This window comes from Cytobacillus sp. MT66, from assembly GCF_058792595.1.
Window position 1 is genome coordinate 76,636 of sequence record NZ_JBXAFB010000008.1, and the last position, 115,343, is coordinate 191,978.

The window sequence follows — 115,343 nt, forward strand, 5'->3', positions numbered from 1 at the left end:
AATTTCATTGATTTGACACGAACGCTTTTTGCATCCATTTGCATCTCTGACGTTTGCTTTCACAATACAAAAGATCCTTTCTATTTTTCCCTATGCTACCAACCAATCATTGATTTGACACGAACGCTTTTTGCATCCATTTGCATCTCTGACGTTTGCTTTCACAATACAAAAGATCCTTTCCTGTCTTCCCCACTGACAACAACTAATTATTCGTTTGCACGAACGCTTTTTGCATCGTTTTGCATCTCTGACGTTTGCTCTCACAATGCAAAAGATTCTTTCCTGTCTTTCTCACTGCCGACAACTAATTATTTATTTGCACGAACGCTTTTTGCATCCATTTGCATCTCTGACGTTTGCTCTCACAATGTAAAAGATTCTTTCCTGTCTTCCCCACTGACAACAACTAATTATTTATTTGCACAAACGCTTTTTGCATCCATTTGCATCTCTGGCGTTTGCTCTCACAATGTAAAAGATTCTTTCCTGTCTTCCCCACTGACAACAACTAATTATTTATTTGCACAAACGCTTTTTGCATCCATTTGCATCTCTGGCGTTTGCTCTCACAATGTAAAAGATTCTTTCCTGTCTTCCACACTGACAACAACTAATTTATTTGCACGAACGCTTTTTGCATCCATTTGCATCTCTGGCGTTTGCTCTCACAATGCAAAAGATCCTCTCTGTCTTTCCCGCTGCCATCAACCAATGATTGGTTTGGGCCGACCGCTTTTTGCATCTTTTTGGATTTTTATAATTAGATCTTACAACGTAAACAACACTTCTTATTGTAAATATACAGTTTATAAACACTAATAATTCCTTTTTACATCCCTAATAATTCCATTTTTAAATAGAAATCCCTCTAAGAAGCTCATTTTCTATTTTGACTGTTTAAATTCCATACATATATCTTCCCTAGTGGACTTGAGATAACGGTCAAAAAGTAACGTAAAAATGGAGTTTGAGATTATATTGACGTTTGCTCTCACATAAACGTGCAAAAATTTAAGTTTAATATTTTTGCACGATCTAATTCTAATCTTTCAAAAACGTTGATATATAAGGGGTCCCCGTAGTAATTTACGAGTAATAATTTGACGTTTACTCTCACAATTATGCTTATTCCGCCAAAAATATTGACGTTTACTCTCACATAAAACAATTTCAACTTTTTCGTAGACCCTTGAGATATATGGGGGTTCAAGCGATTTTGCAAGTTGATAAAGCCCTTAAAGGGGGCACATTTTTATTTTTTTGTTTTGTTATAATCAATCCTAAGGAAAAATAGGTGAATTGTCGAAAGGAGTGCGACTAAATGAAACATTCTAAGATAAGAATTGCCGGTTTCCGCATGCATCATGCCATACTGGAAGAATTTCGATTTATCCGTAATGAGTCATATGATCGCCCCCCTGCCTCGGCTTACGTGGTTTATTTAACTATGCTAAAACAAATGCATTTAGAGCAAAATCAAAGGGGGGTACTAAAAGAGTATAACCTTTCCTATTGGGCAAAAAAGCTAGGAATTTCTTATTCTACTCTTTGGGGCGGAAGGCAGTATCTAGAAAAGTATAATTTTGTAAAAGAGGAAATCCATGAAGGATTGCCTGTTTTAGTGTTGAAGGATGTAGAAAAACACAATACACCAGAGAGAAATGGAGGAGTACTTAACTACCTTCTAATTCCGCATGCCCTTTTTGAAACAAACATTCTAGCTGAATTTGTCCGTACATCTAATCCGGAAGGAATCGAGCTGTTTTTAGCATTGCTTAACCAATTCCGTACTGGAATGTCCTTCAGCAAAAGTGGCAAAGTTGATAAGGTTAAGCAGGAACGCACAATGAAGACACTTAAGCAGCAATTAAATAAAAATGCCAAAGGGGTTCGCAAAGTATTAAGTATTTTGGAGGCCCTGTTTGCTATTGAATACGAGGGAATCGAGTTCCGCGGGAAGCAGCTTTGGGTAAAGAAGATCGTTTTCACTTTAAAACCTGAATGCGTTGAGGAAAATAGCGACGAGTTCAATGTAAACCCTCTAATGGCAAAACTCTCGAAGGAGCTTTCTTATTTCTTCGAAGGACACCAAATCAAATTTAAGCCGAGGGATCAAATCGATGTAATGCTCTCCTTTAAGCAGGAGGTTATGAATAAATTGAACTATCTCCTGGATGATGATAACAAAAACTACAACGTCCGTAATAAGTTCATTAAAAACTTCTTCCTGGAAACAGTCGATAAGATTGGGGTTCATATACATACTAGCATTCAAGAAAGAGGATCTTTCCATTTTTACTCAATCGGTGCCTTTTTCAGAATGGCTTTTAGAAAGTATCTTCCAGAAGCATTGCAGAGGCTTCCATATGAGCTAATCCATAACGCAAAAATTCGGGAATACTCGAAAAACAGACAAATTCCAGAACTGAACGCTATTATATAACTCAGCCTTGTGAAAATTGATTTTTCACAGGGCTATCTGTGTTTCTAACTAAAAATTAATAGAAGATCTTCCCTTAGAATAAGTAAAAATTAAGCCATTGTGCAGCAAAAAAAGTAGCTTTTTTCTCTAAGGGCTTTTTTTTGTGCTATTACTTTTTCCGACAGAAAACTTGTGAATAAAGGTTATTCCATTTGGCGCCCTCTTAATATGTAAATTGTTAACTGACGATTCTCTGAATATGTAAAAAATTGTAAAGTGGCCTGTTGATAACCTAATATTTCGGTAATTTACTCCTTAAAATTAGCCAGACCCCTTTATATATAAGTGATTAGAGACAAAAGTTTAAAAAGCCTATTAATTTTGTTTTTCTTAATAATCCTGATATTTTATAAATAATGGTCTATTTAATAAATATGTTATTTTACGAAGAAAGAGACTTTAATTCTATATTTTCTTTTTTTAAATCGGAGATAAATCTTTTAAAATAACACCTATAAAAGTGCACCGCACACTCTTATAGGTGTATTTATTTTCAATACAGGAAAACTCACTAAGATAATCTACACGGTCATCCTTATTGCTATCAAGCAGGAATTGACGAACATGTCCCAAAGAGATATATAAAATAAAACTTCCAATTGTACAGTTCGAGGATATCTTTTCCTGTATCAAATAGTAAGCCGTTAACCTCCCTATTTGTATGCTAATTTGTTTACCGCTCATAGTGTTTAAATCTGCCAAAATATTTCCTCCTAAAAGTTTCCCCTTAATCTTTAGGCAAAAACCATTTGCAGCCAAGAGTACAATAAGAACAAAGTAAAAATAGTTGAAATTGGAATGACAACTAAGGATACACCTAAATAATCCTTCCATTTCACTTTGACCTTATGCTGTTTGAGTATATACATCCAGATCAGTGACGCGAGTGTACCGATTGGAAGTAATAATGAACCCATGTCGCTTCCGATGATATTTGCAAGATAGATTGTCTTTAAGGTAATCGGATCAAGGCCCATTTCAGTTAAAGTAATTGTTCCAATCATTAAGGCTGGGTGATTATTAAAGATATTAGAAAGAAGCGAAACGAGCCCACCCATTGTGAGGCTTGCATAAAGCAGCCCTTGATTGACAATTGGATCACATAATTTCACAATAAGTGCCGTCAGTCCTACATTGTGAAGCCCGTAAATGATTACATACATGGAGAAGGCAAAAACAAGGATGTGCCAAGGAGTCTTTTTCAAAATATCAACGGGATTTGTTCGCAGGTGATACCATCGCCATATCAGTAAAGCAACAGATCCAGTTACGGCAACGATTGAAATCGGAATGGAAAGGAAAGAGGCTACAAATAGCAAACAGCGCATGACAAAGACAAACAGCAATACCTTTAACATAAATTTTGTTCGTTTTTTCTTTGTTACGACAGAGGATTTTCCTTTTAATGGATGGAAGTGTTTTGTGAAAAAACTTTCCTCAATTTCATGAGATAAACTCGGCAATTCCTTGGGCAACTTTTTCCTCACTACCATAAACATCAACCAGGTCATAAATAATAATCCTAATGTTGCCGGGACAAACATCATGGCTGTATGCATATAAAGCGTCATATCCACAATTTCTAATGCAATGAGATTAACGATATTGCTTACACCAATCGGAGCACTTGACGCGGTAGCTGTAAGGGCACCTGTTACCAGATAGGGGATTTGTTGATGCGGTTTTAACTGAAGATTTTTGAGTAATAGAATCAAAATCGGTGTCGTGATTAAGATGCTTCCATCATTATTGAATAATAGTGTCATCAAAAAACACAGAAGTTGAACATACCAATATAGACGGTTACCTGATCCTTTCGCAAAACCGGCAAGCCTGGCAGCAGCCCAATGAAAGAAACCAAAGCTTTCGAGAATAACTGCCATGACAATCGTCGCTATAATCGTAATGGAGGCTCCGCCAATTTTACTGATAATATCTAAAACATCTGCCCGGGTCACGATGCCTGTCAGTAAAATGATTCCTGCGCCAATAGCTGCAGGATAGGCTTCATTCAGCCCACCGGGTCGCCAAAAAATGACAAGCATGGTTACGACAAAAGTAAAAATGGTAATGCCTAATTCGGATGACATTTTCTCACTCCTTCTTTTTACTTAAGGACCAGGGTCAAATGACACTGCATGTCCCTTTGCTGATATTTATATTCGGCTAAAAAAAGAAGGAACTAGATTATTGACTAATTTTGTCTAAATGTATGTTTGTCCAATAGAGATAATTGTATCCCTAGTTAAAGTGACTATTAAATTCCAATCAACTTAAATGGAACTTGTAAAGGAAGTTATGCTCCCCTCCTCCCCTTTTTCAGAACACTACTAATGAAAAAGGCATTGAACAAATGATAATTGTTCAATGCCTAAGCTTTGATTACGCTCTGCCGCTATTTGGGTCCACAACATGACGTGAGGGAAGATCTGCGACTTCAACAGTACTAATTGGTTCGATACTATGGCGAGATGGTAGATCAGCTAATTCGATAATTTCAATACTATGGCGGGATGGTAAATCAGCGACATCTTGAGTTTCTGTTACCCCATTAGCTAGTCCAATAATTCCAAGTGATAAAATACCAATACCTAAAAGCTTTTTCAAGGTTTCCTACCTCCAAATAATTAAATATGTACACATTCAGTTAAAAGTTTATTGTGTTCTTTTTTTACCAACAAAACATATTCATCATTTCCTTGAATGTTAAACAAATTAATTGCTTTTTCCATATATTCATTACCCTTTTCTAACTGGCCCAATCTAATATAATTTTCTCCAGCCTGGTAATGAAGATCAGCGAACTGATAACTGGACTCTGTTCCAATACAAGCTTTTATACCTACCTTACAATATTTTAAGGATTCTTCATATTCCCCTACTTTTGTTAGTAACTGTGAGTATCCATAAAGAATTTTTATTTCTAGTGTTGGATCCTTTATGTAAGGTAACTCTCTAATATGATTAAGGGCTTCCAGAAATAATGAAAGGGCTTCTTCAAAGTTTTGAGCATCTTTTTCAATTATCGCCATGCTGGCTAAGATATCTACTTCATTTTCGGTTAGTTTCCCATATTTAGGATTGGTTAGTTTAATAGCCTTTTTTAATAATTCAATAGCTAACTCTTTATTATTTTCTAAATAAAAAACACAAATTCCTTCATGCCATAATAAAAATTGTTGCTGAGATAAACTACGGAAAATGGGATTGTTTTTTTCTTTTTGAATTATTTCATAGATTGCTTGATAATTACGCTCTCTTTTATAATTATTTATTAGCTTTGAAATCGTTATAACATAGTTGAAACGACTACTAGCTGTATAATCAAACAAGTAATTAATCTGCACATTTAATTTTTCGGCTATTTTTGCAAGTTGTTCCATTGTTGGGTACTTACGCTCTTTTTCAAAGAGTTCTATGTCTTCTGGGGTGCAAATCCCCTCTGCCAATTCGGCAATTTCTATTTTTTTATACGTCCTTAAAGAGTTTAGAACTTCACCAAAATTTATACTTTCTATGCTCATTTGGAAGGCCCCTTTTTCATCCTCTTTTAGTATTATAGTCAATAATTCCTATTATTTGTACAAAATTATTAAATATTGTCATCATCATATTAATTGCTGTATTATTATTTTAAACAAAAAAACGACAGGCGATTGGAAATGAGCCTGTCATCAAATCCCCGTTCTATTTATATAAAACAGGGAGGGTTTCATAAGTATTTTAAACTAATTAACAATAACATTACATAGCAATCCCTTCCCCATTGCCTTTTTAAAAGGACTTTGTAATTCTTCTTTAATTTCTATGTTTGTTATTTAAATAATATTGATACGATTTTCGGTTCATTATATATTAAAATTATAGAAAATAGTGGAATAGGGGAATTAGAATGGATGTTGTTCTTTCAAGGAATTTAAATGGTGAAGCGGATACAAATGTACCACATTCGATAAAAAAGTATAAAGAATTTAGCAAACCAATTGCCTATGAATGGGGAGCTAAGGAACCAGGAGCTGCTGAATTAGCACTCAATATTCTCTTACTCTTCAGGGATCAATTTACCAGTAATCGATTACACCTAAAATTCATGGCTGATATTATATCGGATGTTCCCTATAGTGGAGGAGTACTTGCTAAAAATGATATTGAGGCCTGGATCGCTGCTAATGAAAGATTTGAAGAAGTTCGAAAACAAACCACCTATATGGTTGCAGTATACCGGGAAGAAGCAAAGGCAAACCGTATACATGAGGTAAAGGCATTTACGGAAAAAGAGGCAGTTATTAAGGCATGTGAAATATATGACGTTGAAGAAGAATATGTGAAACAATTAAACAACCAATTAACTAGTTTTGATGAACTTTATGATTATTATGCGAGCCGGGAAATATGGTTTTCTGAACCAATAATAAAGCCTTAATTAAAGGGGCTATTAAAATATTGTTAGTATAAATCCAAAAAGCACTCGTGCAGTTCATTCAATCTTAACTGCTCCATAAATGTTAGACATTAATCTTAATTTACTTAACCCAAAGTAATTTCTTCTTTTTTTGCAAAACTGATTTAAAAACCTCAATATGCTCCTCTATTTCTGTTTCAGTCCTGGAGGTGGACATTTCAAGCAAATCAAGTAGATCCATAACCTTGCCTAAAATAAAAGGAGGATAGCCTCCCCTTTAATTGAGGGCTTCCTCCCTTCTGATTTTTAGAATTTAAATCGTAAAGATCGCATTAGCAACACTTTCATTTTGAAAATCACTAGCCCATACAATTTTGTCTGAAAATAATTTAACGTTGGATTCGGACACACTTTGGCCGATTAACACGGAAATCACGTTAAAATTCTTCTCCTTTCTCTTTTTAGTAAACATACCATCTTCTAAAGAAATATATTTCAATAAGGCATGTTTATCACCCGGATCACCGTCTGTGACAAAAACAATGTCTGCTTTACTGTACAGTTTTTTCCCTTCGATAATATTTACCGCTTTTTGTAATGGAGGGGTAAAACTTGTTCCACCACCTAAAAAGGTCTCAGCTAAGTTTACCAAATCGGAGGGTTTCATCCTTCCTTTTTCATAAAAGAACATTTTTTGTTTAGACGCGCTAGAAAAAGGAATGATAGCAAAATCTCGACGCTGTCTTTTGGCAATCATCATTAAGGCCAAAGCAAACCCTTTACTCTGACCGTCTATATTAGCCATTGATCCACTTTGGTCAAGACAAAGAATAATAGGTCCCTTTCCTAATGTTTCCTTTCCTTCTCGTGCATACGTCATAGTTTGGCCTTCCGCATAGCGTCTTAAAAAATCCAATTTCGTTAATGGATTTTTGTAAGCTGCCAATTCAGATGGCAATAGTCGCTCTACATCAATACCTAGAGTGACACCGCTACGATCAATTGTTTCCGCTTGTTTGTTTTTCTGCTTTTTTCGGGCAATGGCTTTAAACCGACCTGCCCAATCTGCAATCTCTTTCATTTTTTTATTTTTTGATAGGAGCCCAGCTAACTTTATTTGATCACGTAAAGGAAGTTTTTGAAGTTCGGATTCACCAACTCCTGCACCACTTCCTCCGGCTAAGAGATTTACCAAATCCACTTTAGCTTCATGGGCTTCCTGAGATGCATCAGCAATCGCTTGACTAAACCGTTTTCTCCCTTCACTTAATGACTGAAAAAGTTGAGATTGGACTTGCTGCATGGCTTGGTCCAAGCTGACCTGTGCTTTATTCACCTGCTTATTGGCTTTCGTTTGTCTTCTTTTGGCAATTCCTCTTGCCTTACTATCACTATTTTTCTCAGCTTCTAGAATTTTTTCTTGAGCCTCTTGTTGTTTTTCATGAGCCTGATTTAATGCTTGTTGCGCTTTTATTGCCTCTTCAAGGGCATCACGCAAATCAGCATTTAATGATTTTTGTTCTTCCACCCAATCATGAATCTTTTCAGAAAAATGGATGGTTCCTAAAGCTGAACTTAAATCATCTAACCTCGTCGCAATTCTTGCTTGAAAATATCCTTTCTCGCTCATAATTCTATCAATTAAATCGTGATTTATTTGATAGTCCTTATCAAATTCCTCTTTTTCTAAAAGAGTAGGTTTCATTTTATAAAGAGACGCCCATAAATCAGCTATTAAAGAGCGAAAGGTTGGTAGAACCTTTTGCCCCTCTTTATCTAATTCTTGCAGCCGTTCGGACATTTCTAAAATTTGCCCGAATCGCCTACGATCAAACCGGTCTGTATTTACTACTGATTCACGTTTTTTCATATGTGCTTCCCCCTATATACCTAACATTAGAGAAGCAATTTGTTTTTGAGATTTCTCAATTTTTACCCGAACTGCCTGAATTTCGTTTTCTTTTTGAGGATTATCATTGGATAATTGGGCTAAATCCTTCAATAGAGCCTTCATTTTTGAGGTCGCCTCAAGTGCTACTTCGGAGGACTGTTCGGCCTTCACTTGTTCGTAAATCTCTTTCCCTTCTGCCGTAATTTCAATTAAACGAGTTTTTACAATGTCCTGTGCATGCTTAGTTACGGTTTCATGTACTTTAGCCTTTTGATCAACATTTTCCCATAAACTATCCTTTAGAAGCATGATGTCCTCGACTTCAACGGTTGCTCGTCCATCTAAAACTGCTTTAGCTTTTAAAATGGTTAATGACTGGCGAAAACGACGATCAGATGGTCGAATCCCTTCATCCTTTAATTCTGCACGAATTTTTCTTAAGGTCTCGTATACATCCGATGGAATATGTGTCATATCCGTAAACATTTGTAAATCATCAATATCATTTAAGGACAAGTATTCGTTGGGTTGTGTAACATCAATCCCTTGGAGCATGGCTATAAAGCTAGAATCTTCACCAATATAATCCACCTCAAATCGAAGTAGAAATCGGTCAAATAGGGCTTCGAGACTCTCGTTATCCTCTGGAAATTCATTACTTGCTCCAATCACACTTATTAATGGTGACTGAACTGGAACACCATTGTTATAGAATAAACGTTCATTTATTAGTGTGAGTAAGGCGTTCAGAATGGCAGAATTCCCCTTAAAGATTTCGTCCAAAAACGATAAATGTGAAGTGGGCATTTTGTGATCCGTATTCCGCTTGTATACACCCTTTTCCAGTTCAGTCAAGCTAACAGGACCAAACATTTCCTCTGGGGTTGTAAAACGTCCTAGTAGCCATTGGAAGTAACGAGCATTATTAATTGATCTCCCTATGTCCATGACTAAGGCGGATTTTCCAGTACCCGGGGGTCCAATTAATAGGGTATGCTGACGGGCGATAATACTTAAATAAATAGCTTTTATTACTTCTTCACGTTCCACGTATTTACAAGACAAGTATTTTACCCATTCGTTTAATTTTTGAATTGAATTATTCATGATAATCTTTCTCCTTTTCATAAAGATTTTTAGTAACCTTCAATTGATTTTCTTCTTTTGTTATTGGCTGATTGTTCCGCAGCTCTGTCTAAAAGAGCTTCGACAGCACCAATAATTAACTCTTGATAATTATCCATTTTTTCTTGTGCTTCTGTGACAATTTCTCGATAATCTGATAAGTCAGCAACTACTCGTTTTGCTTCATTAGCTAGTATCTTAAATTGCGCAGTCGGCACTTTTTCTTGTTTAGCAAGTTCTTGACAGCTTGTTAACGTGCCTTGAAGATGCTCTAATACCTTTTGTTGGAGCATATCTCGGTTTTCATCCGTCCTAATTAGTGGAATCATGAACCCCTCCCCTTTTTCCAAGGAGTTAAGGAAGCTGACCAATCTACGCAACTTGTTTTTATGTTTGGCTGGAATAAAATAAACGCCACCGGATGGTCTAACTGGTGTAGGGGACATTGTTTTTAAAATATCAGTTGCGGCCATTCGAACAGCTTGTCCGTTATGACAGGTTTTGTATAACTCAAACAATTTACAAGCTTCATCTGCCAATTCTTCGGCCATGCTACTTTCATTTACTATAGTTTTACTGATAATTCCAGTGTTCTTATTAAACAGAAGAATAGCTTCATTCTGTTTATAAGAAAGTGTTTGTCCTTTGGAATCAACGGTTTCCTCCACAATATTCCTCTGAATAATCTGATCTGTATTACAGACATTTCGAACAATAAAGTTTTTATAAACCCCTGCTTGTGCAGTTTCTACCCGTTTCATCTCGATGTCTTTTGTTGCTCGCCTAAATGCATCAGCAGCGCGAATCTCGTTAGGAAGATCTCCTTCCTCGAAATCATTTGATAAAAAGGATTTTCTAAGTTCATTACGGTCATAATTTGCCTCGCCAACAGAATACCAGCTAAGATAACCAATAATACTTTGATTTTTCTCACCTTTATTGTTTTCAACTGCAGCTACTTGACTTAAATCCATAGCCATTATGAAACCCTCTCCTTTTTTCTTTTTTATTTTTATCCCATAAAAAAAGCGAGCAGTCTGAATGACTAACTCGCTCAGTTTTTTGACCTTAGTATCCTTTGATAATTTGACTGAATAAATGACAAATTAGCCCTTTTCAACAAATCCTTTTTGTTTTTTTCAATCGAAGCAAGCATTAACCAAGCCACATATGCACTTTGTCCGCCTTTTGCTAGTTGCGCTTTTAGGAACTTGTTACAGGAAGTACTCATTTTAAAAGACCCCCTTTTCTTTGAGACTGGTAAAATTCCCATCACCAATAATGATGTGGTCAAGCACGCTGATCCCAACTATTTTACCTGTTTCAGTAAGTCTTTTTGATATTTCTACATCCTCTCTGCTAGGTTGGCTTTGTCCCGAAGGATGGAAAAGTGTATGTTCTCACAAAAAAAGTTAAGTTTAAGCTAAACATACTCAACTTTAAATAGGATTAATATGTTTTCTTACTATAGCACCCTTTTTGGTTGAAGAAGAGAAAAATTTTAAGCAATGAATTTAGTAAACCACGCAATATATTCGGCTCCTGGAATAAATAACAATTGAGCAAGTATGGTTCCAAATAATCGAGAAATAATCATCATAACTGATGCACCTTTGAGGTTAGTGTAACTCCCCCTCTGGTTAATCACGTCATCAGCGAGAATGGATATTTTGGGATCAATAAAAATAGTAAGTAAAATTGTTGCTATTCCATTTATTAGCCCTGATGCCATTATAGACGTTGATGCCCTTTCAGGGATAATTAAGGCTGCATATAAAGCCGATAATACCCCTATTGTGTATATTCCGGTTATGAACATATTAATTACGAACAATTTTAATGGAATATCTTTAAACCGTATATCTTTTACGTAAGACAGCTTTGGCAAATGAATATGCTTAAATCCACGTTTTATATATTCAATCGAGAAGCCCTTCTTTATTAATGATGGAATAGAACCTCTTTCCTCAGATAAATGAATTATTGCTCTTGAAAATATTGCAATAAAGGTAGGAAGTAATAGGATTCCCATTATTGTTCCTAATGTTGATGAGCCAATAATAACTCTAAATTGATTTTCTACAAATTCTAATGTATTTTCTTTGGGGGCATTATCAACTAGACTTCCCGTAAATGGCTGTTGCATCATATTGGCCATTCTTGAGATTATTACCATAACATTAAACAATGATAACGCTGATGCTAGTAACCTTACCCTTGCACCAGACAATCTAACTGCATACGCAAGTGTTTCGATAGAATGGATAATAAATATAAATAATGATATTAGGATTAATTTTTCTGAAAAGAGTTCCAATGTAGTTACCCACTTTAATATTTCTTTCCATATTAGCATTTATTCCCTACTTAGAGTCATATAATTAAACTGTCAGTTAAAACTACCTATTAAGTTTCGTACTATATTCTTGGAACCCCTCTCGTTGCTCACGTACCTCTTCTTCAACTAAAAATTCTTCCATCTTTCCGTATCTTGACGATTGTGTTAGTGATAACCCAAATGCTTCAATAAGATATTGTGGTCCATACATAGCTGAAAGGGCGCTAAAACAAGAAATGCGTAATCTTTTTGGTGTATGGCCAGTGAGTTCTTTTACATAATTATTTATAAACCCTTTTCTAACTGGTTTATCTTCATAAGAAAATGCTTTTGAAACAAATAGATAGGTTTTCTTATCGATATTTTTTATTATTGCTCTTTCCTCTGCATAGTTTTGGAGAATTAATAAATCCTCGTTGGTTAAGTAGACAGGGGGTCTTTCATTAATGTAAATACATTTGCCATCTAAATTAATATGATTGATTTTAATAGAACTTATTTCCTTTGACGAAAGTCCATGATAAAAACAAAAGGAAGCTAAAAGACACGATAATGGTTCCTTGTAAATATTAGCGCTAATTACTTTTGCTATAGTTTTCTGTTCTTCAATAGTTAGAGGTTCCATTTTTCTTGGATATTCTCTCGCTGGGCTATCCATGATAGGTATATGAATAATCATTCTCTTCTTCTTAGCTAGTTTAAATAAAATATTAAGATTTTTTCTTACAATTTCTCTTTGTTGATTTGATAACGTTACTAAGAAAGAATGAACGTGTTCTTCCTGTAATAGTCCCCAAGTTGAAATTTCTGGGTAAAGTTCGTCAATCCAATTTGAAAACCTCAAAAAAATTCCAATATCAGTTTCAATGGTTTTCATGGATAATGGTTTTCTGGCATTTTGCTCAATTTGCCTCTTTCTTAAAAACCTTTTTTCATTGTAATAAACCTCAATTAGTCTCCTGAATTTTTCGGGCACCTTGCTGATTTGTCTCTCAATAGCCCCTTCTAACCGTTTCTCTTCATTTTTAAGGGATATTATTCCTTCCTTGACTAAAAATGATTCTAAGCTAGGCTTGTGTCCACCACGAGGGTCTATTCTATTAACCACATCATTTATCCACTCCGCATTAATCAGATGTGGTCTATTAAAACACTTTTCTGCTTCAAGAAAGGTATCCGAGGCTTTCTTCAAAGTTTTACTAATTTTTTCCTTACCAATTTTATTTTCCTCTAAAAAAGCCTTGTATCTTAAATATATGTTTTTAGACCATGTTTTTGAAAATGTAGCTTTTGTATATTCTTCCGATACTAGGTATTCAATACGTTTATTGGCGATACACAAAGTACATCTTATTTTCTTATTTTTGATTAGAGATGGGGTCAAGGGAATTCCGCAGTCTGTACATAATTTTATATCCATTATCAACACCTCAAATTGGTGGGAGCTTTTTATTATCCGTACCATTCACTGCTTTTTTCTCTTGTTGCTGCTTGGTAGGTTTTAAAGCTTCAGTATATGTTGGTGTATGTTTCCACAAATCAGAAGGAGTACAATCAAGTGCTGTACATAAAGCATCCATGGTTTGTGCTTTTACTTGTTTTGGTTCTTCTGTCAGTAGCGCGCTTATAGATGGAGGGGATAATTTATAACCAGCTTTACTTTCCATTAGCCGACCTAGTTCAGCACCTGACCAAATGCCTTTATCTGCCATTACGTTTCTTAATCTCCACTCTAAGGCCATTGGATTATTCCTCCTCCTCGTGAAGCAATTTACGCCATTTCTCTTGTGATAGACGCACCCTTGTTTCTATATAGTCAGAGCTAGGTGTAGTATAAGTAAATGTAGTGCTAATTTCTACATGACCTAATAAATTCTTTAAAGTTAATAGGTCTACTCCTCGTTCCGTCAAATTAGATGCAAAAGCATGTCGTAACTGATGAGGGCTAAACATCTCGTCTTCAGAAAAGCCAAGTGACTTTTGCCTTCTTGGCAAACTAGAACGAGCTGTATCTCTATTTAATCGATTACCATTTTCTGAAAGAAATAATGGCCCTTCTGTTGCGTTAGTAAATAAAGGACGAACATTTTCTAGGTACCATTTAAGAAGTTCATCTAATTCGTCAAGCATTGGAACCCATCTCGATTTATATCCTGAACCTTTTGAACCTTTGCCAAACCGAACATGTAACTTACCCTTTTCCCCCAGATCAAATCGACAATCTTTCACATCCAACATTACTGATTCATTTATACGTAACCCAGCTAAAGCTAAAAGTCTAAATAAAGTATAATCACGAGCAAGAGTAGAATACTTTCTAGCTGTACTCATTTGCTGTTTTAGTCCATCCCAAAATCTTTGTAATACTTCTGGTCTGGGTGGTATTACTACACCATCACTATCATCATTTCTATGGTAATGACGATTAAACTTGTCTAATACTGTTGGAACAACTACTCCATATTTCTCCCATATTACATGACTATGCCTAGACCTCAAGTAATCTAAAAATGTTGTAATATTGGACTGATACTTTCTACGAGTAGAGTAGGCTAGTCCCCTTCCAACTAATTGAGCATAAAAATGATCAATATCTTCTGTTGATACTTCCCATATAAATTTTTCCACAGCTTCTAGAAACTCACTAATATTTCTTGTATTAAGTAGAAGCAGTGGTGTAGCCTAACACACGCTGCTGCTGCTCCCATAATCCTATTAATTTAGCTTGATAGTCTAAAGACTCCTCATAAGTTGGAAATGATAAGTTCTTCTCAACCTCACCATTTACCAACCTCAAAAAAGATTTATTCCCCATTGAACATCCACCTTCTTTAAGTACCACCTTAATATATTAGTCAACACCTAATATATCATAATGAAATAAAGAAGTGAACATAAACATTCTCCGATGGTTATGCGAAACGATAATACTAGCAGCATTTTTTTGAAGAGCAAAATTAAAGCATTCTCTCGGATGGACGATTGAAGCATTCAATGAGCCCTTAAATACCTCTTTTTTAGAAGTGATATTATTTTTTGTATCTAAAGTTAAAACTGTAAATACTTCTTGATCGTAATGCCTCGTATACATTAAAAACTTTGCTGCATCCTCCGGTGAACGTACTGTCACTGTCTCTGGCAAAGAAAGTTTGTTTAACTTCTTTGCAAGTAAAATGGCTGCATGTAATCGTTCACCAATCACTTTGGAGAAACCTAGATCCTGAATATCTCCTGGGGCAAGATTGAATATTTCGCGGACTGGTAAAGAAGAAAGCTTATAACAACTTTCAGTATTGGTTGATCTTCCAATAATTAGGGTTAATAAATCCGCAATATTTACATGCTCTTCCCCATAGTAAGAAACTTTTTCACGAACAATATCAATATGTGATTTTGCTTCACTATCTAGTTTTAACTGAATATCCATTTCGACTCCTTTCCCACATTCAACCAACGAAGTGGCGGTTGAATGTGCCACCTCGTTTATAGCCGAAGGGGAAGGCTTGATTTAATATGTCACTTTAAATGTTTATTTCATTTGCTAACAACTACTAAAGTTTTCTTTACAGGAGCTAAGTCGTCCCCTGGGCCAATAACAGCTTTTAAAACAACCTCTTTTAATTGACCGTCATTTGTACAATACACCGGAAACTCAACTGTATCTCCATTAGATATTCTTGCAAAAAAAGTAAATACATTAAGGATATTCCGAAATCTTTCCGTTGAATCTTCACCATTTTTAAGAGCGAATTCATCCGGCACAACTACTTCTCCTCATACATTACTAGTGATAGCTGTTGGGAGTTTAACGCCCGCTTTTTTTGCCACGGTACTTGCATCAACTAAAACTCCAGTTTCTATAGCATCCTTTCTTGTAAAAGAATAAATAATGTTGCATTCATCCTTTTCTCCTTGTCTAACCATGCTATTTTCATTCATTACTACAATACCCTTTCTCAAGTTTTTCATTATCTTTCGACAACAAAAAAAGCCCTTGAGCTAGTTTGTTCTCATAGCAAAAACAGCTATGTATCGCAAACAGCCCAAAGGCTTATATTACTGTCCACCGCAAATTCCATACGGAATCGCAAATAAAAAGAAAAGAAAGATAATATATTTTATATTATATATTTATTTACAAATGCTTACAACATTCAAATAAAGTAGTTAAATAGATTGGATAATTTATAGTGCATCATTAATTGACGGATACCCGTCACCAAATGATAGGCGATACCCATCAATGAATGACAGGCGCCCGTCATGAAATGATAGGCGGCGCCCGTCACTAAATGACGGGCGGGATTATCCACAGGTTTTTTTAAAAAGGTGTATAACTCCGCCCATCACCAAATGATAGGCGGACCCGTCACCAAATGATGGGCAGAAATTCCGCCCATCATTAAATGACCCATCCCCCCGTCATAAAATGACGAGGAAAAATATAAAGTCTTGAAAAAGACTTTAAAATAAATAAATAATAGAATCCTCAAAGTAATTCAGCAGCTTAAGTCCCTCAACAGGCACAATGCTTCACCTTTATTTCTTGAATGGTGTTTTTGGCAAGATCCTCATTGTACTGGCGTTTAAAAATTTCTAAGTCATTTTACATAATAAACAATGGTAAAATTATGTAAGGGAGTGATTACATGAGCTATTATTATCGAAATCACCGATATAAAAAGAAATCAAACAATAAAAACGTTCCAACCATTAGAGATTGCAATTGTATTGCTCAAAGCATGGGGAACTAATTGGATATACACAATCGTTTGAAAAAGTTATATATGAAAGCTTTAATAATGAAAAAAAGAAAATAGAATTAAAATGTTATAGGTGCTTAGAGGAACAAATATCTGAAGAGAAAAATGAAGTATCACGTAAGGTTATTGAAAAGTTCGGTACCAAGAGCACTTTAGATTTATCAAGCCGAGCTTATAAATATAATTGGGCATCTGGTATAAGCCTCATGTTTACTGTATTCGGCTCTATGATTATTTGGGTGAATTATAATATAGAAATGGCTTTGATAACTGCGAGTTTATTTGGATTATTGGCATTTATTCTCTGGAGACGATGTGATTATTTAGAAAAGAAATCAAACGAAATATCCAGCTTTACAAGACAACAATCAATACATATTCCTAATGCTCGTTCTATTGTTAAAGCTGAGTCAAATACTGTATCAAAATGGAGAATTGAACAAGCTAGAATTAAAAAGGAAAGAATGAATTATTCAATGGAAGAAGTCAATAAAATGACAGGCGAATAATTTGAGCATTTTGTCAAAAATCTGCTTCAAAAGAATGACTATGAAAATCCACAAATAACAAAAGCTTCTGGTGATGAAGGCGTAGATATAATAACATATAAAAACGGTAAGAAAATTGCTGTTCAATGTAAAAGATATAGCAACAAAATTACTAACAGTGCTATTCAAGATGTTTTTTCTGGAATGCACTTTTACAATTGTCATGAAGCTTATGTAATAACAAATTCTTACTTTACTGAAAATGCTATTACTTTAGCAAATAAACACAAAGTTAAATTAATTAATCGAAATGGCTTATTTGAACTAATGGAAAAGGCTGGCACGACAAAGCATGTCGTCATAAAACCCCATTCCGAATATCAAGCCGAATTTATGTTTGATAAATAATATATGTAATTGTATTGATTTGACACACCTAGCGTTGCCAGTTTTGTTCTTACAAGTTTGATTTGAGGAAGTCCTGCTTGCAGAAGAATTATCGTTTTTGGTATATAATGTGACGGGAACAATGATAAATCTTTGCTGTGGCATATGAAAAGCACCTCCAATAAATTGATATGTTGATCATACCAGGAGGTGCTGCTCAATTTATATGCTTTTTTTGAATACGTGCTTACAAAGAATAGAAGGAAAATCCATCTATTCTTCAACGCTATTAATCTTAACTTCCATTGGATTAATATCAATCTCTTTTAATCCCCTGATTATTAAATCTTTATGCCGCTCATTGATCCAACCAGCAGTAAACGTATTTGGACAATAAACAGTGATGATATCTTCTCTATATTTGAATAAACAGTGCTTAAACCAAGTCTCATAAGAAGGTTTGGACAAATTGGATTGTATATAGTTTAAGATATAATTGGTTATTTCTTCATCTTTTGATGTCATCGTTTCTTTTATATTTAGCCGTTTTTCCGCGGATACAGCATTCGATTTATTTGTCTTCACTTTTTTCTTTAATTCTTCCCCTTGCTCTAAAAAGTCATCATATACCGATTCAAAATCAATTTTAGAAGCTAGATTATCAGGGCTATAAACAGACATATAGTTTTCCATAAATTCATCATGGCGATATTTTAACTCATCTGGTAGTTCATCATATACCTCTTTAGGTAAGAAAGGAACCCTTTTTCGTATTTTAAATATAGGGGATTCTTCCATATTTTTTTTGTTTTCATCCCTTGACATACAATTAAAACGAAAAACGAATCCGTAAGATTCCAACAATGCGAGACGCTTCTTAACCGTATTAACCGATCCAAATCCACACTCCAGTTGAAGGGTAGATAGCGCTGGCCAGCAATAATCTTTATTAATACAATAACTCTTCAGTGTAATAAGCAATGCTAAACCATCAGCTTTAAGGAAAGGCTGCCAAAAATGAATTAGATAATTATGTATTAAAGTAAATTGACGATCTTCAAATTCTAAATTCTGGCCAAGTCCATCTAAACTAAAATTTTTCACCTTTTCTTCATTGAAAATAACTTTGTTAACAATAGAATCATGATAGAAAAATTCCTTAAATTCGCCATGTTTATCAAGAACCCATCTGGACTTTTCAATTTTAGCGTCTTCTTTGACTGGTCGATAATAGACTAGTGGATAAGGCTGCCCTTTCAAATTTAAAGGTCTTTGTGGATCTTTCAAAATATTATCCTCCGATTCTTTTCCACAACAACAAGAATCTGGCAGGTGATTTTTGCTTGATATTAAATTCCTAAGCTGATAAAATAGGAATTAAATTAATATGCAAAAAACCCCCGCCTTCTCTATTTCATTTAATCTTCAGCGGCCAAACTGAAACAGATTAAAAGAAATTGCCTGGTGGGTTTTTTTTATTTTCTTTGTTCTTAGAAAGATTATTGTTTCTACTAATTTTAGCAAAATTCGATTGAGTTTGCTATAAAAATAGAGAAGCTGGCCGTTATTGCAGACAAAAAACACCCCAAATCAAATTGCCTTTTATAATAAAAGGCAATTTGATTTGGGGTGTTCCCATTTCCGATGATATGAAATTATACCTATATTAAATCAAATATAGATGAATTTATCAAGACAAGGTATCCAGATAATTTATGGACTAATTGATTTTTTGTTCAATCGATTTTCCAATAATGGGTTTTACTTTGTAGGAGTACCCTCTCTGCATCTTCCCTATCCCCCTGATTTAAATTAGTAAAAATAAAGTGTAAGATAGTAATAAAAGACTAGTTCAGGGTGATTAGTGATGAATAAAAATAGTTGGTACCATCCGACCTTGAGTCCCTAAAGGAGCTTCGCTAGCCTCTGCCTTATGACTAGACCGAACGAAGGAATGTAGGCACACAGATGCCCAGAGACATGGGAGGGTACGTCATCATAAGCTACGCAGAGATCCATTGTGCATCGTATAATTCCCACTACTTACTGGATTTTTCCAGTAGCGACCGCGTAGCGTACCCATATGTTAGAAGAGTTTCACAAAATATAAAAATAATGTTAGGGACCGTGTCAAAAAATATTTTTTTGACACCCCACCAACGGGTCAAACCGTTGATAAATCAATATTTATAGAGGGAGGGAGGAGAAAAAGTGAATAAAGGTCACCTTAAACAAAATCTAATAAAAACGGTAAAAGAATTAAAAGAGAGAGAAATAATTGAACTCCATATGAGTGGGGCTCATCACGTTATTTATGATGTTGCCATTCATAAATCATTATTGGACATTAAAAGTTTTCAAACTTGCCTTAAAGTATTTTTAAACGAAGGAGATTTAGATAAAAACCTTGCAAAAAAAACCATTATTATGCGGTTTATGAAAATAGTAGATAATCTTATTAAAATTGACAATCCTAGTCGAAAGGTTAATGAATTATTATCGGAACTTGAGGCAGAACTATTAGTAAAAAAGGATTTCAAAATTTACATACCAATAAAGGGAATAGAACTAATTGGAATTGATTATCTAAATATTAACAGTGGTGCAAAAATTATTAAATTAGATGAAGAAAATGCATCAAAGTTTATTCCTGATAAGGAAATTAATGAGTTTTTTCCTTACTCTTTTGAATACACAATAAATATTCCAGATTTTTTAAAAGCAATAGAAATTGGGGTTGAAACTAGTAAAATAATTGTGCACTTTCTCCGATTTGTAGACTATTACATTTGGGATGATGAAACCCTTGGATTACGATTACCTGGATATGGTCCACTTATGGAAGAGCTTAGGGCTTTAGCAGTACCAGTGGTCTCAGATGGAATATTTAATTGCTATAATTGGCGTTTAAAAGAAGCTCATACAGAGACTCTTGAAGTCGATGAAATGTTTGTGGAAGATGCTAATGATGTTGGGATAAAAAAATTCGGAGAAATTGTTGATAAGTTTGTTCAAGGAAATTTAACAGATATTGAAAATCAAATTTTAAGAGCAATTATTTGGTTTGGTGAATCAAAGGTTGAACACGATATTGCTGCAAGATTTCTTAAACTAACCTTGGTATTAGAGTGTTTCTTAAATACAAGTAAATTTGAGCCTGTTACTGCAACTCTTAGTGATAGAATAGCATTTACCCTTGAATCTTCTGTTGAAGGGAGATTAAAAATTTCTGAACAAGTTCGTAATTTGTATGATGTTAGATCACAAATCGTTCATACGGGTTCATCAAATATTGAAACAGGTACATTAAAGGATTTAGAACATATCGTAGTTCGTTTAATTACCTTATTTTTAATTAATCCTAAATACTATTCATTGAAAACAAAAGATGAATTAAAAAATAAAATGGATAGGATAAAATTTTCATAAATTTTTTGTATTTAATGTATATTTGTCAATTAAAAAATGTTGTTTATGGAAATATGTTTTCAGTTTAGAAAATAAGGCTTTAATGCATAAATTCTTGTATATAAAGCCTTATTTTAATATAAGCCTTTTTTGAATTAAAGTCGCCATTAGCATTAAGTATGTTTCTTCACAAACTTTGTAGTAGTTATCATTTACCTTCAGTTTTCTTTCTCTTTAAATGTGGGAGGTATAACTAATCCGATAAAAATTAAAAAATTCCCAATAGAAGTTTTAAGCTTTTTTACATTCAAGAACAACATCTTTTAATTGCCAAATCAGAGCTGTAAGTAGTTGAATTGTTCTAATAACTCTTTTTAGTGGTCCCTGCGATTTAAGTCTTTTAGCTAAAAATGGAGGGGATACACAACCTATTGGTTTTTCCCCCAATCTTTTGGTTCGATTAACTCTAAATAAATATCAAAGCAAGGCTCGCAATAGATGGAGCCCTCCCATTCTACATGTGATTCATTTTTTATAACTTTTTTATGGCAAGTATGGCATATCGTTAAACGGTGGATCGTTGATGTTGTTTTAGTTTCCATTATCTTCACCTCATTTTCCCTTATATTTTGCGGCCTCTCCATGTTATTCTCGAATAGAATCATAATGAATATCCTTTATCTTTTAACGCCTTCTGAACAACCTTCTCAAACCAATGACTCATGGTTATCCCCTCTAGTTCGGAAATCTGTTTAACTGTATCTAGTATTTTTATCGGCAATTCGAGCTAGTTTTTCGATAATCGCTTCGAACTACCAAAAAATGTTCTTTAACGGTTAATATTCCTTCTTGTACATATGGAATCAGGTCCTTAAGTGAAACCATAGTACGTTGAAAAAATGGCTTTTCTCCTTCTTTTACTGAAACATAAACAGCTTCCCTTTGCTCACGGATCCCAATATTTTCAATGCCCCATACCACGTACAAATAATCTATAAACGGATACAAAATATCTACATTTTTGGGTATTTGGAGATGAGCATACCCCCTATTTTCTATAGAGTCTTGATGGATGGGGTACATGGGTGTTAAGCCGTATTTATGTATCCCATCCTCATAAGGAACCCATTTTTGGCTGAGCGGTAGGAAAAATCCCCAATTCTGCTTTTTGTCTTTTGCAACCCTGGCAAAATCAACAATGTTCGTGCGAAACCATTGAAACAAAGCGATATCATGTGCAACATGATAGTATTCGCTTTTCCGAACCCTTGTCAAAAGGGATGGATGAAGAGTTTCCATCGTATCTTGGAAAGACTCTTCTGTGATGATATAGGTTATTCTTTCATCCCCATATGGAATTTCCTCTGCTTTAATGGTCCCATCCTGGATATATTTATAGATACTTTGGACTGAAATTCCTAGATGTTTGGACACTTCTTTCGGACGCATGCCTGCAGGATTATGTTCTCGTTCGGCTGCCAAGCGGTCAACCCCTGCTTTTTCATACCGCGCTTCTCGATGAAGACGATAGAAATCAGCAATCTTTTTGATTTTTCCTTGTTTGGCATAATGATAGACAGTGGACTTCGAGATGTTTAACAAATCCGCTACTTCCTTCTGTGTATACCAATCACTCATGAGACCACCCTCACTTATGTACGAATATAATTTGTGATACACTTTTTTCATATATGAATAAAGGCGGAGAAGAAGAATGGAACCAATATATGAAATCATAAAAATAAAGCAAGAAGTGCGTGAAATATCCAACGAGTTAAAAACCAAACTGATTTCTCCAGAAGATGCTGCGAGAGTCGCTTTTCATTTTATAGGTGATGATGACCGTGAAGTGTTCTTCGTGATGTGTTTAAACAGTGCTCACCAATTGGTTGCTGTTCATCGATGCCATGTAGGGTCCATCAGTGATCTCATCGTAACTCCTAGAGAAGTATTCAAGGCCTGTATTCTGAATAATGCAGCTGCGTTGATTGTTGCGCATAATCATCCATCCACAAGTTTGCTCCCATCCGAGAACGATCTAACCCTAACTGCAAGTTTAAAAAAGGCCGGAGATATCATGTGCATTCAGCTGCTAGACCATCTAATCGTCAATGCATTAGGCAAGTTTGTCAGCTTCAAAGAAAAAGGTTATTTATAAAACACTTTATCAATGTTGTATTTAGCCCGATATTTATTAATAATATAAGTATCATAGATTTCTCTTTCACATCTGTCTTCGACATAGAAAACTGATATTCTATAGACCTCTTCTCTGTGATGCTTGATGGCAGAAATATTGTTGTAGAAATTACTTCTTATCCTCTGGCGTAGCCATTCCGCCTGGCCAACATAGAGCAATTCATCTTTTTCATTAAAAAACATATTAAATACTTGGCACGATTCCTTGGAATTCTCCGGTAATCCGTAAAACCATACACATTGCTTAAGTCAGGCTCTTTAAAAGGGCTGTTTCTTTTTGTTTGAATATTTCAATATCTGGTGATGGAATGTCAATATAAATTATTTTTATCACCATCAAAAATGTGTAGTTTTGGAGATTTGTTAATTTCATAACCTTTGTAAAACACCCCTTAACTAGCTATATGTTGGATTGCCCTAAGCCCATTTTTCACTGCCCCACTTGCACCAAAGCCTTGGTGAAAAACGACTTGTTTTTGATTTTCTTTACATAACTCTTTAACAACATCCACTGTTATATGACCGCAAGCTCCTAAAAGAACGACAACACAGTCCGCTTTTTTGATAAGAGGACGGAATTCCTTTTTAGAAGCTCCATTTCTACTTTTTCCGCCATGAAACATAATTTCACAACCAAGTTTATTTCCTATATTTTTGTAAGTATGTTCCTGGCTGCCACCGATTATAGCAATTTTTGTTTTTCTCATTTTGTTCACCTCAGAATATGACATTTTTATTAATTTATATGATATAATATTATATTATGAAATGCAAACTAATATTTCTTTTCTTATGTAAACCATCCCTGTAATAAACCTAAGGAGGTGGCTTCAGATATTGTGTCAGTTGATGTTCTTTTAATAATTATTTGGTGTGTTTTTTGTATTTCCTGACTAGTTAAATTTAGTTGTAAAGCAGTTTCAGGGATTGAAACCCCCTTTGCATATAATAAAAATACCTTCCATTGAGTGTTAGATAGTTTGGGTCGTGTTATTGCATCTTTGGGATATGAGAACAAATTATTTTTAAGTGTTCGAGATATAACTGGATCTATAAATAGTCCTCCTTCTTTAACGATCCGAATCCCATTTCGTAATGTATCAAGTGAGGCGTCGCTGCCAACAATTCCTCTTACCCCCTGGTAAATTAGTGCTAACGATTGGTATTGATCAATTGCATTAATAATACAGAATACTGGTTTTGTATCCAAACGACACTCATTTAAAAACTCCATTAAAGGCAAATTTATTTCGGGCTGAATACAAATGACCATATCGCTGTATGATAACTTACCAGTTTTTATGTTGTTACTTTCGTGAATACGTGTGGTTGGAAAGGCAAGTTCAAATAATTCTCGCCATAACTTCCTTCTTTCTTGCGTTCCACCAACCAATAAAAAGTTCATTAAAAAGTTCCTCTCTTCTAAAAGAAAAACACCCCATTTTTAGAACATATTAGTATTTAATATGTTCTAAAAATGGGGTGCTCCCTTTAAGACTCTATTTTCTATCAATTTTATCAAATAACAACTAAATTTATAAGAGTTGTTTATTATATTTTATCAAGTTAAATAATTGGAAAAATAATTGGTATAACAATTGAAAAGATCATCATTAATATTGAAACACTTAATAAATTTTTAGACCAGCGATGGAATTCTGGGTGCTCAATTAATCGATAACCAAATCTAAATAATAAGCTAACAAAAATGCTAGTTATTCCTAGAAAAATAGCAGCATTACTAAGCGCACTAATTAGATCATGTAATAAGATATCAATGTCTTTTGATGATTTAATTGATAACAGTAATATTGGCAATCCACGAAGTACTAGCATGACCACGAATGAAATAAACATGGTTCCTTGTGCATATTTTTGCCATTGACCGTTTCGAAAAAGAATTGACAGGATCATGACCAGGGTCCCAATCACAAATAAGGCTGTAATTATAATAACACCCCAATTATATAATGATCTTAAAAGAGATTCTAAACTTCCTACTATCCCACCAAACAAGGAGTCTGATGATGTTGGGGTAATAAGCTCGTCCCCTTTTTTATCGGGCATAAAGGGAAGAGGTTTTGCCGATGCCTGACTAGGTAAAACAATTACACCAAACATAATGAACATAATTAATAGTTTATAGGAAAATAAACGAAACATTATTTTCGCCCCAACTCTCATTGGTTTATTAAAGAGAATTGAATAGTTTCAACTTTATTGTCCCAATAAAGTTCACCTTCAACACATGGAATTTCTACATCATACTTGTATTCAAGCTTAGCCTCAGCATAGATATGTGAAGCAATGTTGTACCATTGTCCCTTTGCTCTTGGTGCAATTAGTGGATCTTCTGCAGCTTCAAATAAATCATCAGATGTAATGGTCATCTCTGCTTCAACCACAGAAATATTGAATTGAATGCCTCTAAAATATACAGAATGTATATATTCTGCAAACGGTAACATAACTCGAAAGGGATCTTTAAATGTTTCATGCATGTTTAATCCCTTACGGCAATCCATTTTTAATTTCAATGAAATTAAAGAAAATGAGAAGCGGCCATGTGAATCAACAGATACATTTACTACAAAATTAGAACGGACTTTTTGTATTAGAGGCATAATAATTTTTGTTTCTAGCTGTTTTAATTGATTTTCTACCATCTCTTCATAGCTACTCGTTAACTTCATTGATTTAGAGCCTTTAAATCGAACAAGTAGTAACCGCTTGTTTTTACGATATTCTAGCTCCAATTCCTTAAACCAAATTCCCTTTGTTCTTACTTCACGAATTAAATTAGATAAATCAGATACATTTAATTCAACAACTAAATTTGACATTTGCTTATTCACAATTCTTCCCCCTTTAGATCCCCTTCCAATCTAGTCTTTTTTTTATGACCCAACTTCGAAGTTATGGACCCTCTGGCTAAAAGAAACGAATTTTTTATTTATATACGTCACGATTCTATTAACCTAAAAACTATTATCCCTATTGATGTGTCCTTAATATTTAGAAAAAGTAATTTATCAAGAGTAAAAAGTTATATTCTAAACCAATAAATTCCCAAATATGTATCTATATTCCTATCCTCTTAATAAATAATAAGTCCTATTCACGAATTTTTCAACAATATCCGTCAAATTGTGCTATCTTTTCGAAAAATAAAAATAATTTTTACAAAGGACCCACTTAACTCTTTGGTTAAGTGGGCTGGTATTTAATTCTGTTTGTACCTATGCGGTATACACGTTTTCCTCTTCGTTTTCTTCCAACCAAATTTCGTCTGGAATAAGGAAATCTGTAGAACGCTTTTGTAAGACATCTATATCTAGTGTAGTTATCCGATTATCACTTTTTCGTTCAACCAGGACTGATAAAATATCACCCTTGGAAAAACTTCCAAAATTACTTCCATCAACCCATGTTCGAGCAGAACCATCTGATATATGCAAATATCCCTGCTCTTCACCAACGACTTCTACAACCCAAAGTTGTTCACCAAGTTCAAAATCGTTAATACGTGAAGAGGCAGAAGCTGATAATTTCTTTGTTATTTTTACAGGTGCCGTTTCTTCTTTCCATACATCCATTCTAATTAATTCATCGCTTCCGTCATACGCGGGGGAAAGATCCGGCAATATACAATCAATGACCTCTAAAGATGAAGAAATTTCTTCAAAAAATTTCAATTGATTTTCATCCACCATGGATTTCTCATACTCCGCTACCTTATTAACTGGTAATTCCACAATCATTGTTTTCATGCCCCAGAGAGGAATATCGTTTTCCTCCTCTGCAGAAATTGAGACTGTAAATACAGACATTTGGTGTTTACATACCATAAATGTATCTAATAAGGAAAACAGAATAAGAAATACATGAATCTGAACTTGTTCTAAAATATAAACCACTATTTGTTCCTCCTGAATTTTTATTACTTTTCCTCAAATGAATAAAACAGCTTAACCATATAAATCAAAGGCCAGTTGATTTTCTGATATATGTTTTCTAGTTCTTTTTGGCTTATTTTTTTGCATGCTAATAATATTCACTTCATGTTTTAATAGGAGCGTCTCTTTTTGACCAACTTTGCTCTCATTTGACCTTTTTAACTGAGGTTTGGATAGGTGATATAAAATTGCCCCATCAGCCACAAAGGCTCGATCAAAACCAAATGCTTCAACTATATCTATTTCTAAAACATCATTTTTTACGGTAAACCCTGGAATAAGCTCAGACTTAATATTGTCAATGAATTGTTCTTTGGAATTAAGTATTGCTTGCTTGGTGGTTTCCCCTTTGATTTCGTTTTCTACCCAGTTTATAAACTGTTCTAGTAACATCCGTTTTTTCGTTTTCTTTTTACCAATATTAGCCAACAATTCACGTGCTCTGTCGGATGTTTGATTAATCCAATCTTCCGCAGAACCCTTCAAAATATCTCCACCTTGTTTCACACTTTGTATAAGCATGGACTGAAGGTCTCCTTCATCGCCTAACATAGCTGAAAGTCCATCACTTGAGACCTCACCATTAATGGCAGCTGTTGCTCTATTTTTTAAAGCAATTAATTCAGCCATTTTTTGTTGAAAGGATTCTGCATAGGCAAGATAAAATAACCTACATTCTTGAGTTTGTCCGATGCGCCAAGCTCTTCTTGCACTCTGATTAACGGTAAAGAGTGACCAAGAAAATTGATAATGACGATAGGTAAGGTTTTGAAGTTATCTCTACCTTTTCCCCCGTCCCACACCGTACGTGAGCCTTTCGACTCATACGGCGTTCCATCGAGTCACCAATGTACTACTGTTTTCCACACACAAATTTAAAGTTGATTTGATTTATCCCTTATATTTGTTCTTGATAGGTTAGAAGTTCATTTATGGATAATAGGCTCAATATCTTGCGTAGCTTGTTGACCTTATTAATCTGTTCGTCATTTAACTTGTATTTAGCTAAATATTTACGAGCAATTTGTTGGTCAGTTGCATGTAACAGTTTGTGGATACCTTTATCAATGATAATTAAATTATCGTATGAATCGTTATGTTCCTTCTTTCGTGGATTGATATGGTGGCAATGAACGTTTTCCATTTCGAGTTCGATACCCGTTATAGCACATTTACCACTTTGAGCCACAAATTTAGAAATGCGATTGTCGGCATACTCCACTGTTACACGTTTGTTGAACGCGGGATGGTTTCTTAACCATTCCAGTTTCCACGCAGGTACAATACCTAATTCCCTATGAATTCTTTCCCTTCCCTCAACGGTGTATTTATTTATAGAAGACTTTATATTCATAGGATTCTTATGGTTTGCGTATGCAATAGGAATTAAGGGGTAATTCATATGATATCTAATCATCTTAGAACTCATATAATCCAATATCCCTTTGTTTTTCCCTTTATACTCACCTTTCTTTGATAACCCTTTTAATCGGTTTTTCATAACTTGCTGTATGCTAAGACCAACTCTTGATAGGTCCATGGCTACCCTTGAAGCAATACGATAGTAGTTATGAATACCGTTTACCATACTGTTGTACTTATTCATTTCAATACGTGTCTGATGACTACGAGGGCTATGCTGAATCACTATAATTTGTTCTTTGAGTTGTTCTTGAATTCTTTTAATTGCTTTGGGAGCAATATGAGATTCAACCACATATTTCGTTTCACCTTTAGCAGTTTTCCCTTTCTGTGTCATTTTCATGGTAAAGCCTAGAAATTCGCTATGGTGTCGTTTCAGATTAGTGACGCCTGATTTCTCAGTTGAAATTGGCAATTTTAATCTTTCTTCTAACCAATTTTTGCAGGCATGAAAGGTTTTTACTGCCTCCATTCGTGTTCTGCAAAATATTTTGAAGTCATCTGCATATCTAACTAAATAAATTTCTTTTAGTTTAGTAGATTTGCGGAGTTTGACATTTTCATTTTTGCGATTTCTTCTACCATCTTTGCGGTATTGCGGCTTAATTTCAGAAAGGTTTCGTTCCTCCCACTGATTAGCTATCCACCAATCAAATTCATTTAGGTTTATATTCGCAAGCAGTGGCGATAAGATACCACCTTGTGGAGTCCCTTTACTTGGTATAATTATTTCTCCATTTAATAACTTGATAGGTGCTTTCAAGATCTTTCTTAATATGACGAGTAATTGTTTATCACGAATACCTAATGTCCATATTTGACGCATAAGTTTATTGTGATTAACTTCGTCGAAGAAACCTTGAATATCAACATCAACAACGTATTGCATACCCGCGCTATTAATTCTATGTGTCGCATCAGCAAACGCATTTTCGGCTGACCTATTTGGTCTGAAACCGTAACTATGTTTGTTGAATTTTGCTTCACATATTGGTTCTAGCACTTGTAGAATGCATTGCTGTGTGATTCTATCCCAAATGGAAGGGATACCTAGTGGCCGAATTTTCCCATTTGGCTTAGGAATGTCCACACGTTTTACTACTCTTGGTGTATAATGGTTGAATTTTTTTTGAACAATCTCAATGAAAGTTTCAAGTTCAAGTTCTTCTATTTCTTTTATGGTTTTGCCATCTACTCCAGGAGTAGGGCTTCCATTATTCCGCTTGATGTTACGATAGGCAAGAACGATATTATCCCTTGAAACTATAGTCTCCATGAGGTTTTTAAATCGTTTTCCTTCCTTGCTCTGCTGATACAAGTTATCGAATGTTTCTTGCATTTCATAGTATTCAGCATGTCGTAACTTTTGGTTTTTGGGATATTTCTTTTCCGCTTTAAATCTCATGGTTTATCACTCACCTTTCTGGTTTCGTGACCTTTTAAGTCTTACGAGAATCCATTGGGTGTGTGGTGTCCGTATTGGTGATTAGGCTCGACTTGAGGCTATTCCTCCAGCTTCATTACAAAGCCTTCACTGGTCATGCCTCTACTCTCACTACGATTAAACAAGGTTATGAATTTCCTTGTAATGCTTCATAGAACACGATTTCTCCACATTCGTAGCTTTCACCGTTCCTCTATTCCTATCAATACCTAAACTTAGGTGCTTGCTTTAGCCCTGTGTCCTTGAAATAGCCTGTAACTATTTATGGGGTTTCATAATCTACAGTTTTACTAACCCACAGACACCATGCCTTTATTGCATGAACGACATTTCTATCGTTTCCACTCTCTAGAGCCGTACATTCGCAAGTTCGTCAGTATTTCTACATTCTCACCATATTTAGTTTTTAACGACCTCCGGCATATCATAAACAGATTCCACCGCTGGAACCATTTCGTATTAGTAAAGCTAACTTACGGTCTACCTCTGCCGACTTTAACGAGCTTCGTACAGTTCTTATTTCGTGTTAATCCCTGCACGTCGTAGCTTTAAGGAGAGCGCTTCAAGGCGTTACCCTGTCATTTCACTCTTCGGAATAGAAGTTCTCCCTCCATTAATTTCATTGAGGTGCATTACCTTTTCAGTAATGAACGATTCGCACGTAAATCAAAGTCGGTGTACAGAGCAAATCAAGCCCAACTTTTACCAATTCTTGAGAAACAATACAAACATCATAATTCTCCGATTCTATTTTCTTTCTTAACCATTCACTTCTTGAATTTGTGGAGGTAGTACTTGTATCTAGAATACAAACAGTCGCTCCAATTTCTTCAAGCTTCTTTTTTAAGCGCGGTCGAATATCTCTTTCTGCTACTGATGAACCAGTATCCCGAACATAAACAATAGATTTACGACCTTCTGCCATCTCACCTTGAATAATTTCTTGTAACTTTTTTTCTTTAGGCAGGGTGCAATTTTCATCAAGATGAGTAGCTTTCCATACCAAAGATCTCGTTCCATCGATATTTTTCATTGTTGCATCGGGAAAAGAGAATGGGTTGTCTGCGTAAGCTATTCCATAATCAGTCATCGGTAGATAAAGCTTATGGCCGTCATCCCATTCATGAATGGCATGCTCAAAAGCAGAAATCATTCCTTGATAATGGGAGCGTAATTGTTCTGTCATAGGTACGAAGATGGTTGGGGTATCGACCAATTCAACTGGGTCTGGCCATACATCTTTTAATCGCACATTGATAACATTGTGGACCATATACCGTCCGTAGATGAATGGCGAAATCCCTGGAAGAACCTTTTTGGTCGTTCGTCGATTTCCACCTCTCGAATTAGTGTTTGAATACTCTCCAGAGCTGTCCTTTTGCTCGTAAGTGGTTTCCTCTACATTTCCGTATTCTTCATTAAAACGGGTGACTTCCTCGTATTTATAACCGCTTGCGGCCATATCATGAGGGAATAGTCTCCAGAGGAGATAATAAATATCCTCACTTTTTCCTCCAAATAATGTTCCGGTACCAGCAACAACCTTCTTTGAAACCTTTGCAAGACTTCCAAGTGAATTCCCTTGTGCTGTCATTCCACCCTTAAGTTCATGTACTTCATCACAAATGGTTATGTCAAAAAAGCTTTTCATTTTTCTTCGGATATACTCGATGGCAGCAACCCTTTTCGGCATTCCAACAACCTTTGGAATATCGGGTTGAGACCTTTGTATGTGCTTAACAAGAGATGGATTATTTTGATACATCGCGTGTTGTAATTTTTTTTCAAATCTTGCCCATTCGTTAAAACCTTTATAACGAGTTGGTACCTTTTTCGTCCATAGTGCCCCACCACAGTGAAAACAAAATGCATTGGCAGGCTTAACACTATTAGTTAAACGACGAGCTTCTCCAAATTCATCCGGGGTCATATTATGAATCACAGGAACATCAAATTCATTTCCGTGTTCATCAATTTCCGTATGAATAGACTCAATTGTTTGGTGCGGTTTCCCACAATCTGGACAATAGTAACCCAAACGATAAGCTGGATCTTCATCCGAAATACGCTGCTTTGAGGTTTTCTTTATTTCAAAATCCACTGCTGGAATAGTGCGCGCATCACCCCTCATTGTTGTAAAAGAAATTACAAAAAATGTTGGGACTTGTGATTTAGGTTTTCCTTGTCTCACCCACTCAGAATGGTACTTAATTAGGTGTTCAGTCTTCGTAATGACGTGTATTTTTGCATTAGGCAATAGTTCTCTAATTTCTTCTGGCCATTTCTTTGTCAAAGACGAAGGACACATCAAACATACGTGATATCCCTTTTTCCCTTTCGTCGCATGATAACCGTCAGCAATTGCTGTCATGATAGCTGATTTTCCGGTGCTCATTTCACCCTGTATAATCACAGCCTTTTGTTTACGTAATCGTTTTGCAACAGCTGTAGCAACGTGTGATTGAACAGGGAATAACTCCCTTGGGTAGTTGTTAAAATGCTTTAAAGATTCATCAACTAATGGATTATGATCAGGCTCTACAGTTTTAGCCAATTTTTCCACCATGGCTTCATTGTAGTTAAGCAGATAGGAAGTAAGATCTTCAGTTTTAGCCACTTCCTCTCCGGTTCCGCTCCTTGGGAAGGTGATTTTCCCCTCTCTTAAGAGGCGTTCAATAAACAAATCAGCCTGTTCTTCTGTTAGGTTAATTGAATAAAGGAATAACCCCTTTGGGAAGAGGTCTCGGTCGTAATACAACTCATGCTCTTCCAAATAATCATTACGAATTAACTCGCTTAATACTATTTCCTCCCACTCTGGTAAAATATGAAGCCCGTAATTTGATCCACCAAGTAATTGGGCGATATCATGAGCCGGGTTTCCATCGAATGAAGGTACGTACCTTCTATTGTTCAAAACATCCTCATGGACAATCGCTATTGCCTTTCTATTCCGATTTAACGTCATGGGAAACTTCTCATATTTCCCTTTTTCAGCGAATAGAGACTTCTCGGTTTGAAAACGATAACCGGTCAATTCCTTAATCCCGTATCCAAACTTCAAACCTCCATGAGAACCAACATCGATTGCACCTTTAAGTGATTGCAATGCAGAATCACTACCGCTTACAATGGTGAATAATAATTTGTCCTCATAACGTCCGCTGTCCTCAAAAGCCATTGCATAGCAAAATACTTCGTGCCAAGCTTGCTTAAGATATACCTGAAACATTTTCGGGTGATCTTCTGACTCTTTTAAATAGTTCATCTAATTCCTCTCCTTCTAAAAATAAAAAAGCAACCCTGTAATTGATTGACTACCAGTTTTGTAGTATCTCAATCATTTGGATTGCTTCTTCCTCTGTTGATGTATAGCCGAGTGATTGAGCTACACATACTTTTATTAGTTTTTCTCCTTGAATCTCGGGGTGTTCACCTAATTGAATAATTCCCCAATCTTCTACATTATGCGGATAGGACGGCAGCTTGTTCATCTTCACTGTTCATCCCCTCTGAGTCATTTGAACTCATCTCAACTCTCTCAAAGTCCTGTATAAGTGCATTGGCTGTCTTTTGAATAATCTCTCCATATTTCATAAGAGACTCCCCACCATCTTTAGACCATCCCTTCACATATTCGAATGAATACTCGGAGGTATCTAATCCAAAGTAACTACAACAAATAAAGGCAACACCCTCAGTAACACATTCTCTTTCCTCTGCTGTAGTGCCTTTAATGTTCCGATGGACACGACTGTGTACTAGCTCATGAACACCTGTTTTTGCCCGATGATTAATGGATAAATCACAATCTACTACAATTTCATGATCTGTAAGACTGTAATAGCCATTGGCACCGGAAATTTTCTTTAAAGTCACAGGACAATCATCTTCTTTAGCTAAAATCTTCACCCATTCAAAGATTTGAATAGCTTCTTCTGATGACCCATCAAGTGTTAAATTGATCCGGTCAATAGGAAGGGGCTCCCCTTCTGTTTGGGTCACGTCAAATACTGGTACTCCGAGAAATCCAATTAGTTTCAACTCATCTTCTCCGCTTAATTCATCAACTTCTTTTTTAAATCGGGGAGCTAAAATTCTAATAGCTTTTTCTCCCTTAATGACATTACGGCCCAATTCCTTCCATCGTTTGAAGGAAGCAATAAAGCAGGCATTTGGTAATTGAAGCTTGGCCAACATTATATTTCTAAACGAATAATGTGGCATGAGAGCCTGCATTTTCATAATGGCCATGTATTTCTCAGGACTGTATTCAAAGTTTTTAACTCCTTCCTCGAGTGATTGAAGCAATTGCTCCACCTGCTCTTTTTTCTCCTCAGCTGTTCGGCGCTTATTCGCTTTTTTAGCCATGTTTAACACCCTTTCCCAAGTTTGTTACTCATCATCTTTCTGATGAACGCAAAAAAGCCTTTGGGCAGCTTGTTGTTAAGTAGTAGTAACTACAACATCCAAACGCCCAAAGGCTTATATTTAGTCGTCACCGCAGACACTACAATGTGTCGCTAAAAAAAAGAAAGAAGAAAAGTATGATATTATTATAACGGAAAATTTATGAAAAGACTACTAAACCCCCATGGGTTCCATCGATCTGTTAAATTGATAACCTGGAACAGCTTTAAATGTCATCCCCTTCTCTTGAAATCCATATTGAATGCATGTTTCGAGGATGAATACTGCATCTGTTAAACTTATACAATAGCCTAATGTCCGTACTTGAGATGTTTTATGATTAATGACAATTACCTCAATCTTACCATCACAATGCAAGAAACCAAATTCATATTGGAGTAATTCATCCGCTATACAATACGTTACTAGTTGATTATTATTCATACTTTTCTTTCTCCCTTCAAACAAAATAAAAAAGCTCTTTTAGTTCCGCACGAATAAACGTGTGGCTCCAAAAGAGCTTTTGTTAACAAACCCGCAGACACTAAATAGTATCGCAATAACAAAGATATTATAACAACAACGCCTATCAAGAACAATGAAAAAAACTAAAATAAACTTAATTGTCCAGGTATGGAGGTAATCTTTACCTCTTTAATCGATACTAAAGGTGCAATCTCTCCATTTTCCAATGACACTGATCTATCTTTTAAATCAATACTTTTGATTGTCCTTATTCTCCTATTAAATTTAATTGTATCCCCAATTTGAAATGAATACTTTACTGTCCTTTCAATTGTTCTCCACGCAACTGCGTAAAGATTCCATTCATTCACGTCAGGTGTTTTCAGTTTGGCTATTAGCGATAAAACCGATCTCTTATCTTGTTCTGCCAAAGAGGTTATATGTGTTATAACTTTATCGGCAGCATCCTTATCAATTTCAGCAAAATAACTATCCTTGATATTCTTTATAATGTCAGGCAGGATCTCTTTAATCATTTCCATATACTCCTTTTTAAAAAATAAAAGGAGCAAACTTTTAATGTCTGCTCCCGCTCCCATAAATTAAAAGGATTCGTAAATGGCTTCCATTTCCGATTCATCACGAACATATGAGTTAAATACAACCTGCAAAGCAAGCTCTTCCTCGTGCCCTCTTTTAATTAAGTCTTTTACAGCAAATCTCAATAAAGCATCCTGTTCTAGAAAACGTTTCATTTTCTTTTGACAATATTCCAATTGATTTTCCTCCCCGTTTTAAATGATAATTTCTCTACACCAGCTTTTTCACTTTTGTGGGTGTAATGATTTTAACCGACACGTCTCTTTTGGTTCTCTTCTTTGTAACTACTGAATGCTCTGTCTTTTCCTCTGTAAGAATGTGAGAGACAATCTCCATTCCTTGGACCGCATGGAGTGTATCACCTTCACCAATTAATCCGTTTACAGCACCAGAAGCCAATAATAAGGCCATTTGACCTTGGGCAATATTGATAATTGGATCTCCGCCTACAACCAATTGTTTAGGTTTTGTTCTTTCCTTAAATGCCTGAAACCCTTTATTGGAGCGGATTAAGTCCACAAATTCTTTTTTATTCTCTATCCTTGAGTAAAAGGTAGGCACTTCTGTTATTCCACCAGGTACCTCCCATACTTTATGGCCAACTAATCGGTTTATTGGGGTTACATTCTGAAGAATATGTTCCTCATTATCCATTAAATTAAGAAACTCAAATAGCTTAGCATTTAACTCCTTATGGGTAGAAGATTTTTTCCTTCCAATAAAGATACACTGACGATACTCATCATAATCCTCATCCGAGAATCTAATTATTGCGATGTCCTCAAAATGAGTTGCTAAGAATCTTGAGATTTTAGTATCAGCATATCGATATGAAGGAATGATATAAACCATTACCCCATTTGGTGCAAGATATTTGGTATTCCGAACAAGTTCGGTATACTCTTTCCTTTCGGATTTATCATCTCCAATCCCCAGCATGGTATGATCGTATGGTGGATTCAAGAAGAGCAATCCAAATACATCGTGAGAAATGACCATACTTTCGATAGGAGCTTGAATAACATGATCTAACAGCTCATTGGCTTTTTCTGCACGCCCTTTATCCAATTCCACTCCGTAGCTGCGGATCTCAATATCTTCATGACCTGTTGTGAGTTGTTTTAAAATGAGTCCTTCACCACAAGTTGGATCGAATGCTGCAGTACTCTCTGAAAAGGAAAGAAGGGATTTTATATACTCTCCTTGTCTATCTGGAGTACGGAAGTAACCGGCCTTGATCTTGTTTCCAATTTGACTCACTTAAACTCACCTCTCTCACGAAGGTCAATGGCAATTAAGTTTTGTCCATTTGCCAAACGAACGTGTACTAAATGGTGAGTTAGCCACTGTTTTTGTTTATCTGTTAAAGAAGTCATCTCTCCATGGTTATCAAAACTTGTTAAAAAAACTGGACCGAATATAGGTTGATGAAAACGTGGATGATCGTCCCATATCAACATTAAGTTAAGTTCCAGTTTAGTGAGTGCTGCTTCTTCATTTACCCATAAATGAATATTATGGGGTAAGGATAATCTTTCGACATAGCCACCAACAAGACTTTGCATATCATCTAATGACGATATTGATTCTGCAGTCCATTGATGCCGATTAACTTTTTTCATTAAAGCATTAACCTTTGTTGCAATCATCTTACTATTTCTCCTCATAACCGAACCTGCCAAAAGGGTCAGGATTTACCGGGATCATTACTAGCACAAAAAGAGTATCCTTTTTGGATACTCTTTTTTGTAAAATATGATATAACTCACCCTAACACTTGTTAAAAAGGCCATTCCTCACCAGGTAACTCTACATTACTACTATGAGCAAATGGATCATTACTATAATCAAAACCTTGGTTTCTCATATTAGAATGATCCTGTTGAGGCCTGTTATTATTTTGTGTTCTGGAACTATTACCTTGCTGGGCCAAAGGATTTTGAACATGTCCCTGAGTTTCCTTCTTTGGTTCAAGGAACTGTACGCTGTCAGCAACAATTTCAGTAACAAACACCCTTTTTCCATCTGCATTTTCATAACTTCGTGATTGCAAACGCCCATCAACACCGACCAGGCTACCCTTACGAAGGTAATTAGCTACATTTTCAGCAGATTTCCTCCAAGCCTGACAATGAATATAATCTGCCTCCCGCTCCCCTTGTTGGTTAGTAAAGGTACGATTAACTGCTAAGGTAAAAGTAGTAACCGCAACGCCACTCGGGGTGCATTTTAGTTCAGGATCTTTAGTAAGTCTTCCGACCAAAATTGTTCGATTTATCATATTATTTACCTCCTTGGTTTTAAAACTAATCCTCTAAATCAAAAAAGTAACCGAGTGCTCGATGAATAATTGACTTTTTTGATTTCTTTGCAAGGGCTGATCCAAGATTCCAATTCTTATCTCCGACCATTCTCCACATAATGCGTTCATCTTGAAATGAACTCATCATACAATGAATAAGTTCCTTCGCCTCTGTTCTGGCCTCTTCTTTTGAATCAGCTTTAAGGCTATAAAACCGTCTCTTTCCATCAGGTGTTCGCATTTCCAATCGGAAATATCTACAATTTGCATCCCCTCCAAACACCTCATGATTAATCTGGTCAATCTTTGCTTCTGCATAGTTAATAACAGGCATTAATCGAACCATTTTCAACACCCTTTCTCAAAGTTTTTACTTATTTTCCAGATCTCTGAAAATGCAAAAAAGCCTTTGAGGTTGCTTGTTAGACACAGATAATTCCATGTATCACAAACAGCCCCAAAGGCTTAACGTTGTATAAACCGCACACAAAATAGTGGCAAAAAGACAAAATGAAAAATAAGTTAATCATATTATAACATGATAGAAATTGAATAGGAAGGGAAATAATACCACTAAATTATTATTCAATTGAAAATCATACTAATATAATTTTGAATCCTTCCCCCTTCCTCTTTAGTTCTCAAACTCAGTGGAAAAATGGAAAAGTGACTGTGGGATAAAGTAACAAAGGGAGGGATTTACATGGAAAGGGAAGGGTGTAATACATAATTGAAATGAGTTCAATAAAATAAATTTAAAAATAAAAAACATTGCGACTCCGGTTGATATACTTTAATTTTATTATTGCGATAAAAGGGATTGCTACTATTATAGAAATCCTATAATTTAGCAATCCCGTTTTATATTTAACTTTACCTATTCCCTCTTATTTTTCATCAGGATTAACCTTCAATGTCAGAGGGTAAATCGAACATGATTGTCCACAAGGACAAATGATATTTATTTCTGTATCCTCATGAAAGAGGAACTCACCACATATTTTTTTACAAATATGACAAACCGCTACTTTGTTCCCTTTATCTACTGCGGATAATTTGCGCGGAATATAATCAAATTTTTTCCACCCAGCTGCAGCCAAAAGCTCGACTGAACGAATATTCAACGTCTAAGCCAGTGTATATAATATTGGAACAGACGGATTTGTTCTTAAGCCACTCTCAATACGTGTAATCTCGGCTGCACTTAGTCCAGCTTTTAAGGCGATTTTGTTTGTACTGCAAGGACGTTTCCTTAATTTCAGCTATCAACTCTTTTTCAGTTTGACCTCCAAAAATATAATCATGTAAGCTAACCTGCATCTTGCCTGCCTTATTTAATGTAGGACGTACATAAAAGGTTTTTGGAAGCAGGTATTCTCTAAGTGTTTCGTAAATTTCATTTTCTTTTATTGCTTTTGGCTCTAATCGAATGAGCGAGAATATAAAATCATGCCTCACATAGCAAAGAAGTTCCTCGATTAAACCAGAGTGATCGGTTTCATATACCTTTTTAGGGACGAATTTAGCTACCATATTAAGATCTTTAAATTCATGCCTTTTTCCTTCCCACTCTATTAACATCTCCCTTAAACAAACCTTAGCTTGCTTTAAAAAGACTTCGGTTTGCTTCATTTTCCTATAGTCCCCAGACTCAATGAAACTAATAAATTCTGAAGCTGACAAAGCTGCCTGTTTTTGATTGGTCATGAGGCATACCCCTCTTGTTCATAAATTTGTTCAAAAGAAAAGAGATTGAAATTTTGTGGTTGGAAGACTTTAACCACATTCTCAATCTCTTTTGCAAAACTCGCAATTTGCGACATCTGAAATTTACGATTTCTTATTTGTAAATTAATTTCTCCATTTGGAAATATGACAATTCTTACACCTTTGAAGGTGTAAATTCCATACATGCCTCCTCGGGTAAATCCCGCTTTTTCCGATTTAGAAATAAGAAACTCCTGTTTTTCACCAGTACTCATTTTAAATTCAATCCCACATATTGAGGGGGAGAAATACCCAAGGAATCGATCAAACAAGTATTGATAAGATTCTGGAGTTCCATTGAAATAAATCCTATACCCTTGGGTTTCTCTACCTCTGTAGGAAAATGGCTCTATAATAAAATGAGTTAACCCATTATCCCATATCAATTTTTTACTTCTGTCTACGGTAAATTGAAGGGGGCGCAGAAATGCAAGGAGATCCTCTTGTTCTTCCTTTAGAAAACATGTAATTTTGTACATGTTTATTTCACCTCATATTCTATAAATTTACCGATATTCAATATCTCCCATTGACAACTAAACAGACAATTTCCTCTCACCCTGATCTTTTTACAACTTTTCTTCATTCATAACACCCTTTCTCAAAGTTTTTACCTTGATTCCTTTATAGAACGCAAAAAGCCTTTGAGGTTGTTTGGTAGCCATGGTAAAGAAACCATGATACACAAACAGCCCCAAAGGCTTATTATTTTATTAACCGCGTGTAACTTAATACCGCATAAAGAAAAAGAAATCAAGATAATTTAAGCATACAAAAAAGTTATCATCTTTTCAAGCTAGGAAGGGCGAGCATCAAGGAAATAAAAAATTAAACGATCTACATTTTCTTTTGATGTCTGGACTAAACCTTCAAATTCCTTTTCAGTAACTTCAACAATTACAGTACCTTCTGGTATTAAATTGTACTTATTAAGCGAATCAGCTGCGGACATTTCCTTTACTTCTGAAAAAATAGGTTCTACCTTTTTTCGAGTTGATATACCAAGGGTTTGATATGTTTTTTTTGTTAATCCGACAAACAGAAATAACTCATTATTACCTTGGTCAATATTCTTAGTTCGTGTGTAAAAATATTCAGTATATTGCTGCCCCAACAACTGTACACAACCTTCCTGGTCAAATAATTACAAAAGATAAATTTTTAATTCTTCTAGATAATTTGGCGAGTACCTTCCATATCTATGTTGCCTTTAAGCAAATATTATTTTACCTTATAGTAACATATGTAGAAGAAAATCTTCCTAAAAATGAATTGTTTATAGTCAATATAATCATACAAATTTCCAGTAACACAATCAAGAATTTTCCGAAAATTCAAGGGTTCCTGATTGAAAAATGTTTTTACAAGTAACAAAAAAAGAAGACTGCTTAAAAATTTAAACAGTCTTCCATCCCATTAATAATTTCTATGGTATCTTGAATTTAAGTAATTAAAGACATTTCCAATTATATTGACTCGAACTTCAAATTCCTCTGGAGAATAGTCATTTTCATAAATAACACTAAATACAAAGGATACTTCTGATCCTTTTTTAATCATTGTACCTTTTTCAGCAAACCTTTGTTCAAAATAGCTTCCTGATAAATAGGTGCTACTCTCTTGTGATAAAGAATCATTGGCACTAAACTGTTCCCCAGTTTCTAATACACCACTAATAGATACGTTTGAGGATTTAATTGGATAATCCGAAACATCCGCACCTAAAAGGAATTTTTCTCCTGAATAGAAAGAGTTAGGTGGATTGCCTTCCTTCATATGAATCTGTAGCCATTCATCAGTATGAAAAACGTTTCCTGACAGAATTAAAGGATATACTTCAGCCATTTTCGGGCCATCCTGTGCACCCGCTCCATCGGGATCGGTTACGGTTTGAGTAAAAGTCCACGTGCCTACATCTTCTGTATCATATGTTTGAATACTAAAGTTTCCAAACACATCAAGTGTAATGGGGTTTCCTCTCTTATCTAACGCTGTTGACCCCGTTTCTACGATAAATGAATCGCCATAAGGAGTAACAACTTGATATGAATAAGTGAGTGGATCTCCATTTGGGTCTTCAGCTGTAGATGTGACAACTAAGGGACTTCCTACATATGCATTCTTTACTGTAAATCCTGCCACTGGTGCTTCGTTGGTTGAATAAACATTAATGGTTTGATACGCATACTTATTTGGCTCTGCAGACCATAGACCATGTTCGTCTTTTACTTGCAAACGAACAATGTAAGTACCTTTTTCCTCAACCATTAATTCTGGATTACTCAATCTACCAGGTTGTGGAGGAACCTCCTCAAAATTAACGTCTGCTGTTGGGTCAGGATCGTCTTTGTCCACCTTTTTAAGCCACCAGCGCCATTCCGTTATATCATCACCATTCGGATCATAAGACATATCCTTTGGGACAAAAATTTGCCCCTGTTCGATCTCCTGATCTAGAGAAAATAACGGGATAGGTGGTACATTGACACCTGATGCATTCAATTCTTTAACTACATGTTCTTCTCGGTATTGGAAGTCAACCACTTCATTCTTCACTTCATACACTTTATTTGATAATGGAGAAGCGGGTAATCCTTCTTGCCAATTGCTTCGCCCTTTTTCTCTCCAATACCAAGTCTGTTTACGAATTCCAGGTCCATTTCCAATATCAATTGATTGCTTGTCTAAATCATATGCTTCATTAGTAATGGTGTAACTTCTGTTTGTCTCTATAGTAAAGCTAAATTCTGACACGGGTTTTCTGTGAACATATAGGGACCATTCATCATATTCCGTAGCCCATTTTCTATAGCTCTCAAATCGATCGTCTTTCCAAAATATAGGTTCATCTTTAGCTGTATAGATAGGGCGATAACTGCCAACCTTTGTAAATTCTTCAATAGGAATAGTCAAATCTTTAAGATGGCGCAAATCTTGTCCCATATCATTTTCAAAAAAATACGGATTATGGTCAAACTTCCATTTTTCTGTTAAAAGTGGATCGTTTTCTGCATCCTTATAATCTTTTAGATACTCTGCTTGTTCATCTAGGGTTAGATAGAGTTCCTTAGCCTCTTTTTTCTTATGAGCTTCCGAAATAATGTAATCTGCAATTTGATTAGCAAATCGTTCTAGATTTTCTGCTTCGGATAAACTATTAGGTTCATCACTTAGAAATGTACCACGGTTCATATTTCTTTGTATAATCGCATCCATCTGAGACCGATTAATTGAAGTACCTACCCCAATAAAATGAGCATCATACCCTAACATTAAATTGGAAATAGCTGTTGAATCAACATCGCCTCTACTTAAAAGGATTCCAAACATCATGTCATCGTTAGTTTCCGACCACGCACCAATTTCTCTATTTTGGTTCCAGGAATCTAAAACGGGTACAGCACGAAGAGAGTTAGTTTTGGTTCCATTTCCAAGTTGTCCTGTTGCGTTGTTACCTACAGCGTATACTTCACCTGTATCTAATAGTAATAACGTAAAAGTGTGATAGTTTGATATTTTTACAACCTTTTCATTACTGCCCCATGTATTGATCATTTTTACTGGACGGCTTTGGTCTACTTTATTTCCATTTCCAAGCTGACCTTGTGAGTTACTTCCGACTCCATATACATCTCCATGTTCAGTTAAGAAAAAGCCGCTATCATAACCTCCTACAATATCAACAATCTTATCTGTGCCCCAGGATTTATGGACAAGAGTTGGATTGTTCTTATCCTTGCCTAATCCGCTAGTCCCAATTCCTAATTGACCATTATAGTTTTGCCCCGCGGCATATACATCTCCATTTTCTATTAAGAAATAGGATGTATACTCTCCAGCAGCTACTTTTACAACCTTTTTATTACCCCAAGGCTTTTTAACAGGAGCGGCATTATGCAAAACAGTTGAAGTACTTTGCCCTGTTCCCAATTCGCCAGATCCATTGTTACCTGCTGCATAAGCGTTACCATTTTGATCCAAAAATAAAGAGTGAACTATTCTATTCGATGCTTGAACAATCCTATTTGTACCCCATTGACCTGTAGCTCTATTAATATAATAATGAGGAGTATTCGGCCCATCAGAAAATTCACCATGATATTCCCAGCCTTCTACGTAAACATCCCCATTTGAAAGTAAATAGAAAGAACTAGCTTGGCCAGCATCGATATCAGTTACCGATGCGTTTAACGGTAAATACATATATCCTTTTTGAACTTGAGAAGCGAAATTAGAAGATTTTCTTCCAGAGTAATAAGTTGGTCCAGTGGCAAAAACATTGCCATTATCCAATAAAAATAAAGCATGTGAACTTGCTGAAGCAACCTTAACAACTTTTGATGGTGCCCAGGTTTCAACTACTTTAACTGGAGTAGGATAAGATTCTCCCCCATTTGTTCCTAAACCAAATAGGTCACCACCACTTCCAGAATATCCATTACTACCGGCAGCATAAACTTCCCCTGAATCTAATACGAAGAAAGAACTACTCCAATAAGAGGAGATATCTACAACTTTCTTGTAAGGTTGTTTTAATGGTTTCACAGTTATATTGGCTTGGATGTTTTCAGCATTCAAGCGTTCTCGCGCAGTAGCCATTCCCGTTTCGACAGCTGCCAATGAATAAGGTGTCGCATCCTGATCCAATCCAATTTGTAGGCTAACGGTCATTTCGTCTTTCTCGGGCTCTTCTGCTTCTCCTTTTTTCCTTACATTATAGGTGGCATTAGGAGCAAGGTTGTCAACGGTAACTGTTCGTTCCTTTATTGGTTTTATGGGTATATTCAACTCCATTTGGGTTTCCGTTACTTGATGTCTTCTACGGTCCTTTGGCACCACAAAATCCTCAATAGTAGGTTGCCCAAAATCCTCAATTACCTTTAAATGAATCAGATATTTTCCTACCTTTTCAAGATTCCTAATTTCTAGGTTCTCTTCATTTTCCGTTGAAACAATAACTTCTTCCTCATCCTCAAAGTTGCCATCATTGTTAGAATCGTAATAATACGACCAGATACGTTGATTGATTTGATCGTCATTTGAATAGGATTTATCTGTTACTTTAATGATAGCTTTAGAATGTTCTGGTTGCTCTTTTACATCATCCCTAAAAATCTTCGTTGCCATATCAAAATCAGCAACGGGCAGTAAATCAGGTTTGATGTTTATTACTTTTTCTACGGTGTCTTCAAGGCCAACGCTATTTTTTACATACCGTTTTACCTTATAATCTCCCCTAACCTTCATTAAGACATCTATCATTTGATCATACGATAAATTCTGACTTAGGTCGGTATGGGTTTTGATGTATTGTTGGTTTTGAGGGTCTAATGCGGTTATGGACCACTTCTCTTCAACCATTGGAAAGGCATCGATAACCCCAATCCGATAATTATATGGCTCAAGCGCTTTTAGGGTGACTTTCCTATTTTCCTTTTCCGTTCCCCAAACGTAAAAATCTGCAGTCGGTTGGGGGGCAATAACTTTTACTGTGTGAGTTGCAGGAGAACTTGACGCTCCGTCATCATCTATTGCTCTTACAGAAATGGAGTAGGTTCCAATATTAGGGTAGATAATACCGCAAAGAAATGAGTCGGAAGGTTCCCTTTGGGAACTGCCGTTTGGTGGATTGATATACTTATATTCTTCAACCGTACCATCAACATCTTCCCCGAATGCATTAACACAAAAATCCTCCCCAGCCATTACTTCTGCTGGTCCTTCAATCCGTACAGTAGGTGGGATATTAGGTGGCGGCTGCGGTGGTCCGGGGTCTTCTCCACCTCCATCTCCAGGGTCTCCCCCCCCTGGATCTCCTCCTCCGGGGTCAGGTGGAATCCACTCCCCAGGTGGTTCAGGATCTTCGATCGGTTTGATACGAAAATCATAAGCATAACTATTCTGTTGTGCGGCATTAAACAGATAAAAAGGCCCTGTTTTCCCTTCCCATGTTGAAGCATCACCATAATGTCTCCAATGGGACTGGGAAATGGATAAAACCCACTGATTGCTAGATAAGGTACCTTTGAATGTGTGTGGCGTACATCTTCCATCTCCCGCCTCAGTTGGAGGACTTATATTACCAGTTGTTTCTAAAGTACAATCCCTAATGGAAATGGGATATGTCCGAGGACGATAAACAGGATATTTAAGGATTCCTTGAATTTCCCAACCCAGAGGTGGTGTATAAGCTGAGGGGCTTTCATATCCTGCAACGATTTTCCAGTTAGAGTACCCATTTTGTGCTGCCCATTGATGCCAGTTAAAACGGTTTGCATTCACACTTCTTAACAGCCATCTTTCATACCCTCGACTATCAGAGCTTAAAGATCCATCCCATAAACTTGAATTATGTTGCCGGTGAACTGCCGATGAAGGTCCACCAAGGGTATTTATTTTGGCAGCAGCGAAGGCAAATTGTTCATCATTAGGGACTGATAATATTGGAGATAATAAAAGCACCAATAAAACGATAAATATTTTTCTATTAAACTTCATTGCATTGTCCTTCTTATTGATATTTATAGCTAGTTTCAATCATTTCACCTCCAATAAAAAAAAGCACCCTCAAAGACAGAACAACACTGGGTCGTTTTGTACTTTGAGGGTGCTCCTCACATTTATATTTATACAAACATAATACCTAACCCTATTTCCTTAGTCAATAGATTACATAGAGATCCTAACTCTCTTCTAGTCAATAAAAAAAGAAGGCTATTTATCACAAATAGCCTTCATGCATATTAGTAATTCCTATGGTATCTTGAATTTAAGTAGTTAAAAACATTGTCTATAATGTTGACCTTTACTTCAAATTCCTCTGGAGAATAATCGTTTTCATAAACGACAGTAAATACAAAAGAAACTTCGGAGCCTTCTTTAATCATGGTTCCTTTTTTCGCAAACCTCTCTTCAAAATAGCTTCCCGATAAGTAAGTATTACTTTCTTGGGACAATGAAACATTAGCACTAAATGGTTCTCCTGTTTCCAATATCCCACTAATAGATACATTTGAAGATTTAATCGGATAATCGGATACATCTGCTCCTAAAAGAAATTTCTCTCCCGAATAGAAGGAATTAGGCGGGTTTCCCTCTTTCATATGGATTCGAAGCCATTCATCAGTATGGAACACGTTACCGGATAAAATTAATGGATAAACTTCAGCAGTTTTCGGGCCATCCTGCGTAACCGCCCCATCAGGGTCAGTAACCGTTTGAGTAAAAGTCCAAGTTCCAACATCAGCAGTATCATACGTTTGAATGCTAAAGTTCCCAAACTCGTCAAGAGTAATAGGGTTTCCTCTTCTGTCTAAAGTGGATGAACCTGTTTCGACGGTTAGGGCATCACCATATGGGGTGATTACCTGATATGAATAAGTGAGTGGATCTCCATTTGGGTCGTCAGCTGTAGATGTGACAACTAACGGACTTCCTACATAAGCATTTTTAACTGTAAATCCAGCCATAGGCGCTTCGTTGGTTGAATAAACATTAATGGTTTGATACGCATACTTATTTGGATCTGCAGACCATAAGCCGTGTTCGTCTTTTACTTGAAGTCGAACAATATAAGTACCTTTTTCATCAACAAGTAATTCAGGATTACTTAATCTACTAGGTTGTGAAGGTACCTCCTCAAAATTAATGTCTGCTGTTGAGTCAGTGTCATCCTCTTCAACCTTTTTAATCCACCAGCGCCATTCCGTAATATCGTCACCATTCGGATCATAGGACATATCTTTAGGTACAAAAATTTGTCCCTGCTCTACTTCCTGGTCTAGTGAGAATAAAGGTATTGGTGGGACATTGACACCTGATGCATTCAATTCCTTAATAACACTTTCTTCTCTATGTTGGAAATCAATGACAGAATTCTTTATTTCATATACTTTGTTAGAAAGCGGAGATGCTGGCAGCCCTTCTTGCCAAGTGCTTTGTCCTTTTTCTCTCCAATACCAAGTCTGTTTACGAATTCCAGGTCCGTTTCCAATATCAATGGATTGCTTGTCTAAATCATATGCTTCATTGGTAATTGTATAGTTTCGCTTTGTATCAATTGTAAAACTAAATTTAGGGACTGGTTTACGGTGAACAAAAATAGACCATTCATCATATTCCGGCGACCATTTCCTATAACTGTCAAAGCGGTTGTCTTTCCAAAAGATTGGTTCGTCTTTTGCCGAATAGTTTGGACGGTAAAGCCCAACTTTTGAAAATTGTTCAATAGGAGCAGTTAGCTCTTTCAAGTGCCGCGGATCTTGCCCCATATCATTTTCAAATACTGATGGGTCATGTGCAAATTTCCATTTCTCTGTTAAGAGCGGGTCGTTTTCAGCATCATTATAGCTTTTTTGATAATCTGCCTGCTCGTCTAGAGTTAAATAGAGTTCTTTGGCTTCTTGTTTCTTCTTTATTTCAGAAATGATATAGTCTGCCAGTTCATTTGCGATTCGCTCAATGTTTTGGTTATCAGTTAATCCGTTTGGCTCTTCTCTAATAAAAGTTCCGCGATTAAGATTTCTTTGTATGATAGCCTCCATTTGTGACCGATTTCCGGCTGCACCTACACCAACAAAGCTTGCATCAAAGCCCATCATTTGATTTGCTATATGAGTGCTATCAACAGCATCCCGACTTAATAGAACACCAAACATCATATCGTATGATTCTTTCCAAGCTGAGTTATCGCGGCTTTGGTTCCAAGAATCAAGTATTGGAAGAGCTTTAGTCGAATCTTTTTTTGTGCCATTACCAAACTGCCCATAATCATTTCTACCCACAACGTAGACTTCACCTGTTTCGAGTAGAAAAAGGGTATGCCGGACGCTATAATGGACTTTTTTAACCTTAGCATCACCCCATGTATTAACAACTTTTACAGGTTTATTCTTATCGATTTTAGTTCCATCTCCAAGCTCGCCCTCTGTGTTTTCTCCGACTGCATAAACTTCCCCATTTTCTAGTAAAAAGAAACCAGAATATTGTCCAGCATTAACACTAGCAACTTTTTCGTTTCCCCAAGTTTCGCTAACAGGGACAGGTTTGGTTCGGTCTGTATTAGACCCATCTCCTATTTGTCCATAATAACCGTTTCCAGCAGCATAAACTTCCCCAGTTTCTAATAGGAAGTATGACACATATCTTCCCGCAGAAACTTGTTTAACCTTTTTTGATCCCCAAGTTTTAGTTACCGCAACCGGTTTGTTTTTCTCGGTTTTATTACCTATTCCTAATTCTCCAGCATCATTACTTCCTGTAGCCCAAACATTACCTTTTTCATCAAGAAATAGTGTGTGATTAGTTCCTGAAGAAACCTGTACAATTTTATTTGTTCCCCAGGATTCAATCACTTGTCCCCAATAAGTATCCGCAGAAGTTCCTCTCCCGAGCATAGCACTGGGGGCATCCCCCGCAGAAAATACTTCTCCTGATCCATATAAAAGGAATGATGAGTAATACCCTGCTTCAGCAGCAATTACACCAGAATCCCAACCTATACGTTTAGGGACATTTGTACGTCTATGAGAACTAGTATACGGAATTTCACCAGAGTAATAGGCTTCTCCATTATCAAGTAATATCAAAGCATGACCTAAACCCTGTGAAATTGCAATTGCTTTTGCGTCATCTGCCCATGTTTTTATCATGGGAACCGGTATTGGATGATCACCCCTGTTAGTACCGAGTCCGTTTAAAGATTCTGTATTTCCAGCGCTATAAATTTCCCCGGAATCTAATAGAAACATAGAATTTAATAAACTAGAAGACATATCTACAACTTTTTTTAGCGGTGTCTTCAATGGTTCAACTGAGATGTTCGCTTGGATATTTTCAGCATTTAAACGTTCCCTTAACTTTGTCATTCCAGATTGAACTTGAGAAATAGAATAAGGTACTTCATCTAAAGCAATTTGTACATCAACCTTAGGTTGTTTTTCGTTGGGTTGTTCGGTTTCTCCCTTTTTCCTAACATTATAAGTGGCATTTGGTGCAAGATTATCTACAGTTACTGTTCGTTGTTCTAAAGGCTTTATAGGGATATTTAACTCTGTTTGACTTTCGGATACATGATGCCTACGTCTATCTTCGGGAACAACAAATTCATCAATGGTAGGTTGCCCAAACTTTTCAATTACTTTTAATTGGATAAGGTATTTGCCAACCTTTTCTACCCTAATATTAATATCCTCCTCATTATTAGTAGAGACAACCACTTCCTCTTCATCTGAAAAATCCCCATCATTATTTAAATCATAATAGTAAGACCAAATGCGTTGTCCTATTTTATCATCATCTGAGTAAGATTTATCTATAGTCTTAATTACAGCTTTTGAGTATTCAGGTTGATTTTTCACATCGTCTCTAAACAATTTTGTGGTAACATCCAAGTCTGCAACTGGCAATAGATCAGGTTGAACTGTAATTATTTTCTCAACAGTATCTTCTAGACCAATACTATTTTTAACGTATCGTTTTACTTTGTACTGCCCACGAACCTTTATCAGAATGTCAATGGCCTCTTTATAAGACAAATTATCATTCAAATTTGCGTGTGTCATGATATATTTTTGTTTTTCTGGATCAACAGCAGTTATTGACCATTTTTCCTCAACCATGGGGAATGCTTCTATGACACCTGCACGGTAAGTATTTAAGTATCTATACGGATGGACAGGATCTAAAGTAATTTTTCTATTTTCTTTTTCTGTTCCTCTTACATAAAAGTTCGCACTTGGTTGAGGTGCAATGACCTTAACATTATGTGTGGCAGGTTTACTTTGAGCCCCCTCGTTATCTATGGCTCTTACTAATATGGAGTAATTTCCCGTTTTAGGATAAGACGGGTATAACAAATTATCGTTTTGTTCCGTAGCAGGAGGTACATTACTAAATCGATATTCTTCTACGGTACCATCCACATCTTCCCCAGCAGCCCAAACTAAGAATGTTTCGCCCGCCATTACTTCTTCAGGTCCGTAAATTTCCACAGTGGGCGGAATATTAGGTGGTGGTTGTGGAGGCCCAGGGTCTCCTCCCCCTCCATCCCCAGGGTCGGGCTCTCCTCCTCCACCAGGGTCAGGTGGAATCCATTCTTCGGGAGGTTCTGGGTCTGCAATAGGTTTGATACGAAAATCATAGGCATAACCATTTTGCTGTGCCGCATTAAACAGATAAAATGGCCCCGTTTTTCCTTCCCAAGTAGACGCGTCACCATAGTATCTCCAATGTGACTTAGAGATAGATAATACCCACTGGTTACTGATTAGAGTTCCTTGGAATGTATGTGGCGTACATCTTCCATCTCCCGCCTCTGTTGCAGGGCTGGTTTGGCCTGTTGTTTCTAAAGTACAGTCCCTAATGGAAATGGGATAGGTTCTAGGACGGTAAACAGGATATTTAAGGATTCCTTGGATTTCCCATCCAGGAGGTGGTGTGTAGGCTGTGGGGCTCTCATATCCTGCAACAATTTGCCAATTAGAGTACCCATTTTGGAACGCCCATTGATGCCAACTAAAACGGTTTGTATTTACACTTCTTAACAGCCATCTTTCATACCCTCGACTATCAGAACTTAAAGATCCATCCCATAAACTTGAATTATGTTGCCGGTGAACTGCCGATGAAGGTCCACCTAAAGTGTTCATTTTGGCAGCAAAGGCAACTTGTTCATCATTGGGTAGAATAAGTGGCGATAATAAAAGTACTAATAAAAAAAGAAACAACTTTTTATTTAGCTTCATTCTCCTTCCCCTTTTTTGTAGGTGTGATTATTAACTTTTTTCAACCACTTCACCTCCAATAAAAAAAGCACCCTCAAAGACAGAACGACACTAGGTCGTTTTGTACTTTGAGGGTGCTCCTCATTCGATATTATTGATACTAACATAATACCGAATCTATTATACTAAGTCAATTTGCTTGTTACTCCTGACCGTGCATAATACGCACCAAACGGAGATTCCTTTTGGATGGGGTTTCATACAAAACCTTTGATGAATCACGTTCAACATACATTTTTGCTCCGACTCCATATAAGCCTTTTTTTTCATTCAGATACTTATATACTCTATATTCATCTCCAGCTTTCAAGTCTCTTACCTTCTCTAATTTTCCATTATCCAACCGTTTCCAAAGAGTGGTAGGATGTTTGATAGTTACTTTCCCCAACTGACTCTGCCAAAGCTCAGTTTTCCCCCACATTACTTTATTAAGAAGGGGAAACGTTCCGTCTTTCTTTACCTGTTTTATTGCTTCTGGAACCACGTAGGAATCTGGGTAAAAATAAGCTTTTACTTGACCATCTTCTCTTAGTGCAGATCCAATACCACCAAACCAATAAACACCATCTTTACTATAATTCTCAGGTAGATAAATAGCTAATCCTAAATAGTAATCAGGATCGGAAAAATCACTAAACTGCATTAAACCATTTCTAATTCTTCCATTTTTTTTAGCCAACGAATCTACTTCACCTTGTTTTGCAAAATCATAACCATAATCAGGTCTAAAATTTAGTGGTGCAATATATGGTTGTTTCTCTTGGTCCAATTCAGAGTGCATATGAAAGTTTACTGCAAGTGGTTTCGAGATTCTCCAGTTTACCCACTCAATGTTCCATTCTTTCTTAGGTTGGTCTACACGAATAAGCAATGTACCTTTACGATCCCCTACGTGAATATGATAACTATTCTTTCCAGTCCATTCTACTTTAAGTTGTTCAATTTCGTGATTATCCGGCAACTTAGTTGCTGCCTGTACTTGGACTTCGTCTCCTACACTTGTTTGAGCTAGTAACACTCCAAAAGCCATAACACTCGATATAATCAATTTTTTTATCATTTTCATTCCTCCTAATTAACCATTTATTATATAACATTATATTATAAGTGTTAATAAACTACAACTAACTTTTAGTGAAGAAGATTCGAACATCACACTTCCTTATGGGCCTTATACAATGCAAAAAGCGGTTCTAGACATTTGATGGACAGCCCAAAGGGAACACACCAAAAGTCAAAGAGACCGCTTTATTCCATAACCGCAGACAACCTAGTGTCGCAAAAAATTTAGAAAACTATTATTAATACTAGACTATCATGTATGGAAATAACCTTCAATGTGATTTAAAGTTTAGTAGAAACTTTTTACAAATATCTATTTCATTTTAAGCGGTTAGTGTAGTTTTTAGCCTCCGTAGCCTTTATATTCTTGAATAACAACAAAAGGAGTAGTTTTTCCAGCTCCTTGTATCTTTACATCTACAATATGGGCAACTGAAGGGCCGAAAATAGCACGTTCAAATTTTTTTCCATTGGGTAACATGTACTCCCAGGTCATCGGGAAACTTCCCACAAAGTTATCATCAAGGTATACAATATCTATAATTTTTAACGGTTCCGTAAAAAATATATCAGAAGAAGGGGATAACATGGAATCAACAGGCAAGTTATGCTGAATACTTTGATACATAACCTCTTCTGCTTTTGGTTGGTCAAATACTATAAACCCCTCCGATAATGGCATGATTTCCACTTGCAACGCCGCATCATGCACCGCATGTTCTAATCCATACTGAATGGTTCGGTAAGCCCGGTCCATTAAAACGATTTCTACATCCTTTACCCAAAAATATAGGCACGATGCTAAAATCATCATAAACATAATCAATTTTTCCATGTTTTCCCCTCCTTCTGCATTTAATTAATAAATTCACTCATGCGGGTAGCTGTATGAATATGATATTTATCGCTTGTTGTGCCTTCAAACAAGTTTTCAAACAGCAAAAATTGATATTTATTTGGTACCTTTAAAGTCCCCTCAATATAATCCCCTCTGTAAGTAGGCCTTTCAGTTCCAATAAATTCAATTTCTGCTTCTTGGTATCCAACCGCACTTAAAACAGCATACATATCATTTTTGATATCTTCGGTAAAGTATCCATCGATGGCAGCCCGTTCAACCCCTCGTTGGATGGCAACTTGGACAACCTTTTCTCGCCCTTCTTCTAGTCGATCTAAAGATGGCTGAAACAGCAGAAGGAGTGAAAAAGGGAGTAACATCATAAAGACGATTAATTTTTCCACGTTATAAAACCTCCCATAAATCAGCGAACCCCGGTATGAATAGGGGGTTCGCTTTAACCAATTCTAAACAATTTAGTTTTATGGAGTAGTAGTTCCTTTACTGAAGTTATCCATTGTTGTGTTTGCATCTTGAATAATCGTTTGTGTTTTATCCTTCATATCAATAGAGTCTTGTTGAAGTCCACCTTCTTGGAAAATAGTTTGACTTGTAACAGCAACCGCAAATAAAATTACCATTAATAAAATAAGTAGTTTATCCATTAAGTATTTCCTCCATTAAATTTGATATTTTAGTTATTATTGAGTTTATCGATATAAACATGGGTGTCGGTCATTATCTTTTGAGTATTTTCTTTTGTTTCTTTGGTATCTTTGATAAGACCGTTATCCTGGAATAATGTAATACTTGTAATACCCACCCCAGCTAAAATGATCATTAATAAAATAATTAGTTTATCCAAAGCTTGTACACCACCTCCCTATTTTCCTTTTATGGAGTAGTAGTTCCTTTGCTGAAGTTATCCATAGTTGTATTAGCATCCTGAATAATCGTTTGAGTTTTATCTTTCATATCAATAGAATCTTGTTGAAGTCCACCTTCTTGGAAAATTGTTTGGCTAGTGACAGCAACCGCAAATAAAATAACCATCAGTAAAATTAAAAGCTTGTCCATTTCTTCTCCTCCATTTTTGAATGATAAATATCTGTAAAATCCATCAGCCAGTGCTGATCTCATTAACATTCGACATAATGTCTTTGTACCACATGTAGAAAACAGTTACTTCATTGATAAAAACCATCATGGCCCCGAATACAACTAAAGAAAAAATGAGATTCTTTCTTCTTCTAAGATAATCGGTATAGCGGTTATATAAGTGGTTAGAAAACTCTTGTCTCTTTTGCTCAAGAAGCAGCAGTGCTTGTTCTGTCCCCGTTGCTTCAACTTCCTTCATAACGACACCGAGCATTTTTGATTCGGGAGTATCTATTTCATTAGCAAATACCTCCCATGCTTCATGTAAATGTTTTTTTTCTAATAGCGGCAACATTTTTTCAAGCGGCATACGAATGTATTTGTAATAAGGTAAAGTTTGCTGAATGATGTAATAGGTATTTGCAAGCCCATTAGACCGCATTTGAAACTGGGATTTGATCTCGTTGTATAACTGATAAACCTCATTAGATACTTCATTGGCATGTTTGCGCTGGAAAAACTTAACCATGTAGAATAATGGGTAGGGTTTTTTTGGTGTCAAAATAATGGACAAGGATCCCCACATCACTATATCCAACACCGAAAGCAGTGCTTTTCCTGTTATTACTCCAAACAAAACAATGATTATAAGCAAAACCAATATCCCAATACGCAGGGCATTGATTCGGACACTATTGATAAACAGTGGAACCCCATGCCGTCTTAGGAATGTCTCATGTTCTTGGTTATAAAGTTTCTCTTGCCATATGGTCCAGCGATGGATGAGATATTTTCTTCTAAAACGGTTACGCCTACGCTCATCATATTGTGATCTTTGTAAGAATAAATAACTGAGTAACAGCAGAATGCCTATCAACAAGATATAAACAGTTTGGTAATTCTGAATGAGCCAATCCACGTATATCCTCCTTTCTACATTTTCTTAGGTCGTTTGACCATTAAGGCTAGACCCATCCCGATTAATCCAAACACAACGGAAATCAAAAAAGATTTTAGTCCCTTATCGGTTTGGAATTGATAATAAAAGGCTTCTCCGTTAGGAATTAACCATTTATCATTAATGATATGAAGCATGATTAATAAGGGGATTGGTGCATAACCAATCAATGCTGTTTCTCTTGCTTCGGTCTCTGCATCCCGAATTCTTTTATTAAACTCAGTGATGTCCTCTACTAAATCTTCTATTAATCTAGTAACTGGCACCCCATCCTTACAAGCTCGTAGTATAATACTTGCAAGGTTTTTTCCTCTAAAATGACCTAACTGGAAAGCAAACGTTTCAGCTGCTAATTCTTTCATTTCATCGTCATCATGCATCCTTGCAAATAGCCGGGCATAGGCAATTTGACTTTGCCCTTCTACCTTTTCTGAAACAGATTTCAATGCATAAAGCATATGGTAGTGATTTTTCTGATATTCTTGTAATAAAACAACGGATGCCTCAACCAATTCATCCTGTAGGACGGTCTGTTGTTGCTTATGACGTAAATAAAGAAAACTGATTGGTAAGGCATAGAAAAACATGGCCGATAGAATAGCTGCTAATCCAATACCATGAATTAATAAATAAAGTATGATCGTGAAACAAGCGAAAAATAAAAACTGTGTTAACACGATACGTGAAAAGTACTCTAATTCATATTTTCTTAGAGACGAAGTTAACAGAAAGTGATATTTTCTCATAATCGGAAATTGAAGCCATTTACGATTATATACAGCTAATCGCATCTTGCGATTAACCTTAAAACGTTCACGTGTTCTGCGGATGTTAAGACCTAAACCTATCCAAATTCCAATTACACTTGCCAGACCAATCCCGTAAATTAAGACATTCAAACCAATTTGATAAAAATTGGCCATCCTTATTCACCTGCCTGAATCGTTCCGCGATTTTCTAAGGAGCTGAGGGTAAGGATAAATTGTTCAAAAGCCTCACGATGATATTTTCTTACTAATCTTTCAAAACGTTCAGGGATATGACTATTAAAAACCCATTCTTTTCTGTAAATATCGAAATTCATAATGGTAAATAACTTTATTTCGCTTGTTTGAGGATCCACATCATACAAATGAATTCCTGTTACCTTTTTTTCTAACTGTTCTTGTCCTTGATCTTCGTACAGTACCTCATCCATGGAAACAGCAAAATGAAGGTTTCTTGCAAATGTCTCATAAACTACTTTAGATTCCGTACCGTTTGGATAATACTGAAGATACAGGTTACCCATTATTTCAGGTATGTTAATGGGATCTAAATCGTGAAGGGTACCCATTACTTGTTTAATCCCTTGTAAACTAGCACGTCTATAAAGACCTACTTCATGTTCACGAATTTCCCCTAATACTACTCGCCCTATATCATGTCGAAGAATGGAAGCCATAATAATCTGTTCAAACTCTTCCCCCCGACCAATCATATGTAGAATATTTGATTGGGGATGAATCTCCCGAACATCAAATTCGGGATAACTTTCTGCATATACCGTATTTATTCGCTCAGGAACCTTTACTCCGTTTCTTTTTTCATAACAGGCATAATGTAAAAAGGCCTGTAACATTGTAGATTTTCCGCAACCAGGTGGCCCAGCAATAACACTATTGACTTGGAATCTAGCTAAGCTTTCGAACAATGGAATGGCTGAATCAGGAATGGTTCCGAAGCTTGCTTGGTTTTCAAAACTTAGATCCTTAATTACTTTCCTTCGCATGGTAATAACAGGTTCTCCATGCATTCTTTTTGGAATCATAATTGATACACGGAGGTTATCATGAGTTTTTGTTTCCATTTCCGGGTTTGTATGCTCATTTAATGTCGTTCGAGCATTCATATTTGAAAAACGTTGAGCTAATTCTAAAACCTGTTTTACACTTTTAAATCGGAAGGGCTGTAATTCCCAACCCCAGGAGCGTTTGAATTTGATATCCACCCCAAGAACCTGTGCACCTTCACAATCTCTTTCATAACGAAAGGCAGCAAGTGGACCCCATCCGAATTCTTCTTCAAAAAGACCATCGACTAAAGAACGATAGTACTCAGGAAAAGGTGTGTCTCTTAATCCTTGTTCGACAACAAAATCATCGATATGCTTTTTAATCAAATTCACCGATGACGGTATGCCTTGCATGGCTTCATGATAAATATTTACATAATCTTCCTTTGTTTCGCCGATTGCTCGCTGCTCTACTTTTTTATCGTAAATCGTATAAACATATTGTCTTGCTTGTTCTGCTAGTGTATAGAAATCTTGTTGCCGATTTCGCTGCTGAGTAATATTCCGATTTCTTTGGTATTTTTTGATATCTAGTGTTTTCCGAGCAGATGGAGGCGAGTATACGGAATCTTTGCGAATAATAGTTGTTTCCATCATGCGCGCCCCCTTGCAAAGAATCTAAAAAATCCACCTCTTGATTCTTCTTGGCCCTCTGTGGCTTCCTCTGCAATCGCACGAGAAAGACCTTCAATCACCTTATTAAATGGCTTATATTCAGCTTGAGCTAAAATGCCATCTTCGATAACGGCATCACTTGCTTCCGGGAAAAACGGAACTTGTGCAAGTATAGGTACATTGTGTGCTTCTTCCAATTGTTTAGGTGTAATAATGGCACGAGTAGCTACTTTATTGACAACTTGATACATGGATTTAGGATGAAAATCAAAACGATTTAAAACCTGTTCCTGCCACCTTTTATATTCATCTATCGACAACGATTCCTGCGAAGAGACTAAAACATGTGTATTAGATAGTTGTAATCCAGTAAGCGGTAAATAACTATCATAAAATGAACCAACATCTAAAATGACGATATTAAAATGATCTTTAGCAAAATGAATGAGCCGCTCCACGGGCTTAGAATCAAAGGTCATTGCTTTATAGAAGTCCCTATTCCCTACTAAGTAATAAAACTGATTAACCTTTGTAAGGTAAGGAACCAGACTTTCACCATCATAAATAACATTGCTTTCGATTAAGTCATAAATTTGTTCAAATGAATAAGTGGACTGAACATTGCTAATTTCACCAGGGTTGTAAGGATTTAGTCCAATAACAATGGTTTTATAATTCAATTCTCCAAGTGTTTGGCCAATCGATAGGGATAATTGAGTCACCCCAACCTGCCTATGGGTACCATGAATAGAAACAACATTGTGATATTCTGTTTGCTCCTCCAAGCCGAACCAGGCTTTTTGAATCGTATTAAGCTGCTCCCTTTCACTCATATCTTTTGTAATCAAAAGAATGTCATAGGTGATACAAGCTTTTTGAAAAAAAGGATCTGCAGTTTCAGATAAGATAAGTATTTTCTGTTTAGGAAATTTTTGCCTTAATTGAATAATGTCAGAAGCCAATAGCTCCATTTGCTCTGTAAGAATGACATCGATTTTTCTATCCTTAATAATTTCATCAAAGGACTGTACCTCAATTTGATCAGAAAATTGGCGTGTATACAGAACCAATCTTCTTAATGTTTCAGTTGGCTGAATGATAGCTGTTTTCAAAACGATCGCTCCTTTCCTTAAATACTTAGGATCATTCTATATCCTTCTAAAACTAGCTTTTCTAGATTCTTAAATTCTTCTAATGTTAAGCTAAGTTGAATACTGGATGGCCTTGTCGTACCGTATAGCCGATCATCGCCATTCCTTACCCCCGTTACCTCTTCATTCTGTCCACCCTTGACGTATGCAACAGGAATATCTTGTAAGATAAATTCATTTTTGATGTTATGAACCTTAACTTCAACAGGCTCTTCATCTTGAGACTTTGTACCGACATAAAGGACAGATAAATTAACTAAATCATAACGTCTGATTGTTCCTTGAATTCCAATTAGCCAATCATCAGGGATTGGAAAAAATTCGTGTTCTGCTGATGGCCGTAGAATCGATGCGTCTAGGGAAAGAGGAGAAACATATTGACCTGGCATGATGAGCTGGGTTGCTGTTTTTCCGATTACATCTTTTACATTTCTAAACATCCCATCATTTACAAACTCTCTTTCCATTTGATAGATATACAGCATGTCTTCTGTTATTTTTGTATCTTTATCAATCGTTTCCTTAGCCATTACTACTGGAACGGTTGTGTATTTTTTGAATATATCAAGTTCATTTGCAACAACCGCACCGATAAAGATGAGAAAGAAAAAGATTGAGAAGAATAATTGTTGATTCCACCACTTATTCCGCATTTTGAATCTCCTTTATCGATAAGAATTTAGGACTTGCATATAGGCTTTTATAAGCCAAACAACTTTGAATTCTTCTTTTTCCTTACCTCTTTGGGTATCGCATCCTCCAATAGAGGCATGATTAAATCAATTTGTTTTTTCTTCCATACTCTGTCCTTGAATTGAAGTGTCCCTTCAAGCTGGGTATGATACACTACATCAGCGGGAACTTCGGGATAATAAAAGACGTCTTCTTCAAACATTTCCTTTGACTGCTTTATCTCGATACTCCGGTTAGCTATAAACTGAAATCGATTTTCTTTTTTTAGTTGCTCCACTAAAAATCGTTCTGGGGACAAAGTATCTTGGTTGTACCGGATAGCCCCCGGAATATCGTGGTCAAGTACAAAAAACACCTTATTTGCCACACTAAACATTTCTTTTGCGAATAAACTTGAAAGATCATCGCCTATATCTACAAGGACAATAGGTGTTTCATGTACAGAAAGCAGTAGTCTTAAAACGTCATCAACGTTTAGAGTATCCTCAGAATAGATGGGCTCATGTAGCGGATTCGGAACAACAAAGTCAATTTCATGTGCATCGAGAACCATTTTAGGAGTATTTCTTTCTGGAATGGCTATTCGCTGAAACAAACTCCTATATTCAGGCTGTTTGACTTCTCCATCCAATCGGTCATATGTGTATGGTCTACGATAAGGATTCTCCATATAGGTAACCCCAATTTCATAAGATGAAAAAGCGTAAGCTATTTGATGGGCAATGAATGTACTCCCTACTCTTGGCTGCCACCCAGCTACCACGAAAAGTTGTCTAGGTAAACTCACACCAATGGTTTTAACCTGATTGCGTCCAAAATGGATTTTTATTTCCTTTTTGACCGTTTGTTTTTGAATGATTGGACGTTCTATAGCCGGCCTTTTTTCTTTTAAAGGATTGGTGAATGGAGGGATCTTTGGTAATCGTTCAAAAATACCTTTGCTGAACGTTTTCTCCACTTCCTCCCCTTCATCAACAGAGGGAACTGTCACATTTTCTGGATTTTCATCTTCCTCACCTTTTTCAATTTCCTCTTCTTGAAATTCGTATATACCTACCCCAAGTCGTGCAACGTTTGCAAATTCAGCTGGTTTCTTTAGTTGCTCCAGTAATAACTGAGTCGGGATGGAGCGGGTATAAAAAATATCTAATACATTTCGAGCAACAAGCTTACCTAAAAATGGGTCTGATTTCTCGCGATGACATAAAAAAATAACTCTGATTCGATCCCGATATTGAATTCGCCAATGTTCAATTAAACTTAATATTTCTTCTTCTTGTTCATCCTTTGAGTCAAAATCACTCGGTAAAAAGGTATCATGTAAAATCACCGTATCAGGTTGTTCCATTTCGATGATTTCTTGAAGGAAACGTCGATGAAATACATCATTATCAATTACATCAAAACCTATTCCAACTAAATGTCCTCTAAGGATCTGAACATAGTTAGGGTCACCTACGGCCAACAAGACACGCATGATTCTAACTTCACCTCGTTAAACACAAAAAACCCCAGTATACATACAATAACGCTATGGTTACTGTATCTATACTGGGGTGTTCCCATGTATCTTTTATTTGATTTTAGAAGGAGAGAATGTTTCCGTCATTCTCTCCCTATATTCTCAAGTAAAAAACTTGAGAAAAGGTATTGAGGCTATCCTACCACTGAAGTCAAATCTTGTCAAACCATGTTTTTACTTAGGAAATGGCTTTAATTATGAATCCAGGGATTTCTTATCAAAAAAAGGCACTCGAATCCTTTTCAATCCTTCTTTCCCAACAGTTGAAAAAGCGGTACTCATTCCTGTTTCAGAATTAATCCATTCATCAACTAAAATCCATACATCAAAAGGAAACGTATGTAGACGGACTTCCTCTTGAATAAAACGGGCCATATTTACCGAAGAAACATATAGACAAACAACCTGAATGGCATTTCTTGAAAAGCCATCAATTTTAAAAACTTTATCTTTTTCAAACAAAAAACGGTACTGCTCCATTTTTGTTCGTAAATATCCTATAAAGTTTTGCGCCATTTGAGGGCGATCAATTAATAGCTGCAATTCACCTTTAGGAGTTTCAACCTTTGCAACACCCATAGGTCTTAAATATTTCGGGCTCCCCCCAACATACGGATTCCATCTCCAGCCCCTAAGAACACCTGATTCTACTGATAAACAGCGCATTTCATTCATTGCTACAAAACGTTGGATTGCTAGAGGCTGCTCCTTCCAGTAATCAGGCTTCATAAATTTGTCTTCGGGGTATAAATGGCTCATAAGTTTAAATCCAGCTATTCCTAAAGTAAATGGTGCAGGGGGCTTTATAACTTCCTCTCCATCCTCTTCAATAAAGGCAAGACGACATTTATGCCGTTCAACAAACCCATATTTTCTTAGCCTTTTAAGAATAGCACTTGTTTGAGAAAAGGATATTTTTTTTGATAAATATCTTCTTAGCTGATTTTCGTTTGAGCACATGGCATCTCCAACGACTTTTAATACCATGAGTGCATCATCATCAAGTCTCCCCTGATGAATGAATTCAAGGCCTTGTTCAACGCGTGTAAGGGCAAAGTAATCATCGGGAAGCGTCACACGCGATTTGAAGTTAGGATGATCCCAAAAAGAGATTGTTCCATCATTTCTAGGGAACAATTGAATAGCTGAAGTCAAAACCCCATTGGTTTCCATTATTCAAATAAGAATGAACCAAGGTCTTTTTTCTTACGCTTCCCACGTGGATAGTCAATAATAATAACTTTACCTTTGCGTTCTTCCGGATATGTGGCACGCACTCTGCAAGTGACGATATCCCCCACTGTCGGCTCTTCTAATCTACTTATTTTTCCCGCTTTTAATACTACATCTGTTTCAACTTCGACATAAAGTCCATGTATGGGGTCTACCTCGGAAACACGACCAGCTATGATTTGGTCTCTTTTTAATTTCGCAATAAAGTCCTTTGGATCTGGAAGGGCTTTTTTACGAGACACTCTCACTCGCTTTTCATTCACGTCAAATTGTTCAATCTTAACTTGTATGGTTTCACCTGGCTGGGCGTCTACAATAACTCTCTCAGCCCATGCCCAATCCCTGCGGAACATAAAGGCATCTTGACCATTAATTCGAACGTGAATGTTACCTTTCTTTTGATTATAACCAGAAACAATTGCATCAAAAATTTCATCTTCAAGTTGCCCTGCTTTATCTAAATAGGTGATCTCTTCCCAAAAAGATTCTCTCAACTTAGCAGCTGCTTGTTTTTCGGACAATAACGCTATCTGATGGTCCAAATCTAATCGCGTGATAATGAACTGCTGGGTGGTACCTACAAATCTGCGAAGAGATCTAAACTCCCGCTCCATAAATTCTGAAGCTGGGCAGTATCCTGTAACCCCTCCAGGTAATGCAATAATCAAGGTTTCTTCTTCAACGTTTGATACAGTTCCGTCCTCATTTACTTTTGGTAAATTCATAAAGTCAGTACTTCTTATTACTCCATTGACAATTTCTCCAAAACGAGCTTTTTGGGCCAAATCCTCTAACATTTCTTCATTTGTCCATGATTTTACAACCATGTTTCTCACACCTTTCTTATTTGGTAAAGTACTCATCTGTTATTAAGTAGGCTTTAAAATAGGCCACCCTTTTTGTAAGGAATCCGCTCTCACTCACATGCAAAAAAAGAGCACCCCTTACAGCCAGCCTTTAAATAAAAGCTAGTCCTGTAAGGGGTGCTCCCTTTGTCCGAATTTCTTACTATTTAGCTACATTGTACAAATCTAAGTTCTTATCTGCAAGCATTTTCTATAAAAGTATAAATTTATCACTCTTTAAATTCTTCAATTAAAGAATCAGCAAACCTTACTTGTTCCTTGCTTATGACACTAGGCTGATAATCCTTTTCTACTTGAGCTGTGTTCTCTTCTTTTTCATGGTTATTCTCCTCTTCTTTATTCGATTCATGAGTATCCTCATAGTTATTATCATTTTGCTGTGGGGTATTACGAATGGAATCTTCCCATTCAAGCGGTTCTTCATCTACTTCTGGTAATACCAAAGTTTGAAGATGACTGAGCTGCACATCATTAATTTCTTGAATTTCTATATCTAAAGAATGATTTTTTACATAGATTAGCGGGTCACGTGGATTTGGTTCAACTTCTACTGATACTGCCCTTTCTATGGCCTTTTCATCTAAATCGAATGCATGCTCCCGCTCCGCAACATAATGTTCTTGATTCATCTGTTCAGATTCCTCAATACTGAGAATCACTTCTTCAGAGCTTAATGGATTCTCATCTGCAAATACTTTGCCGTAACTACGATGTTCCTCTAACCAAGTATTTAAGCTTTCTTCCTTCACCTGTATATCCGCTATTTCAAAGGATTCTTTTGGCACAAAATTAGCTTTTATTTGTCTAACTGGCATTGGCTTATTATTTACGACTATCTTAACAGCACACTGAAATGCATCCTGGAACATGATATCCCCGCCAGTCATTGCCTGCTCGCGTACTTTTGAATAAGAGGAGCCGGAGCGGGACATCGGATCCTCCTGAAGTGGGGAGACCGACATTTCGTTTTGTCCTTCCTCGTATACATATTTTTCACCAAACATATCGGAAAAATATTTCGCATCATAACCGGGAACATCGCCGTAAACCATACGATTCCTCATGGTTCCAATCAATGTGGTCATATAATGCTCCCCAAATTGATCAGCAAGTTGGGCAATAGTTTGTTTTAAGGTTGTAAGGATTACCTTGTACTTGCGGGATTGTGCAGGAAACTCCCTAAAAGCGTTATATAAATAATCCGGTGCTTCATCAACTAAAATATGATGAAACGATGATGTATTTGGAGGCCTTCTAAATGTTGCATTTTGAAGGTTCATTAACACTATCTTCCCTAGAACCCTAGCTAGGTTCACGAGCTCCCCTTTTGCTGTATTCACTAAGAGAACTCCGCCAATTTCCATGTGTCGATCGAAATCAAAGTCACTCTTTCCAAACAATACTCGGCGTATAAGTGGGTTTGCTCCAATGTCATTTAAAATATTGCGTAACCCTTGGACATGTTCCGCCTTCGCATCATAATAAAGGGCCTCCCCTTTATCATCCCGCTCCACTACATTCATGTTTCCAGCCCGCGTCATTTTAGGAAGTAAGTTTAAATCAAACCACTCGTCTATCCCCTGTACAATTTTCCAGTAATTTCGTTCATCTCTATCTTCAAAGGCATCAATATCTGAAGGCATGGTTGATTTTAATTTAACATGCATCGCCCTTACTACTTGGGGGTTGTTATACATATCAAGCAGCATATCAAAAGTTACTTCTTTTTCCGGATCATGAAGCTTCAACAAATATATATAGTGCTTTAAATGATTCCGCTGTGCTTGCTCGAAGAAAAAATTGCCGCCATCTTTTGAATCGTTTAAACCAGCGATTACCTGTGCAAATACCTCCGCAACTTTATCAACAGGCCCACGCATAGGGTTAATACACGGGGTGTTAGGATCGAGCGGATTAATATACGTTATGGCTTCATCAGGAATTCCATGGGCTTTAACCAACTTTAATGATTTTTGGCACAGGTCATTTGAAGGGTCAATAATGGAAATCCCACTTAAATATCGACCTCCCACATCTTCTGTTCGGAAATCCTCACGCTGATATAACTTCGGATAATCATTAATGTATCTTGTCATATGATCTAAATCCTGATTAATCATGGGCAAACCTAGCGCAGCGGTTTTCCCTGTGCCAATACTGCCCACAATCATGGTATTTAATGTTCGGTCTCGGCCAGGCAAGACAACCATTTCCCCTGACTTGGTACTTGCTCCAAGTTCGATATCTGGCCATTGTTCTTTTTGTTCCAGCCTTGAAAGCTTTTGTAACCATTTACCTGACCATTCAAATTCAAAAAAAGGCTTAGATAGTTCTTTATCATGTTGCACATACCTTGTCAGCAAAAAAAGGGAAACAAAAGATAATACAATGACCGGGATAAGTAACACCATTAAATAGAATCCACTTGTATGTTCAAATACTATGGATTCAAAAAAACCATTTGTTTCTATGACGTTTTTCAATCGTTCTTCAAAATAAGGAATGATATGTTGTTTTGATTGTGACATTCCAAAAGCAGCTAAACCACCCCAGATGGTCATGATTGGGGTGAAAAACATGATGATTCTCCAAAACTTCCCCTGATAAAACTTCACTCGTGTACCTAATAACCATGTAAAAATGGAGAGTACACTAAGAAATAGAATAAGCAGGAGCGGGACAGCATCCTCTTTTCCGAATAAAAAGGCTGAATAAAAGGTCTCTTCCCCTTTTATTTGTGTAGCGATTAAAGAAGCAACTTTAACCCATACCCAGGATAATCCATAAAGTGCAATAACAAATAGGATTGTACTAATGAATATGGGGAATTTCCTTTTCCATAAAGGCTGCTCATTCATAAGCCATCCACTCCTTTCGGTAACCGGAAACAAGTTTCATCATCATTGGAAAAGGTTCATCGCTACTTTCAATTGCTTGCCAGGAAGCGAAATCCGTTAACCATACATTTTCCCAGTACTCTCCATATATATCAGACTCCATTTGTTCCTTTGTTGGATATATCACTAAAATACTATTATATGGTGGGTTATTTCCCCCTCTATTTTTGTTTTTAAATTGATTGGATCTAATAAGCTGATAAGTGGAAACAGAGCCCTCTTCTCCCCATAGTAAAGCTAGTCTCTTTTTGTTATTTCCTCCTGATAACTCAATAACCCCATCCGGCTCTAGAATTTGTAAGTCATTGATTGTTTTATCTGAGTAATCTTTACCTAATTCTAAATTCGAAATTTCTTTTTCTTTATGAATTTTAAACCGCTCTACCCATTCAAAAATAACTAACTCTCTTAAATTTTTTGAATAAGGTTGTTCCTTTTTCAGCAAGCGCATAATAAGTTCAACGGTTTTTTCTGCTGTAATTACATAGACGGATAGATTCGTAGGCCAAGATTGGATTGGTGGCATACAAGCTTTCAAAAAAGCGATTCGCCTTGATCTATCAGAGTTGTTTTCGTATGATTTTAAATTTAATGTTGAATCAACAACAGAAAAAACAATAATGATTTCTTCCCCGGAATCCATAATATTATTTGCGAATCGAATGTAACGGTTCACTTTTGACTCAATAACTGGAGCTTGTTCAGATCCAGTATCAACCTCTAAACAGACTGTTCGTCTATTTACTCTAAAAATCCAGTCTGGCAATATTAAATCTTGTTTTTCCATTGATGCAGAGTCATTGCCTACAAATCTAATATCATCGACACCCCTTGAATGGGAATATTCATTAATCCCTTCTTTAAGAGCTTCAGTATATACATTATTTGCTAATACTGAAGTTGCAGCATTATGGGCCTTTGGTATTCGGCGGGACTTTATTTGATAATACAACCTTTCAGCTTCTTCTATTGTTAATTTTTCTTTCTCTACAAGAATTAACAATCCCCTTTTGGCAATTTTGTAATAGTGTCGATATACTGGCGCTCTTGTAGGACTGACATCCTCCTTCATACGATTTAACACTCCTGTGTTAACTAATCTTCTTAATCGGTTAGTTATTGTATTAGGGTGTCGTGGGGTCTTCGACTTTGCCTGATAAAAATCATGTACAGTCCGAGATAACATTACGCGATGGTAAACCAGTTCTTGGAGCAATTCAACTTCTTCGTCTTTCAATACAACATTAGTTGTATATTTAGTTGTTGAAAAAAAGGAATTATCCTTTTCTTCTAACATTTTCAATCACATCCTTTCCAAAAGAAAAAACACCCTGGCCAATTCAGAAATACTACAAAGTGTACTTCCTCAGTGGACAGGGTGCTCCTGTTTGATTTTATTTAGTTTAGAATAAAGTATATCAAAGCGCGGAAATTATTGCCATAAAATCCAAAAATAATAGGAAAAAACCTTTGTAAAACGTTTAGCCTAGAGCGTACTTTTGTATATCCCGTGTATTATTTAATAAATATACAGTGGGTAGGCCTAAAATGTCTTTGAGGGTATATTATAGTATCTACTCGATTTCCCTTCTAAGGTATTGGCATTAAAGGAATAAGTGGTATTTGTCCACAAATACCCATGTACAAATAGCCTAAAAGTATTAAAATAACCTATTTGTGGGAAGGGAATTTTATAGAGGGTTAGTTAGCAGATTTGGGTATTGTCTGTAAACAGTAAAAAATCTCGACTTTAGATCTATTTTATAAGGATAAGAAGTGTATTTTTTAAAAAAACACATTAACGAATTTTATTATAAAAAAAACGATTAAATACTATGAAATAAGTTAATTAAATGGTATTCAATATCGTTGCAAACAGTCATGCAAAATTGACAACTCTGTTTATTTCAGTAACACTTCCAACAAGAAATAGTGACATGTCTGCCATGGTGAGTGTCAACCAAGTTTACGTTAACCCAATAGATATAGCCTTAATGACCAAGCTAGCCACATAAATGCTGTGCTAGGTCTCCATGCATGCGATGATTCAATGTAAAGTGGCTATCTGGTACCACTAAATGTTTGCAGAACCCTTTTTTATTGGTGGCTACAATCGCTAGACTAGTAGCTCTCAACTTTAGCATAGGTAGCACTAACAATTGGCAGCACTTGATTATAGCTATGCAAAAGGTGACATTTTTCTTTTTTTATATAGGGAACTGCTGCAATTAATAATCCTAAATAATTATGAATAAATCCAAATTAAATAAATTTAGCAAACAATAATTGTTAAATAAATAATTATTTTTAATAATTGGATTAAATATCGAGAATTCTTGTTTTATCAAGCGATTTTTTACTGTAAATGCCTAACAATATCAAAATATCTTTTAATGTACCATAATGGACCAATAACGAGTAAAAGTATGTAAAAAAATCGGAAATAGACTCCAAAACATTGATATATCAGGACTTGTATTACTGGTACAAAAAGGACCATTAGATATTAACTTTACCTCTTTATGTTGGTACATAATGTACCAGTAATGTGAAAACCATTAAAATTCCGTCCAGTTATTATATACGAATTGTTTGTAAATGCTCTAATTTCAACAGTTTATCTTTAATGTACCATAATGGTACATTAAAGAAGTTGCTACTGTACCTTTATGGTACATAGTGGTACAATATGAAATAAATACATTTGGACGGGAGGGATGGTAATTGAATGAAGAAACTAGAAAAGCGGAAAAGAAAAAACCGATGCATAGAATACAATACGTAGATTTAGAGGAATTAGAATATGATTATGATGTTTTACTATTTTTAAGGAAAAAGCTTGATGCATTTACAATAGATTGTTTTCGGATGGTTGTAAAAAAGCACACTTCTGATGGCCTTACGAAAACACAGATTGAAAATTATAATTCGCATCGTAAAAGGTTCGATGCAGCATTTCTTATCTTAGAAGGACAAGGTTTTATAGAAAAACGTTCTATTGGTGTGCATAAACCATATTTTGTAACAGTCCGAGGTTTGCAATTAGTGAGCTTTCTCAGAGATGAAAAATTAGAACAACAAAATAACCAAAATATTGAAGGGTTGTGATACATATGATTTCTTTAGAAAAAATTGGTGCAACCAAAGCCGTATTATCGGAACATATGGCGTCCGATGAAATTAAAAATACTTTGGATCGTTATCCTACAATGACTGTTATAGGATTGGGCCAAGGTGGAGGTCGAATGGCTGCTGAACTATCAAGATTTGGTTTCCCTACTTATTTAATCAATTCTTCGGAATCGGATTTAGGCGAGCATAAAAAGCTAATCCCAGATGATAAGCGAATTATTACTAAAAGTGAGCTGTATCCTGAATTAGAAGGAACGGATAAGAACGCTCAACTTGGTTTTGAAATTGCTAAGGAAAATCAGAACATCTATAAAAAATTAGCTCTGTCAGCAGATGTACAAACAGCTGATTTTGTATGGGTGTGTGTTTCATTAGGTGGCGGGACTGGTAATGGAGCTTTAAAAATTGCATTAACCTTCTTGTCAAAAGTACGCTCAAATAAAGAATTGCCTAATGGAAAAATTCCGTTGGGAGTTATATGCTCATTACCGGCTAAAGATGAAAGAGGTTCTTCATTTAGAAAAAATGCTTTAGCTGGGATTAACCTACTTCAAAACATGATAAACGAAAATAAATTGGGTTCTGTTTTGGTAATCGATAATGAAAAAATGAATGATTACTATGCAGAAAGTCCATTAAAAACATACGGTGGTACTGAAATTGATGCAAAGTCTTACAGTAATATGATCGTTTCTTCATTAACAGTTGAAATTGCTTCAATCCCCCTCTTACAAGGACGTTCAGTTTTTGATAAGACAGAATACTTAGGGACTATCTCTACTGCAGGTTGGTTATCATTATCTAAATTAACCAATGTTCAGACAGATGATAACCTTGAGGAATTAATTACAAATTTATATACAAAGAGTGAGGTATTAGCCGAAAATAGCGTTGATAATGTCCTTTCAGGTGCTATTGCTGTTATTTATCCATCGAATAAAAATATTTCACCTAAAATAGCCGACGACGTATATAGATATGCATCAAACTTATTAAACTCAAAAGTGAATCTATCAATTTCTTCAAATACTGCTATTAACCAGTTAACACTTTATGGTTTAGCCGTTTCAAGTACCCCTCCTACTCGTATTTCCGAGTTGAGAGAAGAATTAAAAGAATGGGAACGAATTGAAAAAGAACAGGAGGAGAAAAAGTTACGCGCCTCTGAAAATCTCGGCCTTGACGAGTTTGACGACTTCTTCTCCTCCAGCAGTACAATGAAAAAAAGACGTGGAATGCTCCGTTTAGATGATCTAGATGATGATTACGATAATGAGCCGAAAAAGCAAAAAATAGCGTCCCTAGTATCAGAAAATGACTTAGATGACATCGATTTTTAATTAATTATTTTAAATAACCTTAAATAATTTCAGTATTGCTTTTAAAATAATCTCAAATAATTTCAAATAAACCATTTGTATTGGCATTTCTAAATAACTGCCCCTAGCTCACAGGAGCCAGGGGTTTTATTTTGATTTATTTTTAAATAATTATTAATAAATATTTATTGGTAATAATTAATAATAAATTTAAAATAAATTTTAATTATTAATAATTTAAATTTAAATAATCTCAAATAATTTTAAATAAAGCCACTGAAATCCTTGCCATTATCATTTTTTTGAGGTTAAGATAAGATAAAGGAATCTTGTGATTCCCATATTTTTTGAAAGGGGTGGGTTTCTCTGGAAGTCCATGATAAAATTAGTGCTCTTCAAGAAAAATTTCATGACGATCCCTTGTATTTGAAATTAAAACAACTAGGATTAATAGAGGAACTTTTTGACCCTGAAGATCATTACTTCAAAGCTTTTAACTGGGGAGAAACTTATTCAACAAAACAAGCTGCGGAAATATTATCAATATCCGGTAAGGAACAAACACTAATAAACTTTTTAAATCGAGAAGATTTTTCGGACTATATTACAATCTTTAGAAAAGGAGCAAGAGGCTCTTACAGATACGACCAGATATCCTTGTTCCAGTTTAAAATGATTTTGTTACTAAGCGAAAACGGTTATTCACCTTCTGATATAGCGACATTAATTGGAACTAGGTCAGATTATTACTATTCAGATCGGCCGATTAAAAAGGAATCCACTAGAAATACTCTTTCTAATACAGAGGATTTAAAAACCATAATAAAATCTGAACTACGGAAAGAAATGGCAGTTGCAATGTCAAATGTATTCGAAAGTAAAATGCAAAAAATTAGGATTGAGTCTAAACGAATGCATATACAACAAAGGCTAAAAACCTGGGAAGATAATATGAAATTAATAGTTGGTGTCATTGAAAGCATTGAATTAAGCTCAGGTCTATTTAGAAATATAAATAAAATTAATTCTGTACAAGCCAAAGAACCAAAGTCATTTTGGCAAAAAATATTTGGTTCACAGCCGAAACCAGACTTAAATAATGCGGATAACGAAGAATATAAAAAACAAATTGAAGAATTACAAAAACGTCATCAGTATTTTCTAAAACAAAAAGAGGACCTTGAAAAAGAAAAGCCAGAACTATTAAAGTCATTAAGTGATATTGAAAACGAACTTAAATTATTAGAATCTAGCATATCTAATCCGACAGGAGAAATTCCAAATGTAGTTGGAATCCAGGAGGAAGAAAGAGAAAGGAGAGTTATCAATGATTACGTTGAAACACATAAATAAGGTGGGTTTAGTTCTAATGGGTTTAGCTGTTATTAATACTCTTTCTTATATCGCTGTTCAATTAATTAAATAAAATTATAACCCTCTTAACCTTTAGAGGGTTTTTTATTGTCAGAAGTTATTTATTTCCAAAAAGTAAAAACCCATAATCTATTGATTATGGGTTTTTACTGACCACTCACTTGACTACCTAATTGCAAAAGCAATCTTAGTAAAGTAAGTATATAAAATTATATTATTTTATATAATTTTATCATGGGATTCCAAGGTTATCAACTAGAAAATTTAAAATTTAATTGCTAAAAAAGTGAGATTTTGCTAACATAAAAACTGACCACTCTATTAAACGATATCGTCGTTTGCCCATTATATGACTAAGTGCCTATAATGAGTAAACGAGGGTAATCGTTTATTCCTGTATACATTTTTACAGGACAATGATTAACCTATAGACAATGCAATCTTTTTTATTTTATTTTATTTGAAAAAGAAAAAAGACTTGTTGTTCAAGTCTCCTATATGATCGACGCCAATCGATCAAAAAATCCATTAATTTTCCTTATTCCTTTTCATGATTCAATTCTGCGCCAACAGAATGAATCTAAACCAGTAAAACCTAAAACTAAATCTCTCTAAACTTGTACAATACCATTTTTAAAAATTGGTATTGACCAGGTTTATTAAGATACGCCAAAAATGGTATCTTAACAGAGATTATTTTTATTATAGCAAAACCTATTTACTGGGGCAAATAAAATTAAGACTTAATAGCTATTAAAATATATAAGAGAGTTTTTTTCTAATACACGCGAATAGAGCATACCTTAGCTGCTTGTTTCGGGTTAAAACTTACAATATACCCATCGTAATGTTTTACATAGGGATATTTATTAATATAAATAAACCAAAGTCTCTAAGATGAAAAAAGACCTGGAAAAGAGGGGTGAAAGCAATGACTAAGAAGAAAATCCATGGTGTGAAATTTTTTCAAAACGAATTAGAAGTTGTTAGACTTTTTGCACACGAATATATTTGTTGTTCCCGCAAATCGGGGATATCTGCTGCATCACTGTCATGCTACCTCCTTATGCATTTTTATTGTGATGATTTTGGAAGAATTGACGCTTCAAATTTTTGCTTAAAGCACATAACCCAGGAAAATAACTTACCATACAGTTCCATACATAAAGGTTTTCACCGTTTAATGAAGGATGGCTTTTTTTATAGCACAATTATTGAAGGAAGAGAATACTACATTTTAAATCAATATGAAACTTATAATTCCCCAGAAAAAGGAGAAAAACTAAACTATTTTATTATTCCAAATTACTTATTAACCTCTGGAATATTGAAGGACTTTATTCGTTCAAGGGATGTTAAAGGTCTTATTGGGTTATTGGATCTATTTAACTCCTTATCCCGTGAAAATAGTAGAAAAAACAAAAAGTCCATTTCAAGAAAAGCAATTACCTTAATGGGAAAAATGAAAAAGAACTCACGAAACATTTTAGATTGGATACAACGAATTAGTATCGTTATTCTTATTAAAGACCAAAGCGGGAAGAGAAAAAAAGAAAAATTGTGGTCATTTGAATTAGTTGACGAATGCTACGGGCAAGTGGTTCACGATCCACATAAAATGAGATTAGGAGCTGCACTACGTAAAGAAATCCAATCCTTAGTATCTCGTTTGCCAATATCTTTTACATCAAAGGATTTAAAAGATATGTTTCTTAGTTTACTAAAAGATGGATTAGACCCATTTTACCCATTGATTAATCTCCCAAACGGAGAGCGTACCTTAAAGGGGATTCTTCTTGACACAATTACGCAAACAGCTAATGTATTTGTAACTCGAGTTAATGCGGAGCCAATTAAAAATATTGGTGCTTTTTGGAGAAAAGTATGTCGAGGTTATTTAAAGGAACATTATCGAGGCTTAGACTTTGATATGAAAACTGAATTAAATAAGGCGGCCATTACCAACCAAACACCATTACCTTCATTTTTAGGCAGCCGATAACCCTTAGTAAAAAATTTTAATCGCGCCAAGGGTTTTTTGGCATTCCCTTAACTTAATACTTATGAAAATTTCCAAACCGATGCTTCTGGATAAGCATCGGTTTCTTTGTTTTTATTTAGATTTTATAAATTTACTATATATTGGGATTGATTTTGTGTTGTGGATATCTAAAATAATCGAATTCGTCTTGTTTATAATTTTTTTCGGTCTGTTTATTTTTATAAAAATGGATTTATAACCTTGGAATTATATTGAAAATGGAAAAGTAAAATCTTAGTAAACACTGGAAGGGTTGGGGCTCTAAGGGGGCGAATACTATTAATATCCTCTCTATATAATTATTAATTTCTATTTCTAAATGGTAATGTATATTTTTTTATTACTTTATTTTGATCTTATACATAAAATGCTCCTTTTTAATAAGTAGTAATTAATGTGTTACAATTATTTAAAGTAAAGGAGATTTGATGATAGTGCCTTTTGGATATAAAAAATTTCGAATTAGCAAAGGGATTAGCCAAAGAACATTACATGCAGAAATTCAGTTAATTGAACATTTCCTTAACTACGTGAACACAGTATATAAAAAGCAAGTTGAACCTTATGACATTAAACCCTCTGATATTAAAAGTTTTTTAAAGGAACGTAAAAAGCAGGGGATAAAGGACAGTACATTACGTAAAGATTTAAGTTTATTAAAACAGTTTTTTGACTATTTATGGACAACAGATAAAATAGCTTTTGATTTTACTACTAAAATCAAATTAGATTTTCAAATAGAGAAATCGTCCATTAATATTGATTACGTTCATTTAAAATCAATTTATAATGATGTCTTAAAGAACCCAAACATCCACTCTAAGGCAAAAGTGTTATTTATATTCTATTTAAAGGGGTGGAGAATGAGGGACATTCGTGAAGTTCAAATGAAACATTTGATTGATAATGGTAGCAGCATAACATTAGAATACCCCAAACCATATGGATTGGTTCAAAAAGAAATTTTTACTGAATTAGAGGTAGGATCTATTCTAGATTGCATAAACGAAAGTCTATTCAGGAATGTTTCTTATATGCTATCCTCAAAGATACAAGGTGAATTCAAACAGTTTTCAATATATTCAGCTAAGACCTATTTAAACAGTATTATAGAGGAATATAATTTGGATTTTCCCCTTCATAATGACATGATTCGCATTGCATACGTTCACTATATGTATACAAAAGAAAATCTCCATGTTGAACAAATTTCCGAAGTTTTAGGTATTCCATTAGCGGCAGCCGCTAAGTTAGTTAAAGAATCTCTTGAACGCGTAAAACATGTGGACTATAATGAGGTAAGACCTCAATAACGAAATACAATTTAATAGATATACAAGGGAGCACCCCACGGATTTAAGCAAAGAAATACTTTGCTTTCTGTGTGGTGCTTTTTTTATAGGGAGGGAAAGGAATGAAAGAGATAAAGCCATTAGAAGACATGATAGTTGCTATATTATTAGCCGAATGGGAGATTCAAAAAGACGAACAGGGAAGACGATTGCATTTTAAATTGGAAAGAAGAAAATTAAATGTATTTTGGGATTATCTCCATCGTTTTAAATTAATTGAATATGTTTCTTTTGATCCTATTACGTTAAACGGCTATATAAAATCATCCATAATGCTTGAACGAATACTAAAAGAATGGATTGGGGAGAACCAGGTACAAGGAATTGATCCACGAAAGTTAAGGCTAAATATGTACTTAATGTGGGTTGGCCTTTTTGCCAAAAAGACTTTTAATGGAGTAGCAATTAAAACTTCATTAGGGAGGGAGCAGCAAAGAACCCTCTCTATCCTATTTAATGAACAATTTGATTCTACCTTAATTGTTGGGAACACTATTCAACTAACACCTTTTAGCCCTATCCTACTACGTGCTGTACAATCCAATCGACCGATTGAAGAATTTATTGAATTAAGTTATTTATTACCTCAAAAGGAAAAAGAAATTATTAAACAGAAGATTATTGACTGGGAAGAGGAGCGCTCAACATATGCGTATTAATAAAAAATATGTAAAAGCAACTCTTTTTGTTGCTTCATTATTTCTTCTTTTCTCTTTGACAGCGTGCATGCCATCGAAAATTCAGCAAAGAATTGATGAAACGGAAAAAGAAAACGCAAAAATTATAGAAAAGAATCAAGAAGAAGTTCAAAGGCCAGAAGAACAAGAACTATCAGATGAACAGAAAAAAATATTGTCCGTACTTCCTAAGAATACAGCAGAAGAAGCCCTATTTAAAAACGATTTAGATTTACGGAAAGAATTAGACATTAAGGTACCGAACGAACAATCTTCTTTTAAACAACCTGAAGAGTTGGCACAGTACATTAGCTATTTGTTTTTTGCTTATCACAAAGGGGAAATGAAGCCAGAGGAATTTCTTAATAAAATTAATCCTCACCTTCACGAAAATTATTTAAATATGTTGCCGAAAGATAGGGATAATCAAATTGAAGCATTTAAGACTTTACAGAAACTATTTACCGATCAATTATCTTCGCCAATTAATTCCTATTCAATTACTAATCTTGATTTCCAAGAAAGAGTAGGGGAAGCGATGTTTTATCGTAAATATGAATTATCAAATAAAGAAAATATCTTTTATGTTACAACTTTGAAAATTGAAAATGATGTTTGGAAGCTTTTGGATGATAGCCCCGCTCCACCTTATACAATCACTCCAAATATTGAGGAGAAATTCAACAACAATTAATCAGGGGGAACTATGATGACAGCAACGAATTTATTATATGAACAGGTATGGAATCATTTAAAAAACAGCTTTGAAACCAATGAAGAATTACAAAAAGAATTAAATGACTTGTTACACTTTTACGGAAAAAAGTTACTTACATTTACTAAAAAACCAAAACAAATAGATTTTATTGAAAACAAGCTCGAAGATGTAGTAAGAAGCCAATATTTTCAAGGGTACTTTATTATGAAAAGTTTATTAGAAGATAAAGAAACTACTTTAGCAGCACATACCTGGAATTTAGCAAAAGGAATCGTTAGAAATGAATTACCAGTCTTTATAAATGAAATTTTTAAGGATTCGGATATAGACTGGTCAAGGACAGACATAGGCCATGAATTTGGAATAAAAATGGTGCAAGAAGTAGATGGAGTGTTTGATATTGTAAGACAAATGAGAAGGGATATAGCTTATTTTGGAGTATACAAAGCCTTTATTGAGGACAGTAGATACAAGGGTAATGGGGAAGAAGTTAGTTCATCAACAATGTTTTTAGGTAATCCTTTTGATCTTCATTTTGTATCACCGCAGGTATTCATGCAGGCTCAATTTATCTCAAATGAACATGAAATTTGGGATTTGTATATGTGGTCTTCCGTACAAGAGAACGCTTGGGTAGGGTCGCTACATTTATCTACCATTCCACAGAATAACAATTCTATATATATATTAGAATTCTCTATATCAGAGACAATCATGGAAAATGAAAAATATGAAATTCTTGAAAAATGTATCCAACAAATTCCCGATTCCATTCGATCAATACTGCAAATACGAATTTACCATGTTCGTGAATTAGAAGTGGTTGTACCAACGAATACAATTGCATAATATGAGGCTAAAACAAGTATAAGGAAGAGGTGAAAATTCGTTCTTGGTTGGGTAGCGCTAGGAAATGGGTTTTCCTGACGCTACCTCTAAATTATTATTTATTACAAGTATTAAACTTAGGTATTATTAACTCCTTCATTAAATTTATAAAGGCGGTTACAGCAGGCTTTTTATTATCTTTATGCCATGCTATTGAGGTAACTTTTTTATAAGGATTATTAGTTGGTATATATTCAATCCCATCAAGTTTTATAGATTTTGCAGATTCAGGAACAATTACAATCCCCAAACCGGCTGCAACTAGTGAAACCATTGTGTGTTGTTCCTGTGCCGTTTGGATAACCTGTGGTGAAAACCCTGCATCATGGAAAATTTTATTAACAGCATTATAATAACTTTCACCAGATTGCTTAAAAGGCATAATGAATTTCTCATTAGCTAAATCCCTCACATCAATAGGTCCCTTCATTTTAGCTAATTTATGATTGCTTGGTAAACAGACAACAAATCCTTCTTCTCTTAATTGAATCGTGTTAAGTACAGTGCTTTCGATAGGTGTTACAAGTATTCCAACATGAATCTTTCCGTCCTCCAATTCTTTAATTTGTTCTGATGTTGTAAGCTGCATTAGCTTTAAGTTAATTTTGGGTAAATGGTTGTTACATGTTTTTACAATGAGTGGCAATAGATCAAAAGTAACTGAACCTCCAAATCCTAATATTAGATCACCAATTTCACCATTATGTACTTTCTGTGCTTCTTTACATGCATTATCTATATATTCCATTAACCCGTATGCACTTTCTAAGAAAACTTCCCCAGCTTCTGTTAATTCAACACTACGTTTTGTTCGATGAAATAAAATAACGCCTAATTCCGTTTCCAGTTGTTTTATTTGCTGACTTAAAGGGGGTTGTGAAATATTGAGCACGTTTGCTGCCCTGCCAAAATGACGTTCCTCTGCAACTGCTATAAAATATTTTATATGACGTAGTTCTATTAAAAACACATCCCTTCCTTAATACTTAATAAATATTAATTGATAATAATAATATATTATACCTATGACAAAATAAGTGATAGAATTTTATTATAATTTGGAAAATTAATTAAAAAAGGGGGGGGAGTAGCTAAGGTTTGCTTGATGAAAGGACAAAAAAATACATTAGGATATTGCGGAGATTAAAATTTAACAGGAGTGACTATAATGCGCTTCGATATTGACAAAGAAGAAATAATGGGTAGACAGCAAAGCTTTATTAATAGGTTACATGAAAACCAAATAGAGGCTGCAATAGTATTTAGTGTAACTGATATTTTTTATTTAACAGGTTTTAACTTCCGTCCATCCGAAAGGCCAATTGCTCTTCTAATCGATTCAAATAATAATACTCGACTCTTCGTCCCACTATTGGAGAAAACTCATGCTGAAGAATATTCCTATGTAGACACCGTTCATTCATACCCAGAGTATCCTGGAATTAAACACCCAATGGAATATTTAAAAGAAATACTTGAAGGTGCGGGCTTTAAGGGTAAAGTTGTAGGGCTCGATTCGGAGGGTTATAGTTCGCCTAAAGGCTACCGTGGCCCGAAAATCAGTGAATTCTTAGATGCTAAGGAGTTCCGCACAGTTAAAGGTTGGATTGAGGAACAACGATTTGTTAAATCACCAGCGGAGATTGAGTTAATTAAGGAGTCTTGCCGATGGGGTAATTTAGCTCACAGTTTATTAGTTAAGTATTCCAAGCCCGGAGTAAGTGAAATCGAAATAGAAACAAGAGCAACGGCGGAAGCAACTATGGCAATGGTAGAAACATTGGGGCCTAAATACAGACCGCACGGTAAGCCGGCACATGCGTTTTATAGAGGCCAAATTGGCCCCCACTCTGCATTTCCGCATTCGCAAACTCAAAATGCAGTTCTAAAGAAAGGATTTAACGTTGTGTCCCAAGCCTCCGCTCATGTCTGGGGATATATCAGTGAACTTGAACGTACGATGTTTATTCAGGAATTAAATAAAGAACAAGAACGATATTTTAATTATATGATTGAGGCACAAGAAACCGCTTTCAGGACAATAAAGCCAGGAATACCTGCATCAGAAGTAGATAAAGCTGTTCAAAACTACTTAAAAGAACAAGGAATTGACCACTTATCAGTTCACCATACTGGACATGGTATTGGGTTGATCCATACGCATGAAGGTCCGTTTTTAGATTCTGGTGATCATACAATATTACAGCCAGGAATGGTGTTTAGTGTTGAACCTGCTATTTTTGTGAAAGGACTTGGTGGATTCCGACATTCTGATACTATTTTGGTCACGGAAAAAGGTATGGAGAAACTAACCTATTATCCTAGGGACCTAGAATCAATGATAATAATATAGAAAGGGGCAAACGATAATGATTCTAGTAAAAAAACCCATTTTATTTTCTATAATATTAGTTTTATGTTTAATAATAAGTGGATGTAGCAGTAAAGATACAAGTACATCAACAGATAATAACAAATCCAATGAACCTAGTGAATCCAATGAACCTGTAGAAGGCGGCAACCTGATTATGGCACTATCAAGTGATGTTTCTGATCTTGATCCACATGGTGCAAGTGCAAGAATATCCGGAACAGTCAAACTTCATATGTATGAAACATTAGTAAAGGCGGACGAAAAAATGGAATTGCACCCACATCTTGCCGAAAGTTATGAACAAATAGATAATAATACATGGCAATTTAAAATAAGAAAAGATATTTTATTTCATGACGGAGAGAAATTTAATGCTGAAGCTGTAAAAGCGAATATTGACCGTGTTTTAGACCCTGAAGTAGCGTCTCCAATGGCAAGTCAATTTAATATGATAGAAAAAGTAATTGTTGTTGATGAATATACTGTTCATTTTATTACAAAAATACCATTTCAATCATTACCAAACAAATTTACCCATTTTGGTGGTGGAATGGTTAGTCCAAAATCTATTAAAGAGGATTATGAGGGAAAAACTGATATTGCAACAAACCCTGTTGGAACAGGTCCTTTTAAATTTGAAAAATGGGACCAGGGAAATGAGGTTGTATTAGTTAAGAATCCAGACTACTGGGGGGAACCGGCTAAATTAGATTCTATAACCTATAAGATTGTTCCTGAGCAATCTACGAGATTAGCCATGCTTGAGACTGGAGAGGTTCATATTGCAGATATTATAGAACCTGTCAATGCCAAGCGTGTCGAACAAATGGAGGGTGCACATTTAGTTGCCTCGCCTAGTATGAGATCGAATTTCGTGGGCTTTAATACTCAAAAAGAACCATTTGATGATAAACGTGTTCGCCAGGCAATTGCAATGGCGGTCGACATTGAACCTTTAGTTCAGGGGGTTTATCAAGGGTATGCTGATGTTGCTTTAGGTCCAATTAATGACTATATTTTCGGCTTTAATAAGAATCTTAAGCAATGGCCATATGACCCTGATAGAGCAAAAAAATTATTAGAAGAAGCGGGATTTCCAGAATCCACCATAACGATATGGACTGATGATAAGGATCCAATTTCCCTTCAAACTGCAGAGTATTTCCAAGAGCAGCTATCTAGTATTGGATTAAAGGTGAAAATTCAACAATCAGAATGGAATACTCATTTGATTCAAACAGGAGAGGGAAAGCATGATATGTTTGTTCTAGGTTGGTCCAATAACTTAGGAGATCCAGATGACTCCCTATATCGTCAATTTCATTCGGTTCAACACGGTGCAGCTGGTAATCGATATTTCTATACTAATGAGAGGGTTGACGAACTTTTAGTCCAAGCTCGCCAAGAAAGTGATACAGAAATTCGTAAGGAATATTATCAAGAAGTACAAGAAATTTTAATGGATGAAGTTCCTAGAATTGACTTAGCAAATCCTAACTATATTTTAGGTGTTTCTGACCTTGTAAATGGATTTGAACAATATGTATCCGAACATCACTCTCTTCACAAGGCATATTTAATTGGCAATAGCGGGACTAATAGTTATTAAAAAATTATATAAAGTAAATTTGAATAAATAAAGAGTTGTAAATTAATTTAAACTCTCTCCAACAAGAATCCTATATTTTAATTTAAAGTCTTTGTCTGTGGATCATACGACACGAACATATCAAGATATGAGCAAAGCAAAGTCTCCCTTTAAGGGGGACTTTATTTTAATAATAGAGAAAGGGTGAAAACATTGAGCTCTGCGATTGAAACGAAGACTACGGATATTATCCAGGTACCCAAAAAAAGTAAATGGAAAACCTTCTCAAACAAACTACTAAACAATAAGTCATCCTTGTTTGGAGGAAGTATTATTTTATTCTTTTTTATTATTGCCTTTATTGCACCATTAATAATGCCACACAGTCCAACCGAAATAAATATGTTAAATCGCTTTGCAGTTCCCTCCAGTGAACATTGGTTTGGAACCGACAACAACGGTAGGGATATATTTAGTCGAATTCTTGCGGGAGCAAAATTAACCATATATGTTGGTGTAGTGTCTGTTGGGATCGGAGCAATTATCGGTATCTTTTTTGGTATTTTAGCAGGTTATTATGGAAATTTAGTAGATACTATTATTATGCGTATAGCAGATATATTGCTTGCATTCCCAGGCATATTACTAGCATTGGCTATCGTCAGTGCATTGGGTCCAAGCTTAAATAATGTCATTATAGCTTTAGTTATTTACAATGTTCCAGTATTTGCAAGGATTGTTCGTGGGTCTACACTCGAAGCCCGAAAATTAGAATATGTAGAAGCCATACGTGCCCTTGGTGCTAGAGACAGAAAAATTATATTTCAGCACATATTGCCGAATATTACTTCACCCGTAATTGTATTAGCAACATTACAAGTAGCATCATCTATTTTAAATGCAGCAGGACTTTCGTTTATAGGGTTAGGAGCACAACCACCGACACCTGAATGGGGGGCTATGCTCAGTGACGGGCGCGATTATATGTGGGATTCTCCACACTTAACCATTTTTCCTGGTATTGCTATTATGCTCTTTGTGTTAGGGTTTAACCTATTTGGAGATGGACTACGAGATATCTTAGATCCACGAAATAAAGGAAATTAGAGGGGGATATTATGCACATATACATAATTAGACGGTTAATTCAAATCATACCCGTTATTTTTGGGGTAACATTAATAGCCTTTTTAACCCTGCATATTGTCCCCGGTGACCCTGCATTAGTGTTAGCAGGCGAATCTGCAGACCCTGTTCAGGTTGAACAAATGAGAGAAAAATTAGGGTTAAATGAATCATTACCTGTCCAATATGCTACTTTTCTAAAAAACTTGGTTTCTTTAGAACTTGGTGAGTCAATACGAACTGGCCAGCCAGTAATGGAAATAATAGCACCACGTTTTTGGATTACAATACAGCTAGCTATATGGAGTATCGTAGTGAGTATTATTTTTGGTATTCTTTCGGGAATTATCGCAGCCACAAAACAACGCTCATATGCTGATACTGGAATGATGTTCTTTTCTATATTTGGAATGTCTATACCTAACTTCTGGCTTGGTCTCTTGCTTATGTATTTTTTCTCTATTAAATTAGGAATATTACCGACCTCTGGATGGGGATCATGGCAGCAGATTATAATGCCAGCAATAACTATGGGGACTGCAGGTGTAGCCATAATTGCACGGATGACAAGATCCAGCATGTTGGATACTCTACACCAAGATTATATTCGAACCGCTAGAGCCAAAGGAGTAAAGGAACCTTGGGTTATTTATAAACATGCACTTCGAAATGCATTAATTTCTGTTGTAACTGTAATAGGTTTACAATTTGGGCATTTTTTAGGTGGGGCCATCTTAACAGAAACTGTATTTAGTATAAATGGCATGGGACGCTTGATAGTAGATGCAATTAATGCCCGAGATTTCCCCGTCGTACAAGGCACAATTATTATAATGGCCCTTTGCTTTGTATTAGTTAACCTTGCAGTAGATATATTATATCGAATTATTAATAAGAGGATTCAACTAGATTAATTAATTCAGATTTAGAAAGGGGATGTACAATGAGACAAATACAACATGCATTCTTGGAAATACAAAACCTACAGACTTCATTTTTAACACCGGATGGTGAAGTAAAAGCTGTTGATGGCATAGATCTATGTATTCGTGGTAACAGGACGCTAGGATTGGTTGGGGAATCAGGGTCAGGTAAAAGTATTACATCGTTCTCTATTATGCAATTGCTTCAATATCCAGGTAAAATTATCGGTGGTAAAGTAATTTTTAATGGTGAAGATTTATTAAAAAAAAGTAAATCTGAAATGGATTCTATTAGAGGTAAAAAAGTTTCAATGATTTTTCAGGAGCCAATGACATCCTTAAACCCTGTCTTTACGGTAGGGGATCAGATTGCTGAAGCTTATCAAATCCACGAGAAAGTAAATAAGAAAGAGGCATGGAAACAGACTATTGAAATGCTAAAATTAGTTGGGATTCCTTCTCCTGAGAAACGAGCAAAACAATATCCCTTTGAATTATCCGGTGGAATGCGTCAGCGAGTAATGATCGCTATGGCACTCGCTTGCAGACCAGAAATACTAATTGCTGATGAACCAACCACTGCCTTAGATGTAACTATTCAGGCCCAAATTTTAAAATTGATGAAAAATTTGCAAAGGCAATTCAATATGGGAATACTACTTATCACTCATGACCTAGGTGTTGTTGCTGAGATATGTGACGAAGTTGCAGTAATGTATGCTGGAAAGATAGTGGAAAGGGCAGATGTGGAATCATTATATGAATCACCTAAGCACCCATATACTGTTGGATTATTAAATTCTCTTCCACGCCATGATATAGATATTGATGGGGATTTAGAGGTAATCCCAGGTATGGTACCCGATCCATTCAATAGGCCAGTCGGTTGTACGTTTGCCCCAAGGTGTCAGTATGCTAGTAATATTTGTAGGGAACGCCTCCCAAAATTAGAGAAACCCAATAGAATAGATTCAGATCATCAAGGCGAAGTAAGATGCTGGATATATAACAAGGAATGGGATGGAGATCCGGAGGTGAGAGTAAAATATGGTACAACCGCTTCTAGAGGTTAAGAACCTGAAAAAATACTTTCCTATAAAAAGTGGTATTTTTGGAAAAACTATAAACTATGTTAAGGCAGTAGATGATATAAGCTTTCATATTAATAAAGGGGAGACCGTTAGTATAGTAGGAGAATCTGGATGTGGGAAATCAACGACTGGACGAGCTATTTTGCGTCTTGATGATCCGACTTCTGGCGAAGTTGTATTTAACGGCGAAAACTTGTGCCAATTAAGTAAAAGCGAAATGCGCAGAAAAAGAAAAAGTTTGCAGATTATATTTCAGGACCCCTTTGCTTCTTTGAACCCTCGTTATACTGTTGGACAAATTCTTGAAGAGGCTTTAGCTATCCAAAATATTGGGTTCAAACAAGATAGAGAAACCAAAGTTAAAGAATTAATGGAAATAGTAGGGCTAAGCCCCGATCAAATTGATCGATATCCCCATCAGTTTAGTGGAGGACAACGTCAAAGAATTGGAATTGCCAGGGCTTTGTCTGTTAACCCAGAATTAATTGTATGTGATGAAGCTGTATCTGCTTTGGACGTATCTATTCAAGCTCAGATTCTGAATCTATTGAAGAGACTTCAGTCTAATTATCAACTAACCTTTTTATTTATTTCTCACGATCTTGGTGTAGTTCGACATATATCAGATAATATTATAGTCATGTATCTGGGTAAAATTATGGAAATAGGAAGTAAGAAATCATTATTCGATAATCCTCAACATCCATATACCAAAACATTACTCTCTGCTATTCCAATACCTAATCCTAAAAAAAGAGAGGAACAAGTTATATTGGAAGGAGACATTCCTTCACCAATTGATCCACCGCAAGGTTGCCGTTTCCATACGCGTTGCCCTTTTTCCACAGATTTGTGTAAAAAAGAGGAGCCTGAGTTAAGAAGTTCAAATTATATAAAAGATGGACACAAAGCAGCTTGTCATCACATGGAAGAAATTAATAATCTTTAAGAATTTTAGAGGAATATTATTTAAGTCCATCCTCAATTTGTTAACATGAAACTACTGGTTCTAATAGTTTTTAGTATTAATGTTAAGGGACGTTATTAAATATTGAATTCTCTTAATATTTAATAATTAAGTTAATTTAAATAAATAATCAACGGATAATAACTGGTATTAAATACCTTCTTTAAAAGAATTGAAACAAAAAGGGATAGATTTATGCAACCATAAAGCTATCCCTTTCTTTTTTAAAAACATTCTCATTCTAAATCGCAACTTTTATCATTAGAAGGTACACTTCGCATATATCCTTTTTTTGCATGGAAAAAGGTGATATGTGTACTGACGGTCATTTCTTCGATAATTTCTGTAAGGATATTTGTTATGGCTAAAGCCGCAAATTTGTTTACAATTAATCTTTGTGGTTCAGATGCAGCTAATTCAGTACATGATAACTCACTTGGTCTTAATCCATCTTCATCTGTTAATATATCTGGAAATACCTCTGCAACCGGAGCTTGTTTAAACAAGTTTAAATTTACTCCCGTTACCACTTGGCCGCTCCATCCACTATTCTTATAAGCCTCAATCTCTTTTTCATTCCATTCATTTTTAGGTCTAGTTCTCCAGTCTGAAGGAACCTGAATATTTTCATTTCCGGCATCAATATATATGCATGTTTTCATATTAGAAAAAAGCTCATGCATAATACGACGAGTAAAATTATTATCAACAGAACCTATAAGAATGGGAAGTAAGAGAGTTCTATGCATATCCACTCCAGAACTCATATATTCGGTCGAGAACAAGCTCTTTAAGTGATCGATAGATTCTATATATGAATCGCTATAAACACCTATATCAAGCCCATATGCAGCCGAATAACGACTTGCAAGTACATCAGCTTTTTTTAATCCAACTTCTTGTGGTAAAAACAATTGATTTCCTAAATTTTTCTCCTCTATCACGTCAGGATCTGCAATTACATATGCCGAAGATATCCCTGATGTTCCTAGAAGTTGCCCAATATGTTGGACTAGATAGCCTCCTGTCCCACCCGTGCCTATTTGGCAAATAAACGGGAAAATTCGCTCATAGTCATACCAATCTTGTTTACCTGCAGTTAATATACTAATTGTCATTAGAAACCCACCTCGATTACATTAGTATCAAAGTTATTTGGCAATTCCAAGAATGGGTATTCAAAAGCATGTTCTATTGGTAACTTCAGGTGACCTTTTTCCTCAGAAATAAACTTTCTTAAAAAGAGTTGAGGAAAGAATTCATTAACTCTACCCACTATTGCATAATACATCCCCGGAACCCGTTCTGAATTGTTATCCTGTTCAGATGGGTAAGGGGACATGAAATGATGCGAGTGAATTTCTAAAATCTTAGCAGCATCTACAAATTTCTCAGCAATATTTTGTGAGTCCTCAATAACTTCTGCCCAATATGAATTAACTGTCTGTTTAGGGAAGTCTAATAAGAATTTTTCCTGTTTAAAATGATAATAGAGATCCGCATGGACCTCCAAATAAAACTCTCCATATAATCGAGCAACAGAAATAAAATCTTTTAAAATATTAAAAGGAATTTTAGGAAATGGAAAAGCGTCATCTATTGATGACGCCTCCATACAATTTCCTTTTTTCTTTGCCTTCATTGTTGGAACAATGATGTTTTTGGCTTTTAGGAAAACCATTTCTGTATGGTCTTTTACAAGCTCGGGAAAATCCTTTTCCATTCGTTTTCGCAGCATTTCTGGCTCTAATGGCTTACGTTCAGTCTCCCCATCTCTTTTCTTGATGAGTAAACCTTCTACGATTTCCTCTGGAGTAAAATAAGATGTAATTTCAAAAGATTCTCCATAATAACGGATAACTGTTTCTTCATTTACATCAAATTTTTCGGGCTCCGTCTTTTTTCCATCATTCTTCTCTGCCTTTTTTGAATTAGCTTCATTAGCTTTTTGACGAATTTCTTCCATTTTCGTTTTGCGTTCCTCTTCTGCTTTCTTCTTTCGTTCTGCTTCCTCTAACTTTCTCTTGTCTTCCTTCTCATCAATTAATCCGAACATAGAGAAAATATCCGTTTGAATATTGTTAGTCATAATTACCTCTCCTAAAAAGTTTATTTATTTTAATTAAATAACTCACTGTACTTTTTATTTAATGGCATTAGCCAATCATCATTAAAGGGTTGGTCTTTGATAACCTCAATTAATTTTTGAAATCGGCCAATACCCAATGTTGTTCTCACACCATGATCTTCATTAAATGGAGCAGCAACAAACCATCTGAAAGCTCTTTCCAATTCAATAAGCGAGCTTAATTCTAGTCGTTCATTTTGCCCCCAGCAGACAATTCCATTTGATTTTCCTACATTCGGATAAGGAAAAACATAAATGTCTGTATCATCTGTAATAGGTTGATTATTATTTAACACCGCATAGATTCGCATTTCCTTAATCACTTTTTTATCTGAGTTATTCGCAACAAGATATTGAACAATCATTCTTGGGAAACCAATACTAAAGTAATCATGTTCTTTATCCCCATAGCGAATTTCCCATTGTTTTTGTGGGATCTCTATCGTTACACGTTCCCTTGATTTGGATCCATTTGCTGAATAGCGTATCGTTCCGAAAGGTAGAGGAGGTGTACTATTCTCATTACTCCAAATATCGTCTGCATCCAGTAAATTTTCGGGCTCCTTGTCTAAGGCTTGTTTTAAGCTCTCAGTACTTAAATAATACGGGCCCCGTCTAACACCACTGTCATTAATTGAATAAGCAACAACTGGATAGACGCTATTCTCTGGACAATCCGAAATTTCAAACTGCCACTTCATTCGTTAAATCCTCCTTGTTTCTATTCCCTTGTTGAAGAACCTGGACTAAAAAAGCAAAGACGTCGGTCCAGTCTATAGCACCGTCTTCCTCGTCATATTCGATGACAATCCCTTTTTCAATCGAGTGGATTTCAGCATATCCTGTATACCAGTCGCTTATTGTATATCCACCGATATAGGAATCTTCGAATAGGGGAATACGATCATCTAGAATAACAACTAGGCCTTTATATTCATCTTGACTCTCTTGGTTTGCTAGCTTTAACCAATAATTCTTTATTTCTATTACCTCGTCATCATCATCATAGGGGGCAATAAAATCGCTTTGTTCAAAAAGATTAGTAATTGCTGTTGCAAATAAACCCCATGATAGGTCAAAACCATAAAATTCATTAGGTATATAGCTATGAAAGACATTCATATCAACTCCCGCTCTATGAGCTACCTTTAGAAGAAGAATGTTGTTTAATATCTCTTTGCATGCATATACATCATCCATTGTCTCCATGAAAAACACCTCACAAAAAAGAGAATGGAGAAGGTGGTCTAAATTTTTCTATATTCTCCATTTCGAAAATTTTACTTCTCAGCGCAATCATGCGAGTGTATGGATGGTTAGGATCTAAAGAGATCTCTCCATCCGTATTTTCATTTGTTATAGACTCATCTAATAAAGTATAGATATCTATCACATCATCTTCATCGAATGCTTCAAAGTTAATTTGGTGGATGGGTAAACAATTGATTAACACCATAAGAATATAATTTGTGGAATGATGTTTGTTCACAATCTCCATTTTCTGTGACTCAATTTGTTTATTAAAATACTCAAAGTCAAAATTCATATTTCTCTCCTCAGTGAAACGTGAAAACCAAATCACGCTCATCATTTTAATTATTGTTACTAAACCATACGGACCGGCAGCACAAGTTGTAATTCAGACGGATTTTCTTCGACAGGTCTAATAACAAATGGTCTCATGTTCCCGTTAAATCCAATGGATATGCTAGTTGATTCCATGGTTTTAAGAGCTTCCGACACAAACTTTGCTGAAAAACTTATTACAAAGTTTTCATCTCCATCATAGGATTCGAAGGCAATCTGACGTGAGCCCTTGGACAGGTCCTCTACCGCTATAATTTCAACGAATAATCCATCTACCTTTAGCCTTACAAACATCATTTTTTGTCATGAGCATTAAGAGTTCTAATGATTCCTGAAATTCTTTTTTATTTAAGACTAAATTGGAATCAAACTCTTGAGGAATTAATCGCGACGTGTCCGGATACGCACCTTCTAGTAACCGAGAGTAAAAGATGGTATTTCGGTTGGCAAAAGCGACATTAACATCCGAAGGAAACAATATAACATCACTTGATAAGTCAAAAGATTTTACTGCATTAACTAACGTTTTAGCAGGTACAGTAATGTTAATATCTCCTAGAAACGATCCGGATTTTACTTGGGCTAAACGATGACTATCTGTGGAAGAGAATACATTTCCATTCTCACTAAAAGTCATATTCACGCCTTGTAAAATCGGTCGAACCTCAGATGTGGCTACAGCAAATGCTGTTTTACTGACTATTTCACCAAATTCTTTCCCAGAGAATGTGATTGGCTGAGAGCCTTGTTCCATAGCAATCTTTGGGTACTCTGTTGGATCCATTGTAGAAAATTCAAGTTTTGTTTTTTCCTGAGTAATGTTTAAAAGATGTCCCTCTGTTTCAAAGCTGATTAATCCCTTTAGTTTCTTTACAACGTCAAGACAATCTTTAGAAAAAACCGAAGCCCCTTCTTTTTCTATAATGGCTGCGCCATCTTCAACAGGGATGCGATGAATAATGCTTTCGGTTCCATCGCTAGCAGTTAGTAAAATACAATTCTCTTTAGCTTCGAATAATACCCCTGACAATATAGGTATTGAGCTTTTTGCTTTTAAAACTCTATCAATTTTGGCCATAGCCTCTTGTACTATTTCGCTTGATAATAAAAATTTCATAATTTTTTCTCCTCTCATGGCTATTAGAAATAGCTGATTGTTTAGTAATTAAAAAACACGATAAAAACAGTAAGAATAAAATCTACTGATTTCATCGTGTTCACTCTACTTAAACCGCACGTTTCCCATAATCTTCGCGTACAAGCTTAAGTGTTTCTTCACAAATCTCACTCGTCATCCTGAAATAAAGATACTGAATGCTCTCTATTTTAATTTTCAAGGTGATTTGAGAATAATAGGTCATTTCTCTCTCACCCATACCGTAATTCCTACATTCGGAAACATACTTGTGTACAGGCTCCAGGACATAATACAATTTTTTCAAATCCTCAACTTTTGCTTTTTCTAAAGGAACCGTTGACCCGCTCGCTCTTTTTAATAACTCTGGAACATAATTAATCGGAACGTGAAGTGCTTGTAATATTCCTTTAACATACTGTAGAGCACTTTTTTGCTGTTCCGCCTGATTAGGCTCTTGGGTTGGTTGTCCTTGTTGCTGACTAGGCTTTTGATGTTTTTGTTGTTTTCCCTGGCCAGTCTGTTTATCAACGTTTTGCGGTTTTTGTTTCTGATACTCAGCTGGCAATGCCCAACTAGGTAGAGGAGGGGTGTCAAAATATCCTTTTAATTGCTGTTGTTGACCGGATATTTTAAAATTTCCAAAAACCCTATGCTCTCCTTGTTGCTTCAATTCAACCCAAAAAGAGGGAAGGTCATACAAATATCTTCCGATTCCCCATTGAACTCCTGCCCGCTTTAAGGCATTTGAATGTCCACCTTTAACACTTTCAAAATCACTAATTTCGGCTGCATCAGTTCTCGTAATCCACTCATCACCAATTTTGATCGATAGGCGGCATTGAAAAGCCTCTTTGTTTCCAACGAGAATTTTTTCAAAATCTGATTGCCAGAACGCACCGCAGACTTCATCAAGTCGGGCCATTACAGCTCGTGATTCAATGTAAGGTAAAACTAATAGGCGTGTCCCATTCTGTCCTCTTGCTGCACTTTGGACTCTCCATTCAATATCTTTTGGAGCAAAGGGAACAGCTAAATCCTCCAATAGTTCTTTACTACTGACGCTACAATTTGTATTCGTCACTCTTAGCACCCTTTCTCAAAGTTTTTTTGATTATTCTTAGTCAAGAAAACGCAAAAAAGCCTTTGAGCATGTTTGGTCGGCATAGTATATCACTATGTTTCTCAAACAGCCCAAAGGCTTATTTTTGTTATCACCGCAGACACGATGTGTCGCCTAAAATAAAAAAAGAATAATCTACTTAAAGTATAGCTGAAGTTATTTGTAAATGGAAGAAAATCTTCTCATTAATGGGATTACTATGGTATAGTGAACATATATTTATAATCTCATATTTAAAGCAAGCACTGCTCATACTCAGTCCATTTTTTTATGGATAGGTATGGGCTTTTTTATTTTTTTGAAAGGAGAAAAGAATTTGATCACAAAATTATCAGATATACAAATAGAAAATGATGCGGATCGGGTTGTGCTCTTAATACGAAAGTTGGGAATTCGGCAGTATCAATTTGCGCAAGAAATCGGTTATTCACCGGGATATGTAGAAAGTGTCATTAACGGGTGGGCTCCTTTTTCTAAGACATTTCGTGACCGTATTAATCTGTACCTAAAGAAGCAAATAAAGGGGTTGTGATTAAATGGGTAAGGAATGCATTGTCTTTCTAACAAAAAGACCAGCCTACTTGAAAAAGGAAGAAATCGAAGAGTGGTTATCAAATATTAACTTGAATGTTTCTTTTGTAAATACGATTCAAGAATATATTGATTGGTTTAAGAAATACTCCTTTGAAGATCTCACGCTGTTTTTATTCGATGGAGAAGAACCGTTTTTAAAATTACAAAAGAAAAATCTAAAACATGCACTTATTTTATGGATTTCACCTGATTCTCGATATGTAGTGTCAGATGAATTTACTGTTTGCGAGCTTAAAACATACGAAGAATTGATTGAGTGTTTGAAGGGAAATTATTCAAATTTTCAACTGTTTATAGATAGAATAATAAAGCCAAAGAATGAAAGTAAAAAGGATAAGAAAGAAGGTGAACTTCAAAAAAGTGAATTAGGGGAGAAAAATCAAAATACTGTAAAAACAGATAAACAAAATATAGAAGGAAACGGAAAAAATATACAAATTAAACAAGAATCAGTTAATATTCCGCCTTCCCCAGCTATTCATGAGTTAAATATCGGGAAATCCATTGATTTACAAAATGGTGCATCTCCTCAGGTTAAACCTAAGCAACCGAATGAAATTGTTCAGAGTGAAACGAAAACTAATGAATTAGATAGAGAATCACTTAAAAATCATTCAATTAAGTATCAAGAAAATCCGTATTACATTCGGTCAAGAAATTTACAAAAGCAAATCTTTTCCAGACAAAAATGGGATAGTCATAAAATGATTGGTGTATGGTCCCCCCTTCATCGAATTGGGGTAACTACCTTCACTGTAAATTTTTCTTTCCACCTAGCGAAAAACCGTATTTATACTGCTGTATTAGAGGGATTAACTGAACAAAAGGCTTTAATAGATTGGTTGAAACAGTATACTAAAGTTCCTGAAAATTGGACTAGTTACGCAAAGGCTATTCAATTAGATGGTATAACCGAAAATACGGATTGGACATTTCATAATGTGAAATTTTTACCCTTAGACCATGATGATTCAAAGTTTGTCTGGGATACCATGTCTTTAGAGTCATATATGACTACCACTAAAATTATTGATGTTACCCTTGTTGATTTGCCAACGGGAAAGATGTCTACATATACCCTGGACACCCTTCATTTTTTAGATGAGCTTTGGATAATTGCAGATGATGCATATCAAGAGATGCTGAGCTGGGAAGGATATATTCAAGTTCTAAGAAAACAGTACAACCTCCCGTTATTTATGGTCTTTAATAAAACATTTTCTTTTTCACAAGCAAAGCGATTAGCAAAAACATTAGATTTACCTCTCCTTACAAAAGTACCGGCATTGCACGAAGAAGTCATGAGAAACTACTATGAATCTATACCACTCTATTTTATCGAATCTGTATCTGATAAGTTAGAACAGCCTTTTACCGATTTAACTAAACATTTATTTGGGGAGGATTTTACACCTAATCCCTATTTTGAGGAAAAAAAACCATGGTGGACCAAATTGTTAAAAATATTGAAGGTTTAAGATACACATGATAGGCTATTAATAGTGATAATTTTTTTATTATTTTTGCGGCGTATTTCGCCTGCGGTGATTAATAAAGCGGTCTCTTAGACTATGTGTGAATGTCCTTTTACGGATAAACAACAGTGTCTGGGGCCGCTTTTTTTGTTTATTAAAAAAGGAGGTGCAGATAAGTGGATATTAAAAAGGTCAAAAAAGCACTCATGACAGGGAAATTACGTTTGTCAGATCACGCGAGATTTCGTATGGACAAACGTGGGTATACGAAGCGGGATATTATTTCTTGCATTATGAGTGGAGAAAAGGTAGAAACACAGATTAAACGGCAGAAAGTACGGATTGTAATTGAAGGACTAGATACGGATCAACTGCCGATTGCAGCAGTAATTGGGAGGGATATGGCGGAGGACCATTTTGTGGTAATTACAGTGATGCCTCCATTAAGTAAAAAATTCACAAGGGTGATTTAACAAAATCATAAGAGGGGGGATAAAATGTCCAATTTACGCAGAACACGTTTAAAAGGGTGGTTTGAATACTATCGAGAAACGTGCCCAATCTGTCAAAAAAGAGGCGGATGCATGATTAATGAAAAAGGGGATACCGTCGTATGTATCAGAATGGAAAGTGAAGTGCAATTTTCTAAAAGCTTTCCTTCTTGGGTACATTCGTTAACACAAGACCAAATCAGAGAACCAGTGGATTTATCTAATCAAGAGTTTATTGAAGGTAATCCTAAAGAAAACTCTGAAGTCCTAGACTATGTATATAGGACCTTATTAGACTGCATTGTATTATCGGATGCACATTATGACCATCTTACAAGTCCATCTCGGCAAATGTCTGATAAAGAAATATATACAAGACAATACCGTTCCTTTCCAGTAAAGCCCTGGAACACCGTTAATGAATTACATCAAATGTTAGGAATGGCTGATTTTAAAGGAGTACCAGGACTTTTTGAGAACGAATACAGCTGGTCGATTTCGGGAAGAGAAGGTATCCTTATTCCCTATAGAAATCAATACAACCAAATTATCGGATTTCAAACAAGAATTGATAATCCTCCACCTGATTTAGAAATTAATCCAGGGTCGATTAAAGGGTTAAAAGCCCGGATAAAGGACTATCCCCTTGTTCAAATCCTAGTGAATGAAGAAGTTATTGATGAGGTAGAAATTCCTTTAGGTAGAACCCATTCGGTTTTCAATGATGGTGGTTATGGGTTTGTGAAGATGGTGAAAGGAAAAAGATATTTTTGGCTATCCTCAGCAAATAAGAAAAATGGAACAGGCGCAGGGAATCCGTTACCTGTTCATGTGGCTTTGCCAACTAAAGAACTTGAGTTGTGGGAAAAAGGGAAAACTCATAAAGCTTCTTCAGTATGGATTACCGAGGGAGCTTTAAAAGCTGATATTGCAGCTGAACATATTGCAAAGGTTTATACTGAAAAGGAATTAAAGGAGATAGGAAGTACCATTTTGGCCATTCCTGGTGTAAACACATGGCGAAGTGTTATTCCATTATTAAAAACAATGGAAACTAATCTTATAAATATTGCATTTGATATGGATGCGATGGAAAATCCTAAAGTAGCTTTTCACTTAAAACAATTAGCTTTAGAGTTGAAAAATAATGGATTTACAGCAAACGTTGTTTTATGGAATCCGGAAGACGGCAAGGGAATTGACGATGTTTTAATAAATCGTCGATCACCGACTTTAAAGCGTCTATTTTAAAATTTTATAACATTAGGGTAGCTATTCGGCTATCCTTTTTTTATTGCATTTACCAATGAAATGATATAATTGGGTAACTTAGTTAACTGGTTAACCTATTGATAAATAAGTTTTTTTAGGTTAACAAGGTAAAAATGATGATTGAAAACAGCGGAGAATCAGCGAAAGAATGGTTTGAGAAGGCAGTCGCTATTTGCGAATTCCAATCCATTAAAATTTATATTAAGGACCATGCTGCCAAAGAAATATCGGGGATCAACTGGAACAAAAAGAATCGATCATAGGCCAATATCAAGAAAAAGCAAAATCAGCGAAAATATGAATGGTATCAAATGGAAATAAGAGAGAAGATGATTAAAAGGAAAGGAGTGGTATAGGTGAATAATCTCAACAATGAAATCGATCAGTTTCATGTTATTTATGCCATTAGGATTGTGGCTTCCAGGGAAAATCATTATCCAGATCAAATTAGTTCCTTGGATTCCACAGAGGAACACTACACTAGTATTGGGTATCCAACTAGAGACACGATTTTAAGATTATCGCAATCAGCAGTAATCAACCTTATGGAAAAATATAGTTTTAGGGAAACATTACATTTGGGGATTGTTAAAGAGAAACAGTTAGGAGAGGATTTTCCAGATCGTGGTGCTCAATTTGATTATTATAAAATAGAGAACACATTTGGGAATATTGAAGTCGAAGTATTTATAACATCAGCGCCATTAGTTAGCAGTAATGATGCAAGGACACTTACACCATACCTAACTGTTGAATGATTATAAAGATAAAGGTTATTCGGACAACTTTAATCCATGTTAAAGCAAGCAGGAATACCTTCACGAACAACATCGCCCAACAAAGGTAAAAAGGGAAATTTTATTTAAAGGATAGGATATCAGTGGGATCCCTTTTCCTACATGGTTACAGTCAGTAACCACTTAATACAAAAACCATTTTGCATTGCATTTTAAATAAAAAAAGCCGATGTTTTCAAGAAGCATCGGCTGTGATTTTATTTAGAAATACAATAAAAGGTTCCTGAAAATATGGAGACCCCACATGTTACTTAACCTTTACACTAACTAATTTAACCCCAGCTTTTTTGGCTTTTGCTGCAGCAGATTTAATGAGTTTTAAATCCTTTTCTTTATTTTTTTTCTTCATTTATTTTCATCCCTTCACCTATTTTCTTAGGCACATTATTAACAGTTTTATATAAAAATATACAAATATAAGTTCTAAAGCTTGTCCTTCCCCACTATATATCTATTACGAGTGGAAAAGTGGAAAAATGACCATGAGATAAATTGAAAAATAGGGTAGGAGGGACGTATGTGAGCTATATTAATCCTCTATTTAATAATTCAGATATAACAAACAAAAAAACAATTTATGAAAAAGAGAAACAAGTAAAAAAGAGAACGCGAGTACAAAGAAAAGATAAAACACACCCCACTAAATTCCCAGTTACTATACCTATGCAAATGAAATTAAAAAGCTATTGTAAGCAAGCTGCACGAATAAACAGGGATTTAGGAAAAGCTCCTTTGACTCAAACTAAATTTAATAACCAATTATTAAGGTTCGGCCTTCAACACGATAACATTCTGTGCTGGGATTTTGAATACACTGATACGAAAAGTTACATGCATACAAATATTCTTGAGTTAGAATACGAGGAAATCGGTGGACCGCATGGATATTCAGTTCGAAAAAGTATATCGGAACGTAAAACAGTATTTTTTATCATACAGTCCGTTTTAAAATGGTTGGAAGGAGAGGGATCGCTTGAAAAGGTCTTATAGTGGTTTGAATATCCTCCAAGACAAAATATTTGGCTTTACAGAACCAAAAGGGTTTATTCGACAGTTATTTTCAAACCGTAAGTATATTACAGCTGTAATCCCATATTATGATTATTTAAGAGGAAAGGTATTTATTGATGACCTACGAGATAATTTTGAGGACGAGGTCCCCTTTGATTTCGATATAGCCTTTTTATTGTACATGCTATATGATGATTTTCTTACCCAAATAAAAAAGGGAGCTAAAACCGAACAAATTGCTACTTACTTAATAAATGGTAAAAGAAAATACTTCTCTAAAAAAGTCAAACAAAAGCGGATCATGAAACCTTTAACAACTCATGTATTCGAATTCGAAACAATTGAAGAAGAATATTCAGAAGATGATGATGAGAAAAAAGCCTATTTATCAATAAGAATGCGAGAATCAGAGATATTAAGGGGAGAAGTATTAATACATGATCTTGATATTCACCTAAAAGGGATGGATTTATCAGTGGAAGAGTTAATTGCAATCGTATATTTGGATTTTATAGAAAATGTAAAAAGAGAAGGGAATTCAATTAAAGTGCAACAATCCATTGTTGCCCATTTAAAACGTTTTTAATTGCCGGCCCCAGAGTCGGCAAACTTTTTATTAACATAATAGGGTGAAGGGGAAATTCCATAAAAATCACTTGCGGACTCTCTTACTTTTGATTATGATGGTAACAAGTAGCAAATAAAATTAAATAAAATGGAAATGGGAATACCCCACTCTGTACATGAATGCATTTTTTGTGCTGTTCATCGTGTATAGAGTGGGGTTTTTTCGTTTTAGAAAAACCCTTCAAACATGTATACATTTTTGGAGGTGCAGTACATGAAGAAATGGGCAAAAAGCCTAATCGGTACAATGGCAGCATTTATAGCTGTTATGGCCATGAATGTAAAGTCAGCAGCCGCTAGTAGTGCCAACGTATCAAATGCCCTTAAAGAATCTGGAATTAAAAACACCGGAGATATGAGTGGGATCTATGGCGATTTAAACAATGTAGTTTATTTCGTAATGGCCCTTGGCGGATTCTGGATTGTTGGCATGTTGGTATGGGGTGGAATGACACTTGCCGGAAGCGGTGGAAATCCACAAAAGCGAACAGAAGGATTTATTAAACTAAGTCTTGTTTTAGTCGGAGCTTATATTATTTTTAAAGCTTACGACATAGCTGGATGGGCAACAGGACTAGGAGGAAACAGTTAATCCTCTAGTACAGTCCCCCGGCATTATACAACATTCCGAAGAACACCTTCTTTCCTCAAAGTAAAAGAAGGTGTTTTTCTTTCAAATAGTTAGGAAGGGGATCAAAAAAAGTGAGAATTGAAAAAGTACCAATAGATATGTCTAGTGAACAAAAAGAAATATTAGGTATTCTTTCGAAACGTCAACTTACCTATCTAGCGGTAGGGGGGTTAATCCTTTATTCATATGTACCTGTTGTATTCAAGTTGTTTTCCGGAGCGGGATGGATCATAGGTGCTCTAATGGCATTATTTGCAGCCGCTCCCACGGTAGCAATTGTTTTATTTTTAGGTTTTACAAAAGTCCAAAAATATAACATGAATCGAGATTATTACTATTACATCCGGTTTCAAAGGAAAACACAATATGGCAGTTGGCGAAAAGGGGACTAGAACTATTAAGAAAGGGGAGAAAACGATTGAAAGATATAATTTTTTTATTAGTAGTAGGCTTAGTTATTTACATTATTTCTCGGATTATTTTAAAAGAGCCCATTCTTCCATGGTCTGAGAAAAAAAAGACTAATATCCCCTCAACGGTACCAGTCACCAAGAGGAAGTCAAAGAAAAATAAAAATGGTCAAAATCCATTAGATGTAGAGGAAGCTGCTCCATTTAAAGAGTTGTTTCCTCATGTTCAAACAATTGAAAACCACATGGTTCGTCATAATGACAATACCTTTACGATGATTGCGGAGGTCGAACCAGTTAATTATTTCTTACTTGATCAGACAGAGCAAGAAGGAATAGATGCAGTTTTTGAAACGTGGCTTGCTCAAATTACTTATCCCGTTCGGATATATCTTCAAAACCGTTTTATTGATTTAACGGATCCTATTCAGGATATCAGAAAAGTTATGGAGCAAGAAGACGATTTACATCCCCTTGCCTTTGAGTTTGGTCAGAATATGATTCGTGATTTAATGGCATGGCAGCTATCTCAACCGCGATACGAAACGAAACGATACTTACTTTTTGATTACAAGATTGAGCCAAAAGATATTAAAGCGGATGATGCTGAGGAGTTGGAAGAAAAAATTATTGATAAAGCGTTTAATGAATTATTTCGCCGTATTTCCACCGCAAAATCTCAATTACGAAAAGCGGATATGCACGTTCATATGTTAACCACTGACGGAATTGGTGAAGTTTTATATTACGCCTTTAATCGAAGAAAAGCGGTAAAAAACCGGTACAAAGATATAGAGGAACAAGAACAGCTAGCGCTTTATGTGACAGCTGATCAATCAGCATCTCACATTGTTAGAGTGAAGGGGGAATTAGAGAGTGTTCAAAACCAGGAAGCAAAAGAAACTCAAGCAAGTTAGAACCGAGGAAGAGGCACCCATTAATGAAGAGGCCCTTCCGATTAACATGAAACCTACTATATGGGATGTTATAGCACCGGAAGGAATCGCTATTCATAACATTTCAGATGACTATGGAATCATTAAACAATCCTTAGGAACAAAAACCTATTTCCGTCCGTTTTATGTTTCAAGAGATGGTTACCCCAGAAAAATGAAAACGAATTGGCTCTATTCATTGATTGCAAGTGGTGAAATAGATGTCATGTTCGATATTCATAAAATCGCTAAAAATGATGCCATTAGAATGTTACAAAAACAAAATACCATTTTAAAATCAAACCTTTCGTTTCAAACCCGAAGAGGAAATCAAGATTCAATATTAGATAACCAAACAAAAATCGCTGATACCGAAATTCTTATGGAAGAGATCCAATTCAGTGATAATGATTCTTATCATGTCGGAACTCTTGGCATTTTATATGCTGATAGTGAGCGGGAATTAGACAAATATAGTGAGTATATTGAGGATGAAATGAGCTCTTTGTTTTTTAAACTCGTCTCTACATGGGGACGAGTGAAAAAAGGATTACGGTCTATTACCCCACTTGCGCAAAATGAAATTAAAGATAGCTTACGTAATTTAGACCGACGCTCATTAACAACCTTTGCCCCTTTTATCTCAGGCAGCGGTAAGTTTAACGGCGGGATACCAATAGGAAAAAATAAAATTACTGGCCAAAAAGAATTCTACAATGCCTTCGGTACATATGAAAATCGACCGGATAACTATAATATGGCCATATTCGGGGTATCAGGTTCTGGTAAATCATTAGCCATGAAGCTATTATTGGCGAGGGAAACGACCGGCCTAGCTGTTTATTCACGATTGATTGATGTAGAAGGTGAATTTGTAAAAATTGTTAAACGCTTAGGCGGTGTTAGCCTAGACTTATCCGAAGAAAGTGAAATTCGAATAAATCCTCTAGCAATCAATGTATCAAATATCCCATTAGATGAGGATAAAGATGAAGAGTTAGAACTTTTAGATGACACCGATGAACGAGAAATTATTGAAAAGAATGGAAAGAAGTACATCTCCTTTGTTCCAATTAGAGAAAAAATTAATGAAGTTTTAGGCTTTTTCGATATTTTATGTCGTGGAAAAAATCAAGAGGATGAGGGCTTAAACGTATTTGAGCGAAATTATATTGAAGAAGCAATGAAACATCTTTATGCAGAATTTGGATACACCACTAACCCCGCTTCTATTTATGAAAATAAGGTTAAAGAAATCAATAAGAAAATTGTTCAATCAAAGGTAAGAAAACCTGAACCTACCCTAAGTGACGTATATAAATACCTGGTTGATCATTATAAAAACGAATACAATGCTGAGCGTTTAATCGCAGCTATTCGTCCTTTTTTAAGGGATGGTTCAAAGCCTATTTTTGACGGACAGACATACCTTGGGGATGATGCAGTTATTGATCTCCATACGGCAAGACTTGTAAATTTTAATATTTCACAAATGGAAGAAGGATTTCTTCGCCCAATTGCTTATCACGTCATTTTGAACTATGTTTGGGAATACTTTGTCAAAAATGTAGATAACGAGACTAAGAAAAAAATAGTTTATGCCGATGAATTTTGGACTTTGGTAGATTCAGAGCAAACAGTCTCATTTGCAGAGAAGGTTGCACGTCGTGCTCGAAAACGAAATGCAGGTTTACGGATAGCATCACAGGATTTCGTCCGTATCTTGGAATCAAAGAAGGCTAGGGGGGTCCTTCAAAACACTCATACCTTCTTCTTCTTAAAACAAAACAAAATTGATTTAAAGCATATTGAAGAAAATTTTGACTTGTCTCAAGGCGAAATAAACACGTTATTCCAAAACCCAGATAAAGGAGAAGGAATCTTACGTGTAGGCCGCTCCTCCGTTTGGATTCAAACCGATCCATCAAAAGATGAACTTGTCTTTATTGAAAGTAATAACGCTGTTCTGGAGGAACATCGCAAACGTCAAAACTTCAATCAGCAAGCCTACTATTAACATTTAAGAAGGGGGAGGCTCTGTGTGTTTGAAATTGTTTCGGAAAAATTGATATCCATATTTGAAGATATCATTCAGTTTATTTTTAAAAGTTTAATAGAACCCTTTTTAGGACTTTCACAATTAAAGGATTTGGTTTTTGGACGAGTAAAGGATGGGGAATTGGTTTGGGGTAGCTTCTACCCCTCGGATTTAACTGACGCATTAAACCCGTTATTTTATAGTATGACCGTCTTAGCTGGATTTGTAATTGTAGCTATGATTGTTATATCAGGAATACGAGTATCGGGAGCTCCGTTGAATCCTAGCCGTCGTAATGAAATGTTAGAGTTCTTTAAAGACTTATTAATTGTGGGCATCGTTCTTGTTAATCTTCCCACCATTTATGACTTATTGTTTTCCATTAATCAGGGTGTCGTAGGAATGTTTAGCGGTGCTTATGAAAGCAATTTAGATAGTTTACAAGAGGAACGTTCAGAAGAGGAATCGGGTGTCATAGGATATATATTTATACAATTAATCCTTTTGGGTCTATCCTTATGGGCCAATTTTTATTATCTCATGAGAAAGGTGACGCTCCTTATTTTAATGGGGATGGGCCCGTTAATGATGGCTTTTTGGATGCACCCTCAATTTAAATCCTTAACAGGAGCTTGGTTCAGAGAACTGATTGGCTCCATATTTGTCCAAGCAATCCATGCTTTTGTATTTTGGACTGTTGCTGTTATTTCCGCAACAAGCAATGGATTTGTTGAAACTGTTATTGTCTACCTTATCTTCATACCAATTTCGGAATCAGTACGACGATTATTGAATATCGGGGGAGATATGCAAGGGGGTCTAGCTAAGGCTGGCTCAATGCTAGGAATGGCAGGGCTGGCAGGGATGTATGGTTCAATAAAGGGCGCGTTAGATGGTAAAAGCGTAATGGGGGCCTTACGTGAAGGCTATAACGGAATAAAAAATGGTAAAGGAGCAACAGCATCTAGCACCCCTGGGAATAATGAATTAAAGAGTACATTAGGGGCAAATGCGGGTAGTGATGATGGATCTACGCCTGTTTCAGAAAAAATGCTTAAAGCAGGAGACATAATGGGCAAAGCAGGTAAAGCTGTTTTTGGAATGGCCGGTTCAGTTGCAGGTTCACCTCTTGGTCCCGTTGGTGCTATGGCGGGGGCAACAGGAGGATTAGCAGCCGGTGGTGTTATTGGTGGAGTAGTTGGACGGGCAGGTATGGCTGGATTGCAAGGATTAGCAACCAGGCATAAAAAAGGTAAAGAGGCCCTTGAGTCGTTACCTTTTAAAAATAATAAAGGCTTTGAAGAAAATTTCGCCAGTGAAGTAGCTGATCGAGAAACAGCAAGTTGGGCAGATGAAAATAGACAATCAATCATAGCTGGGTTACGTGAAAGATTCCCAGATGCAACAGATAAAGAATTAGACTCCCACTTTAACCAAATAAAAGAAAATAAACGAGCAGGTTTCTACCAAGATGCAAAATCAAAATTTACCCAAGCTAAATCCAAGGATGGAACGCGGGTCAGTGGGAATCAACTAGTTGCTGCGTCATCCGAAGCTATGGCTAATAGATGGGCGGATGAAAATCAAGCGGCATTTTTTGCAAACTATGAAAAAGAATACCCGCAAAAAGAAGGAGAAAGTTCATCAGACTTTGCGGGAAGAAGAATGAATGCATTTAAAAGCAAAAAAGCGGAGATGAAAAATGCTTTTGCGGAAGCAGGGAATCGCATAGTATCTGCCAATGCGATTGATAGAAATGAACCGATAGATAAAAATACATTTACTGCACAATTAGGAAATGCTGTTCAAAAAATTCCTGGTATTCAAAATACCCGTTCGCTCATAGACGTAGGAAATTCCGCTATTTCCAAATTAAAAGAAAAAAACGTAATAAGTGGTAATCAGCTGGTAGCTACATCGACTGAAGCCATGGCCAATAAATGGGCCGATAAAAACCAGGCTTCATTCTTTGCTAATTATGACCGGGAAAATCCACAAATGGTCGGTGAAAGTCAAACAGCTTATGCAGATCGAAGAATGCAGGCATTTAATAACAAAAAAGGTGAAATAAAAAATGCTTTTGCGGAAGCGGGCCAGCGGATAGTATCGGCTAATTCATTTGGTGAAGGTCTGGTTGATAGGGATGTTTTTGAGAGGGAGTTAGGTACTGCTGTTCAAAATGTACCTGGAATCCAAAACACAGGTCCATTGGTTGCCGCAGGAACATCCGCTATATCTAAATTAATGGGGAAAAATCTAACCAGTGGTAATCAATTAGTTTCAGTTACATCTGAAGCTATGGCCAACAAATGGGCAGATGAAAACCGATCAGCATTTTTCACGAATTATGACCGTACCAATCCTCAGATGCCTGGTGAAAGCCAAACAGATTATACAACTCGTAGAATGGCAGCTTTTAATAATAAAAAAGGTGAAATGAGAAATGCATTTGCTCAGGCTGGACAACGGATAGTGTCTGTAAATGCCATTGATAGCAATGGGACCATTGACAAGAATGTTTTTGCAAGACAACTGGAAGACACTGTTCAAAGTATACCAGGTATAAGTAGTGCACAATCCATAATTAGTGCCGGAGGTCAGGCAGTTTCACATATTCAAGGTGAAAATGTTCTATTAGGGAGCGGGAAGCCAAATTCCTTATATTTGAGTAGCCAAATAGCTAGTGCAAAAACAGCACAAATGAAACAACAATTTATAAATGAACAAGTCGCTAATGGAATTGATAAGCCCGTTGCACAACAAATGTGGACAGAAAGACTTCCTCAGGTACATGCTGAAAACCTAGCTATGTATAGACAAAGTGCAGATATAGCAAGTAACCAATTGTTATCCAATGGATGGGAAGGCGTTGCTCATCGTGTAAGTCAAGCAGGGGAAGCAGCAGTCCGCTATTCAATGGGAGCTTCAGGAATTACTGGAGCAATCCAAACTGGGCGAGTATTTTCAAACGCTATAAGGGAAGGGACCGATGCTGCACAGTCATCCTTCGTCGTCGCAACAGATCATGGACAAGCAGGGATTGTTCAACACATAAAAGGTGTCCAACATGCTGCAACAAGTGGATTCTCGGGTGCGATGAACTATGTTGTCGATCAGGCCGGGGGAGCAGTTGAAGCGCAATCAAAATATCAAAATACCACTGGATATGTAGCAGGCATGTTATTCGGGGCAAAAGGATATCAGGTTGGAAAAAGTATAGCTAATCGATTTTCGCCAATGCAACAGCAAGTACAAAAAGAAATTTATTCACCTTCAGAAGTTATTCAAATGGCCAAAACAACTACCGACGATTACGGTAATACTTTAATTGCTCCAGGAGCGATACGTCAGGTAATTACTCCCAACGAGTCATATATCGAAGTACAAACCAAGAGCGGGGAGATACAAACAGTTTCTCGTAAAGGGGCTGGGCATAGCGGGCTTCGCAGAGGTGACGTTGTATATCAAGATTTAGCTGTTCAGGGTGATTCATTAGTTATGTCTGCACCCAAGGGCTTAGACTCCACTACCTATCGTTTAGACAGCGGTGGCGGCCGCGTAGCTTCTTCCATAAAAGTTGAAAGCAATCCTAATGAATTATTGGGTAGCCCAAAAATAAGTTCACAGCATAGTGCTCTCCAACGAGTTCAGGTACCAATGTATAGTCAATCAGTAGATAGTGGTCAATTTTATATTGATGATTTAAGATCCCAAGGGCTAGAAAACGTCCAGGTTGTTATTGAGAAGGATCGTCAATTTGTAACTGCCCAAAAAGAAGGAATGACTTATCGTGTATCTCCGATATTTGCTGGGGATACAAAATTAGATAATAACCAATCCGTTCGAATACCGGTTACTGTAAAGAATAACAAGTTGGTACCAGACTCAACTCCTAATTCAAATGTAGCTGTTCAATCACATGTAGAAACAATTAATAAGATTTATGAGCCGGTAAATAGGGCAGAAACACCTTATTATTCTTCAAAGACCGTTGAAACGCTAATGGTTTCAAGGCAAGCACTTCGGGCTCAGAGAGGATTGGATAAGCGAAAGGCACTAGATGAAGTGCGAAGGAAGCAAGGATTGTTGGGGTGATGCATTATGTATGATGATCATAATGAACAAGCCCAACAAGAATCAATTGCCAAGAAGCAAGCAAAAAAACTATTAAGAAATAAAGCAGCTGCCCTTCTAAAAAAGGGTGGGAAAATTGCAGTAAAAGTAGCTATAAAAGCTGCTTTTGCTGTTACAAAATCCATTATTAGTCTATTAAGTGCCATCGGGTGGCCATATGTATTAATACTTGGTGGCGTACTACTTTCGCTTTTTATAATTTATTTAGGAACAGCAATGCTATTTGCAAATGATGAAGATTCACTAACCCCTGAAGGGAAAGAATTAAGAAGGCATATAATTGCTGTTGCGGATTCAACAGTTGACATGTCAAGACCTGAGCAAGTTCCGTATCGGGTACCTCATGAATTAATTATGTCAGCTCTTCAAATTTACGATTCAACTAAGCATGGGAAAACAGAAAAAGAAGCTGCGACTATAATGGGGAAGGCTTTAGCTCCAATATTTACTTATAAAGAATTAGAAGGGCATATTGAAACAGAAACAACTACTTGTGTAGATGGTTCGTGTAGCACCTCTGTGACCAAAACTCCATTCATCCTGAATTTATTAGAACATGTTGAAGCTTGGGATCGGGTCATGCAGGCCACATTTACCCCATTTACAACGGATTGGGTCACTTCGACTAGTTCAAGGACAAGCTATGAAACAAGAGAATATATAGATGAAAAAGGGGAGGTCCAATATGAATCCTATCCAGTCACCACCACAACAACCGTAAAAACAAGAGCACATACCTTTATTCCTAATGAGGTAGTAACGGAAGATTACACCTATTTTGACCGTGTATTATCCGCTCCTCCATTTGATTATGGGCAAAATGATAGATTTATGGTTGAAGCTATCTATCAAGCTACGGGAGGCGAAATTCGCTATAAAGAGTGGCTAACGGGTGCTTCAATGGATGGATTTAATGGGACTGTTACTCCAGGTTCAAGTGTTCCTATGGAGTTCATGCAGTATTATTTAGAAGCAGAGAAAATATATAAGGTAGATTGGTATTTTATTGCGGCCATTCATTTTGTGGAAACCGGTTTTTCAACACATCCCACAATGATATCAAGCGTTGGGGCAGAGGGTCATATGCAATTCATGCCATGTACTTGGTTAGGGTGGAGCTACCCAGCCTGTAAAGGTACTAATGGATATGCGCCAATTCCAGAATCTATCAAGTACAATCCCTTGGAGGTGAAGAAATACGGTGGTTATGGAATTGACGCCGATGGGAACGGTAAGGCGTCACCATGGGATCCTAAAGATGCTATTTTTGCTGCAGCATCCTATTTAAATAAAAATGGTTTTTCAAAAAATGTTGATCAGGCTATACGTGCCTATAACCATGCGGATTGGTATGTCCGAAGAGTTAAGGAAGCTGCCGAACGATTTAGGAATGAAGCCTCCTATACACCGGATTCGGGATCTATTCCTCCGCTCCAACCTGGTTCATTTATGCGACCTGCTGTTGGACCAAAATCATCAGGATTCGGTTATCGTTCTTTAGGAGGGGGGTCCTTCCATGCTGGTGTAGACATATCAGGTCAGGGACAGACCAATATCCCTATTGTTGCATCTGCAGATGGTGTCGTTTCAAAAGTAAATACTGGATGTCCGCCAAATGGTTTCTATGGGAACAAATGTGGGGGTGAATTTGGTAACTATGTATTTATTAAACACACTCTTAATGGACAAACCTATGAAACCGTTTATGCCCATATGAGAAAAGTGGGAGTCGCACTTAATCAGCCAGTGAAGCAAGGGCAGCTTTTAGGTATTATGGGCACCAGTGGTAGTTCAACTGGGATTCACCTTCATTTTGAGATACACAAAGGCCACAAACAAGGAAGTAAAAATGTATTGAATCCCGAGTTATTTATTTCTTTTTAAAGGGGAGTTAAAGTGAACATATCCAAAACAAATTTGATACTCATTTCCCTAACTCTTCTCATTTTCTTGGTAGTAGCTTTCTTACTCTTCTTTTTTGTAGAGGAAAATATTAAACTCTCGAATTCAACTACTATAGAAAAAGATGTTCTTAATGAAGTGAAAAATTTAAAATCGGAAGAGTTAAAGGTGCGGGAATTTGTTGAACGAAACCTTCACGAACCAGTACTTAATAGTGAAATTAGTGTTAATTGGAATGAAGGGAACCCAAAGGAATTTCCAATGCAATTGTTATATACCAGCCTTGTCGAAAAAGATATTGATCTTCTAACAAGCGCCTTTACTGGTGAAGCCCTACAGGATTTATGGGAAGCGGGTCAATCGTATAATCAAAGGGTGGCTATACTTGAAGATTTTATTCATTTACTTTCAAGGGAAGGAACGCTTAATCGTTTTTCTTATAAATTCGAGAAAGATCAATTTAAGATTGAAAGTAATAAGGGAGAATTCCGGTTAGAATATACTGATAAAACATTAGTGAAAATCCCTTTTGAGTTGCAAAAGAATCAAAATGAAGAAGGGGAGGGAGAGTATTACCAAATAAAAACGTCTTTATCCGAAATTCAAAAGATCATTATCGCTAGTAATTAAAGAAAAATCCCTGCTTCAAAATGCCGGAAGCAGGGATTTTATTCGTATCAACCTACCGATAATAAACATAGCCCTTCATTAAATTCCATGATCCAAACTTTCGGATAACAGTTGTAAAGGATGGGACTTCATTCGCTTTCGATATACTTTTCCACTCGTTAACTGTAGGCGGTTTATTAGGAAAATAGCTTAAAATTATTTTCTTTAAATCTTCCTTTGAAACACTTTGACTAAAATTTGTTATGGAATCAAGCTTCTTTATGCCAAGAATTCTTTCAAATACACCATGAGTCGGTAATTGATGTTCCTTTGCATATTGATTCCAAGCATAAATACCTGTATAAGCCTCTTTATGTTCTTTTAGTATTTCCAGTAATTCTGAAACCTCATATTTATAGGGTCTATGCTGCTCATTTGTTTCTAAATTCAACAGATCCTTAATACTATTCCAACTACCAAACCGTTGAATAAAGGTTTGATGATGCGGTAACCCATGTTCCTTTGCATAGGTGTTCCATTTGCCGACACTGGTAAAAAAGTTCTTATGCTTTTTAGCAATTTCTAATAATTCCTCGTCACTAAAGCGACTTCTTCGACTCAATCAATTCACCTCATTAAACCACCGTATTGCCCGGGTTTCCCCACTTTTCGCATAGTTAATTATTTCATTTTGTACATCAGCAGCATAGATTGGATAGAATGTTTCACCATCCGGCACACCTTTACATCTTTCAAGAAATGCTTTTATTTCTTGTGTACTATGTTCATCCTCTTCCTTATATGCAATTTGAAGAAGATAATAGGCCATATGAGCACGGTGCAAAACCGTTGGAATCTCATTATTCGAATGTAAAACGGATTGATAAAAACACTGAATGTCAGTGCCCCTTAAATAATAAATGTCCATCGAATCGTAAATATTTATAGCTTCTATTTTTCGTTGGGTATCATCATTTAAATGAATCCTTCCATCATTCCAAGTAATATCTATAGGTAAGGCTGGAACAAAATACTCAACCTTTTCCTGAGGAACAGGTGCCAACCAATCTACGGAATTGCTTGAATGTGTAAGAAAATTATATAGACCCTCTCCATGGAACCCATCATCAAATACTCGCGATCCAATACGGGGAAGGGGGTTGGGAAAAAGAATATATAGTTTTTTTAACGCTTTATGGTAACCAATTAACCAGTTAGTGTCATGTCTTACGGATGATACTGATCGATTTAAAAAAGCTTCAGCATTATCCTCATTGTTCCAATTTTCCTTCTTTGAAGCAACAAATGTATGATCCTCTCTCTTACTTTGATGAATATAAAAGTTAAACAACATTTCAACGTTATCCAATTCTTTATATTTACTTAACAGGTGCTTCAACTCTCGATCTTTATTATACACTTTATGAATAGACGATCCCTTCACTGAAACTTCAGTGAATACTGCTATCACTAAAAACAAAGGAGTTAAGGCGACCATAAAAAGTATCTTTCCTAACTTGGATGAACCAAGCAACATCAATAATGAGCCAACTAAAATTAGAGAAAATGCTGCACAGGCAAAGAATAGACATAGAAAGAAAATAACGGCTATCACATTAATAACGGTTAGTACATCTAAGTCGCTAACTAACCCCGTATTCTCAGCTATATCAATTAATCCAATTTTATCAAAAGCAGGATAGAACCAATCTTCCCATTTCCATACAAAGAAGACTACAGACAGAATTCCAATTAAACCAGCAAGCCCTTGGGCTTTTTGCATATTATACTGTTGTTTTGCACCAAGAAACCATAATAAGTCAGCAAGCATGGGTACCAACCTCCTTATAAACATAATATAATGTTATATACTGTTATGTTAATATTAATCTAAAAAACTAATTTTTTCAATTCTGTCCATATAAGGTATAATTTGATTTATAAGAAAATATACGGATGAGAACACCCCACTAGCCAAGTGATCAATGATCGCTATGACTGGTGGGGTGTTTTTTATTTAAAGGAGGATGTTCCTTTGTCCATGCAGTTAAAATTGACTTTTAGTGTTTTGGTATGCTTCAGCATGGTTTTAATAATTAATAATTCCTATATGGCGTACAGCCTGACGGGGAATTGAAAGATGGGGAAACTCTTACCATTCAACGTTATACGGTTGGGAAAGATGGAACCATACGGATCTTTCGGAAAAGCAATTACAGTAGATAAAGCAGTATTTGAAGAAACAGAAAATGGTAGTTTTGAATATAAATTAGTTGAATTACATGAAAATAATTGGTTATTTAAACGGCTTTTTTCACTTCTAAATAAGAAATGATTAAAAAAAATTATTTCATTTTGTTAATAAATCAGATCAGATATATCGTCTCCAAGGGCTTTTTTGTGTTATTGGAGAGTAGGGATGGTGAAAAAATTGGAGGTTGAAAATAATTTTAGATTAAGAGTAAAGGGATGAATTGAATTAATTATTGGGGAGCGTTAAATAAGTGACATTTTTTTGAAGGTTAACAAAATAACAAACCAATGTCTGAATTAGTTTGGGTTTTTATCTGAATTTAAATGTAGGTTGAATGAGGATTCGAAGGGAATAAAATCCTCAAAATACGGCCTTGTTAAACCTTTCCTTTTTTGTTAATACGGGATATTTAATAATAATTACTTAGAACTAATAGTAGGTAAATATAAACAAAGGAGTTTTTGTTGTGAGATCATTACCTACACTTAAAGGATTAGAAAGCATCGCGGCATATTGGGGTTTTATATTTCCCTATTACATTGTTTTGAGGAACAAGCCAAAAAAGGAGATATAAAAGCCATAAAAATAAAGTGTAAATTAAAATGCCTTAATGCATATGATCAATATCTTTATTTAAAGGCTAAATATCCAAAATGCTTTTTAAAAATGTAGGCCGGTGTAAAAAATCCACTGGCTTTTTTATTCTAAAGAAGATGACCTTGAAACAAAAATTTACAAGGTCATCTTCTTTCCGAGTTCTATTTACCGCAAAATTTTTCTATGTTTATATGGAAGAGATTTTTACCCAGCAACAACTGGTAAAAACTTTACAAGTCATCACCGCGCCGACCTGAGTCTGAAGCATGGTCTCCACGGTCTTTTCGATAAAGGACCACTCTCTTTCACCCCATTCGCTCTTTTGCCTTATATTGCCCAACGAAAGGAGAAAAGATACATGTCACAATCAAAAGATATGGAAGGAACAATCCCTGTTACCATTCATTTAAAAACTCATACCATAGAAAAATTATTTAAAATCAGTAGTTATTTATCATTACGGAACAATGAAGAAAAACCAGTAGAATATGTGATTAAGGCGGCCATTGCGGATTACCTGGATGTAATGTTACCGACATCAGGGAAAGAGAAAAAATATATAAAATCACTGCTTTTCGATGGGCCGAAATATGTGATTAAAAATCGCTTTAAAGAGATTATGGAACAGAAAAATATTAAAGCTGTTCAGATACATCGGAATACCGATATAAGTGAAAGCAACCTTTCTCAAATATTAAATAATAAAAATCAAAATATGACATTAGATTCTTTCCTTCGGATTTGGATTGCCTTGGATTGTCCTCCGATTGCAGATTGTTTATATCGCGAAAACCTAGATCAAGACTAGATCCCCAAAAAAGTGAACCTTAAAGGTTCTTTTTTTTGTTTTCTTCCACCTAAACAAAGATTTTTTTTTGCCTGAATGGAATAAGACAAGCCTAATTTGACATAAGGTAGGATAAATCATGAAAAAGGAAGGGTTTGTATGGTAGGGATTCTCATTATTCAAATGCTATGCTTGCTTTCGATTACTAGCGTATTCATTCATACGTTCACCAAAGGGAGGAGAAGTCGTGTTTCAAAAAAAGGAAACCTTTACCGTTTCTGAATTTTTACACTCAAACAATAGAAAAGAGACGCTAGAATCCCTTGAAACGAAAGTTCATTTTTTTCTGCAAGCCTATCTAAAGGAGGTGACAAGAGCAAAACCCAAACAAAAAAAGAAATACCAAGCCCTACTTTTAAAAACAGCATCCGCATCACTATCTCTACTCATGATGGCAACTCCCACATTCGCCCAAACCTCGCAGCTCACTTCGATTCCAACCGAAGTCGATGTTCTTCTCAAAACCCTACAAATCATTTGTTTAGGATTAGTCGCGGGGGTAGCAACCATTTGTCTCATGCTAGCTGGGGGCATGAGAATGATAGGACTGGGAGAGAAAGGGAAAGTGTGGTCAAAGGAGATCCTGAAAGGAACCTTGCAGGTCATCTCCGCCCCTTTAGTAGTGTGGCTTCTAATCACGATTGTCAAAAGCCTGCTAAGCCCGCTCCCAGGTTACCAAAATTTTTGGACCATCTGCGTTTGAACAGAGGCAGCATTTACCCTCTAAGTGTAATGGTGATTCCAACTCTATTTTTAACAGGGTGTTCCCTAGAAAGTTCAGCATCTATGTTAGGTGGGGCGTCAGATATTTTTCAAAACTTGAAATCCTGGTTCGATTCGTTTCAGCAATAGCCAAATGAGGATATACTTCAGCCAAAAAACCATATGAAAGAACTCATGATCTGGATTTTTAAATGGGTGAATATGGTCGTTTATACTCCTGTCTTTCTTTTTGATTATGAGTTTTTCTATCGTATGGTCGGAATCTTTTCTCGTTTATCTATGGGATTGGTCACGATTGTCAGCATGATAGAAGGGTTTAAGCGTATTGTGGGGTGGAGCGGAACATCTTTTAAAACCATCATCACAAGACTGCCCATCATGATTGCTGTTTGTGGATTTGCCCCTATTGGATTAATCAAAGCTGTGGAAGCGATGAATTATATCACCACTACGATTTTTAATATGGGAACTCAACTTTTACACCAATCTACCACATATCCGGATTGGTCTGCTGTCTATCTGTTTGATGATGTATTTGAAGCTTTAGGTTACTTCCTATTTATTCTTCTTTACATCGCTCTCTTGATTCCTATGATGCTCCATCATGGGCGAAGATGGTTTTCAATGCTTTCTCTTGGCATTTTGACTCCCTTTGCCATGCTCGGGTATTTATTTGACTCGTGGAAAGGCCTTCATCAGACCTGGTGGACAACATTAAAGGGATTATTTTTAGTGCAGATCGTCTATTCCGTATTTGTTACTATTTTATCGCTATTAATGTTTGCAGCACCTTATCCGACTTCCATTGAAGGGCTATATGCTAAACTCCTAGTCATCTTAGGGGGGCTGTATATGCTCGCTATCCCGCCAGCCTTTGTAAGAAAATTTTTTGATCAGGGTCCAACCCCAAAACAGTCATATTCTGTGATAGCTAAAAGATTAGGAACGTTATTGCTACGAAAAGGATAAAAAGGAGAAACCTATGGAACTTATATTGTTGGTTAATACTGCTTTTATCATGATGAATACATTAACGTTATTGTGGCTCTATTTTGAAAAACTAAGCACGCTAAAGTAAGGAGGGGGAGCTCATCCTTCGTCAAGGTCTATCTATTTTGGGGCGTTCGGATTCAGCCAACCTTTTCTATGGCCAACCTTCCTCCATCACACTAGCGGAAGCCCAGACATGGTTAAAGGAGATGTTGAAGGGAGAAATAGGAGGATTGGAGATTTTTTTTAGCGAAGAAAAGAGGAAGATTCAGCAAATTAAACAGCAAATCCAAACTGTATCCGAAATACCTGTGAAACATACGATTTTATCTGATCAGCTGTTCGAAACCTTTGAATTTTATTTGAAAAAACCTGCTTTTTATTCCATTGTGCCAGATGAATCCATTCAGTGGTTGTCGGCGATCGATTCCTTGAAACAACAGGCATGGATTCAATTATTATTTCAAAAAGATAAACAACAAAAGTGGAATTCACAATTAAAACAGCAGTATGACGATTATTTGCAGGGAATCAGTTATCCAAGTAGATTTGAACCTATCCGAAAGTTTCAGTTGAAAATAGCTTCTTTTGGTGAAAGATTTCCCCTATCCATTCCCTCTTTTGAGGGTAGGAAAGAACAAACTGTTTTCCGTTTTGTCCTTCGAGGATATGTCCAAGGGGAAGAGCGGGAAAGAAAGGTCTTTATCCATCATTTATTACATGGTTTGAACCTATCAAATGGGGAAAATCAATGGGGAGTCCGTTGCAAAAATGGGAAAATAGAGCTAATTGAAAAGTGAAGAAACCATTCCTTTTCTTTTTTATCTCCGGCTCACCCGTTTATTTATCAAAGTGAATTAGCTGCAATGATGGTCTGTTCATCCAGAGAGTACAAACCAAAAGTGATTCAAGAAACCGCCAAACCTCTAAAACCAAAAAGCCTGTTTCCGATTTTTCAATTTCTGCCTTGGGGGGACCTACGGGAAGAAGCACTTTTGTTAGATGTCTTTCAACAGGAGTTAAATGGAGCTTTAGAAAAGTTGGGAGTAGTGAAAGAAGAAG

At 35.9% G+C, this 115,343-nt stretch carries 108 protein-coding genes and 3 pseudogenes (1 of these 111 running past the window's edge); 41 read left to right on the forward strand and 70 right to left on the reverse strand.

Annotated features, from left to right (window positions below):
- Positions 1–1,324 precede the first annotated feature (1,324 nt).
- A complete protein-coding gene (locus AC1Q59_RS15375) occupies positions 1,325–2,446 on the forward strand; it encodes a hypothetical protein (protein WP_492366732.1) in 1,122 nt (373 codons plus the stop codon).
- A 459-nt stretch (positions 2,447–2,905) separates the two neighbouring features.
- Here the strand turns inward: AC1Q59_RS15375 and AC1Q59_RS15380 are convergent, their stop codons facing one another.
- From AC1Q59_RS15380 to AC1Q59_RS15395, 4 genes are all read right to left on the reverse strand, one after another.
- Positions 2,906–3,187, reverse strand: coding sequence for a hypothetical protein (locus AC1Q59_RS15380; protein ID WP_492366733.1), 282 nt, complete (start codon positions 3,185–3,187; stop codon positions 2,906–2,908).
- Between the two features lie 32 nt (positions 3,188–3,219).
- Complete coding sequence (locus AC1Q59_RS15385; protein ID WP_492366734.1) at positions 3,220–4,575, reverse strand: arsenic transporter; 1,356 nt, start codon at positions 4,573–4,575, stop codon at positions 3,220–3,222.
- Between the two features lie 292 nt (positions 4,576–4,867).
- The gene (locus AC1Q59_RS15390) at positions 4,868–5,092 is read right to left on the reverse strand and encodes a hypothetical protein (RefSeq protein WP_492366735.1); all 225 of its coding nucleotides are present in this window, start codon (positions 5,090–5,092) and stop codon (positions 4,868–4,870) included.
- Positions 5,093–5,112: 20 nt separating this feature from the next.
- Positions 5,113–6,009 carry a helix-turn-helix domain-containing protein gene (locus AC1Q59_RS15395; RefSeq protein WP_492366736.1) on the reverse strand — a complete coding sequence of 299 codons (897 nt, stop codon included), beginning with the start codon at positions 6,007–6,009 and terminating at the stop codon, positions 5,113–5,115.
- A 368-nt stretch (positions 6,010–6,377) separates the two neighbouring features.
- Here AC1Q59_RS15395 and AC1Q59_RS15400 point away from each other — a divergent pair, with 368 nt between their 5' ends.
- Positions 6,378–6,908: a DUF6166 domain-containing protein gene (locus AC1Q59_RS15400; RefSeq protein WP_492366737.1), complete on the forward strand. Its 531-nt coding sequence runs from the start codon at positions 6,378–6,380 to the stop codon at positions 6,906–6,908.
- A gap of 292 nt (positions 6,909–7,200) precedes the next feature.
- Here AC1Q59_RS15400 and AC1Q59_RS15405 read toward each other — a convergent pair whose 3' ends face one another.
- From AC1Q59_RS15405 to AC1Q59_RS15460, 12 genes and pseudogenes are all read right to left on the reverse strand, one after another.
- A complete protein-coding gene (locus tag AC1Q59_RS15405) occupies positions 7,201–8,757 on the reverse strand; it encodes a vWA domain-containing protein (RefSeq protein WP_492366738.1) in 1,557 nt (518 codons plus the stop codon).
- A 12-nt stretch (positions 8,758–8,769) separates the two neighbouring features.
- Complete coding sequence (locus tag AC1Q59_RS15410; protein ID WP_492366739.1) at positions 8,770–9,885, reverse strand: AAA family ATPase; 1,116 nt, start codon at positions 9,883–9,885, stop codon at positions 8,770–8,772.
- Between the two features lie 29 nt (positions 9,886–9,914).
- The gene (locus AC1Q59_RS15415) at positions 9,915–10,883 is read right to left on the reverse strand and encodes a DUF6744 family protein (protein WP_492366740.1); all 969 of its coding nucleotides are present in this window, start codon (positions 10,881–10,883) and stop codon (positions 9,915–9,917) included.
- Between the two features lie 252 nt (positions 10,884–11,135).
- Positions 11,136–11,288, reverse strand: a pseudogene (locus AC1Q59_RS15420) (JAB domain-containing protein); the annotation flags it as partial.
- 116 nt (positions 11,289–11,404) lie between these two features.
- Entirely contained in the window at positions 11,405–12,220 is an 816-nt protein-coding gene (locus tag AC1Q59_RS15425) for a lipid II flippase Amj family protein (protein WP_492366741.1), read from the reverse strand.
- An 82-nt stretch (positions 12,221–12,302) separates the two neighbouring features.
- Positions 12,303–13,661 carry a site-specific integrase gene (locus AC1Q59_RS15430; RefSeq protein WP_492366742.1) on the reverse strand — a complete coding sequence of 453 codons (1,359 nt, stop codon included), beginning with the start codon at positions 13,659–13,661 and terminating at the stop codon, positions 12,303–12,305.
- Between the two features lie 10 nt (positions 13,662–13,671).
- Positions 13,672–13,983: a helix-turn-helix domain-containing protein gene (locus AC1Q59_RS15435; protein WP_492366743.1), complete on the reverse strand. Its 312-nt coding sequence runs from the start codon at positions 13,981–13,983 to the stop codon at positions 13,672–13,674.
- A gap of 4 nt (positions 13,984–13,987) precedes the next feature.
- On the reverse strand, positions 13,988–14,869 hold the full coding sequence (locus tag AC1Q59_RS15440) for a tyrosine-type recombinase/integrase (RefSeq protein WP_492366744.1): 882 nt from the start codon (positions 14,867–14,869) through the stop codon (positions 13,988–13,990).
- A 31-nt stretch (positions 14,870–14,900) separates the two neighbouring features.
- Positions 14,901–15,056, reverse strand: coding sequence for a hypothetical protein (locus tag AC1Q59_RS15445; protein ID WP_492366745.1), 156 nt, complete (start codon positions 15,054–15,056; stop codon positions 14,901–14,903).
- Between the two features lie 36 nt (positions 15,057–15,092).
- Positions 15,093–15,668, reverse strand: coding sequence for a JAB domain-containing protein (locus AC1Q59_RS15450; protein ID WP_492366746.1), 576 nt, complete (start codon positions 15,666–15,668; stop codon positions 15,093–15,095).
- 107 nt (positions 15,669–15,775) lie between these two features.
- Entirely contained in the window at positions 15,776–16,003 is a 228-nt protein-coding gene (locus AC1Q59_RS15455) for a hypothetical protein (protein WP_492366747.1), read from the reverse strand.
- A gap of 12 nt (positions 16,004–16,015) precedes the next feature.
- A complete protein-coding gene (locus AC1Q59_RS15460; protein WP_492366748.1) occupies positions 16,016–16,180 on the reverse strand; it encodes a hypothetical protein in 165 nt (54 codons plus the stop codon).
- A gap of 787 nt (positions 16,181–16,967) precedes the next feature.
- On the opposite strand from AC1Q59_RS15460, the gene AC1Q59_RS15465 reads away from it, so the two are divergent.
- Entirely contained in the window at positions 16,968–17,513 is a 546-nt protein-coding gene (locus AC1Q59_RS15465; RefSeq protein ID WP_492366749.1) for a hypothetical protein, read from the forward strand.
- Positions 17,514–17,525: 12 nt separating this feature from the next.
- Positions 17,526–17,900, forward strand: a pseudogene (locus AC1Q59_RS15470) (restriction endonuclease); the annotation flags it as partial.
- A gap of 252 nt (positions 17,901–18,152) precedes the next feature.
- Here the strand turns inward: AC1Q59_RS15470 and AC1Q59_RS15475 are convergent.
- Complete coding sequence (locus AC1Q59_RS15475) at positions 18,153–19,166, reverse strand: DnaA N-terminal domain-containing protein (RefSeq protein WP_492366750.1); 1,014 nt, start codon at positions 19,164–19,166, stop codon at positions 18,153–18,155.
- 924 nt (positions 19,167–20,090) lie between these two features.
- Here AC1Q59_RS15475 and AC1Q59_RS15480 point away from each other — a divergent pair.
- A complete protein-coding gene (locus AC1Q59_RS15480) occupies positions 20,091–21,308 on the forward strand; it encodes a hypothetical protein (protein ID WP_492366751.1) in 1,218 nt (405 codons plus the stop codon).
- 407 nt (positions 21,309–21,715) lie between these two features.
- On the opposite strand, the gene AC1Q59_RS15485 is transcribed toward AC1Q59_RS15480, so the two are convergent.
- A complete protein-coding gene (locus tag AC1Q59_RS15485) occupies positions 21,716–21,889 on the reverse strand; it encodes a hypothetical protein (RefSeq protein ID WP_492366752.1) in 174 nt (57 codons plus the stop codon).
- A 169-nt stretch (positions 21,890–22,058) separates the two neighbouring features.
- Positions 22,059–22,925, reverse strand: coding sequence for a helix-turn-helix domain-containing protein (locus tag AC1Q59_RS15490; RefSeq protein ID WP_492366753.1), 867 nt, complete (start codon positions 22,923–22,925; stop codon positions 22,059–22,061).
- Positions 22,926–23,001: 76 nt separating this feature from the next.
- Between AC1Q59_RS15490 and AC1Q59_RS15495 the strand changes: the two genes are divergently transcribed.
- The gene (locus AC1Q59_RS15495) at positions 23,002–23,445 is read left to right on the forward strand and encodes a JAB domain-containing protein (RefSeq protein WP_492366754.1); all 444 of its coding nucleotides are present in this window, start codon (positions 23,002–23,004) and stop codon (positions 23,443–23,445) included.
- On the opposite strand, the pseudogene AC1Q59_RS15500 reads toward AC1Q59_RS15495, so the two are convergent.
- From AC1Q59_RS15500 to AC1Q59_RS15695, 40 genes and pseudogenes are all read right to left on the reverse strand, one after another.
- Positions 23,436–23,817 (reverse strand): annotated as a pseudogene (locus AC1Q59_RS15500) (GIY-YIG nuclease family protein). The gene AC1Q59_RS15495 and the pseudogene AC1Q59_RS15500 sit on opposite strands and share 10 nt — an antisense overlap.
- Before the next feature lie 61 nt (positions 23,818–23,878).
- Positions 23,879–24,193 (reverse strand): DUF2325 domain-containing protein, encoded by a 315-nt coding sequence (locus AC1Q59_RS15505; protein WP_492366755.1) that lies wholly within the window; start codon positions 24,191–24,193, stop codon positions 23,879–23,881.
- Between the two features lie 83 nt (positions 24,194–24,276).
- Entirely contained in the window at positions 24,277–24,891 is a 615-nt protein-coding gene (locus AC1Q59_RS15510; protein ID WP_492366756.1) for a hypothetical protein, read from the reverse strand.
- Between the two features lie 161 nt (positions 24,892–25,052).
- Positions 25,053–25,649, reverse strand: a complete 597-nt coding sequence (locus tag AC1Q59_RS15515) for a hypothetical protein (RefSeq protein ID WP_492366757.1) — start codon at positions 25,647–25,649, stop codon at positions 25,053–25,055.
- A gap of 17 nt (positions 25,650–25,666) precedes the next feature.
- The gene (locus AC1Q59_RS15520; protein WP_492366758.1) at positions 25,667–26,341 is read right to left on the reverse strand and encodes a hypothetical protein; all 675 of its coding nucleotides are present in this window, start codon (positions 26,339–26,341) and stop codon (positions 25,667–25,669) included.
- Positions 26,342–26,725: 384 nt separating this feature from the next.
- Entirely contained in the window at positions 26,726–27,403 is a 678-nt protein-coding gene (locus AC1Q59_RS15525) for a hypothetical protein (RefSeq protein ID WP_492366759.1), read from the reverse strand.
- A 51-nt stretch (positions 27,404–27,454) separates the two neighbouring features.
- On the reverse strand, positions 27,455–28,072 hold the full coding sequence (locus AC1Q59_RS15530) for a hypothetical protein (RefSeq protein WP_492366760.1): 618 nt from the start codon (positions 28,070–28,072) through the stop codon (positions 27,455–27,457).
- A 268-nt stretch (positions 28,073–28,340) separates the two neighbouring features.
- Positions 28,341–30,269 (reverse strand): group II intron reverse transcriptase/maturase, encoded by a 1,929-nt coding sequence (gene ltrA / locus AC1Q59_RS15535; protein ID WP_492366761.1) that lies wholly within the window; start codon positions 30,267–30,269, stop codon positions 28,341–28,343.
- A 679-nt stretch (positions 30,270–30,948) separates the two neighbouring features.
- The gene (locus tag AC1Q59_RS15540; RefSeq protein WP_492366762.1) at positions 30,949–33,576 is read right to left on the reverse strand and encodes a helicase; all 2,628 of its coding nucleotides are present in this window, start codon (positions 33,574–33,576) and stop codon (positions 30,949–30,951) included.
- Positions 33,577–33,625: 49 nt separating this feature from the next.
- Positions 33,626–33,808, reverse strand: coding sequence for a hypothetical protein (locus AC1Q59_RS15545; RefSeq protein ID WP_492366763.1), 183 nt, complete (start codon positions 33,806–33,808; stop codon positions 33,626–33,628).
- On the reverse strand, positions 33,774–34,679 hold the full coding sequence (locus AC1Q59_RS15550; RefSeq protein WP_492366764.1) for an ArdC-like ssDNA-binding domain-containing protein: 906 nt from the start codon (positions 34,677–34,679) through the stop codon (positions 33,774–33,776). The genes AC1Q59_RS15545 and AC1Q59_RS15550 overlap by 35 nt, the downstream gene beginning before the upstream one ends.
- 213 nt (positions 34,680–34,892) lie before the next feature.
- Complete coding sequence (locus AC1Q59_RS15555) at positions 34,893–35,186, reverse strand: hypothetical protein (RefSeq protein WP_492366765.1); 294 nt, start codon at positions 35,184–35,186, stop codon at positions 34,893–34,895.
- A 140-nt stretch (positions 35,187–35,326) separates the two neighbouring features.
- A complete protein-coding gene (locus AC1Q59_RS15560) occupies positions 35,327–35,719 on the reverse strand; it encodes a hypothetical protein (protein WP_492366766.1) in 393 nt (130 codons plus the stop codon).
- A 66-nt stretch (positions 35,720–35,785) separates the two neighbouring features.
- Positions 35,786–35,959 carry a hypothetical protein gene (locus AC1Q59_RS15565; RefSeq protein ID WP_492366767.1) on the reverse strand — a complete coding sequence of 58 codons (174 nt, stop codon included), beginning with the start codon at positions 35,957–35,959 and terminating at the stop codon, positions 35,786–35,788.
- 34 nt (positions 35,960–35,993) lie between these two features.
- Positions 35,994–37,043: a DUF6094 domain-containing protein gene (locus tag AC1Q59_RS15570; protein ID WP_492366768.1), complete on the reverse strand. Its 1,050-nt coding sequence runs from the start codon at positions 37,041–37,043 to the stop codon at positions 35,994–35,996.
- On the reverse strand, positions 37,040–37,432 hold the full coding sequence (locus AC1Q59_RS15575; RefSeq protein ID WP_492366769.1) for a DUF3846 domain-containing protein: 393 nt from the start codon (positions 37,430–37,432) through the stop codon (positions 37,040–37,042). The genes AC1Q59_RS15570 and AC1Q59_RS15575 overlap by 4 nt, the downstream gene beginning before the upstream one ends.
- Before the next feature lie 131 nt (positions 37,433–37,563).
- Positions 37,564–38,064: a single-stranded DNA-binding protein gene (gene ssb / locus AC1Q59_RS15580; RefSeq protein WP_492366770.1), complete on the reverse strand. Its 501-nt coding sequence runs from the start codon at positions 38,062–38,064 to the stop codon at positions 37,564–37,566.
- 25 nt (positions 38,065–38,089) lie between these two features.
- Positions 38,090–38,431 (reverse strand): DUF6018 family natural product bioysynthesis protein, encoded by a 342-nt coding sequence (locus tag AC1Q59_RS15585; RefSeq protein ID WP_492366771.1) that lies wholly within the window; start codon positions 38,429–38,431, stop codon positions 38,090–38,092.
- A gap of 781 nt (positions 38,432–39,212) precedes the next feature.
- Complete coding sequence (locus AC1Q59_RS15590; RefSeq protein WP_492366882.1) at positions 39,213–39,311, reverse strand: helix-turn-helix domain-containing protein; 99 nt, start codon at positions 39,309–39,311, stop codon at positions 39,213–39,215.
- Entirely contained in the window at positions 39,265–39,792 is a 528-nt protein-coding gene (locus AC1Q59_RS15595; RefSeq protein ID WP_492366772.1) for a hypothetical protein, read from the reverse strand. Before AC1Q59_RS15595 ends, AC1Q59_RS15590 begins: the two co-directional genes overlap by 47 nt.
- Entirely contained in the window at positions 39,789–40,331 is a 543-nt protein-coding gene (locus tag AC1Q59_RS15600; protein ID WP_492366773.1) for a hypothetical protein, read from the reverse strand. Before AC1Q59_RS15600 ends, AC1Q59_RS15595 begins: the two co-directional genes overlap by 4 nt.
- 317 nt (positions 40,332–40,648) lie before the next feature.
- Positions 40,649–40,969 carry a hypothetical protein gene (locus AC1Q59_RS15605; protein ID WP_492366774.1) on the reverse strand — a complete coding sequence of 107 codons (321 nt, stop codon included), beginning with the start codon at positions 40,967–40,969 and terminating at the stop codon, positions 40,649–40,651.
- 299 nt (positions 40,970–41,268) lie between these two features.
- Positions 41,269–46,389, reverse strand: coding sequence for a hypothetical protein (locus AC1Q59_RS15610; RefSeq protein ID WP_492366775.1), 5,121 nt, complete (start codon positions 46,387–46,389; stop codon positions 41,269–41,271).
- A 206-nt stretch (positions 46,390–46,595) separates the two neighbouring features.
- Positions 46,596–51,596 (reverse strand): RCC1 domain-containing protein, encoded by a 5,001-nt coding sequence (locus AC1Q59_RS15615; RefSeq protein ID WP_492366776.1) that lies wholly within the window; start codon positions 51,594–51,596, stop codon positions 46,596–46,598.
- A 181-nt stretch (positions 51,597–51,777) separates the two neighbouring features.
- The gene (locus AC1Q59_RS15620; protein WP_492366777.1) at positions 51,778–52,695 is read right to left on the reverse strand and encodes a hypothetical protein; all 918 of its coding nucleotides are present in this window, start codon (positions 52,693–52,695) and stop codon (positions 51,778–51,780) included.
- A 345-nt stretch (positions 52,696–53,040) separates the two neighbouring features.
- Positions 53,041–53,532 (reverse strand): hypothetical protein, encoded by a 492-nt coding sequence (locus tag AC1Q59_RS15625; protein WP_492366778.1) that lies wholly within the window; start codon positions 53,530–53,532, stop codon positions 53,041–53,043.
- Positions 53,533–53,552: 20 nt separating this feature from the next.
- On the reverse strand, positions 53,553–53,939 hold the full coding sequence (locus tag AC1Q59_RS15630) for a hypothetical protein (protein WP_492366779.1): 387 nt from the start codon (positions 53,937–53,939) through the stop codon (positions 53,553–53,555).
- 78 nt (positions 53,940–54,017) lie between these two features.
- A complete protein-coding gene (locus AC1Q59_RS15635) occupies positions 54,018–54,200 on the reverse strand; it encodes a hypothetical protein (RefSeq protein ID WP_492366780.1) in 183 nt (60 codons plus the stop codon).
- A gap of 29 nt (positions 54,201–54,229) precedes the next feature.
- On the reverse strand, positions 54,230–54,400 hold the full coding sequence (locus AC1Q59_RS15640) for a hypothetical protein (protein ID WP_492366781.1): 171 nt from the start codon (positions 54,398–54,400) through the stop codon (positions 54,230–54,232).
- Between the two features lie 29 nt (positions 54,401–54,429).
- Entirely contained in the window at positions 54,430–54,612 is a 183-nt protein-coding gene (locus AC1Q59_RS15645) for a hypothetical protein (RefSeq protein ID WP_492366780.1), read from the reverse strand.
- A gap of 43 nt (positions 54,613–54,655) precedes the next feature.
- Complete coding sequence (locus AC1Q59_RS15650; protein ID WP_492366782.1) at positions 54,656–55,552, reverse strand: hypothetical protein; 897 nt, start codon at positions 55,550–55,552, stop codon at positions 54,656–54,658.
- Positions 55,553–55,566: 14 nt separating this feature from the next.
- Positions 55,567–56,514: a hypothetical protein gene (locus AC1Q59_RS15655; protein WP_492366783.1), complete on the reverse strand. Its 948-nt coding sequence runs from the start codon at positions 56,512–56,514 to the stop codon at positions 55,567–55,569.
- Positions 56,515–56,516: 2 nt separating this feature from the next.
- Complete coding sequence (locus AC1Q59_RS15660) at positions 56,517–58,022, reverse strand: ATPase, T2SS/T4P/T4SS family (RefSeq protein ID WP_492366784.1); 1,506 nt, start codon at positions 58,020–58,022, stop codon at positions 56,517–56,519.
- Positions 58,019–59,152, reverse strand: a complete 1,134-nt coding sequence (locus tag AC1Q59_RS15665) for a CpaE/TadZ family protein (protein ID WP_492366785.1) — start codon at positions 59,150–59,152, stop codon at positions 58,019–58,021. The genes AC1Q59_RS15660 and AC1Q59_RS15665 overlap by 4 nt, the downstream gene beginning before the upstream one ends.
- Positions 59,153–59,169: 17 nt before the next feature.
- Complete coding sequence (locus AC1Q59_RS15670) at positions 59,170–59,844, reverse strand: SAF domain-containing protein (protein WP_492366786.1); 675 nt, start codon at positions 59,842–59,844, stop codon at positions 59,170–59,172.
- Positions 59,845–59,891: 47 nt separating this feature from the next.
- Positions 59,892–61,361, reverse strand: a complete 1,470-nt coding sequence (locus AC1Q59_RS15675; RefSeq protein WP_492366787.1) for an ANTAR domain-containing protein — start codon at positions 61,359–61,361, stop codon at positions 59,892–59,894.
- A gap of 240 nt (positions 61,362–61,601) precedes the next feature.
- The gene (locus AC1Q59_RS15680; protein WP_492366788.1) at positions 61,602–62,561 is read right to left on the reverse strand and encodes a hypothetical protein; all 960 of its coding nucleotides are present in this window, start codon (positions 62,559–62,561) and stop codon (positions 61,602–61,604) included.
- Positions 62,562–62,578: 17 nt separating this feature from the next.
- The gene (locus AC1Q59_RS15685; RefSeq protein ID WP_492366789.1) at positions 62,579–63,466 is read right to left on the reverse strand and encodes a hypothetical protein; all 888 of its coding nucleotides are present in this window, start codon (positions 63,464–63,466) and stop codon (positions 62,579–62,581) included.
- A 248-nt stretch (positions 63,467–63,714) separates the two neighbouring features.
- Positions 63,715–66,363: a type IV secretory system conjugative DNA transfer family protein gene (locus tag AC1Q59_RS15690; RefSeq protein ID WP_492366790.1), complete on the reverse strand. Its 2,649-nt coding sequence runs from the start codon at positions 66,361–66,363 to the stop codon at positions 63,715–63,717.
- Positions 66,356–67,699: a replication-relaxation family protein gene (locus tag AC1Q59_RS15695; protein WP_492366791.1), complete on the reverse strand. Its 1,344-nt coding sequence runs from the start codon at positions 67,697–67,699 to the stop codon at positions 66,356–66,358. Before AC1Q59_RS15695 ends, AC1Q59_RS15690 begins: the two co-directional genes overlap by 8 nt.
- Before the next feature lie 1,427 nt (positions 67,700–69,126).
- On the opposite strand from AC1Q59_RS15695, the gene AC1Q59_RS15700 reads away from it, so the two are divergent.
- The 8 genes from AC1Q59_RS15700 (at position 69,127) to AC1Q59_RS15735 (ending at position 77,864) form a co-directional block, all read left to right on the forward strand.
- Complete coding sequence (locus AC1Q59_RS15700) at positions 69,127–69,510, forward strand: hypothetical protein (protein WP_492366792.1); 384 nt, start codon at positions 69,127–69,129, stop codon at positions 69,508–69,510.
- 5 nt (positions 69,511–69,515) lie between these two features.
- Positions 69,516–70,874, forward strand: a complete 1,359-nt coding sequence (locus AC1Q59_RS15705; protein ID WP_492366793.1) for an FtsZ/tubulin family protein — start codon at positions 69,516–69,518, stop codon at positions 70,872–70,874.
- Positions 70,875–71,279: 405 nt separating this feature from the next.
- Positions 71,280–72,206 (forward strand): hypothetical protein, encoded by a 927-nt coding sequence (locus AC1Q59_RS15710; RefSeq protein WP_492366794.1) that lies wholly within the window; start codon positions 71,280–71,282, stop codon positions 72,204–72,206.
- A gap of 952 nt (positions 72,207–73,158) precedes the next feature.
- The gene (locus AC1Q59_RS15715; protein WP_492366795.1) at positions 73,159–74,229 is read left to right on the forward strand and encodes a hypothetical protein; all 1,071 of its coding nucleotides are present in this window, start codon (positions 73,159–73,161) and stop codon (positions 74,227–74,229) included.
- Positions 74,230–74,696: 467 nt separating this feature from the next.
- Entirely contained in the window at positions 74,697–75,581 is an 885-nt protein-coding gene (locus AC1Q59_RS15720; protein WP_492366796.1) for a site-specific integrase, read from the forward strand.
- Between the two features lie 101 nt (positions 75,582–75,682).
- A complete protein-coding gene (locus AC1Q59_RS15725) occupies positions 75,683–76,279 on the forward strand; it encodes a hypothetical protein (protein ID WP_492366797.1) in 597 nt (198 codons plus the stop codon).
- Positions 76,269–76,991, forward strand: coding sequence for a hypothetical protein (locus AC1Q59_RS15730; protein WP_492366798.1), 723 nt, complete (start codon positions 76,269–76,271; stop codon positions 76,989–76,991). Before AC1Q59_RS15725 ends, AC1Q59_RS15730 begins: the two co-directional genes overlap by 11 nt.
- A gap of 12 nt (positions 76,992–77,003) precedes the next feature.
- Positions 77,004–77,864 carry a hypothetical protein gene (locus AC1Q59_RS15735; RefSeq protein ID WP_492366799.1) on the forward strand — a complete coding sequence of 287 codons (861 nt, stop codon included), beginning with the start codon at positions 77,004–77,006 and terminating at the stop codon, positions 77,862–77,864.
- Between the two features lie 94 nt (positions 77,865–77,958).
- On the opposite strand, the gene AC1Q59_RS15740 is transcribed toward AC1Q59_RS15735, so the two are convergent.
- The gene (locus tag AC1Q59_RS15740) at positions 77,959–78,864 is read right to left on the reverse strand and encodes a LysR substrate-binding domain-containing protein (RefSeq protein WP_492366883.1); all 906 of its coding nucleotides are present in this window, start codon (positions 78,862–78,864) and stop codon (positions 77,959–77,961) included.
- Between the two features lie 207 nt (positions 78,865–79,071).
- Here AC1Q59_RS15740 and AC1Q59_RS15745 point away from each other — a divergent pair, with 207 nt between their 5' ends.
- The 6 genes from AC1Q59_RS15745 (at position 79,072) to AC1Q59_RS15770 (ending at position 85,953) form a co-directional block, all read left to right on the forward strand.
- Positions 79,072–80,256 (forward strand): M24 family metallopeptidase, encoded by a 1,185-nt coding sequence (locus AC1Q59_RS15745; RefSeq protein WP_492366800.1) that lies wholly within the window; start codon positions 79,072–79,074, stop codon positions 80,254–80,256.
- A 16-nt stretch (positions 80,257–80,272) separates the two neighbouring features.
- Positions 80,273–81,886, forward strand: a complete 1,614-nt coding sequence (locus AC1Q59_RS15750; RefSeq protein WP_492366801.1) for a glutathione ABC transporter substrate-binding protein — start codon at positions 80,273–80,275, stop codon at positions 81,884–81,886.
- 192 nt (positions 81,887–82,078) lie between these two features.
- Positions 82,079–82,972 (forward strand): nickel transporter permease, encoded by an 894-nt coding sequence (gene nikC, locus AC1Q59_RS15755; protein WP_492366802.1) that lies wholly within the window; start codon positions 82,079–82,081, stop codon positions 82,970–82,972.
- An 11-nt stretch (positions 82,973–82,983) separates the two neighbouring features.
- On the forward strand, positions 82,984–83,904 hold the full coding sequence (locus AC1Q59_RS15760) for an ABC transporter permease (RefSeq protein WP_492366803.1): 921 nt from the start codon (positions 82,984–82,986) through the stop codon (positions 83,902–83,904).
- Between the two features lie 29 nt (positions 83,905–83,933).
- Positions 83,934–84,986, forward strand: coding sequence for an ABC transporter ATP-binding protein (locus AC1Q59_RS15765; protein WP_492366804.1), 1,053 nt, complete (start codon positions 83,934–83,936; stop codon positions 84,984–84,986).
- Complete coding sequence (locus tag AC1Q59_RS15770) at positions 84,961–85,953, forward strand: ABC transporter ATP-binding protein (RefSeq protein WP_492366805.1); 993 nt, start codon at positions 84,961–84,963, stop codon at positions 85,951–85,953. Before AC1Q59_RS15765 ends, AC1Q59_RS15770 begins: the two co-directional genes overlap by 26 nt.
- A gap of 254 nt (positions 85,954–86,207) precedes the next feature.
- Here AC1Q59_RS15770 and AC1Q59_RS15775 read toward each other — a convergent pair whose 3' ends face one another.
- From AC1Q59_RS15775 to AC1Q59_RS15810, 8 genes are all read right to left on the reverse strand, one after another.
- On the reverse strand, positions 86,208–87,089 hold the full coding sequence (locus tag AC1Q59_RS15775) for a ubiquitin-activating E1 family protein (RefSeq protein WP_492366806.1): 882 nt from the start codon (positions 87,087–87,089) through the stop codon (positions 86,208–86,210).
- Entirely contained in the window at positions 87,089–88,060 is a 972-nt protein-coding gene (locus tag AC1Q59_RS15780; protein ID WP_492366807.1) for a cell envelope integrity TolA family protein, read from the reverse strand. Before AC1Q59_RS15780 ends, AC1Q59_RS15775 begins: the two co-directional genes overlap by 1 nt.
- A gap of 29 nt (positions 88,061–88,089) precedes the next feature.
- The gene (locus AC1Q59_RS15785; protein ID WP_492366808.1) at positions 88,090–88,800 is read right to left on the reverse strand and encodes a hypothetical protein; all 711 of its coding nucleotides are present in this window, start codon (positions 88,798–88,800) and stop codon (positions 88,090–88,092) included.
- Positions 88,784–89,308, reverse strand: a complete 525-nt coding sequence (locus tag AC1Q59_RS15790) for a hypothetical protein (protein ID WP_492366809.1) — start codon at positions 89,306–89,308, stop codon at positions 88,784–88,786. Before AC1Q59_RS15790 ends, AC1Q59_RS15785 begins: the two co-directional genes overlap by 17 nt.
- Positions 89,309–89,318: 10 nt before the next feature.
- Positions 89,319–89,645: a hypothetical protein gene (locus AC1Q59_RS15795; RefSeq protein WP_492366810.1), complete on the reverse strand. Its 327-nt coding sequence runs from the start codon at positions 89,643–89,645 to the stop codon at positions 89,319–89,321.
- 59 nt (positions 89,646–89,704) lie between these two features.
- Positions 89,705–89,983 carry a hypothetical protein gene (locus AC1Q59_RS15800; RefSeq protein WP_492366811.1) on the reverse strand — a complete coding sequence of 93 codons (279 nt, stop codon included), beginning with the start codon at positions 89,981–89,983 and terminating at the stop codon, positions 89,705–89,707.
- Positions 89,943–90,803 carry a DNA polymerase III subunit beta gene (dnaN, locus tag AC1Q59_RS15805; protein WP_492366812.1) on the reverse strand — a complete coding sequence of 287 codons (861 nt, stop codon included), beginning with the start codon at positions 90,801–90,803 and terminating at the stop codon, positions 89,943–89,945. The genes AC1Q59_RS15800 and dnaN overlap by 41 nt, the downstream gene beginning before the upstream one ends.
- A gap of 109 nt (positions 90,804–90,912) precedes the next feature.
- Positions 90,913–91,905 carry a Rad52/Rad22 family DNA repair protein gene (locus tag AC1Q59_RS15810; RefSeq protein ID WP_492366813.1) on the reverse strand — a complete coding sequence of 331 codons (993 nt, stop codon included), beginning with the start codon at positions 91,903–91,905 and terminating at the stop codon, positions 90,913–90,915.
- Between the two features lie 355 nt (positions 91,906–92,260).
- Here AC1Q59_RS15810 and AC1Q59_RS15815 point away from each other — a divergent pair, with 355 nt between their 5' ends.
- From AC1Q59_RS15815 to AC1Q59_RS15885, 15 genes are all read left to right on the forward strand, one after another.
- Entirely contained in the window at positions 92,261–92,476 is a 216-nt protein-coding gene (locus AC1Q59_RS15815; protein WP_492366814.1) for a hypothetical protein, read from the forward strand.
- Between the two features lie 4 nt (positions 92,477–92,480).
- The gene (locus AC1Q59_RS15820; RefSeq protein WP_492366815.1) at positions 92,481–94,016 is read left to right on the forward strand and encodes a hypothetical protein; all 1,536 of its coding nucleotides are present in this window, start codon (positions 92,481–92,483) and stop codon (positions 94,014–94,016) included.
- 173 nt (positions 94,017–94,189) lie between these two features.
- Positions 94,190–94,486: a DUF4258 domain-containing protein gene (locus AC1Q59_RS15825; RefSeq protein WP_492366816.1), complete on the forward strand. Its 297-nt coding sequence runs from the start codon at positions 94,190–94,192 to the stop codon at positions 94,484–94,486.
- 24 nt (positions 94,487–94,510) lie between these two features.
- A complete protein-coding gene (locus AC1Q59_RS15830; RefSeq protein WP_492366817.1) occupies positions 94,511–95,755 on the forward strand; it encodes a DUF3854 domain-containing protein in 1,245 nt (414 codons plus the stop codon).
- Between the two features lie 134 nt (positions 95,756–95,889).
- The gene (locus AC1Q59_RS15835; RefSeq protein WP_492366818.1) at positions 95,890–96,039 is read left to right on the forward strand and encodes a hypothetical protein; all 150 of its coding nucleotides are present in this window, start codon (positions 95,890–95,892) and stop codon (positions 96,037–96,039) included.
- A gap of 93 nt (positions 96,040–96,132) precedes the next feature.
- Positions 96,133–96,534, forward strand: a complete 402-nt coding sequence (locus AC1Q59_RS15840) for a hypothetical protein (RefSeq protein ID WP_492366819.1) — start codon at positions 96,133–96,135, stop codon at positions 96,532–96,534.
- A 558-nt stretch (positions 96,535–97,092) separates the two neighbouring features.
- The gene (locus AC1Q59_RS15845) at positions 97,093–97,563 is read left to right on the forward strand and encodes a hypothetical protein (protein ID WP_492366820.1); all 471 of its coding nucleotides are present in this window, start codon (positions 97,093–97,095) and stop codon (positions 97,561–97,563) included.
- Positions 97,547–98,170, forward strand: a complete 624-nt coding sequence (locus AC1Q59_RS15850; RefSeq protein ID WP_492366821.1) for a hypothetical protein — start codon at positions 97,547–97,549, stop codon at positions 98,168–98,170. The genes AC1Q59_RS15845 and AC1Q59_RS15850 overlap by 17 nt, the downstream gene beginning before the upstream one ends.
- Before the next feature lie 255 nt (positions 98,171–98,425).
- Entirely contained in the window at positions 98,426–98,803 is a 378-nt protein-coding gene (locus tag AC1Q59_RS15855) for a pilin (RefSeq protein ID WP_492366822.1), read from the forward strand.
- Positions 98,804–98,913: 110 nt separating this feature from the next.
- The gene (locus tag AC1Q59_RS15860) at positions 98,914–99,234 is read left to right on the forward strand and encodes a PrgI family protein (RefSeq protein ID WP_492366823.1); all 321 of its coding nucleotides are present in this window, start codon (positions 98,914–98,916) and stop codon (positions 99,232–99,234) included.
- Positions 99,235–99,260: 26 nt separating this feature from the next.
- Positions 99,261–100,169 (forward strand): hypothetical protein, encoded by a 909-nt coding sequence (locus AC1Q59_RS15865; protein ID WP_492366824.1) that lies wholly within the window; start codon positions 99,261–99,263, stop codon positions 100,167–100,169.
- 46 nt (positions 100,170–100,215) lie between these two features.
- Positions 100,216–102,204, forward strand: a complete 1,989-nt coding sequence (locus AC1Q59_RS15870) for a VirB4 family type IV secretion system protein (protein ID WP_492366884.1) — start codon at positions 100,216–100,218, stop codon at positions 102,202–102,204.
- 24 nt (positions 102,205–102,228) lie between these two features.
- Positions 102,229–106,320 (forward strand): TrbL/VirB6 family protein, encoded by a 4,092-nt coding sequence (locus AC1Q59_RS15875; protein WP_492366825.1) that lies wholly within the window; start codon positions 102,229–102,231, stop codon positions 106,318–106,320.
- Between the two features lie 6 nt (positions 106,321–106,326).
- A complete protein-coding gene (locus AC1Q59_RS15880; protein WP_492366826.1) occupies positions 106,327–108,243 on the forward strand; it encodes a peptidoglycan DD-metalloendopeptidase family protein in 1,917 nt (638 codons plus the stop codon).
- 12 nt (positions 108,244–108,255) lie between these two features.
- Entirely contained in the window at positions 108,256–108,891 is a 636-nt protein-coding gene (locus AC1Q59_RS15885; protein WP_492366827.1) for a hypothetical protein, read from the forward strand.
- 52 nt (positions 108,892–108,943) lie between these two features.
- On the opposite strand, the gene AC1Q59_RS15890 is transcribed toward AC1Q59_RS15885, so the two are convergent.
- Together AC1Q59_RS15890 and AC1Q59_RS15895 are read right to left on the reverse strand one after the other, a co-directional pair.
- On the reverse strand, positions 108,944–109,492 hold the full coding sequence (locus tag AC1Q59_RS15890) for a hypothetical protein (RefSeq protein ID WP_492366828.1): 549 nt from the start codon (positions 109,490–109,492) through the stop codon (positions 108,944–108,946).
- Positions 109,493–110,701, reverse strand: a complete 1,209-nt coding sequence (locus AC1Q59_RS15895; RefSeq protein WP_492366829.1) for a hypothetical protein — start codon at positions 110,699–110,701, stop codon at positions 109,493–109,495.
- 309 nt (positions 110,702–111,010) lie between these two features.
- On the opposite strand from AC1Q59_RS15895, the gene AC1Q59_RS15900 reads away from it, so the two are divergent.
- The 6 genes from AC1Q59_RS15900 to AC1Q59_RS15925 form a co-directional block, all read left to right on the forward strand.
- The gene (locus AC1Q59_RS15900; RefSeq protein WP_492366830.1) at positions 111,011–111,205 is read left to right on the forward strand and encodes a hypothetical protein; all 195 of its coding nucleotides are present in this window, start codon (positions 111,011–111,013) and stop codon (positions 111,203–111,205) included.
- Positions 111,206–112,079: 874 nt separating this feature from the next.
- Positions 112,080–112,529: a helix-turn-helix domain-containing protein gene (locus AC1Q59_RS15905; protein WP_492366831.1), complete on the forward strand. Its 450-nt coding sequence runs from the start codon at positions 112,080–112,082 to the stop codon at positions 112,527–112,529.
- 226 nt (positions 112,530–112,755) lie between these two features.
- Positions 112,756–113,271: a hypothetical protein gene (locus tag AC1Q59_RS15910; RefSeq protein WP_492366832.1), complete on the forward strand. Its 516-nt coding sequence runs from the start codon at positions 112,756–112,758 to the stop codon at positions 113,269–113,271.
- A 194-nt stretch (positions 113,272–113,465) separates the two neighbouring features.
- The gene (locus AC1Q59_RS15915; protein ID WP_492366833.1) at positions 113,466–114,260 is read left to right on the forward strand and encodes a hypothetical protein; all 795 of its coding nucleotides are present in this window, start codon (positions 113,466–113,468) and stop codon (positions 114,258–114,260) included.
- Between the two features lie 254 nt (positions 114,261–114,514).
- Entirely contained in the window at positions 114,515–115,081 is a 567-nt protein-coding gene (locus AC1Q59_RS15920) for a hypothetical protein (protein ID WP_492366834.1), read from the forward strand.
- 66 nt (positions 115,082–115,147) lie between these two features.
- On the forward strand, positions 115,148–115,343 hold the 5' end (the start) of the coding sequence (locus tag AC1Q59_RS15925) for an FtsK/SpoIIIE domain-containing protein (protein WP_492366835.1). It continues 1,292 nt past the right edge of the window; only the first 196 of its 1,488 coding nucleotides appear in the window; the start codon lies at positions 115,148–115,150; its stop codon lies off the right edge, out of view.

Coding starts and splice junctions, on each gene's coding strand:
- AC1Q59_RS15575 (WP_492366769.1), bottom strand. CDS start 37,432: ATGATTGCAACAAAGGTTAATGCTTTAATGAAAAAAGTTAATCGGCAT.
- AC1Q59_RS15635 (WP_492366780.1), bottom strand. CDS start 54,200: ATGGATAAACTACTTATTTTATTAATGGTAATTTTATTTGCGGTTGCT.
- AC1Q59_RS15415 (WP_492366740.1), bottom strand. CDS start 10,883: ATGGCTATGGATTTAAGTCAAGTAGCTGCAGTTGAAAACAATAAAGGT.
- AC1Q59_RS15505 (WP_492366755.1), bottom strand. CDS start 24,193: ATGAGAAAAACAAAAATTGCTATAATCGGTGGCAGCCAGGAACATACT.
- AC1Q59_RS15560 (WP_492366766.1), bottom strand. CDS start 35,719: ATGATTAAAGAGATCCTGCCTGACATTATAAAGAATATCAAGGATAGT.
- AC1Q59_RS15915 (WP_492366833.1), top strand. CDS start 113,466: ATGATCTGGATTTTTAAATGGGTGAATATGGTCGTTTATACTCCTGTC.
- AC1Q59_RS15625 (WP_492366778.1), bottom strand. CDS start 53,532: ATGGAAAAATTGATTATGTTTATGATGATTTTAGCATCGTGCCTATAT.
- AC1Q59_RS15400 (WP_492366737.1), top strand. CDS start 6,378: ATGGATGTTGTTCTTTCAAGGAATTTAAATGGTGAAGCGGATACAAAT.
- AC1Q59_RS15620 (WP_492366777.1), bottom strand. CDS start 52,695: ATGATAAAAAAATTGATTATATCGAGTGTTATGGCTTTTGGAGTGTTA.
- AC1Q59_RS15375 (WP_492366732.1), top strand. CDS start 1,325: ATGAAACATTCTAAGATAAGAATTGCCGGTTTCCGCATGCATCATGCC.
- AC1Q59_RS15900 (WP_492366830.1), top strand. CDS start 111,011: ATGGGGAAACTCTTACCATTCAACGTTATACGGTTGGGAAAGATGGAA.
- AC1Q59_RS15725 (WP_492366797.1), top strand. CDS start 75,683: ATGAAAGAGATAAAGCCATTAGAAGACATGATAGTTGCTATATTATTA.
- AC1Q59_RS15705 (WP_492366793.1), top strand. CDS start 69,516: ATGATTTCTTTAGAAAAAATTGGTGCAACCAAAGCCGTATTATCGGAA.
- AC1Q59_RS15595 (WP_492366772.1), bottom strand. CDS start 39,792: ATGACCAATCAAAAACAGGCAGCTTTGTCAGCTTCAGAATTTATTAGT.
- AC1Q59_RS15460 (WP_492366748.1), bottom strand. CDS start 16,180: ATGAATGAAAATAGCATGGTTAGACAAGGAGAAAAGGATGAATGCAAC.
- AC1Q59_RS15690 (WP_492366790.1), bottom strand. CDS start 66,363: ATGAATGAGCAGCCTTTATGGAAAAGGAAATTCCCCATATTCATTAGT.
- ltrA (WP_492366761.1), bottom strand. CDS start 30,269: ATGAGATTTAAAGCGGAAAAGAAATATCCCAAAAACCAAAAGTTACGA.
- AC1Q59_RS15795 (WP_492366810.1), bottom strand. CDS start 89,645: ATGAATTTTGACTTTGAGTATTTTAATAAACAAATTGAGTCACAGAAA.
- AC1Q59_RS15435 (WP_492366743.1), bottom strand. CDS start 13,983: ATGGCCTTAGAGTGGAGATTAAGAAACGTAATGGCAGATAAAGGCATT.
- AC1Q59_RS15540 (WP_492366762.1), bottom strand. CDS start 33,576: ATGAACTATTTAAAAGAGTCAGAAGATCACCCGAAAATGTTTCAGGTA.
- ssb (WP_492366770.1), bottom strand. CDS start 38,064: ATGATAAATCGAACAATTTTGGTCGGAAGACTTACTAAAGATCCTGAA.
- AC1Q59_RS15750 (WP_492366801.1), top strand. CDS start 80,273: ATGATTCTAGTAAAAAAACCCATTTTATTTTCTATAATATTAGTTTTA.
- AC1Q59_RS15745 (WP_492366800.1), top strand. CDS start 79,072: ATGCGCTTCGATATTGACAAAGAAGAAATAATGGGTAGACAGCAAAGC.
- AC1Q59_RS15405 (WP_492366738.1), bottom strand. CDS start 8,757: ATGAAAAAACGTGAATCAGTAGTAAATACAGACCGGTTTGATCGTAGG.
- AC1Q59_RS15660 (WP_492366784.1), bottom strand. CDS start 58,022: ATGATGGAAACAACTATTATTCGCAAAGATTCCGTATACTCGCCTCCA.
- AC1Q59_RS15880 (WP_492366826.1), top strand. CDS start 106,327: ATGTATGATGATCATAATGAACAAGCCCAACAAGAATCAATTGCCAAG.
- AC1Q59_RS15830 (WP_492366817.1), top strand. CDS start 94,511: ATGTCCAATTTACGCAGAACACGTTTAAAAGGGTGGTTTGAATACTAT.
- AC1Q59_RS15720 (WP_492366796.1), top strand. CDS start 74,697: ATGATAGTGCCTTTTGGATATAAAAAATTTCGAATTAGCAAAGGGATT.
- AC1Q59_RS15600 (WP_492366773.1), bottom strand. CDS start 40,331: ATGTACAAAATTACATGTTTTCTAAAGGAAGAACAAGAGGATCTCCTT.
- AC1Q59_RS15395 (WP_492366736.1), bottom strand. CDS start 6,009: ATGAGCATAGAAAGTATAAATTTTGGTGAAGTTCTAAACTCTTTAAGG.
- AC1Q59_RS15410 (WP_492366739.1), bottom strand. CDS start 9,885: ATGAATAATTCAATTCAAAAATTAAACGAATGGGTAAAATACTTGTCT.
- AC1Q59_RS15550 (WP_492366764.1), bottom strand. CDS start 34,679: ATGGCTAAAAAAGCGAATAAGCGCCGAACAGCTGAGGAGAAAAAAGAG.
- AC1Q59_RS15685 (WP_492366789.1), bottom strand. CDS start 63,466: ATGGTTGTAAAATCATGGACAAATGAAGAAATGTTAGAGGATTTGGCC.
- AC1Q59_RS15450 (WP_492366746.1), bottom strand. CDS start 15,668: ATGGATATTCAGTTAAAACTAGATAGTGAAGCAAAATCACATATTGAT.
- AC1Q59_RS15765 (WP_492366804.1), top strand. CDS start 83,934: ATGAGACAAATACAACATGCATTCTTGGAAATACAAAACCTACAGACT.
- AC1Q59_RS15790 (WP_492366809.1), bottom strand. CDS start 89,308: ATGGAGACAATGGATGATGTATATGCATGCAAAGAGATATTAAACAAC.
- AC1Q59_RS15645 (WP_492366780.1), bottom strand. CDS start 54,612: ATGGACAAGCTTTTAATTTTACTGATGGTTATTTTATTTGCGGTTGCT.
- AC1Q59_RS15715 (WP_492366795.1), top strand. CDS start 73,159: ATGACTAAGAAGAAAATCCATGGTGTGAAATTTTTTCAAAACGAATTA.
- AC1Q59_RS15485 (WP_492366752.1), bottom strand. CDS start 21,889: ATGGAAACTAAAACAACATCAACGATCCACCGTTTAACGATATGCCAT.
- AC1Q59_RS15770 (WP_492366805.1), top strand. CDS start 84,961: ATGGTACAACCGCTTCTAGAGGTTAAGAACCTGAAAAAATACTTTCCT.
- AC1Q59_RS15820 (WP_492366815.1), top strand. CDS start 92,481: ATGGGTAAGGAATGCATTGTCTTTCTAACAAAAAGACCAGCCTACTTG.
- AC1Q59_RS15430 (WP_492366742.1), bottom strand. CDS start 13,661: ATGGATATAAAATTATGTACAGACTGCGGAATTCCCTTGACCCCATCT.
- AC1Q59_RS15780 (WP_492366807.1), bottom strand. CDS start 88,060: ATGACTAACAATATTCAAACGGATATTTTCTCTATGTTCGGATTAATT.
- AC1Q59_RS15530 (WP_492366760.1), bottom strand. CDS start 28,072: ATGGCTGAATTAATTGCTTTAAAAAATAGAGCAACAGCTGCCATTAAT.
- AC1Q59_RS15490 (WP_492366753.1), bottom strand. CDS start 22,925: ATGAGTGATTGGTATACACAGAAGGAAGTAGCGGATTTGTTAAACATC.
- AC1Q59_RS15495 (WP_492366754.1), top strand. CDS start 23,002: ATGGAACCAATATATGAAATCATAAAAATAAAGCAAGAAGTGCGTGAA.
- AC1Q59_RS15655 (WP_492366783.1), bottom strand. CDS start 56,514: ATGGCCAATTTTTATCAAATTGGTTTGAATGTCTTAATTTACGGGATT.
- AC1Q59_RS15445 (WP_492366745.1), bottom strand. CDS start 15,056: ATGGGGAATAAATCTTTTTTGAGGTTGGTAAATGGTGAGGTTGAGAAG.
- AC1Q59_RS15760 (WP_492366803.1), top strand. CDS start 82,984: ATGCACATATACATAATTAGACGGTTAATTCAAATCATACCCGTTATT.
- AC1Q59_RS15670 (WP_492366786.1), bottom strand. CDS start 59,844: ATGCGGAATAAGTGGTGGAATCAACAATTATTCTTCTCAATCTTTTTC.
- AC1Q59_RS15730 (WP_492366798.1), top strand. CDS start 76,269: ATGCGTATTAATAAAAAATATGTAAAAGCAACTCTTTTTGTTGCTTCA.
- AC1Q59_RS15695 (WP_492366791.1), bottom strand. CDS start 67,699: ATGTTAGAAGAAAAGGATAATTCCTTTTTTTCAACAACTAAATATACA.
- AC1Q59_RS15800 (WP_492366811.1), bottom strand. CDS start 89,983: ATGATGTTTGTAAGGCTAAAGGTAGATGGATTATTCGTTGAAATTATA.
- AC1Q59_RS15510 (WP_492366756.1), bottom strand. CDS start 24,891: ATGAACTTTTTATTGGTTGGTGGAACGCAAGAAAGAAGGAAGTTATGG.
- AC1Q59_RS15905 (WP_492366831.1), top strand. CDS start 112,080: ATGTCACAATCAAAAGATATGGAAGGAACAATCCCTGTTACCATTCAT.
- AC1Q59_RS15870 (WP_492366884.1), top strand. CDS start 100,216: ATGAAACCTACTATATGGGATGTTATAGCACCGGAAGGAATCGCTATT.
- AC1Q59_RS15895 (WP_492366829.1), bottom strand. CDS start 110,701: ATGCTTGCTGACTTATTATGGTTTCTTGGTGCAAAACAACAGTATAAT.
- AC1Q59_RS15615 (WP_492366776.1), bottom strand. CDS start 51,596: ATGAAGCTAAATAAAAAGTTGTTTCTTTTTTTATTAGTACTTTTATTA.
- AC1Q59_RS15515 (WP_492366757.1), bottom strand. CDS start 25,649: ATGTTTCGTTTATTTTCCTATAAACTATTAATTATGTTCATTATGTTT.
- AC1Q59_RS15675 (WP_492366787.1), bottom strand. CDS start 61,361: ATGCGTGTCTTGTTGGCCGTAGGTGACCCTAACTATGTTCAGATCCTT.
- AC1Q59_RS15835 (WP_492366818.1), top strand. CDS start 95,890: ATGATGATTGAAAACAGCGGAGAATCAGCGAAAGAATGGTTTGAGAAG.
- dnaN (WP_492366812.1), bottom strand. CDS start 90,803: ATGAAATTTTTATTATCAAGCGAAATAGTACAAGAGGCTATGGCCAAA.
- AC1Q59_RS15735 (WP_492366799.1), top strand. CDS start 77,004: ATGATGACAGCAACGAATTTATTATATGAACAGGTATGGAATCATTTA.
- AC1Q59_RS15775 (WP_492366806.1), bottom strand. CDS start 87,089: ATGACAATTAGTATATTAACTGCAGGTAAACAAGATTGGTATGACTAT.
- AC1Q59_RS15385 (WP_492366734.1), bottom strand. CDS start 4,575: ATGTCATCCGAATTAGGCATTACCATTTTTACTTTTGTCGTAACCATG.
- AC1Q59_RS15585 (WP_492366771.1), bottom strand. CDS start 38,431: ATGGTTCGATTAATGCCTGTTATTAACTATGCAGAAGCAAAGATTGAC.
- AC1Q59_RS15785 (WP_492366808.1), bottom strand. CDS start 88,800: ATGAAGTGGCAGTTTGAAATTTCGGATTGTCCAGAGAATAGCGTCTAT.
- AC1Q59_RS15855 (WP_492366822.1), top strand. CDS start 98,426: ATGAAGAAATGGGCAAAAAGCCTAATCGGTACAATGGCAGCATTTATA.